This is a genomic window from Streptomyces sp. NPDC006923, assembly GCF_040635655.1.
In the GTDB taxonomy this organism is placed as follows: Bacteria; Actinomycetota; Actinomycetes; order Streptomycetales; family Streptomycetaceae; genus Streptomyces.
Genome location: NZ_JBEYIF010000006.1, coordinates 115344 through 197903 on the forward strand (window position 1 = coordinate 115344; position 82560 = coordinate 197903).

General features: G+C 71.1%; 76 protein-coding genes and 2 tRNA genes (1 of these 78 cut by a window edge). 46 read left to right on the forward strand and 32 right to left on the reverse strand.

From position 1 onward, the window contains the following. Positions 1–534, forward strand: the 3' portion of a protein-coding gene (locus ABZ707_RS13885) for an NYN domain-containing protein (RefSeq protein ID WP_360172895.1). It extends 378 nt beyond the left edge of the window; only the last 534 of its 912 coding nucleotides appear in the window; its start codon lies off the left edge, out of view; the stop codon is at positions 532–534. Between the two features lie 77 nt (positions 535–611). Next, positions 612–1457, forward strand: a complete 846-nt coding sequence (locus ABZ707_RS13890) for an alpha/beta fold hydrolase (protein WP_360172898.1) — start codon at positions 612–614, stop codon at positions 1455–1457. A gap of 92 nt (positions 1458–1549) precedes the next feature. Here the strand turns inward: ABZ707_RS13890 and ABZ707_RS13895 are convergent, their stop codons facing one another. Beyond that, the gene (locus ABZ707_RS13895; RefSeq protein WP_360172901.1) at positions 1550–3439 is read right to left on the reverse strand and encodes a DEAD/DEAH box helicase; all 1890 of its coding nucleotides are present in this window, start codon (positions 3437–3439) and stop codon (positions 1550–1552) included. Positions 3440–3946: 507 nt separating this feature from the next. Between ABZ707_RS13895 and ABZ707_RS13900 the strand changes: the two genes are divergently transcribed. Next, positions 3947–4693 (forward strand): ferritin-like fold-containing protein, encoded by a 747-nt coding sequence (locus tag ABZ707_RS13900; protein ID WP_360172904.1) that lies wholly within the window; start codon positions 3947–3949, stop codon positions 4691–4693. A gap of 85 nt (positions 4694–4778) precedes the next feature. Here ABZ707_RS13900 and ABZ707_RS13905 read toward each other — a convergent pair whose 3' ends face one another. The 5 genes from ABZ707_RS13905 to ABZ707_RS13925 all read right to left on the reverse strand — a co-directional run bounded on the left by ABZ707_RS13905 (position 4779) and on the right by ABZ707_RS13925 (position 6754). Continuing rightward, positions 4779–5045, reverse strand: coding sequence for a hypothetical protein (locus ABZ707_RS13905; RefSeq protein WP_319681305.1), 267 nt, complete (start codon positions 5043–5045; stop codon positions 4779–4781). A 186-nt stretch (positions 5046–5231) separates the two neighbouring features. Next, on the reverse strand, positions 5232–5459 hold the full coding sequence (locus ABZ707_RS13910; RefSeq protein ID WP_046500385.1) for a DUF3107 domain-containing protein: 228 nt from the start codon (positions 5457–5459) through the stop codon (positions 5232–5234). Positions 5460–5591: 132 nt separating this feature from the next. After that, complete coding sequence (locus tag ABZ707_RS13915) at positions 5592–6245, reverse strand: TetR/AcrR family transcriptional regulator (RefSeq protein WP_360172908.1); 654 nt, start codon at positions 6243–6245, stop codon at positions 5592–5594. Between the two features lie 162 nt (positions 6246–6407). After that, the gene (locus tag ABZ707_RS13920) at positions 6408–6635 is read right to left on the reverse strand and encodes a hypothetical protein (RefSeq protein WP_360172911.1); all 228 of its coding nucleotides are present in this window, start codon (positions 6633–6635) and stop codon (positions 6408–6410) included. A 50-nt stretch (positions 6636–6685) separates the two neighbouring features. Continuing rightward, positions 6686–6754 carry a cytochrome c3 family protein gene (locus ABZ707_RS13925; RefSeq protein WP_360173834.1) on the reverse strand — a complete coding sequence of 23 codons (69 nt, stop codon included), beginning with the start codon at positions 6752–6754 and terminating at the stop codon, positions 6686–6688. 26 nt (positions 6755–6780) lie between these two features. Between ABZ707_RS13925 and ABZ707_RS13930 the strand changes: the two genes are divergently transcribed. The 11 genes from ABZ707_RS13930 to moeZ all read left to right on the forward strand — a co-directional run bounded on the left by ABZ707_RS13930 (position 6781) and on the right by moeZ (position 20525). Continuing rightward, positions 6781–7743, forward strand: coding sequence for an alpha/beta hydrolase (locus ABZ707_RS13930; RefSeq protein WP_360172914.1), 963 nt, complete (start codon positions 6781–6783; stop codon positions 7741–7743). 8 nt (positions 7744–7751) lie between these two features. After that, positions 7752–9059, forward strand: coding sequence for a DUF3152 domain-containing protein (locus ABZ707_RS13935; protein ID WP_360172917.1), 1308 nt, complete (start codon positions 7752–7754; stop codon positions 9057–9059). A gap of 56 nt (positions 9060–9115) precedes the next feature. Next, a complete protein-coding gene (locus ABZ707_RS13940) occupies positions 9116–9211 on the forward strand; it encodes an Ms4533A family Cys-rich leader peptide (RefSeq protein ID WP_319681311.1) in 96 nt (31 codons plus the stop codon). 227 nt (positions 9212–9438) lie between these two features. Continuing rightward, positions 9439–11163, forward strand: coding sequence for an ABC transporter substrate-binding protein (locus ABZ707_RS13945; protein WP_360172921.1), 1725 nt, complete (start codon positions 9439–9441; stop codon positions 11161–11163). Next, on the forward strand, positions 11160–12161 hold the full coding sequence (locus tag ABZ707_RS13950; RefSeq protein ID WP_360172924.1) for an ABC transporter permease: 1002 nt from the start codon (positions 11160–11162) through the stop codon (positions 12159–12161). The genes ABZ707_RS13945 and ABZ707_RS13950 overlap by 4 nt, the downstream gene beginning before the upstream one ends. Further along, positions 12158–13147, forward strand: a complete 990-nt coding sequence (locus ABZ707_RS13955; protein WP_360172927.1) for an ABC transporter permease — start codon at positions 12158–12160, stop codon at positions 13145–13147. Before ABZ707_RS13950 ends, ABZ707_RS13955 begins: the two co-directional genes overlap by 4 nt. Continuing rightward, positions 13144–14799 carry an ABC transporter ATP-binding protein gene (locus ABZ707_RS13960; protein ID WP_360172930.1) on the forward strand — a complete coding sequence of 552 codons (1656 nt, stop codon included), beginning with the start codon at positions 13144–13146 and terminating at the stop codon, positions 14797–14799. The genes ABZ707_RS13955 and ABZ707_RS13960 overlap by 4 nt, the downstream gene beginning before the upstream one ends. A 190-nt stretch (positions 14800–14989) precedes the next feature. After that, positions 14990–16720: a DUF3492 domain-containing protein gene (locus tag ABZ707_RS13965; protein WP_360172933.1), complete on the forward strand. Its 1731-nt coding sequence runs from the start codon at positions 14990–14992 to the stop codon at positions 16718–16720. Beyond that, on the forward strand, positions 16713–17999 hold the full coding sequence (locus ABZ707_RS13970) for a hypothetical protein (protein WP_360172936.1): 1287 nt from the start codon (positions 16713–16715) through the stop codon (positions 17997–17999). Before ABZ707_RS13965 ends, ABZ707_RS13970 begins: the two co-directional genes overlap by 8 nt. A 159-nt stretch (positions 18000–18158) precedes the next feature. After that, on the forward strand, positions 18159–19133 hold the full coding sequence (locus tag ABZ707_RS13975; protein WP_360172938.1) for an NAD-dependent epimerase/dehydratase family protein: 975 nt from the start codon (positions 18159–18161) through the stop codon (positions 19131–19133). 213 nt (positions 19134–19346) lie between these two features. After that, entirely contained in the window at positions 19347–20525 is a 1179-nt protein-coding gene (gene moeZ, locus ABZ707_RS13980; protein ID WP_360172941.1) for an adenylyltransferase/sulfurtransferase MoeZ, read from the forward strand. A gap of 73 nt (positions 20526–20598) precedes the next feature. On the opposite strand, the gene ABZ707_RS13985 is transcribed toward moeZ, so the two are convergent. Both ABZ707_RS13985 and ABZ707_RS13990 read right to left on the reverse strand, forming a co-directional pair. Beyond that, a complete protein-coding gene (locus ABZ707_RS13985; RefSeq protein WP_360172944.1) occupies positions 20599–22179 on the reverse strand; it encodes an alpha/beta hydrolase in 1581 nt (526 codons plus the stop codon). A gap of 147 nt (positions 22180–22326) precedes the next feature. Continuing rightward, positions 22327–25050 carry a lysylphosphatidylglycerol synthase domain-containing protein gene (locus ABZ707_RS13990; protein ID WP_360172947.1) on the reverse strand — a complete coding sequence of 908 codons (2724 nt, stop codon included), beginning with the start codon at positions 25048–25050 and terminating at the stop codon, positions 22327–22329. Positions 25051–25280: 230 nt separating this feature from the next. Between ABZ707_RS13990 and ABZ707_RS13995 the strand changes: the two genes are divergently transcribed. The 5 genes from ABZ707_RS13995 to nudC all read left to right on the forward strand — a co-directional run bounded on the left by ABZ707_RS13995 (position 25281) and on the right by nudC (position 35378). After that, positions 25281–25670 carry an MGMT family protein gene (locus ABZ707_RS13995; RefSeq protein WP_360172950.1) on the forward strand — a complete coding sequence of 130 codons (390 nt, stop codon included), beginning with the start codon at positions 25281–25283 and terminating at the stop codon, positions 25668–25670. A 215-nt stretch (positions 25671–25885) separates the two neighbouring features. After that, a complete protein-coding gene (locus ABZ707_RS14000; RefSeq protein ID WP_360172953.1) occupies positions 25886–29221 on the forward strand; it encodes an ATP-dependent DNA helicase in 3336 nt (1111 codons plus the stop codon). A 68-nt stretch (positions 29222–29289) separates the two neighbouring features. After that, positions 29290–32976 (forward strand): UvrD-helicase domain-containing protein, encoded by a 3687-nt coding sequence (locus ABZ707_RS14005; protein ID WP_360172956.1) that lies wholly within the window; start codon positions 29290–29292, stop codon positions 32974–32976. 10 nt (positions 32977–32986) lie between these two features. Continuing rightward, the gene (locus ABZ707_RS14010) at positions 32987–34381 is read left to right on the forward strand and encodes a dipeptidase (protein ID WP_360172959.1); all 1395 of its coding nucleotides are present in this window, start codon (positions 32987–32989) and stop codon (positions 34379–34381) included. Positions 34382–34433: 52 nt separating this feature from the next. Beyond that, positions 34434–35378 carry an NAD(+) diphosphatase gene (gene nudC, locus ABZ707_RS14015; protein ID WP_360172962.1) on the forward strand — a complete coding sequence of 315 codons (945 nt, stop codon included), beginning with the start codon at positions 34434–34436 and terminating at the stop codon, positions 35376–35378. Positions 35379–35465: 87 nt separating this feature from the next. Here the strand turns inward: nudC and ABZ707_RS14020 are convergent, their stop codons facing one another. After that, a complete protein-coding gene (locus tag ABZ707_RS14020; protein ID WP_360172965.1) occupies positions 35466–35708 on the reverse strand; it encodes a mycoredoxin in 243 nt (80 codons plus the stop codon). Positions 35709–35946: 238 nt separating this feature from the next. Between ABZ707_RS14020 and ABZ707_RS14025 the strand changes: the two genes are divergently transcribed. From ABZ707_RS14025 to ABZ707_RS14040, 4 genes are all read left to right on the forward strand, one after another. Then, the gene (locus ABZ707_RS14025) at positions 35947–38157 is read left to right on the forward strand and encodes an ATP-dependent DNA helicase UvrD2 (protein WP_360172968.1); all 2211 of its coding nucleotides are present in this window, start codon (positions 35947–35949) and stop codon (positions 38155–38157) included. A gap of 167 nt (positions 38158–38324) precedes the next feature. After that, entirely contained in the window at positions 38325–38648 is a 324-nt protein-coding gene (locus tag ABZ707_RS14030; protein ID WP_360172971.1) for a hypothetical protein, read from the forward strand. A gap of 172 nt (positions 38649–38820) precedes the next feature. Then, positions 38821–39189, forward strand: a complete 369-nt coding sequence (locus ABZ707_RS14035; RefSeq protein ID WP_360172974.1) for a WhiB family transcriptional regulator — start codon at positions 38821–38823, stop codon at positions 39187–39189. Next, the gene (locus ABZ707_RS14040; protein ID WP_360172977.1) at positions 39186–39509 is read left to right on the forward strand and encodes a hypothetical protein; all 324 of its coding nucleotides are present in this window, start codon (positions 39186–39188) and stop codon (positions 39507–39509) included. Before ABZ707_RS14035 ends, ABZ707_RS14040 begins: the two co-directional genes overlap by 4 nt. 144 nt (positions 39510–39653) lie before the next feature. Here the strand turns inward: ABZ707_RS14040 and ABZ707_RS14045 are convergent, their stop codons facing one another. Further along, positions 39654–41033 carry an AarF/ABC1/UbiB kinase family protein gene (locus tag ABZ707_RS14045; protein WP_360172980.1) on the reverse strand — a complete coding sequence of 460 codons (1380 nt, stop codon included), beginning with the start codon at positions 41031–41033 and terminating at the stop codon, positions 39654–39656. A 42-nt stretch (positions 41034–41075) separates the two neighbouring features. After that, complete coding sequence (locus ABZ707_RS14050; RefSeq protein WP_360172983.1) at positions 41076–42215, reverse strand: ThiF family adenylyltransferase; 1140 nt, start codon at positions 42213–42215, stop codon at positions 41076–41078. Positions 42216–42480: 265 nt separating this feature from the next. Here ABZ707_RS14050 and ABZ707_RS14055 point away from each other — a divergent pair, with 265 nt between their 5' ends. The 4 genes from ABZ707_RS14055 to ABZ707_RS14070 all read left to right on the forward strand — a co-directional run bounded on the left by ABZ707_RS14055 (position 42481) and on the right by ABZ707_RS14070 (position 46345). Next, positions 42481–43104 carry a M48 family metallopeptidase gene (locus ABZ707_RS14055; RefSeq protein ID WP_360172986.1) on the forward strand — a complete coding sequence of 208 codons (624 nt, stop codon included), beginning with the start codon at positions 42481–42483 and terminating at the stop codon, positions 43102–43104. A 156-nt stretch (positions 43105–43260) separates the two neighbouring features. Beyond that, a complete protein-coding gene (locus ABZ707_RS14060) occupies positions 43261–44874 on the forward strand; it encodes a TerD family protein (protein WP_360172989.1) in 1614 nt (537 codons plus the stop codon). 13 nt (positions 44875–44887) lie between these two features. Further along, a complete protein-coding gene (locus tag ABZ707_RS14065) occupies positions 44888–45568 on the forward strand; it encodes an AIM24 family protein (RefSeq protein WP_360172992.1) in 681 nt (226 codons plus the stop codon). An 18-nt stretch (positions 45569–45586) separates the two neighbouring features. Further along, the gene (locus ABZ707_RS14070; RefSeq protein WP_360172995.1) at positions 45587–46345 is read left to right on the forward strand and encodes an AIM24 family protein; all 759 of its coding nucleotides are present in this window, start codon (positions 45587–45589) and stop codon (positions 46343–46345) included. A 55-nt stretch (positions 46346–46400) separates the two neighbouring features. Here the strand turns inward: ABZ707_RS14070 and ABZ707_RS14075 are convergent, their stop codons facing one another. Together ABZ707_RS14075 and ABZ707_RS14080 are read right to left on the reverse strand one after the other, a co-directional pair. Beyond that, a complete protein-coding gene (locus ABZ707_RS14075) occupies positions 46401–46928 on the reverse strand; it encodes an NUDIX hydrolase (protein ID WP_360172998.1) in 528 nt (175 codons plus the stop codon). Next, positions 46925–48394 (reverse strand): zinc-dependent metalloprotease, encoded by a 1470-nt coding sequence (locus ABZ707_RS14080; protein ID WP_360173001.1) that lies wholly within the window; start codon positions 48392–48394, stop codon positions 46925–46927. Before ABZ707_RS14080 ends, ABZ707_RS14075 begins: the two co-directional genes overlap by 4 nt. Positions 48395–48702: 308 nt before the next feature. Between ABZ707_RS14080 and ABZ707_RS14085 the strand changes: the two genes are divergently transcribed. The 4 genes from ABZ707_RS14085 (at position 48703) to ABZ707_RS14100 (ending at position 52066) form a co-directional block, all read left to right on the forward strand. Then, positions 48703–49815, forward strand: a complete 1113-nt coding sequence (locus ABZ707_RS14085; protein ID WP_360173004.1) for an SDR family oxidoreductase — start codon at positions 48703–48705, stop codon at positions 49813–49815. A gap of 89 nt (positions 49816–49904) precedes the next feature. After that, positions 49905–50363 carry a molybdenum cofactor biosynthesis protein MoaE gene (locus ABZ707_RS14090; RefSeq protein ID WP_360173007.1) on the forward strand — a complete coding sequence of 153 codons (459 nt, stop codon included), beginning with the start codon at positions 49905–49907 and terminating at the stop codon, positions 50361–50363. Between the two features lie 318 nt (positions 50364–50681). Further along, a complete protein-coding gene (locus tag ABZ707_RS14095; protein WP_360173837.1) occupies positions 50682–50864 on the forward strand; it encodes a hypothetical protein in 183 nt (60 codons plus the stop codon). A gap of 113 nt (positions 50865–50977) precedes the next feature. Then, positions 50978–52066, forward strand: coding sequence for a PDZ domain-containing protein (locus tag ABZ707_RS14100; RefSeq protein WP_360173010.1), 1089 nt, complete (start codon positions 50978–50980; stop codon positions 52064–52066). Between the two features lie 28 nt (positions 52067–52094). Here the strand turns inward: ABZ707_RS14100 and ABZ707_RS14105 are convergent, their stop codons facing one another. Next, entirely contained in the window at positions 52095–52652 is a 558-nt protein-coding gene (locus ABZ707_RS14105; protein ID WP_360173013.1) for a PPA1309 family protein, read from the reverse strand. 149 nt (positions 52653–52801) lie between these two features. Between ABZ707_RS14105 and ABZ707_RS14110 the strand changes: the two genes are divergently transcribed. From ABZ707_RS14110 to ABZ707_RS14120, 3 genes are all read left to right on the forward strand, one after another. Next, on the forward strand, positions 52802–55711 hold the full coding sequence (locus ABZ707_RS14110; protein ID WP_360173840.1) for a UPF0182 family protein: 2910 nt from the start codon (positions 52802–52804) through the stop codon (positions 55709–55711). A 42-nt stretch (positions 55712–55753) separates the two neighbouring features. Next, positions 55754–55827: transfer RNA gene (locus tag ABZ707_RS14115), tRNA-Met, on the forward strand. 191 nt (positions 55828–56018) lie between these two features. Further along, on the forward strand, positions 56019–58091 hold the full coding sequence (locus tag ABZ707_RS14120) for a tetratricopeptide repeat protein (protein ID WP_360173016.1): 2073 nt from the start codon (positions 56019–56021) through the stop codon (positions 58089–58091). Positions 58092–58176: 85 nt separating this feature from the next. Here ABZ707_RS14120 and ABZ707_RS14125 read toward each other — a convergent pair whose 3' ends face one another. After that, positions 58177–59298: a hypothetical protein gene (locus tag ABZ707_RS14125; RefSeq protein WP_360173019.1), complete on the reverse strand. Its 1122-nt coding sequence runs from the start codon at positions 59296–59298 to the stop codon at positions 58177–58179. A gap of 255 nt (positions 59299–59553) precedes the next feature. Here ABZ707_RS14125 and ABZ707_RS14130 point away from each other — a divergent pair. Then, positions 59554–59627 (forward strand) — tRNA-Met (locus ABZ707_RS14130). Between the two features lie 105 nt (positions 59628–59732). On the opposite strand, the gene ABZ707_RS14135 is transcribed toward ABZ707_RS14130, so the two are convergent. Beyond that, entirely contained in the window at positions 59733–60149 is a 417-nt protein-coding gene (locus ABZ707_RS14135) for a Fur family transcriptional regulator (RefSeq protein ID WP_360173022.1), read from the reverse strand. A 126-nt stretch (positions 60150–60275) separates the two neighbouring features. Here ABZ707_RS14135 and ABZ707_RS14140 point away from each other — a divergent pair, with 126 nt between their 5' ends. After that, the gene (locus ABZ707_RS14140) at positions 60276–61745 is read left to right on the forward strand and encodes a catalase (protein ID WP_360173025.1); all 1470 of its coding nucleotides are present in this window, start codon (positions 60276–60278) and stop codon (positions 61743–61745) included. 142 nt (positions 61746–61887) lie between these two features. Here ABZ707_RS14140 and ABZ707_RS14145 read toward each other — a convergent pair whose 3' ends face one another. From ABZ707_RS14145 to ABZ707_RS14170, 6 genes are all read right to left on the reverse strand, one after another. Next, a complete protein-coding gene (locus ABZ707_RS14145) occupies positions 61888–62289 on the reverse strand; it encodes a CBS domain-containing protein (RefSeq protein ID WP_360173028.1) in 402 nt (133 codons plus the stop codon). A gap of 269 nt (positions 62290–62558) precedes the next feature. Further along, positions 62559–63359: a histidinol-phosphatase gene (gene hisN / locus ABZ707_RS14150; RefSeq protein ID WP_360173031.1), complete on the reverse strand. Its 801-nt coding sequence runs from the start codon at positions 63357–63359 to the stop codon at positions 62559–62561. 175 nt (positions 63360–63534) lie between these two features. After that, complete coding sequence (locus ABZ707_RS14155; protein ID WP_360173034.1) at positions 63535–63858, reverse strand: multidrug efflux SMR transporter; 324 nt, start codon at positions 63856–63858, stop codon at positions 63535–63537. A 100-nt stretch (positions 63859–63958) separates the two neighbouring features. After that, positions 63959–64969, reverse strand: coding sequence for a ribosome small subunit-dependent GTPase A (gene rsgA / locus ABZ707_RS14160; RefSeq protein ID WP_360173037.1), 1011 nt, complete (start codon positions 64967–64969; stop codon positions 63959–63961). A 4-nt stretch (positions 64970–64973) separates the two neighbouring features. Next, positions 64974–66335, reverse strand: a complete 1362-nt coding sequence (gene aroA, locus ABZ707_RS14165) for a 3-phosphoshikimate 1-carboxyvinyltransferase (protein WP_360173040.1) — start codon at positions 66333–66335, stop codon at positions 64974–64976. A 157-nt stretch (positions 66336–66492) separates the two neighbouring features. Next, positions 66493–67215 (reverse strand): M50 family metallopeptidase, encoded by a 723-nt coding sequence (locus ABZ707_RS14170; RefSeq protein ID WP_360173043.1) that lies wholly within the window; start codon positions 67213–67215, stop codon positions 66493–66495. Between the two features lie 50 nt (positions 67216–67265). Here ABZ707_RS14170 and ABZ707_RS14175 point away from each other — a divergent pair, with 50 nt between their 5' ends. From ABZ707_RS14175 to ABZ707_RS14215, 9 genes are all read left to right on the forward strand, one after another. After that, entirely contained in the window at positions 67266–68081 is an 816-nt protein-coding gene (locus tag ABZ707_RS14175) for an SOS response-associated peptidase (protein WP_360173046.1), read from the forward strand. A 193-nt stretch (positions 68082–68274) separates the two neighbouring features. Further along, a complete protein-coding gene (locus tag ABZ707_RS14180; RefSeq protein WP_360173843.1) occupies positions 68275–68865 on the forward strand; it encodes an alpha/beta family hydrolase in 591 nt (196 codons plus the stop codon). Between the two features lie 64 nt (positions 68866–68929). Next, on the forward strand, positions 68930–69763 hold the full coding sequence (locus tag ABZ707_RS14185; RefSeq protein WP_360173049.1) for a sigma-70 family RNA polymerase sigma factor: 834 nt from the start codon (positions 68930–68932) through the stop codon (positions 69761–69763). Continuing rightward, positions 69760–70080 carry a mycothiol system anti-sigma-R factor gene (gene rsrA / locus ABZ707_RS14190; protein WP_360173052.1) on the forward strand — a complete coding sequence of 107 codons (321 nt, stop codon included), beginning with the start codon at positions 69760–69762 and terminating at the stop codon, positions 70078–70080. Before ABZ707_RS14185 ends, rsrA begins: the two co-directional genes overlap by 4 nt. 177 nt (positions 70081–70257) lie before the next feature. Then, positions 70258–71676 (forward strand): HD-GYP domain-containing protein, encoded by a 1419-nt coding sequence (locus tag ABZ707_RS14195; RefSeq protein ID WP_360173054.1) that lies wholly within the window; start codon positions 70258–70260, stop codon positions 71674–71676. Next, positions 71673–72962: an HD domain-containing protein gene (locus ABZ707_RS14200; RefSeq protein ID WP_360173057.1), complete on the forward strand. Its 1290-nt coding sequence runs from the start codon at positions 71673–71675 to the stop codon at positions 72960–72962. The genes ABZ707_RS14195 and ABZ707_RS14200 overlap by 4 nt, the downstream gene beginning before the upstream one ends. Positions 72963–73058: 96 nt before the next feature. Then, positions 73059–74063, forward strand: coding sequence for a hypothetical protein (locus ABZ707_RS14205; protein ID WP_360173060.1), 1005 nt, complete (start codon positions 73059–73061; stop codon positions 74061–74063). A gap of 190 nt (positions 74064–74253) precedes the next feature. After that, the gene (gene def, locus ABZ707_RS14210) at positions 74254–74931 is read left to right on the forward strand and encodes a peptide deformylase (protein WP_360173063.1); all 678 of its coding nucleotides are present in this window, start codon (positions 74254–74256) and stop codon (positions 74929–74931) included. A 137-nt stretch (positions 74932–75068) separates the two neighbouring features. Next, positions 75069–75806 (forward strand): D-Ala-D-Ala carboxypeptidase family metallohydrolase, encoded by a 738-nt coding sequence (locus ABZ707_RS14215; protein ID WP_360173065.1) that lies wholly within the window; start codon positions 75069–75071, stop codon positions 75804–75806. Between the two features lie 64 nt (positions 75807–75870). Here ABZ707_RS14215 and ABZ707_RS14220 read toward each other — a convergent pair whose 3' ends face one another. The 10 genes from ABZ707_RS14220 to ABZ707_RS14265 form a co-directional block, all read right to left on the reverse strand. Continuing rightward, a complete protein-coding gene (locus tag ABZ707_RS14220; RefSeq protein WP_360173068.1) occupies positions 75871–76266 on the reverse strand; it encodes a DUF2809 domain-containing protein in 396 nt (131 codons plus the stop codon). Between the two features lie 183 nt (positions 76267–76449). Further along, positions 76450–77574, reverse strand: coding sequence for a radical SAM protein (locus ABZ707_RS14225; RefSeq protein WP_360173071.1), 1125 nt, complete (start codon positions 77572–77574; stop codon positions 76450–76452). 13 nt (positions 77575–77587) lie between these two features. Continuing rightward, complete coding sequence (locus tag ABZ707_RS14230) at positions 77588–78124, reverse strand: adenylate cyclase (RefSeq protein WP_360173074.1); 537 nt, start codon at positions 78122–78124, stop codon at positions 77588–77590. Between the two features lie 119 nt (positions 78125–78243). Beyond that, on the reverse strand, positions 78244–79092 hold the full coding sequence (locus ABZ707_RS14235) for a helix-turn-helix transcriptional regulator (RefSeq protein ID WP_360173077.1): 849 nt from the start codon (positions 79090–79092) through the stop codon (positions 78244–78246). Positions 79093–79119: 27 nt separating this feature from the next. Then, positions 79120–79641 carry a DUF6879 family protein gene (locus ABZ707_RS14240; RefSeq protein ID WP_360173080.1) on the reverse strand — a complete coding sequence of 174 codons (522 nt, stop codon included), beginning with the start codon at positions 79639–79641 and terminating at the stop codon, positions 79120–79122. After that, the gene (locus ABZ707_RS14245; protein WP_360173083.1) at positions 79613–79873 is read right to left on the reverse strand and encodes a hypothetical protein; all 261 of its coding nucleotides are present in this window, start codon (positions 79871–79873) and stop codon (positions 79613–79615) included. The genes ABZ707_RS14240 and ABZ707_RS14245 overlap by 29 nt, the downstream gene beginning before the upstream one ends. A gap of 105 nt (positions 79874–79978) precedes the next feature. Then, positions 79979–80233 (reverse strand): DUF397 domain-containing protein, encoded by a 255-nt coding sequence (locus ABZ707_RS14250; protein ID WP_360173086.1) that lies wholly within the window; start codon positions 80231–80233, stop codon positions 79979–79981. Between the two features lie 88 nt (positions 80234–80321). Continuing rightward, positions 80322–80609, reverse strand: a complete 288-nt coding sequence (locus ABZ707_RS14255; protein WP_360173089.1) for a DUF397 domain-containing protein — start codon at positions 80607–80609, stop codon at positions 80322–80324. Between the two features lie 60 nt (positions 80610–80669). Next, entirely contained in the window at positions 80670–80891 is a 222-nt protein-coding gene (locus tag ABZ707_RS14260; RefSeq protein WP_360173092.1) for a DUF397 domain-containing protein, read from the reverse strand. Beyond that, complete coding sequence (locus ABZ707_RS14265; RefSeq protein WP_360173095.1) at positions 80888–81727, reverse strand: helix-turn-helix transcriptional regulator; 840 nt, start codon at positions 81725–81727, stop codon at positions 80888–80890. Before ABZ707_RS14265 ends, ABZ707_RS14260 begins: the two co-directional genes overlap by 4 nt. A gap of 169 nt (positions 81728–81896) precedes the next feature. Here ABZ707_RS14265 and ABZ707_RS14270 point away from each other — a divergent pair, with 169 nt between their 5' ends. Beyond that, on the forward strand, positions 81897–82442 hold the full coding sequence (locus tag ABZ707_RS14270; protein WP_360173098.1) for an ATP-binding protein: 546 nt from the start codon (positions 81897–81899) through the stop codon (positions 82440–82442). The last annotated feature ends 118 nt before the right edge of the window (positions 82443–82560 follow it).

Genomic DNA, 82560 nt, shown 5'->3' on the forward strand with positions numbered 1-82560 from the left:
CAGCAGAAGGGCGTCGACTCACTGATCCGCACGGATCTCGAATCGCTCGCCCGGCACCGCGCCATCAGCGACGCGGCGCTGGTCGGCGGCGACGAGGACCTGGTGTCCGCCGTCGAGGCCGCCCAGGGATACGGCGCCCGGGTCCACCTCTGGGGCATCGAGGCCGGCGAAGGGCGCAACCAGGCCGAGCCGCTGCTCTGGGAGGTCGACAGCCAGCGCACCTTCGACCTGGACTTCTGCCGCCCGTATGTCACCCGGCGTCCCGTCACGACGTACGAACACGAGGGCGAGCCGCCGCCCAGCCGCGACCAGGTCCGCTTCATCGGAGCGCAGATCGCCGCGACCTGGCTGGCCGAGCGCGGCCGGGAGGCGATGGCCGAGCTGCTGCCGGGCCATCCCTACCTGCCGGGGCCGGTGGACCAGGATCTGCTGATCGAGGCGGAGAAGCTGCTCCAGCGGTCCCTGCGGGGACACGCGATGCTGCGGCGGTCGCTGCGGGACGGCTTCTGGCAGCACCTGCAGTCGCAGTACTGAGGCCCCGCACGGGAGCCCGCCGTCCCGGTCCTCGGGGCGGGCGGCGTCCGGGCCGGTGCAGGGCCTAATCTCGTCGCATGAGTCGGCCGCCCACCTTCGTCCCGCCGCCCTGCGCCCGCGCCCTCAGCCTGTCGACCCGACGCGGCCGGTTCGCCGTGCTCGACGCGCGGCCGGCCACCGGCACGCCCCGGGCGACCGTCCTGCTGCTCCCCGGGTTCACCGGGAGCAAGGAGGACTTCATCCCGCTGCTGGAACCGTTCACCGAGGCCGGATACCGGGCCGTCGCCGTGGACGGCCGGGGCCAGTACGAGACCGAGGGACCGGACACCCAGGAGGCTTACGCGCAGGGCGAGTTGGCCGCCGATGTACTCGCGCAGACGGAGGCACTCGGGACCCCGGTGCATCTGCTCGGGCACTCGCTCGGCGGACAGATCGCCCGCGCCGCCGTCCTGCTGGACCGTGTCCCGTTCCTCTCCCTGACGCTGATGTCCTCGGGGCCGGCCGAGGTGGCGCCGGGGCAGCGGCAACGGGTCAAGCTGCTCAGCGACGCGCTCGCCACCCTGTCGATGGAGCAGGTCTGGGAGGCCATGCGGGCGATGGAACCGCCGGAGGAGACCCCCGTCGACGGCGCCGATCTGCGCAGACGCTGGCTGCGGACCAATCCCGCCCAGCTCATCGCCACCGGGCGTCAGCTCAGCGTCGAGCCGGACCGCGTGGACGAGCTGGCCGCCGTCCGGCTGCTGCCCAAGCATGTGCTCTCCGGAGAGCGGGACGACACCTGGCCGGTGCCGCTGCTCGACGCCATGGCGGAGCGGCTCGGGGCGCGCAGGACCGTGGTCGTGGGCGCCCAGCACTCGCCCAACACCGACCGGCCGCTGGAGACCGCCGCGGCGCTGACGGACTTCTGGGACGGCCACCACTGACCCGTGAGGGCCGCCACTGACGGCGGCGCGGTCCCGGCATGCCGACGGCCCGGCCCCTCCGCTCGGGAGGGACCGGGCCGCCGGGCCGTGGATCAGCTCTCGGGCTGGGCCGCGGTCGTACGGGCGCGGCGGCGGCGCGGCTGGGGCACCGCCTCCGCCTCGGGTGCCTCCGAGGTCGTCACGGCGGCAGTGGTCTTGGCGACCCGGGTCCTGCGGCGGGGCTTGAGTTCCGCCTCGGCTTCGGGGGCCCCGTCCGGGGCTTCGGCGGTCACCGCCGGGTCGGCCTCGATCTTGGTCTTGGCGACCCGGGTCCTGCGGCGGGGCTTGGGCTCCGCCTCGGCCTCGGCGGCCCCGTCCGGAGCCTCGACGGCCGGAGCGGCCTCAGCCGGCTTGGCCGTTCCGGCCGCCGGCTTGGCGGCCCTGGTACGGCGGCGGCGCGGCTTGGGCGCCGGTTCGGCGTCCGGCTCCGGCACCACGGACACGGGCTCGCTCGCCAGGGGCTCCGCGAGGACGTCCGAGGACTCCGGCACCGCGGTCTCCGCACCGGAGGACGCGACACCGACACGGGTGCGGCGGCGCCGGCGCGGGGTGCGCGGCTCGGCCGACTGCTCCGCTTTCTCCGGGTGCTCCGGGGCCTCCACCGCGGACGATCCCGAGACCTGCTGCTCGGCCGGCTCGGTGGTCTCCAGCGCGGAACCGCCGCGCGTACGGCGGCGCTGGCGCGGCGGGCGGGTACGGGCCGGACGCTCCTCCTGGACCGCCGCGGCGGCGGACTTGCGGCCACGGCCGCCCGTCTCGCCGAGATCCTCGACCTGCTCGGCCGAGAGACCGGCGCGGGTCCGCTCGGCACGCGGCAGGACGCCCTTGGTGCCGGCGGGGATGGACAGCTCCTCGAACAGGTGCGGGGACGTGGAGTACGTCTCCGGCGGGTCCGGGAAGCCGAGGTCCAGCGCCTTGTTGATGAGCTGCCAGCGCGGGATGTCGTCCCAGTCGACCAGCGTCACCGCCGTACCGGACGCGCCCGCCCGGCCCGTGCGGCCGATGCGGTGGAGGTAGGTCTTCTCCTCCTCCGGAGACTGGTAGTTGATGACATGTGTCACACCCTCGACGTCGATACCGCGAGCGGCGACGTCGGTGCAGACCAGTACGTCCACCTTGCCGTTGCGGAACGCGCGCAGCGCCTGCTCGCGGGCGCCCTGGCCCAGGTCGCCGTGGACGGCGCCGGAGGCGAAGCCGCGCTGCGCGAGCTGGTCGGCGATGTCCGCCGCCGTGCGCTTGGTACGGCAGAAGATCATCGCGAGCCCGCGGCCCTCGGCCTGGAGGATGCGCGCGACCATCTCCGGCTTGTCCATGGAGTGGGCGCGGTAGACGCGCTGTGTGGTGTTGGCCACGGTCGCGCCCGCGTCGTCCGGGGAGGTGGCGCTGATGTGCGTGGGCTGCGACATGTAGCGGCGGGCGAGGCCGATGACCGCGCCGGGCATCGTCGCGGAGAACAGCATCGTCTGGCGCTTGGGCGGCAGGAGCTGGATGATCTTCTCGACGTCGGGCAGGAAGCCCAGGTCGAGCATCTCGTCCGCCTCGTCCAGGACGAGCGCGCGCACATGCGAGAGGTCGAGCTTCTTCTGGCCCGCCAGGTCGAGCAGCCGGCCGGGAGTGCCGACAATCACATCGACGCCCTTCTTGAGGGCCTCGACCTGCGGCTCGTAGGCACGGCCGCCGTAGATCGCCAGCACGCGCACATTGCGTACCTTGCCGGCGGTCAGGAGGTCGTTGGTGACCTGCGTGCACAGCTCCCGGGTGGGGACGACGACCAGCGCCTGCGGGGCGTTGGTCAGCTTCTCGGGCACGGCACGGCCGGCCTCGACGTCCGCGGGGACGGTGACGCGTTCGAGGAGGGGGAGGCCGAAGCCGAGCGTCTTGCCCGTGCCGGTCTTGGCCTGTCCGATGACGTCCTTGCCGCTGAGCGCGACCGGGAGGGTCATCTCCTGGATGGGGAACGGAGTGATGATGCCGACGGCTTCGAGTGCTTCGGCCGTCTCGGGGAGGATTCCGAGGTCTCGGAAAGTCGTAGTCAGGGTGCTGCCTCTTCTGTGAGACGCGGCGCGAGGCGAACGCGGGGGTCGTACCGCACCTGGGTACTCGGCCGGCCGTGGATTGGCCGGATGGCGCGGGACCACTGCCATCGCTCGAGCGCTCGTGCCGCTGAGGGGGCCCCTCATCAGCAGTTCGTACGCTGCTGTGCGTACGATCCGCACGGAGGGCGGTCGGGTCGGAGCCGATCGGGCCACCGACCGGGCATCCTCGTGTGGGTTCGTCCGAGGGAACGCCCCTCGTACAAACACTGCGATCGCCCACCGGATAGTCGGCAGGCGCATTACCACTGTACCCCGGAATCGTGCATGTGTGTCGGGCGAATTCGTCGAAACGGTGTGGCGGCGGCGTGTGACCGGACCCTTACGCGGCGCGGAGAGCGGGCTATTGTGCCGTCCATGGAGACGCCCCACAACGCCACCGCACCCGCACCCGCAGCCGAGGAACCCACTGGCATCGCCGCCCAGGACTGGGCCACGGCCTCTGCCGAGCCGCAGTACCGCGCCGCGGTCGTGGATCTGCTGGGAGCGCTCGCCTATGGCGAGCTGGCGGCCTTCGAGCGGCTGGCGGACGACGCCAAGCTCGCGCCGACCCTGGCCGACAAGGCGGCGCTGGCCAAAATGGCCTCCGCGGAATTCCAGCATTTCGAGCGGCTGAATGAGCGGCTGCGCGCGGTGGACGCCGAGCCGACCGACGCGATGGAGCCCTTCGCGAAGGCGCTGGACGACTTCCACCGGCTGACCGCGCCGTCGGACTGGCTGGAGGGTCTGGTCAAGGCGTACGTCGGCGACTCGATCGCCAGCGACTTCTACCGCGAGGTGGCCGCCAGGCTGGACACCGACACCCGCGCCCTGGTGCTGGCCGTGCTGGACGACACCGGACACGGCAACTTCGCCGTGGAGAAGGTCCGCGCCGCGATCGAGGCCGAGCCCCGGGTCGGCGGACGGCTGGCGCTCTGGGCGCGGCGGCTGATGGGCGAGGCGCTCTCGCAGGCGCAGCGCGTGGTGGCGGACCGGGACGCGCTCTCCACGATGCTGGTGGGCGGGGTGGGAGGCGGCTTCGATCTCGCGGAGGTCGGCCGGATGTTCTCCCGGATCACCGAGGCCCACACCAAGCGGATGGCCGCACTGGGACTGGCGGCCTGACCCGGGAGGCCGGACCGCCCGGTGCCGGGCGGTCCACGGACCGTCCGGCGGCTGCGGGCTCCGCCGGACAGCGTCTGAACACGCCCTACGGCAGGGCCCGGCTCAGCCGGCGGCTCGCGGGGCGGAGCAGCAGAGACAGCAGCACCGCGCCCACCAGCAGCGCGCCGCCCAGCGTCGCCAGGACATGACCGGCGCCGAGCGCCATGTGCGTCAGATAGGCGCCGAAGAGGGCGCCGACCGGCCCGGTGATGAACACCGTCCGGCGCGCGGGCAGCCGGTGGGGCAGGCGACGGGCCGCGGCCCACGAAAGACCGAGTCCGAGCAGGACCGATCCGAGAGCTTCCCAGATCACTGCTGATCACCTCATCGCCGGGAGTGGGCACGTGGGTCGGAACCACTGTCAGACCCAGCACCTCACTACCCGTCCGACATGCGGCGCAACCCTTTCCCGATCACCGGCGGAGGCACCTTCCGCGCACAGCGGAACGGCCCCGCGGGACTCCCGCGGGGCCGTTCCGGATGCCAGTGACGACGCGGTCTACAACGCGCCGAATCCGACCCGTCGTGTGGTCGGCTCACCGATCTCCACGTACGCGACCCGCTCGGCCGGTACGAGGACCTTGCGCCCCTTGTCGTCCGTGAGACTGAGCAGCTGCGCCTTGCCGGCCAGCGCGTCGGCCACGGCGCGCTCGACCTCCTCGGCGGACTGCCCGCTCTCCAGAACGATCTCCCGGGGCGCGTGCTGCACGCCGATCTTGACCTCCACGGCTATGTCCCTCCGAACGGTCAGTGCGTTGCGCGGTCAGCCGCGCTGTACCCAGCACACATTAGCCGGGCGGGACGGGGCGCAGGACGCCGTGTTCGACGCCCGCAGCGAACAAGCGCCGCGGGAGGGCCCTCAGGGCCGGTCCGGGTGCTGTTCGGCGCCGTGCAGCGGGAAGCCGGCGATACCGCGCCAGGCCAGTGAGGTGAGGAGCCGCACCGCCTGTTCGCGCGGGATGGCGGACTCGCTGGAGAGCCAGTACCTGGCCACCACCTGGGAGACGCCGCCGAGGCCCACGGCCAGCAGCATGGACTCGTCCTTCGAGAGCCCGGTGTCCTCGGCGATCACGTCGGAGATCGCCTCCGCGCACTGGAGCGCGACGCGGTCGACGCGCTCGCGCACCGCGGGCTCGTTCGTCAGGTCCGACTCGAAGACCAGCCGGAAGGCGCCGCCCTCGTCCTCGACATAGGCGAAGTACGCGTCCATCGTCGCCTCGACGCGCAGTTTGTTGTCCGTCGTCGACGCCAGCGCCGTGCGGACCGCCAGGAGGAGCGCCTCGCAGTGCTGGTCCAGCAGCGCGAGATACAGCTCGAGCTTCCCGGGAAAGTGCTGATAGAGGACCGGCTTGCTGACGCCGGCCCGTTCCGCGATGTCGTCCATCGCGGCGGAGTGGTAGCCCTGTGCCACGAATACTTCCTGCGCCGCGCCCAGTAGCTGGTTGCGCCGGGCGCGGCGGGGCAGGCGGGTGCCTCGCGGGCGTGCCGCCTCGGTCTGCTCTATGGCTGTCACGCCGCCTCCCAAAGATCGTTCCGTGCGCGCGTTGCGCCGCCCGGCCATCGTACTTTTGGGTAACGGGGCTGTGCGTGGCGCGGACGCAGAATTTCACGGACCGGACGCCCCTGGTGACCGGGGACCTGCCCGGACGGGCACGAACACCGCCCCGGGGGCGGCTCAGCGGTAGCCGTCGTCGTCCTCGTCCAGGTCGACGGCCCGTGCCTGCTCGACGGCGTCCCCCTCGCTGGCCGTGCCCGGATCGATACGCGTCAGCGGCTCGTCGCCCCGTGGCCGCACGTCCCTGTGCTGCTCCACGGCGTCGGCCTCCGGGGTCTCCTCGTCCAGCTCGACGTCCTCGTCGTCATCCGTTCCGAGCGTCTCGGGATCCGTCGGGTCTTCCGGCATACGGTGCCCTTTCTCTTCGCGGGGAGAGGGGGCACGGGGCGAGTGACCCCTCATGACGAGCGTAGGAGTCCCGGATGCGTAACGCCATGCGGTCCATGGCACCGAACACACAAATCCATGCGTGATCGTCTCGTAACATTGCCGTATGTCTTCGACCGAGCTGCCGGAACCCCTCGCCGCCGCGGCGGCTCCGCGGGTGAGTCCCGTACGGGTCGCGGAGGGGGAGAAGCTCCGATCCGTGGCACTGTCCGGGGTCACGCTGACCTTACGGTCGCGGCCCGCCGCCCGTACCGGAGCGCCGCCCGCGCTGTATGTCCACGGGCTCGGCGGCTGCTCGCGGAACTGGTCCTCGCTGATGCCGCTCCTGGACGAGGTGGTCGACGGCGAGGCCGTGGACCTGCCGGGCTTCGGGGAGTCGCCGCCGCCGGACGACGGCGACTACTCGGTCACCGGTCACGCCCGCGCGGTGATCCGGCTGCTGGACGCGAGCGGGCGCGGCCCCGTCCATCTCTTCGGCAACTCCCTCGGCGGCGCCGTCGCCACCAGGATCGCGGCCGTCCGCTCCGATCTGGTGCGCACCCTCACCCTGGTCTCCCCGGCGCTGCCGGAGCTCCGGGTGCAGCGCTCGGCGGTCCCCACCGCGCTGCTGGCGGTGCCCGGCGTCACCGCGCTGTTCGGCAGGCTGACCAGGGACTGGACCCCGGAGCAGCGCACCCGGGGGATGATGGCGCTCTGTTACGGCGACCCGTCGACGGTCACCGAGGAGGAGCTGAGCAACGCGGTGCGGGAGATGGAGCGCCGGCTCGAACTGCCCTATTTCTGGGACGCGATGACCCGCTCGGCGCGCGGCATCGTCAACGCCTACACCCTCGGCGGCCAGCACGGGCTGTGGCGGCAGGCCGAGCGGGTGCTCGCGCCGACGCTGCTCGTCTACGGCGGGCGGGATCAGTTGGTTTCGTACCGTATGGCCCGCCGGGCGTCGGCCGCCTTCCGTGATTCCCGACTCCTGACACTCCCTGACGCGGGGCACGTTGCCATGATGGAGTACCCGCGGGAGGTCGCCCAGGCCTGCCGGGAACTCATCGACGACTACGACAGCAGGAGCTGATCCGGCGCGTGGGACGACACAGCCGCAGAGGCCCCGCTCCCCAGGGCTCGAAGAGCACGGACGGCGGCGCGTCCGGCGAACCGGAGCAGGAGGACGCGGCCGCGGGCAAGCGCCGGCGCGCCAATCCCCGGGCCGGCCAGGAGCTGGGGCAGCGCGCGAGACCGGAGCACGGCGGGCCGGCCGGCGGCGCTGCGCAGGTGCGCGGCGGCCATCCCGAACAGCGTGAGTCCGGCGGCGGCTGGGGTCCGGCGCAGCGCTACGGCGACCCCCGCGCCGCCCCGCGCCCGGCGGCTCCGCCCCGGCAGAAACGGTCGCCCGCGACCGAGGTGCCGCTGATCCCGGGGCCGCGACGGGAGTTCCTGGACGCGTTCGAGGTCTTCGACGCGTTCGACGCCCCGCCCTCCAGGACCGCCGCGCGGCAGACTCCCGCGCCGGCCGCGTATCCCTCGCTCGACGATCTGGCCGGCGGCGACGGGGCCGGCTCGGGCGGCGGTCCGGAGCGGCCCGCCAAGGGCGGCAAGGGGCGTGCCTTCACCGGGATCGCCGCCGCCGCGGTGATCACCGTCCTCGCCGTGGTGGTGGCCGGTCAGGTCGCCGACGGCGGCGGGAATCCGGTCGACGCCAAGGCGGCGTCCCGCCTCGACCGGGGCCCGGCCACCGGTGACGCCTCCCGTTCGGACGGCCGGCCGACTCCGCCGAGCGCGCCGCCGGTCGCGGGCTACGAGGAGCTGATGGCCGAGAAGCTCTCGCTCGACCCGAGGATGAAGGCGTCCGGAGACTTCACCGCGGTGCCGGGCTTCGAGAAGGCACCGGGCAAGGGGCGGAAGTACCGGTACCGGGTGGATGTCGAGAACGGTCTCGGCCTGGACGGGGATCTCTTCGCCAAGGCCGTCCAGAAGACGCTGAACGACGACCGGAGCTGGGCGCACGGGGGCGCGATGACCTTCGAGCGGATCTCCGGCGGCAAGGCCGACTTCGTGGTCACGCTGGCGAGCCCGGGGACGACGGCCGTCTGGTGTGCCAAGTCGGGTCTGGACACGACCGTCGACAATGTGTCGTGCGACTCGCTCTTCACCGACCGCGTGATGATCAACGCGTACCGCTGGGCGGAGGGCGCGGAGACCTATGGCGACGACGCGATGTTCAGCTACCGCGAGATGCTCATCAACCACGAGGTCGGACACCGGCTCAAGCACAACCACGAGGACTGTGAGACGCCCGGTGCGCCCGCTCCGGTGATGCAGCAGCAGACCAAATCGCTGAGCCTCAATGGCATCGAATGTGAGGCCAATCCCTGGCCTTATCCCGAGGAATGAGACAGCCGTCTCAAACAGCGTTGACATCGGGCGCGGGGTCGTTCATATTTCTGGGCATGTCACCCCGCCGCGCCGCTACCGGTCATGCCGTCATTGAGCTCACGCTCATTGGCGTGACCGCGCTGTGCGTGGCCGACATTCACTGTCGCTGAAGCCAGCCCGAGCGCGCGTCGGCCGATCTTTTCGCCGTAAGTGTCCGCGCCTGGGCGTATTCGTCCGCGAATAGGCATGGCAGGCAGGTCCTCTTCTTCCTCTCCGTCACTGCCGTGTGCGCGGGCGACGGGCGTTTCGCGCCCTTCCTCCCATCCCGTAGATCTCGCTGATCCCCGTTGATCCCGCTGAAACTCTGCCTGTGCAGCACACCGAGAGGCCTCTTCCGATGCGTCAACCGTCCGTCATATCCCGCCGCGTGGCAGCGGCAGCCGTCACCCTGGTCGTGGCAGCCGGTGCCGCGGCCTGCGCGGGCCCCGAGGACAACGATGCCAAGGCCGGTGCGACAGGCACGGCCAAGCCTCAGAAGGGCGGCACGCTCTCCGTCCTGAACAGCGACCCGCAGAGCGACTTCGACCCGGCCCGGCTCTACACGTCCGGCGGCGGCAACGTCCCCTCGCTGGTCTTCCGTACGCTGACCACCCGTAACCGTGAGAACGGCGCGGCCGGCAACAAGGTCGTCCCCGACCTCGCCACCGACACCGGCCGTCCCAACGCGGACGCCACGGAGTGGACGTACACCCTCAAAGAGGGCCTGAAGTTCGAGGACGGCACCCCGATCACCAGTGCCGACATCAAGTACGGCATCGAGCGCTCGTTCGCCGCGGAGCTCTCCGGCGGCGCGCCCTACCTGCGCGACTGGCTGATCGGCGGCGCGGACTACCAGGGCCCCTACAAGGACAAGAAGGGCCTCGACTCGATCGAGACCCCGGACGCCAGGACCATCGTCTTCAAGCTCAACAAGCCCGAGGGCGACTTCCCCTTCCTGGCCACCGCCACACAGTTCGCGCCGGTGCCGAAGGCCAAGGACACCGGAGCGAAGTACGAGGAGCACCCCGTCTCCTCGGGTCCTTACAAGGTCGTGAAGAACGAGGGCGACGGCGAGCACCTCGTGCTGGAGCGCAACCCGAACTGGTCCGAGAAGACCGACGCGGAGCGCCACGCCTACCCGGACAAGATCGACGTGAAGGCGGGCCTTGACTCGGCCGTCATCAACCAGCGGCTGACCACCAGCTCGGGCGCGGACGCCGCGGCCATCACCACCGACACCAACCTCGGCCCCGCCGAGCTGGCGCAGATCGGCAATGACAAGGCCCTCTCCGCCCGCGTCGGCACCGGCCACTTCGGCTACACGAACTACCTCGCCTTCAACCCGAAGGTGAAGCCGTTCGACAACCCCAAGGTGCGCCAGGCGATCTCGTACGCGATCAACCGCACCAGCGTCATCAACGCGGCCGGCGGCTCCGCCCTCGCCGAGCCCGCGACCACCTTCCTGCCGAACCAGAAGGCGTTCGGCTACACGCCGTACGACCACTTCCCGGCAGGCAAGACCGGCGACCCGGCGAAGGCCAAGGAACTGCTGAAGGAGGCCGGCTACCCGAACGGGCTGACCATCTCCCTCACCCACTCCACCGAGCAGAACCGCGAGACCAGCCCCGAGGTCGCCACGGCCGTCCAGGAGGCGCTGAAGCAGGCCGGGATCACCGTCAAGCTGGTGGGCCTGGAGACCAACGCGTTCAACGAGGCGCGCTGGACCATCAAGAACGGCCCCGGCTTCTTCATCTCCCGGTGGGGCGCGGACTGGCCGTCCGGCGGGCCGTTCCTGGCTCCGATCTTCGACGGCCGGCAGATCGTCAAGGACGGCGCCAACTTCAACCACGCGCAGCTCAACGACCCGGCGGTCAACAAGGAGATCGACGAGATCAACAAGCTGACCGACCCGGAGGCCGCCGCCCTGCGGTGGGGCGCGCTCGACAAGAAGATCGGTGAGCAGGCGCTCGACGTGCCGCTCTTCCACCCGGTCTACAAGCGGCTGGTCGGCAAGGACGTCAAGAACGTCGTGATCAGTGACTGGACCGGTGTCCTCGACATCTCGCAGGTCTCGGTCAAGTGAGCACTGTTCCTGATCTGCTGGCGCCCGGGGCGGTGGCGGCGACGCCCGCCGCCTCGGGCGCCCGCCAGGCGTGGCGACGGCTGCGGGCACGTCCCGCGGCCGTCGTCTCGGCCGTTGTGCTTCTCCTGCTGGTGGTGCTGGCGCTCGCCGCGCCGCTGCTCGCGGCGCTGGAGGGCCAGGACGCGAACTCGTACCACGACGCGCTGGTGGACTCGGCGCGCGGCGGTGTGCCGCTCGGCTCGTTCGGCGGCGTGAGCGGCGACCACTGGCTCGGAGTCGAACCGGGCACCGGGCGGGACCTGTTCGTACGGGTGCTGTACGGAGCCCGGATCTCGCTGCTCGTGGCCGTGGGCGCGACCGTGGTGCAGGTGGTGATCGGTGTCGCGGTCGGCCTGGCGGCCGGACTCGGCAACCGGTTCCTCGACAGCGTGCTCAGCCGGATCACCGATGTGATGATCGCGCTGCCCATGCTTGTCCTCGCCATCGCGCTGACGGCCGTCGTGCCCGCCGGTTTCCCGCGCCCGCTGCTGCTGATCCTGGTCATCGGGCTGCTCAACTGGGGCGGTACGTCACGGATCGTCCGAGCGCAGACGCTGACGCTGAAGCAGCTCGACTTCGTGGCCGCGGCCCGCCTCGGCGGCTCGGGCCGCTGGCGGGTGGCGCGGCGCGAGCTGCTGCCGTCGCTCGCGGCGCCCGTGATCACCTACGCGGCGATCCTGCTGCCCTCGAACATCGTGATCGAGGCCTCGCTGTCCTTCCTGGGCGTCGGGGTCAAGCCGCCGACGCCGTCGTGGGGACAGATGCTGTCGACCGCGCAGACCTGGTTCCGGGCGGACCCGATGTATGTCCTGCTCCCGGCCGGGCTGCTGTTTGTGACCGTCCTCGCCTTCACCGTGCTGGGCGACGCGGTGCGGACCGCGCTGGACCCGAGAGAAGCCAGCAGGCTGCGGATCGGGACGCGCAAGTCCCGCAAGATGTCCAGGGAAACGGCCTCATGACCCGCTATCTGCTCAAACGGCTCGCCGGCGCGCTGCTGGTCATGCTGGTGCTCTCCGTCGTGATCTACGCGCTCTTCTATCTGGCCCCGGGCGACCCGGCGCGGCTCGCCTGCGGCGAGCGGTGCTCCCCGCAGCAGGTCGCCCAGGTGCGGGAGCAGCTCGGTCTGGGCGACTCGGTGTACGCGCAGTACGCGCACTTCCTCCAGGGGATCTTCGCCGGGCGCGACTACTCCACCGGCACGGCCGCGCTGCACTGCGACGCGCCCTGCCTCGGCTTCTCGTACCAGACCGACCAGCAGGTCACCCAGCTCATCCTGGAGCGGCTGCCGGCCACCGCCTCGCTCGCCTTCGGCGCGATGGCGATCTGCCTGCTCATCGGCGTGGGCAGCGGACTGCTCTCGGCGCTGCGCCGGGGCGGGTTCACCGAGCGCGCGCTGACCGTGCTCACTCTCGCCGGGACCGGCACGCCCGTCTTCATCCTCGGGCTGCTGCTCCTGATGGTGGTGTGCGCCTATCTCCAGTGGCTTCCCTTCCCGTCGTACATCCCGCTGTCGGACAATCCCGAGCAGTGGGCGTGGAACATGCTGCTGCCCTGGCTCACGCTGGGCTTCTTCGAGAGCGCCAAGTACGCGCGGCTGACGCGCAGCTCCACGCTGGAGACGCTGGCCGAGGACCACATCCGCACCTTCCGCGCGTACGGGGTCGGGGAGCGGACGGTCGTCACGCGGCACGCGCTGCGCGGCGCGGTACCCCCGGTGATCGCGCTCAGCGCCATGGACCTCGGCACGATGATGGGCGGCGCGGTGCTGACCGAGTCCCTCTTCAACATCCCCGGCCTCGGCAAGACACTGATCGACGGCGTACGCGATGTCGACCTGCCGGTGGTGGTGGGAGTGGTGCTCGTCATCGGCGCCGCCGTCGTGCTGGCGAACGTGGTCGCGGACCTGCTGTACGCCGCAGCCGACCGAAGGGTGGCTCTCCTGTGACGGAGCAACTGGTCCTGGTGGACAACCTCACCGTCGACTTCTCGGCGGGAGAGGAGACCGTGCGGGCCGTGGACGGGCTGTCGTTCTCGCTCGACGCCGGCCGGGCGATCGGCCTGGTCGGTGAGTCCGGCAGCGGCAAGAGCACGGTCGCGGGCGCGCTGCTCGGTCTGCACCGGGGGACGGGCGCCCGCGTCGGCGGCGCGGTACGGGTCGGCGGGACGGATGTGAACGCCGCGTCCGACCGCGAACTGCGCGCGCTGCGCGGGGCGGTGGCCGCGATGGTCTTCCAGGACCCGCTCTCCTCCCTGGACCCGTACTACGCGGTCGGCGACCAGATCGCCGAGGTCTACCGGGTCCATACGGACGCCTCGCGACGGGCGGCACGCGCGCGGGCCGTGGAGGTCCTCGACCGGGTCGGCATCCCGGACGCGGCGCGCCGGGCGAAGGCCAGGCCGCACGAATTCAGCGGCGGGATGCGCCAGCGCGCGCTGATCGCGATGGCACTCGCCTGCGAACCCCGGCTGCTGATCGCCGACGAACCGACCACCGCGCTGGACGTCACCGTCCAGGCCCAGATCCTGGACCTCCTCCACGACCTGCGCCGCGAGACGGGCATGGGGCTGCTGCTGGTCACCCATGACGTGGGTGTCGCGGCGGAGAGCGTGGACGAGATCCTGGTGATGCGGGACGGCCGGGAGGTGGAGCGAGGCCCGGTGGCCGGCGTGCTCGGCACCCCGGCCGACGGCTACACCCGCACCCTGCTCGCGGCGGTGCCCCGGGTGGACGCGGCGGTTCTGACCCGGCCCGGCCCCGACCGGTCGGACGATGTGCTGATCGAGGCGGACGGCCTGCGGCGGGAGTTCCGGCGCGGACGCGAGACGGTCACCGCCGTGGACGGGGTGTCGCTCACCGTCCGCCCCGGCGAGACCCTGGGCATCGTCGGCGAGAGCGGCAGCGGCAAGACCACCCTCGGCCGGATGCTCGTACGGCTGCTGGATCCGTCCGACGGGCGGCTGCGCTACCGGGGCGCGGAGATCGGGACGCTGTCCGAGAAGGAGCTGCGGCCCTACCGGCGCGAGCTTCAGATGGTGTTCCAGGATCCCGTCTCCTCGCTCAACCCCCGCCGTTCGGTGGGCGAGTCCGTCGCGGACCCGCTGCGGGCCGCCGGAGTGCTCGACGAGACACGGATCGTGGCGCGGGTACGGGAGCTGCTGGAGCGGGTCGGCCTCGATCCGGACCGGTACGGCCGCTACCCGCACGAGTTCAGCGGCGGCCAGCGCCAGCGCGTCGGGATCGCCCGGGCGCTCGCGGCCGAGCCCCGGCTCATCGTCTGCGACGAGCCCGTCTCCGCACTCGATGTGACGACCCAGGCTCAGGTCACCGCCCTCCTGGCGGAGCTCCAGCGCGAGCTGGGCCTGGCGCTGGTCTTCATCGCCCATGACCTCGCCGTCGTACGGCAGGTCAGCGACCGGGTCGCGGTCATGCGGAACGGCAGGATCGTCGAGCAGGGCAGCGTGGACACGGTGTACGGCGCGCCCGCCCACCCGTACACGAAGCAGCTCCTGGCCGCTGTGCCCGCGCTCGATCCGGCCCGCGCCGCCGTGCGCCGGTCGGCCCGCAAGGCGCTCCCCGAAGGTGTGGCCGTGGCCTGACCTTCCGTAGCGAAAGGGCTCCGTAGCGCGACCGAACGCCCCGGGTCCGAGAAAGTTACGTGCATTCACCCCTTCCGGTGGTGCGACGGACAACCGTCCGTCGTACCACCGGTCTGTCCGCTTACGGTCTTCCCGCTGCGAGTCGCCGGATCAACGGCGGCCGCCCACAAGGGAGATCGGGGGTGTCCTCGTGCGGATCGGATTGCTTACGGACGGTGGCTATCCGTATGCGACAGGCGAGTCCAGGCTGTGGTGCGACCGGCTTGTACGCGGGCTCGCACAGCACGAGTTCGACATCTACGCGCTGGGCCGCAGCGCCCAGCAGGAAGAACGCGGCTGGATAGAGCTGCCGCCGCAGGTCCAGCGGGTGCGCACCGCGCCCCTGTGGGCGTCGGCCGACGACGGCCGCGGCTATGGACGGCGTGACCGCCGCCGGTTCGCGGCCCACTTCGGACAACTGGCCGCGGCCGTCTGCTCCGCCGACCCGCAGGGCCGGGAAGGCGCCCCGGACCCCGGAGGCGCCGACGGTTTCGCGGCGGGGCTCTACGGACTGGCCGACCTGGCCAGGGAGCGCGGCGGACTCTACGCCGCGCTGCGCTCCGAGACCGCCGTACGGCTGCTGGAGGCGGCCTGCCGGGCCCCCGGCGCACGCCGGAGCGTGCAATCCGCCACCGTCGCCGACTATTTGACGTTCGCGGACCGGCTGGAGCGCACCCTGCGCCCCCTCTCGCTGGACTGGTACGGCGACGACGCGCTGGGCGCGGCCGACCTCTGCCATGCCGCGTCCGCCGGATCCGCGGCGCTCTCGGGCCTGCTGGCCAAACGCTTCTTCGGGGTACCGCTGCTGGTGACCGAGTACGGCGTACAGCTTCGGGCGCACTACCTCGCCACCGCCGGTGTGAGCGCGCCGGCGGAACCCTCCGTCGGCGCCCCGGTCCGCGCGCTGCTCGCCGCCCTCCAGGGACGGCTGGCCGCCGAGGTCTACCGGCAGGCGGGTGTCATCACCCCTGGCAACACCCATGCCAGACGCTGGCAGGAGAGATGCGGCGCCGACCCCGCCAAGCTGCGCACGGTCTACCCCGGTGTGGAGGCCGAGCGGTTCTCGGCGGTGGGGGACGGGCCCGACAGCGCCGACCCCGCCACCCTCGTCTGGGTCGGCAGGATCGAACCGGCCAAGGACCTCGTCTCGCTGCTGCACGCCTTCGTCGAGGTCCGCAAGGCGGAACCGGACGCGCGGCTGCGGATCGTGGGCGCGCCCGCGCCGGGCCCCGCCGCGACGTCCTATCTCGCCTACTGCCGGGGCCTGGCCGCGCAGCTCTTCCCGGACGAGGCGGCCAACGCGCACACGGCGGGCGACAACCCCGTCTCCTTCGAGGAGATGGGCGGCCCGGAGGTCCCCGAACTGCCCGACGCCTACGCGGCGGGCGGTGTGGTCGTCCTCTCCAGCGTGGTCGAGGGCTTCCCGATCAGCCTGGTCGAGGCGATGTTCTGCGGACGGGCGACGGTCTCCACGGATGTCGGCGCGGTCGTCGAAGTCATCGGCGGTACGGGGCTCGTGGTGCCCCCGCGCAATCCGCGGGCGCTCGCGGACGCCTGCGTCGCGCTGCTGCGCGACCCCGAGCGCCGCGAGCGGCTGGGCGCGGCGGCGCGCTCCCGGGCGCTGGAACTCTTCAGCGTCGAGCAGAATCTCGCGGCGTTCCACGGCATCTATCTGGAACTCATCTCGCGCAGCCCGGTACGGCGGGCCGCGGAGGCCGTGAACGCGGCGGGGGAGCCGCTGCCCTTCGCCAACCCGGCCGAGACCTATGTCCCCGGCCGCTGGACCGCCGGGCGCCCGCCGCTACCGAAGCGCACACCGCGCCGTACGGACCCGGCCGTACCGGTCGGCGCGCGCGCCGGAGCGGGGGAGAGCGATGTCTGACGGAAGCGCTCCCCCGAACGCGCCGCGTACGCCGGACATCCCCGGGGCGCCGGGCGCACCGGCTGCCGCCGGACCGGACCTCTGGGACTTCCGCGCGCTGCTGCCCGGCGAGCCCCCGGCGCCCCCGGCGCGTCCGGCGGAAGAGACGGCCGGGACGGCGTCGTCCGGCGCCGGCGGGAGGAATCCGGCCGCCCGGCGGGGCCCCGCCGATCCGGTCAGGACCCTGATGCACCGGCACCGGCTGCTCTGCGAGCAGGCGGTCGACCCGCTGGAGATCGCCGCCGGCCTCGAAGCACACGGGATCACCGACCGGACGGCCGCCCGCTTCCGGCACCGGGACGTCTTCTCGCTCGCCGAGGAGCTGTACGCGCGCGTCCCGCGCGGCACGGACCGGGAGACCCCGGACGGGGCCGCGTCCGGCGCGGACCCCGGCGCCCGCCGGGCCCGGCGCGTGGGGTGGACGGACCGGTCCCGGTGGGCCGTCCTCGCGCTGCTGCCCGGTGCCGTGTGCTGCCTGACGCTGGTGGCCCTCGCACACAGCAGCGGGCAACGACAGCTCGCGACAGCCCTGGCGGGAGCCTGTGTGCTCTCCGGGACGCTCTCCGCCGCCCTCCGGCGCGGGCCGCTGCGCGCCGAGGGCCGCAGGGTCCCGGCGGCGGGGGTCTGGGTGTACTGGCTGCTGGCCTTCCTGCTCGTCGGCGAGGCGGCGCTGGACCGGCTCGCCGGCGACCTCCCCGGCGCTCCCTGGGCCGCGGCCCCGACCCCTCTGGCGGTGCTCGCCTGCTCCGTCGCGCCCGCCGCCTGGTGCGCCCATCTCTTCTCCGTTCGGGCGCGGCGCCGGCTCAGGGACAGCCGGGGACTCGCCGACTTCGCCTCCGGTGCGCGTCCGCTGCTGCTCGCCGCCGTGGGACTGTACGCCGCCGCGCTCACCGGTCTCTCGCTGCTCGCCGCGCCCGCCTTCGGGGACGACGGGCCCGGTGCGCTCGCCCCCACCGTCACCCTGGGCACCCTGCTGTTCCTCGCCCGGCTGCTGACGGTCCACGGCTTCCCGGAACCGGCGGCCACCGGACTCGCCGCCGCCTGCGCCGTGGAGGCCCTGGCCTGCCTGTCCGCGTCGGCGGGCCGGCTCCCGGGCGGTGAGTTCCTCGCCGTGCCCGTGCGGGCCCTCGTCCACGACTGGGGAGCCGGCACCGTCTCCGCGCTCGCCTGTGGAGCGGCCGCCCTCGGACTCCTCACACACGCCGCCGTCGCCCTCTCCCGGGCCTCGGCCCACCGCTGACGTACGTATGCGTCCCGGCACCCCGCCATCCCGGTCCCACGGAGCCGCCGATATCCCCCACGCACCCCGTGACAAGCGCACCGCGACACACCTCAAGGAGACGACAGACATGACCCCGCGAAACCCAGCACCGGCCCTGCGGCACCGAGGGGCCGCGCGATGAGGGTCCTGCTGCTCGGCGCCAATGGATTCCTCGGCCGTTTCGTGGCCGACCGGCTGCTCGCCGACCCCGCCGTCCATCTCACCGCGCTCGGCCGCGGCGACGACGCCGACGTACGGTTCGACCTCGCGGGCGGCAGCCCGGGAGCCCTCACCCGCTTCCTGGACGCCGTGCATCCGGGGGTCGTCATCAACTGCGCGGGCGCGACCCGCGGCGGTGCCCGCGAACTGACCCGCCACAACACGGTCGCCGTCGCCACCGTCTGCGAGGCCCTGCGCCGCAGCGGCTGCGGCGCCCGCCTGGTCCAGCTCGGCTGCGCGTCGGAGTACGGGCCGTCCCAGCACGGCTCGTCGACCGCGGAGGACGCCGTGCCGCGCCCCGGCGGCCCGTACGGCGTGAGCAAGCTCGCCGCCTCCGAACTGGTGCTGGGCGCCGGGCTGGACGCCATCGTGCTCAGGGTGTTCTCCCCGGTCGGCCCCGGGACCCCGGCGGGCTCCCCGCTCGGCCGGCTCGCGGAGGCGATGCGCCGCGCCATGCAGTCGGGCGACGGCGAGCTGAAGCTCGGCGGTCTCGGAGTGCAGCGCGACTTCGTCGACGTACGCGATGTGGCGCGCGCCGTGCACGCCGCCTCGCTCTCCGCCGCCCAGGGCATCGTCAATATCGGCACCGGCCGCGCCGTCCGGCTCAGGGACGCCGCCGCCGTCCTGGCCAGGGTCGCCGGCTACGCGGGCGCCATGCATGAGCTGGACGTGCCCGCGGGGCCGGTCCGCTCCGGCCACGCCACGGTCGGCGCCCCCCGGGGCGAGCCGATGGTGGAACACCTGGGCATCGGTCCTTTCCCGTATCCCGACGGCTGCGGGAGCTGGCAGCAGGCGGACGTGCGCACCGCCCGGGACCGGCTCGGCTGGCGGCCCCGGATCAATCTGGAGGAGTCGCTCGCCGACATCTGGATGGAGGCGGCATGCCGCATCTGACCGCGGCGGCCGGCCGGCCCCGGGCGTTCCGCCGCCCGGGGCCGGCCCGGCTCCGGTCCCTCTGACGACGGGCGCTCCGGAACACTGCCCGGCCACTGGGACGGCTCCGTCTCGCGGGACGGACCGGGTGTCTCGGAATGAGTGGGACCGTGGCAGTGTTATGAGGTTAAGAACCGTACTGAATGACCGACCAACCCCCTTGTTGAGGTCCTTGTGTCGCTGCCACCCCTGGTCGAGCCCGCTGCCGAGCTCACCGTCGACGAGGTCCGCAGGTACTCCCGTCATCTGATCATTCCGGACGTCGGGATGGACGGGCAGAAGCGGCTGAAGAACGCGAAGGTGCTGTGTGTGGGGGCCGGGGGCCTTGGCTCCCCGGCCCTGATGTACCTGGCCGCCGCCGGTGTCGGCACGCTCGGCATCGTGGAGTTCGACGAGGTCGACGAGTCGAACCTGCAGCGCCAGATCATCCACAGCCAGGCCGACATCGGCCGGTCCAAGGCGCAGTCCGCGCGTGACTCCGTCCTCGGTATCAACCCCTATGTGAACGTGATCCTTCACGAAGAGCGGCTTGAGGCCGAGAACGTGATGGAGATCTTCTCGCAGTACGACCTGATCGTGGACGGCACGGACAACTTCGCCACCCGCTATCTGGTCAACGACGCCTGCGTGCTGCTGAACAAGCCGTACGTATGGGGTTCGATCTACCGCTTCGACGGCCAGGCCAGCGTGTTCTGGTCCGAGCACGGCCCCTGCTACCGCTGCCTCTACCCGGAGCCCCCGCCCCCCGGCATGGTTCCGTCCTGCGCCGAGGGCGGCGTGCTGGGCGTGCTCTGCGCGTCCATCGGTTCCATCCAGGTCACCGAGGCGATCAAGGTCCTGGCGGGCGTCGGCGAGCCGCTGGTCGGCCGGCTGATGATCTACGACGCCCTGGAGATGCAGTACCGCCAGGTCAAGGTCCGCAAGGACCCCGACTGCGCGGTCTGCGGTGAGAACCCGACCGTCACCGAACTCATCGACTACGAGGCGTTCTGCGGTGTCGTGTCGGAGGAGGCCCAGGAGGCGGCGGCCGGTTCGACGATCACTCCCAAGCAGCTCAAGGAGTGGATCGACGACAAGGAGAACATCGAGATCATCGATGTCCGGGAGCCGAACGAGTACGAGATCGTCTCGATCCCCGGCGCGAAGCTGATTCCGAAGAACGAGTTCCTGATGGGCACCGCCCTGGAGACCCTGCCGCAGGACAAGAAGATCGTCCTGCACTGCAAGACGGGTGTCCGCAGCGCGGAGGTCCTGGCGGTGCTCAAGTCCGCGGGCTTCTCGGACGCGGTGCACGTCGGTGGCGGTGTCATCGGCTGGGTCAACCAGATCGAGCCGGACAAGCCGGTCTACTGAGACCTGAGGGTCTTCGACGGCGGAAGGGGCCGGTCCACGCCACGTGGACCGGCCCCTTCGACGCGCTCGGCCCTCAGTCGCACACGGTGCCCGCCGCGGGCACCTTGTCGTTGAGCAGATAGCCGTTCACGGCGTCCTGCACACAGGCGCTGCCGCTGTTGTACGCGCCGTGGCCCTGCCCGCGATAGGTGATCTCGACGCCGACGCCCTTGCCCAGCGCGGTGGCCATCGCCTTCGCGCCCGCGTAGGGGGTCGCCGGGTCACCGGTGTTGCCGATGATCAGGATCGGGGCCGAGCCCGGAGCGCTCACATCGGGTGTCGTCCACTGCCCCGGCACCGGCCACTTGGTGCAGCCCATCAGCCCCCAGCCCAGGAAGTCGCCGAAGACGGGCGAGGCCGCGCGGAACTCCGGGAGCTTCGCCTTGGTCTGCTCCAGCGTGAAACGCTCCTTGGAGTCCACACAGTTGACGGCCGCGTTGGCCGCCTGGAGATTGCTGTACTGGCCCTTCTCGTCGCGTCCGTTCATCGAGTCGGACAGGGCGAGCAGCAGGGCGCCGCTGCCCGCGTCGGCCTCGTCCACGCCTTCCTCCAGCAGCGGCCAGAACTCCTTCGAATAGAGCGCCTGCGCGATGCCGTTGGTGGCCTGGGTCTGCGTCAGCTCCCGGTTGCCGATGCCCGCGATGGGCTGCTTGTCGAGCCGGTCGAGCAGCCCCGTGATGTGCGCCTCGACCTCCTGCGGAGTACTGCCGGGCAGTTTGCAGGCGTCGCCGCGGGCCACGCAGTCCTTCTCGAAGTTCTCCAGGGCGAGCTGGAAGCCCTTGGTCTGGCCGAGCGAGCCCTGTTCGGAGTTCTCGGTGGGGTTGACGACGGCGTCGAAGACGGCCCGGCCGACGGACTTCGGATACAGATGGGCGTAGACGCCGCCCAGTTCGGTGCCGTACGAGATGCCGAAGTAGTTGAGCCTGTTGTCGCCGAGGACCTTCCGCATCGTCTCCATGTCGCGGGCGGCGTTGGCCGTGCCCACGTACGGCAGCGCGGTGCCGGAGTTCTTCTGGCAGGCCGCGGCGTAGGTCGCGAGCCCGTCGGTGAAGGTCTTCTCCTCGGCGGCGTCGTCCGGGGTGGCGTCCTGGGCGTAGTACACGTCGAGCTGCCGGGCGCTCTCGCACTCCACGCCGTCGCTGCGGCCGACCCCGCGCGGGTCGAAACTGACCAGGTCGTACCGGGAGCGGAGCTTCTCGTAGTCCTTGGCGAAGGACGGCAGCGTGGCGACACCGGAGCCGCCGGGGCCGCCGAAGTTGAAGACGAGGGAGCCCATCCGCCGGGCCTGGTCGCGGGCCTTGGCCCGGATGAGCGCCAGCTTGATCGTGGCGCCGTCCGGCTTGGTGTAGTCGAGCGGGACGGTCATGGTCGAGCACTCCCACTGGGCGCCGCCGGGCAGCGGTGACGGCGCCGTACCACCGCCCTCCGCCGTGTCCGGGGCGGGGCATCTCTTCCAGGCCAGCCGCTGGGACGCCATGTCCGTGGGCTTGGCCGTACTGCCGGACTCTCCGCTGCCGGCGCCTCCGTTGTCGGAGCATCCGGTGGCGGCCAGCAGTGCGGCGGCGGTGACGGCGGCAAGACCCGTGCCGCGCCGGGTGGCGGGGGATGTCGGCATGGCCCCATCGTGCGCCCCGGCGGCGCGGGCCGCGCGGGGCCGCGGGCCATGCGGGTGGCGGCCACTTGCCCCGGCCACACCTCCGGGAGCCGCCGGAGCGGCGCCCGGCGCCGGAGCGCGAGCCGGCGCGAGGCGAAGGGAGCGGTCCTACAGCGCTCCCTTACGGGTGAGATGGCTGAAGCTCAGCCAGCCGGGCAGCACCGGCAGCCACAGCGTCAGCAGCCGGTACAGCAGCACGGCGGGCGCGGCCACCTCCTTCGGCAGCCCCACCGCGATCAGACCCAGCGTCAGCGCGCCCTCGACCGCGCCCACACCGCCCGGTGTCGGCGCCGCCGAGCCCAGCGCGTTGCCCGCGAGGAAGACCACCGCGATGCTCGCGTAGCTGAGCTGCTGGTTGCCGTTGTCGAACGCCCGGATCGACGCGTCCAGGCACATCACGAACACGCCGGTGAGCAGCAGCATCCCGCCGATGCCGGTGAGCAGCTTCAGCGGCCGTTGCAGGACGTCCAGCATGCGCGGCACCACTCCGGCGAACAGCGAGCGCAGCCGGGTCACCACGAATTTGCGCAGGAACGGGATCGCGGTCACCACCAGCACCAGCACGGCCACCGTCAGCAGACCGGCGATCACCGTCCTGGACGGGGTGAGCGACGCCGTCTTCTCCGTACCGGTGAGATAGCCGAAGGACAGCAGCAGCAGGATGTGCGCCCCGAGCCCGAAGAGCTGCGACGCTCCCACGCTGGCCACGGCGAGTCCGGGCCGTACCCCGGCCCGCTGGAGGAAGCGGGTGTTCAGCGCCACACCGCCGACCGCGGCCGGCGCGACGATCTTCACAAACGACCCGGCGACCTGGGCGACGACGGTCCGCAGGAACGGCACCCGCTCCGGCACGAAGCCCAGCAGGCTCATCGCCGCCGCGACATAGCTGAGGGCCGAGAACGCGACGGCCGCCGCCACCCAGCCCCAGTGCGCCTGGGCGACGACCGTGTTGAAGTCGAGCTGGGTGAACTGGGTGAGCAGGAAGTAGGCGGCGACGGCCCCGGCGATGAAGCTGATGAGCGTGCGCGGCTTGATCCGTTCCAGCCGCACCGGCTCGACCGGCGCCAGCGGCCGGATCAGCAGCACCTGCCGGCGCATCTGGGAGAGCAGATCCTCCTCGCGAGCCTCGTCGAGCGCCTCGTCTATGGCCCGCTTCTCCGCCTGCTTCTCCGCGCGCAGGGACTTCCGGACGGCCTTGCGGTCGCCGTCCGCGGCGGCCGCCTCCGCCGCCTTGGCGCGCTTGTTGGTCTCGGACGCCTCAAGCACCGCCTCCCGCTCGCGCTGCGACCGCTCCCGGGCGAGCCGGCGCAGGGTCGCGCGGGTGGAGCGGCTCAGCGCGATCGGCTGGAGCAGCGGCAGACAGTCTGCGACCGCGTCCGGGCCGAGGACCTCGACCGCCGCGGCGACCGACCGTTCCGCGCCGACGCGCAGCCCCATCGTGGTGAGGAGCTGGGCGGTGTCCATGCGCAGGACGAGATCGCCCGCCGCGATCTCGCCGCCGCGCAGCTCCGTGAGGATCACCCGGCCCGACCGGTCCACCAGGAGGGCGTCGCCGGTGAGTCTGCGGTGGGCGATACGGCGTGACTGGAGCGCCTTCACCTGCCGCCAGGCCCCGCGCACCAGTTCGTCGGAGATCTCCGAGTCCGCCAGCGAGTCGAGCGTCCGGCCGCCGAGGTGCTCGTAGACGAGCATGACGGCGTCGGGACCCAGCTCCGAGGTGGCGATGAGCTTGGGCGCGTTGGCCCCGGCGGCGATGGCCGCGTACGCCAGCAGCGCTTCCTGTTCCAGGGCCTGGCGCAGGGACGGGATGGATCTTCGGGTGGTGATGGAGCGCAGCGCGAGCTGCCGCCACACCCGGTAGAAGAAGCCCTGCGCCTGCTGTTCCCGGTCGACGACGGTGACATCGAGCGGCGGACCGTCCTCCAGGGAGACCAGATAGCGGCGGCCCCGGTCTCCCTGCTCCGAGGAGTCGGCCGCGTCCTCCGCGCGCATGGCGCTGACCGGGCGGAAACCGACCCGGCGCAGACCCGCCATCAGATTCTGGCCGGTGGGCCGGACATTGGGGGAGCCGACCGCGTACAGCGTGCCGTAGGCGACGGTCCAGCCGATCAGCACGGTGAGAATGATCGAGAACGGTGTGGTGTAGCCGGCGACCAGCATCGCGAAGGCGTCGAGCAGCAGCACCACCCAGAGCACCACCCGCCATCTCGGTCTGCGGGCCATGCCCACCGCCGTCATATAGGCGATGACGGGCGCGAGATAGCCGTGCACGGGGTCGGTGAGCCCGGCGCCGAGCTGGGGCCGGGTCAGGGCGTCCTGGATGGAGCCGGGCGCGGACCTGGCGACCCAGAGGTCGGTGGCGAGGGTCACGCCATGGGCGAGGACGGCCGCGAGCACGCCGTCCGCGATCCGCAGTCCGTCGCGTTTGATCAGCCGTTCGATCGCGAAGGCGACCGGGACGAGCAGCACGGCGATGCTGGACACCAGTCCGGCCAGCTTGACCATCAGATCGGGAGCCTGGCCTGTGCCCTTGCTGATGTCCTGCTCCAGGCCCGAGGTGGTGCCGTGGGCGAAGGCGGAGAGGCCCAGGACAAGGGCGATGGCCAGGACGCCGATGAGTACGCGCAGCAGATCGGCGGGGCGGTGGACGCGGGCCGGGAGCAGCGGCTCGTCGCCGGAGACCCGGTCGGCGCGGGTCGCGCCGCTGGCGCACGCCTCCTCGTCCGGGTGGGGCCCGCCGCCGGGCTCCGGGTCCGGACCGTCGTCCGGCCGTGGGCCGGTGTCCGGGCGCGCCTCAGCGCCAGAGGGACTCGCCGCCGCGGGAGGCTGCACGGCCTGCTCCTCTGCCGAGTGCGCTTCTTCTTGATCTCGTATCACCAGTCACCGCCCGGATGATGGTGGCACGAGCGGACGACAGAGGGGGGCATCAGGGTGCATTGCGGGGGCACGGGGTGTGCGAGATACGTCCCTTTGTGTGCGTACGTACACAGGGTGACCGGGCGAACGCGTTCCGGCATGCGAGATCGGCGGGGCTGTCGGTGGGGTGCGGCAGGATGGACGGGATGAGAAGCGAGGAGCCGGACACGGACGCGCGGGCGGAGGCTTCGCGGCTGCCCGAGTACGCGGAACGGGTGCTCGATGTCGCCGATCTGATCCCGCCGGGCCGGGTGATGACGTACGGCGATGTCGCCGAGTGGCTGGGGGAGGGCGGGCCGCGCCAGGTGGGCCGGGCCATGGCGCTCTACGGAGGTCCCGTGCCGTGGTGGCGTGTGGTCCGGGCCGACGGGGTGCTGCTGCCGGGACACGAGCTGCGGGCCCTGGACCGCTATCGCGAGGAGGGCACGCCGTTGCGGGAGGCTCCGCGCGGCGCGGAGGGCCATCTGCCGCGGCTCGACATGCGGCGGGCGCGCTGGGACGGCGGCGGGGACGCGGGCGATTCGGCTCACATATGACAGCTTCCGGCATCCGGCCGCCGCGCGGGCGGTCCGACGGCCGTACCGGCGGCGGACCGGCGCACGGAGCGGCGCGCGGACGGGCGCGTGGCACGGTTTCGGTGGCGGACGCCCGCCGTCCCCGCCGCCGGACGGCGTAGCGTCGTCGGCACGCGCCCCGCGCGCCCCAGTCACCCGCGTCACCATCAGCGACCCCTCCAGGACCGGCGAACCACGTGAGCTCCTCCTTCTCCACCGGGCGTACCCCGCACCGCCGGGTACGGCAGCGGACCACGGGCGCCTACCGGCTGGTGCGTACGCCGCCGGCGCCGACGGATCCCCCTTGGCTGGACGCGGCCCAGCGGGCGGTGGTTGACCACGGGAGCGGACCGCTGCTCGTGCTGGCCGGGCCCGGCACGGGCAAGACCACGACACTGGTCGAGTCGGTGGCCGAGCGCGTCGCCCGGGGCGCGGACCCGGAGCGGATCCTGGTCCTCACCTTCAGCCGCAAGGCCGCGGTGGAGCTGCGCGACCGGATGGCGGTCCGGCTGGGCGGCACCCGGGGGCCGCAGGCGACCACCTTCCACTCCTTCTGCTACGCCCTGATCCGCGCGCATCAGGAGGCCGACCTCTTCGCCGAACCGCTGCGGCTGCTCTCGGGGCCTGAGCAGGACGTCGCCGTACGTGATCTCCTCGCGGGCCAGCTCGATCTGGAGCGCGAGGGGCGGGCGGGCATCCGGTGGCCGGACGAGCTGCGCGCCTGTCTCACGACGCGCGGCTTCGCCGACGAGGTGCGTGCGGTGCTCGCCCGCAGCCGGGAGCTGGGGCTCGGCCCCGGTGCACTGGCCGCGTTCGCGGCGCGCACCGGCCGTCCCGACTGGTCGGCCGCCGCTTCCTTCCTCGCCGAGTATCTGGACGTCCTGGACATGCAGGGGGTGCTCGACTACGCGGAGCTGGTCCACCGGGCGGTGCTGCTCGCCGGGCGTCCGGAGGTCGCGACGCGGCTGACGGAGCGGTACGACGCGGTCTTCGTCGACGAGTACCAGGACACCGACCCGGCGCAGGTGCGGCTGCTGCGGGCGCTGGCCGGCGAGGGACGCACCCTGGTCGCCTTCGGTGACCCGGACCAGTCGATCTACGCCTTCCGGGGCGCGGACGTGAACGGCATTCTCGACTTCCCGTCCGCCTTCCCGCGCTCCGACGGCCGCCCGGCCCCGGTGGCGGTCCTCGCCACCGCGCGCCGCTCGGGCGGCCGGCTGCTGGCCGCGACCCGGCTGCTGACCCGCCGGATGCCGCTGACCAGGCTGCCGGCCGAGAAGGTGCGGGCCCACCGGGAGCCGGCGGCGGTGCGCGAAGGAGGCCACGTCGAGGTCTATACGTATCCGACGCCCTCGACGGAGCTCGACAACATCGCGGACATCCTGCGCCGCGCCCATCTGGAGGACGGCGTCCCCTGGTCCGAGATGGCGGTCCTGGTGCGCGCGGGCGGCCGCACCATACCCTCCATCCGGCGCGCGCTGACCTCGGCGGGCGTCCCGCTGGAGATCGACGGCGACGACCTCCCGCTCCGCCACGAACCGGCCGTCTCGCCCCTGCTGACCGCGCTCCGCGCGGTGGCCACGGCGGCGGCCCGCCCGCCGGCCCGGCCCGCCGGAGGGGACGCCGGGGCCCCGGCCGGCGGCCGTTCCGAGCCGTCAGGACTGCTCGACACCGAGACCGCGCTCACCCTTCTCACCTCGCCTCTCGGCGGTATGGACGCGGCGGACCTGCGGCGGCTCGGAAGGGCGCTGCGGGACGAGGAGCGGGCCGGCGGAAACCGGCTGCCCGCCGCGTCCGACACACTGCTCGCGCGGGCTCTCGCCGAGCCCGAGCGGCTGATCGCGCACGATCCCGCGTACGCCCGTGGCGCCCAGCGGCTCGGCGCGCTGCTGCGCAAGGCGCGTGAGCTGCTCGAAGGCGGCGCCACCGCCCAGGAGGCGCTGTGGGAGCTGTGGGACGGCACCCCCTGGCCGGCCCGGCTCGAACGGTCCGCCCTGCGCGGCGGCGCGGCCGGCCGCAACGCCGACCGTGACCTCGACGCCGTCTGCGCGCTCTTCGACGCCGCGGCCCGCGCCGAGGAACGCACCGGCGGCCGGGGCGCGCTGAACTTCCTGGAGGAGCTCGACGCCCAGGACATCGCCGCCGACACCCTGAGCCGCAGGGCCGTACGCCCGGACGCGGTACGCCTGATGACGGCGCACCGTTCGAAGGGCCTGGAGTGGCGGCTGGTGGTCGTCGCGGGCGTCCAGGAGGGCCTCTGGCCCGACCTGAGGCGCCGGGGCTCCCTCCTGGAGGCGGACAGGATCGGCCGGGACGGCCTCGCCGAACCCCTGACTTCGGGTGCCCTGCTCGCCGAGGAGCGCAGGCTGTTCTATGTCGCCGCGACCCGGGCCCGGGACCGCCTGGTCGTCACCGCGGTCAAGGCCCCCGCCGACGACGGCGACCAGCCGTCCCGCTTCCTCGCCGAACTGGGCGTCGAGCCCCGGGACGTCACCGGCCGGCCCCGCCGCCCGCTGGCCGTGGCCGCGCTCGTCGCGGAGCTGCGCGCCACCACCGTCGACCCGGCGGCGAGCCCGGCCCTGCGCGACGCCGCCGCCCGCCGTCTCGCCCGGCTCGCGGCACTCGGCGACGAGGACGGCCAGCCGCTCGTCCCGTCCGCGCACCCGCACCGCTGGTGGGGCCTGTACGAACCGACCGCAGGCCCGGTCCCGCTGCGCGACCGGGACCAGCCCGTCGCGCTCTCCGGCAGCGCGCTGGAACAGCTCGCCCACACCTGCGCGCTCCAGTGGTTCCTGGGCCGCGAGGTGAAGGCGGACGCACCGGCCACCGCAGCCCAGGGCTTCGGCAACGTCGTACACGTCCTGGCCGACGAGGTCGCCTCCGGCCGTACACCCGCCGATCTCGCCGTGCTCATGGCACGCCTGGACTCCGTGTGGGACGCGCTCGCCTTCGACGCGCCCTGGAAGTCGCGGCAGGAGAAGGAGCACGCGCGCGTCGCGCTCGAACGCTTCCTCCGCTGGCATGTGACGGACCGGGGCGGCCGCGCCACCGCCGCGACCGAGCACGAATTCGACGTCACTCTGGACGCCGGCGACTACCAGGTACGGATCCGGGGCTCCATGGACCGGGTCGAACAGGACGCGCGGGGCCGCGCGTACGTCGTCGACTTCAAGACCGGGAAACACGCCCCCACCAAGGACGAGGTCGCCCACCACCCGCAACTCGCCGTCTATCAGCTCGCGGTGCGCGAGGGCGCGCTGGACGAGGTCTTCGACGGTCACCGCCCGGAGCCGGGCGGCGCCGAACTCGTCCAGCTCCGCCAGCCCGCCCCGAGGAAGGAGGGCGGCGACGCCCTCCCGAAGGTCCAGGCCCAGGAACCGCTCGCCGGGGAGTGGGTGGGCGATCTGCTCGCCACCGCCGCCGGGCGCGTGCTCGACGAACGCTTCACACCCGCGACGGGACAGCACTGCGCGAACTGCGCCTTCCGCGCGTCGTGCAGCGCACAGCCGGAGGGCCGGCAGATCGTCGAATGAGCGGGCCCGTGCCAGGGCCGCCGCCCCTCGGCCGGGCGTTGTCGGTGGCTGCGGATAGCCTCTCCGAGGTGTCCGCACACCTCACCGATCCCGAGCAGCTCAAGGAGCTCCTCGGTATCCCCTTCACCCCGGAGCAGACGGCCTGCATCACCGCGCCGCCCGCCCCGCAGGTCATCGTGGCCGGAGCCGGTTCCGGCAAGACGACGGTGATGGCCGCCCGGGTGGTCTGGCTGGTGGGCACCGGACAGGTCGCCCCCGAGCAGGTCCTCGGTCTCACCTTCACCAACAAGGCGGCGGGCGAGCTGGCCGAGCGCGTCCGCAAGGCGCTGGTCAGGGCCGGGGTCACCGACCCCGACGCCATCGACCCGGACCGCCCTCCCGGCGAGCCCCGGATCTCCACGTACCACGCCTTCGCGGGCCGGCTGCTCACCGATCACGGGCTGCGGATCGGGCTCGAACCGACCACCAGGCTGCTCGCGGACGCCACCCGCTTCCAGCTCGCCGCCCGGGTGCTGCGGGAGGCGCCGGGGCCGTATCCCGCCCTGACCAAGACACTCCCCGCGCTGGTCAGCGATCTGCTCGCGCTCGACGCCGAGCTGGCCGAGCACCTGGTGGAGCCCGCCCGCCTTGGCGCGTACGACACCGAGCTGACGGCCGCCCTGGAGAGCGTCCCGCTCAGCAACGCCGAGCTGCGCAAGGTGCCCGAGACCGCCGGGGCCCGCCGGGAACTGCTCGATCTCGTCGGCCGCTACCGCGAGGCCAAACGCTCCCGCGACCTCCTCGACTTCGGCGACCAGATCGCCCTCTCCGCCGAACTGGCCCGTACCCGCCCCGAGGTCGGGGTCCTCCTCCGGGACGAATTCCGCGTCGTACTGCTCGACGAGTACCAGGACACGTCGGTCGCCCAGCGCCTCCTGCTCTCCGGGCTCTTCGGCGGCGGCACGGGACACGCGGTGACCGCCGTCGGCGACCCCTGCCAGGCCATCTACGGCTGGCGCGGCGCCTCCGTCGCCAACCTCGACGACTTCCCCGAGCATTTCCCGTACGCGGACGGCCGGCCCGCCACCCGCTTCTCCCTCAGTGAGAACCGCCGCAGCGGCGGCCGGCTCCTCGACCTCGCCAACGGCCTCGCGACACCACTGCGCGCCATGCACGAGGGCGTCGAGGCGCTGCGTCCCGCGCCCGGCGCCGAGCGCGACGGCGTGGTCCGCTGCGCCCTCCTCCGTACGCACACGGAGGAGATCGAGTGGCTCGCCGACTCGATCGCCCATCTTGTCCGCACCGGCAAGGCACCGGGCGAGATCGCCGTGCTGTGCCGCACCGCCGGGGACTTCCCGGAGATCCAGGGCGCGCTCGTCGCCCGCGAGGTGCCCGTCGAGGTCGTCGGCCTGTCCGGACTGCTCCATCTCCCGGAGGTCGCCGACCTCGTCGCGATGTGCGAGGTCCTCCAGGACCCCGGTGCCAACGCCTCGCTCGTACGGCTGCTCACCGGGCCCCGCTGGCGTATCGGCCCGCGCGACCTGGCGCTGCTGGGCCGCCGGGCCCGGCTGCTGGTCCACCGGGGCACGGGCCCGGACGGGGACGACGACCCGGACGCCCGGCTGGCGGCGGCCGTCGAGGGCACCGACCCCGCCGAGGTGATCTCGCTCGCGGACGCCCTGGACACCTTCCTGGAGTCCGCCGGTGCCCCGGACGACGGACTGCCCTTCTCCGCCGCCGCCAGAGTCCGCTTCGCCCGTCTCGCCACCGAGCTGCGTGAGCTGCGCCGGTCGCTCGCCGACCCGTTGATGGACGTCCTGCACCGCGTGCTGGCCACCACCGGACTCGAAGTCGAGCTGTCCGCGTCCCCGCACGCCCTGGCGGCCAGGCGCCGGGAGACACTGGGCAACTTCCTCGACATCGCCGCCTCCTTCGCGGCTCTCGACGGCGAGGCGGGCCTGCTGGCCTTCCTGGCGTTCCTGCGGACGGCGGCGCAGTACGAGAAGGGTCTGGACAACGCCCTGCCGGGCGGCGAGAACACCGTGAAGGTGCTCACCGCGCACAAGTCCAAAGGGCTGGAGTGGGACGTGGTCGCCGTCCCGGGCCTGGTCACCGGGCAGTTCCCCAACAGCAGGGCGCGCGAGGCATGGACGTCCCAGGCGAAGGTCCTCCCGCACGCGCTGCGCGGTGACGCGCCGACGCTTCCGGCGGTCGCGTCCTGGGACGCCAGGGGCCTGAAGTCCTTCAAGGAGGCCATGAAGGACCATCAGCACACGGAGGAACTGCGCCTCGGTTATGTCACCTTCACCCGTCCGCGTTCACTGCTGCTGGGATCGGGCCACTGGTGGGGGCCCACCCAGAAGCGGCCCCGGGGCCCCTCGGACTTCTTGCACGCCCTGTACGAACACTGCGCGGCGGGCTTCGGAGAGATCGAGGCATGGGCCGGCGAGCCGGCGGAGAACGAGGAGAACCCGGCCTTCGAGACGGCCGCCGAGCCGCACCCCTGGCCGCTGCCCCTGGACCCCGAGTCCCTCGCCCGCCGCAGGGAGGCCGCGGACACGGTCCTGGCCCACCTGGAGGAACTGCGGTCGGGACACGACGAGGAAGCGCTGCCGGACGACCAGGACGCACCGCACGACCCGGGCCTGCCCGATGACGAGGACGTGCCGCACGACCCGGGCCTGCCCGATGGCCAGGACCTTCCGGATCTCTGGGACGACGGGGATCCCTGGGACGACCTGTCGGAACCGGAGGCCGCAGAACCCACGGGGCCCGGCGACCCCGACCAGGAGGGACCCGCCGCCCGGACGGACTCGCGGCGGCCGTCCGTACCGGCTCCCCGGACCCCCGGCGACGCGGAGTCCCACCGGCGCCCGGCGCCCCACGCCGCGGAGGACCTGGCGCGCGCCGCGGAGGATCCGGCGCCCCGCGCCTTGAGGGAGGAGTGGCCGGGAGAGCCGCCAGGTTCGCCCGGCCCGGCCCGTCCGACGCCCGAGGAGAGCCGGGCCATCGCCTCCTGGGACCGCGATCTCGACGCGCTGGCCGGTGAGCTGCGGCGGGCCCGCGCGGGCATACGGGACGTCCCCGTGCCGCCCTCGCTCTCGGCCTCCCAGCTTCTGCGCCTCGCCGCCGACCCGGACGGCTTCGCCCAGGAGCTGGCCCGGCCCATGCCGCTGCCGCCACGGCCCGCCGCCCGCCGGGGCACCCGTTTCCACGCCTGGGTGGAGTCGCGATTCGAGGCGCTCCCGCTGCCGATGCTCGGCCCCGAGGAACTGCCGGGCGGCGACGAGGACGAGCCGGAGATCGCGGACGAGCGCGACCTGGCCGCGCTCAAGGCCGCCTTCGAGCGCACCCCGTACGCCCACCGCACGCCGTACCGCGTGGAGGCGCCGTTCCACCTCACCCTCGCGGGCCGCCTGATCCGGGGCCGTATCGACGCCGTCTACCGCTCGCTGGACCCGGCGACCGGCACCTACACCTACGAGATCGTCGACTGGAAGACGGGCCGGGCCCATACCGCCGATCCGCTCCAGCTCGCCGTCTACCGCCTCGCCTGGGCCGAGCAGCGGGGCGTCCCGCTGACCGCCGTCACCGCGGCGTTCCTCTATGTGCGGAGCGGCGAGGTCGTCCGCCCCGGGGCCCTTCCCGGCCGCCCCGAACTGGAGCGCGTCCTCAACGGCGACACGGGGGGCGACGGCGGGAGCGGGAGCGGAGCCGCATCCGGGGACGGGCGGTCCGCGGAACCGGCAGACAAGACAACCCGCGGAGCCGGTTAGGCTCGACATCATGCACAACATCCCGGACAGCGTCGTCCGTACGTACCTCCAGACCCACCGCGCCGCCTTCCTCGACGACCTCGCCGACTGGCTGCGCATCCCCTCCATATCCGCTCAGCCCCACCACGACGCTGACGTGCGGCGCAGTGCCGACTGGCTTGCCGCGAAGCTCCAGGAGACCGGCTTCCCGGTCACCGAGATCTGGGACACACCGGGCGCTCCCGCCGTGTACGCGGAGTGGCGGTCCGAGGACCCGGAGGCGCCGACCGTTCTGGTCTACGGCCACCACGACGTCCAGCCGGCCGCCCGCGAGGACGGCTGGGACACCGACCCCTTCGAGCCGGTCGTACGGGACGGCCGGATGTACGCGCGCGGCGCGGCGGACGACAAGGGCCAGGTGTTCTTCCACACCCTGGGCGTACGGGCCCACCTCGCCGCCACCGGCCGCACCACCCCCGCCGTCCACCTCAAGCTGCTGGTCGAGGGCGAGGAGGAGTCGGGTTCGCCGCACTTCCGCGCGCTGACCGAGCGGAAGGCGGACCGTCTCGCCGCCGATGTCGTGATCGTCTCCGACACCGGTATGTGGTCGGAGAACACCCCGACCGTCTGCACCGGTATGCGCGGCCTCGCCGACTGCGAGATCGAGCTGTACGGCCCCGACCAGGACATCCACTCCGGTTCCTTCGGCGGAGCCGTCCCGAATCCCGCCACCGTCGCCGCCCGCCTGGTCGCGGCCCTGCACGACGAGCACGAGCGCGTGACGGTCCCCGGCTTCTACGACGGTGTCGCCGCTCTCACCGACGCCGAGCGCGCTCTCATCGCGGAGCTGCCCTTCGACGAGGAGGAGTGGCTGCGCACGGCCTCCTCCCACGCGACCCTCGGCGAGGCCGGACACACCACTCTGGAGCGTGTCTGGGCCCGTCCCACCGCCGAGGTCAACGGCATCGGAGGCGGCTATCAGGGCCCGGGCGGCAAGACGATCATTCCGTCCTCCGCCCGGCTGAAGCTCTCGTTCCGGCTGGTCGCGGGCCAGGACCCGGACCGTATCGAGAGGTCCGTGCGCGACTGGATCGAGGCCCGGGTGCCGGCCGGAATCCGCCACAAGATCAGCTTCGGTGCGGCCACCCGTCCCTGTCTGACCCCGCTGGACCATCCGGCGCTCCAGTCGGTCGTACGGGCCATGGGCCGCGCCTTCGGCCAGAAGATCCGGTTCACCCGCGAGGGCGGTTCGGGACCGGCCGCCGATCTCCAGGACGTGCTTGGCGCGCCCGTGCTGTTCCTGGGCATCTCCGTACCGTCCGACGGCTGGCACGCGCCCAACGAGAAGGTCGAACTGGACCTGCTCCTCAAGGGCGCGGAGACCACCGCCCACCTGTGGGGGGACCTCGCCTCCACACTTCGCTGAACACTCCGCTGAACAGAAACCCAATCCACCCCGGGGGAGTTGGAAAGTACCTGTGAGCACCATCGGCAGTGACGCCACCGCACACCGGCCCATCAGTCTCACCGCGCACAGCGGTATCGACCGCGCGGCGCACCACCGTCTCGACGAGGCCTGGCTGGCGGCGGCCTGGAGCCATCCGACGACCCGGGTCTTCGTGGTCTCGGGCGGCCAGGTGCTGATCGATGACACCCCGGACGGCCGCACCGAGCTGGTCATGACCCCGTCCTTCGAGGCACCGGTCACCGAGACCCACCGCTATTTCCTCGGTTCGGACGAGGAGGGCGTCCGCTACTTCGCGCTCCAGAAGGACGCGCTGCCCGGTCGCATCGACCAGTCGGCCCGGCCGGCGGGGCTGCGCGAGGCCGGCATGCTGCTGTCCGCGCGGGACGCCGGCCTGATGGTGCATGCCGTCGCGCTGGAGAACTGGCAGCGGCTGCACCGCTTCTGCTCACGCTGCGGCGAGCGCACGGTGATCGCGGCGGCCGGCCACATCCGCCGCTGCCCGGCCTGCGGGGCCGAGCACTACCCGCGGACCGACCCCGCGGTCATCATGCTGGTCACCGACGAGGAGGACCGCGCGCTGCTGGGCCGCCAGGTGCACTGGCCCGAGGGACGTTTTTCCACGCTCGCGGGGTTTGTGGAGCCGGGTGAGTCCATCGAGCAGTCGGTGGCCCGCGAGGTCTTCGAGGAGGCGGGGATCACGGTCGGCGAGGTGGAGTACGTGGCGAGCCAGCCGTGGCCGTTCCCGTCGAGCCTGATGCTGGGCTTCATGGCCCGGGCCACCTCCTCGGAGATCATGGTGGACGGCGAGGAGATCGAGGAGGCGCGCTGGTTCTCCCGGCAGGACCTGCGGGCCGCCATCGAGTCGGGCGAGATCCTGCCGCCGGCCGGTATCTCGATCGCCGCGCGCCTGGTGGAGCTGTGGTACGGCAAGCCGCTGCCGAAGCCGCTGAACTGAGACACCGCCGCGCCCGCCCGCGCGGCCGAACGCACGACGGTGCCCCCGCCGGCCGGGCGGGGGCACCGTCGCGAGGCGCTCCGGCCTTCAGACGCCGATCTTCTGTTTGACCTGGGCCAGCGAGGGGTTCGTGAGCGTCGAGCCGTCGTCGAACAGAACGGTGGGAACGGTCTGATTCCCGCCGTTCGCCTTCTCGACGAAGGCCGCCGACTCGGGGTCGAGCTCGATGTTGATCTCGGTGTACGCGATGCCTTCGCGGTCCATCTGGCCCTTGAGCCGACGGCAGTATCCGCACCAGGTGGTGCTGTACATCGTCACAGTGCCCGGCATTCTCTCGCGCTCCTCTGGCTCGCTGGATGCGCCGTCCGTCGTCCTCGTACGGCGGCGCATTCAGTCGAACGTACGCGACCCTGCCGCCATTCCCGGCCGGCCGCGGTGCGCCCCACCAGGCCCCGGGACGCCGCTGCGGCGGGCCCCGGCCGGCCGGCGGTCCCGATTCGTATGACCGGAGCGGCCCACCTGTGGACAGCGCCCGCGGCCGTCTCGGGGGACCTGGCAGCATGGCGGGGTGACAGCAGCAACGCACTCCCCACTGTTCCCGCGCGAATCCGACACCGGCCAGATCGTCGCTCCGCCGCGAGACGCCGACGCGGTGCTCGACGGGCTCGATCCCGAGCAGCGCGAGGTGGCGACGGCCCTGCACGGGCCGGTGTGTGTGCTGGCGGGGGCCGGCACGGGCAAGACACGCGCCATCACGCACCGGATCGCGTACGGGGTGCGCGCCGGGATACTCCAGCCCGGCAGTGTGCTGGCCGTCACCTTCACCAACCGCGCCGCGGGCGAGATGCGCGGACGGCTGCGCCAGCTCGGCGCGGGCGGGGTCCAGGCGCGTACGTTCCACTCGGCGGCGCTGCGCCAGCTCCAGTTCTTCTGGCCCAAGGCGGTCGGCGGTGAGCTGCCGAGGCTGCTGGAGCGCAAGGTCCAGTTGGTCGCGGAGGCCGCGGCCCGCTGCGGGATCCGGCTGGACCGCAACGAACTGCGGGACGTCACGGGCGAGATCGAATGGGCGAAGGTCACCCAGACCGTGCCGGCCGACTATCCGGCCGCCGTCGCCAAGTCCGTCCGCGAGGCTCCGCGCGATCCTGCCGAGATCGGCCAGATCTACGGGATGTACGAGCAGCTCAAACGCGACCGCTCGGTGATCGACTTCGAGGACGTCCTGCTGCTCACGGTCGGCATCCTCCAGGACCGGCACGACATCGCCGACCAGATCCGCCGTCAGTACCAGCACTTCGTGGTGGACGAGTACCAGGACGTCAGCCCGCTCCAGCAGCGGCTGCTCGATCTGTGGCTGGGAGACCGGGAGAGCCTCTGTGTCGTCGGCGACGCCAGCCAGACGATCTACTCCTTCACCGGCGCCACCCCGGACCATCTGCTGAACTTCCGCACCCGCCATCCGGGCGCCACCGTGGTGAAGCTGGTCCGCGACTACCGCTCGACCCCGCAGGTCGTCCACCTTGCCAACGGCCTGCTCAACCAGGCGCGCGGCAGGGCAGCCGAGCACCGGCTGGAGCTGATCTCGCAGCGGGATCCGGGCCCCGAGCCGGTCCACACGGAGTACGCGGACGAGCCCGCGGAGGCCGAGGGCACCGCCCGCCGGATCCGCGATCTGATCGCCGCGGGTGTACCGGCCGGTGAGATCGCCGTGCTGTACCGGATCAACGCCCAGTCGGAGGTCTACGAACAGGCCCTCGCGGACGCGGGGGTGCCGTACCAACTGCGCGGCGCCGAGCGGTTCTTCGAGCGTCAGGAGGTGCGGGAAGCGGGGGCCGCGCTCCGGGGCGCCGCCCGCTTCGGCGGTAATGACTCCCTGCTCGACGATGTTGTGGAACTGCCCTCGCAGGTGCGGGCCGTGCTCTCCACCAAGGGCTGGACGACGGAGCCGCCGACGGGCTCGGGCGCGGTCCGGGACCGCTGGGAGTCCCTGGCCGCTCTGGTCCGGCTCGCGGAGGACTTCGTCCGCGCCAAGCCGACGGCGACCCTCGCGGATCTGGTGGCGGAGCTGGACGAGCGCGCGGCCGCGCAGCACGCGCCGACCGTGCAGGGCGTCACGCTGGCCTCGCTGCACGCGGCGAAGGGGCTGGAGTGGGACGCGGTGTTCCTGGTCGGTCTGACCGAGGGGATGATGCCGATCACCTACGCCAAGACGGATGAGCAGGTCGAGGAGGAGCGGCGGCTTCTCTATGTGGGTGTCACCCGCGCCCGGTCCCATCTCTCCCTCTCCTGGGCGCTCTCCCGCTCACCCGGCGGCCGGGCCTCCCGGCGGCCCACCCGTTTTCTGAACGGGCTGCGGGCGGGGTCCGCGGTCCCTGCGGCCAGGGGCGCGGGGGCGGCGGGCACGGGCGGCTCCGTCGAGCGCGGCGGCGCCGCCCGGCGCGCCCGGCGGGGGCCCGTTCTGTGCCGGGTGTGCCGCAAGACCCTCACCGACGCCGGCGAGATGAAGCTGATGCGCTGTGAGGACTGCCCCTCCGACATGGACGAGGCGCTCTACCAGCGGCTGCTCGACTGGCGCGCCGACCAGGCCGAACAGCTCAGCCAGCCGGCCTGGTGCGTGTTCACCGACAAGACGCTGATGGCGATCGCCGAGGCCGCGCCCGGCAGCGCCGGCGAACTGGCCGGGATCTCCGGCGTCGGCAGCCGCAAGCTAGGGCGTTTCGGAGCCGATGTGCTGGCCATTTGCGCAGGCGAGGAGGGTGCGAGGGGCGCGGGCGACGACTGATTCGAACTCGTCGGAAAAATAGTTTGCGCACGCCCCGCGAATCCCCATAGGTTCTTAACCACGGGAACGACGGCTTCTCCGAAGCCCCGGTCCCGTGCTCTACTTATCCGAATACGTGTGACTGGCCCCCGGGCCGGTCCTTGAGACGCCGAGAGGAGGCGATTCCAGTGATCAGCATCAACAAGAGCTTCATCAGCACCGCCAAAATGACCGATCTCTCGGTCGTCTCCGTCTGCTCGCTCGGCTTCTCCGGTTCCGAACTCGTTGCCACCGGTCTGTCCGGCGCCTTCGCCGTGCGTCCCGCAGGCCCGGCGCTCCTGCCCGTCCGGGAGCGCAATGAGCGACCGACCAGGGCACTGGAAGCGGGAGTAGCGGCGGCAGAGGCTCAGGCCTATGCCTTTGCGGCGACCAGTGCCGGCGCGATGAAGCAGACGCAGCACCACACGATGTGGGCCTTCCGTGGGCTCGGACCCTGGAGTGATCCAGCCTGATTGAGAATCAGGCCGGCGCCTTCAGGGCCGCGGAACCCCACCCGGGATCCGCGGCCCTTCTGTTTGTCCCGAACGGGACAGACGGAGCGAAGGGGCCTCGGGACAAGTAACACCCGGTACCAGCCGACACCCGGTCAACAGACCGGACCGACCAGACGAGGAACGACACCCCGTGCAACTCGAAGCGCACGCCCCGTCCGTACCGCTTTCCCCAACGATCGCCCCGCCCGGTCTCACGGAGGACTCCGCCTTGACCCCGCTCACCACGCTCACCGCCCTCGACGACGCCATCGAGAACCTCGGCGTACCCGTCCCCTGTCGTGCCTACGACCCGGAGGTCTTCTTCGCCGAGTCCCCGGCGGACGTCGAGTACGCCAAGTCCCTCTGCCGTACCTGCCCGCTGGTCGAGGCATGCCTCGCCGGGGCCAAGGAGCGGCGCGAGCCGTGGGGTGTCTGGGGTGGCGAGCTCTTTGTCCAGGGCGTGGTCGTCGCCCGCAAGCGGCCGCGTGGCCGCCCGCGCAAGAACCCGGTCGCGGCATGAACGCCGCCGGAACAATTGACCGTCCCTTTACGCACGATCCCCAGAAGCAGGCTCCGATGACCTCTTCCACGAGCGAGCCGTCCGGCTCCGCCACCCCTGCCGTCACCACGAAGGGCGCGAAGGACTCGCGCCAGAACAGGACCCGCGAGATGCAACTCATCCCAGAAGCCCTGGCACGCGCGCATATGGACGAACGAATGCGTGAAGCCGACGCGGAACGCCGGGCCGTGCGCCTGGTCGCCGCTCGGCGGATGCAGCGCCGTGCCGAGCGCGTGTCGATGCGCGCCCGCCGCGCGCTGGCCATGGCGGTCATGCAGTAGGCGGCGCCATGGAGTGTCGCCGCGCCAGGCAGCCAGTGGCCAGGCAGCCAGCGGCCACGCAGTCGGCAGCCAGGCAGCCAGTAGTCAGGCAGACAGTCACCGCGGGGGCCGGTCCAGGGACCGGCCCCCGCGGTCGTACCCGTATCAGGCGCCTGCCTCGGCGGTGGCCTCCCCATCGTCCGGTTCCGGCAGGAACCCGGGCAGCCAGTCCTCCAGCTCGTCCCGGAGCCGGACCGTCGCGTTGAGCTGGCAGAGCACACCGATGGTGCTCAGGGTGACCCGGTGGATGAGCAGATACGACGGCGGCAGATTCAACTGCTTGCCCAACTGGTGGGCGGGAGAGCGAGGGTCGGCGATCCGCGCTGCCTGATTGCGTATCCAGCTCCGGGTGAAGGTGAAGTCCTCCACCGCCGCCGGTTCGATGATCGGCAGCAGATACTCCAGCACCGCGTCCGGGTCGAGATCGATGGACTCCTTGACGAATCCCTCCTCGCGCAGCAGGTCGTACACCGCCTCCGCGTCGCCCTCCAGCGTCATCCGCAGCGCCTCACCGATGGTGCCGGGCAGTCCGCCCGGCAGCCGGTCCACCGTCCCGAAGTCCAGCACCCCCAGCCGGAGTTCGCCTTCCTCGCCGTCCTCAGCCGGGGCCGGCGGCAGCAGCCGGAAGTTGCCGGGGTGCGGGTCCGCGTGCAGCAGGCCCGTACGGGCCGGGCCCGAGAAAAGGAAGCGGGCCAGTAGCTGGCCCGCCCGGTCCCGCTGCTCGGGAGTGCCGTCGTTGATCACCTCGGACAGCGGTGTCCCGTCGATCCACTCGGTCACCAGCACCTGGTCGCCCTGGTGGACCACATCGGGCACCACCACATCCGGGTCGTCCGCGAACTCCGCCGCGTGTTCCCGCTGGGACTCGGCCTCCAGCGCGTAGTCCAGTTCCTCGGACACCCGGTCGCGCAGCTCGGTGATCAGAGGCTTGATGTCCATGCCCGGGATCAGCGGCCCCAGCAGCCTGGCGAACCGGCTGAGCTGCACCAGATCGGACAGCAGCGCCTCTCCGGCGCCCGGGTACTGGATCTTGACGGCGACCTCGCGTCCGTCGTGCCACACCGCCCGGTGCACCTGCCCGATCGACGCGGCGGCCGAGGGCTTGTCCTCGAATTCGAGGAACAGCTCACGCCATTCCTCGCCCAGCCGCTCACTCAGTACCGCGTGGACCGTGCCGGTGGGCAGGGGCGGCGCCGCTTCCTGGAGCTTGGTGAGCGCCGCCCGGTACGGTCCGGCGATCTCCTCCGGCAGCGCCGACTCGAAGACGGAGAGCGCCTGCCCGAACTTCATCGCACCGCCCTTGAGCTCGCCGAGCACCTTGAAGAGCTGATCGGCCGTGCGCTGCTGCAGCTCCCGGGTGACGATCTCCGCGGACTTCCCGCCGATCCGCTTGCCCAGGCCCCAGGTGGCCCGTCCGGCGAAGCCCAGTGGCAGGGTGGCCAGCTTCGCCGTGCGGGTGACCGCCTTCCGGGGAAGATCAGACATTGAGCCCCTCCTAGTCCCAGACAGCCGTGCCGCGTACGGCGGTTACCCCGCCATTGTGTCGTGCGACGCCGCTACTTCCATGATGTGCTCCCCCTGCCCCGTCCCGGCCGCCCCGCAGGGACAGTCCCGGTGGGGCGTGATCCGTTCCGAGCGCCAGTCCAGCAGCGGAAGCGACACCTCCCATCGTGCACCCGTGCTGGCGGGCAGCTCCCCGTCCAGGAAGGCCAGGGCATGGGCCGCCGCCAGCCCCGCCACCGTCGTGGCCAGCGCCGTGTCGCAGGCCGGTGCGGCGCCGGCCCGGCGCCCGGAGCGCCACTGCGCCAGCATCCGCGGCCACCCTGGGTCACCGTCCGCCCGCACCCGCGCCGCACAGCCCGCACAGGCCGTGCCCCCGGGCAGCACCAGCGGCCCCACCAGGCCGGTCGCCTCGATCACTCCGGCGTAGAGGTGGGGGGTCCCGGAGGTGATCCAGGGCTCGGAGACCCCCGGGTCGGGGGCATAGGCCGCCAGCCCGTCCCGGGGGGCGACGACGACCAGGGAGAGGGGCGGCTCGCCCGCCCCCGCTGGCGCCGGCGACTCCGGGGCCCTCGGCGCACGGCCGGGCGCCGACCGGCGGACAAGCTGCCGGACTGCCGCGTCCCGGCGCTCCCCGACGGACTGGGCCGGCAGCCCGGCCGGTGCCACGTCCGACGGCTCCGCGCATCCTCCGTCCAGTACGTCGAGATGCCCCACCCCGGAGGCGGCGAGCACCGCGGCGACGGCTGCCCCGACCCGGCCGGCGCCCCGGACCTGTACCCGCATCGCCCGCCGCGCCGCCAGCCGTCTCATTGCCGCGCCCGGCTCCCGGTGGACGACGGAGAGGGACGCCAGATCGGGCCGCATCCGGTCGAGGGTGCCCGTCCGGTCCCGGAACGCGTCGGCCGTCCGGCCGCCCCCGCCCGGGTCGTCGATCAGCCCGGCCGCGGTGAGCCGCCGCACCAGCGAGTCGGCCCGGCCGTCCGGCAGCCCCATGGCGCGGGCCTCCTCCCGCAGCAGGGGCAGCCCGCGTGTCCCGTCGAGCAGATCGAGAAAGCTGCCCGTCGCGGTGTCGAGCGGGCCCACCAGCACCGCGTGCGCGGGCGTGACCCCGAACTGAACCGTCTGCCGCTCGCGCCAGGCCCGCCGGAGCGCGGGCTTCACCATTGGATGCGTCAAACCTGTCGGATACATGTCGGCCTCCCCGTTGATCTTTCGTTGTTCCCTGCGTTCGCTGCGCTCGCTGCGTTCGCTGCGGTCTTAGCTCTCTTTGATCCGCGTTCTCAGAATGCAAGGAACCGGCAAACGATGCGGAAAGTTATCCACAGCCTCCGTCGTTAATCGTTTCAAATGGCGTTCGCCGGAGGACGGAACAAGATCGAACCACTTGGTGGGCGGGACTTCCCCCGCGCGCAGCGGGTAACGTCGGGGCGTGTCCGCCGATCCTTCCCCTCGCCTCGCGGGGGAGCCGCCGTCCCAGAGCGCCGGAAGTGAACAGCGCGGGGCGACAAAACGTCCGCCCCGCGGTTCAGGGACGAGCGCCGTCGAGGTACGCAGGAGCGCCCGCCGCCGCAGGACGGTCTCGGCGTACCGCGAGGGCGACCGGACCATCGTGCTCATCCCCGCCCGGATGTCGGAGGCCGAGGAGCGGCGCTGGGTGACCGTGATGCTCGACAAGCTCGCCGCCCAGGAGAGCAAGCGGGTCCTCGGTGACAGTGAGCTGACCGAGCGGGCGGAACGGCTGTCGGCCCAGTATTTCGACGGCAGGGCCCGGCCGAACTCCGTCCGGTGGGTGACCAACCAGAACACCCGCTGGGGATCCTGTACCCCGGCGGAGGGCAGTATCCGGCTGTCGCACCGGCTGAAGGGCATGCCGGAGTACGTCGTCGACTATGTGCTCCTCCATGAGCTCGCCCATCTGCTGGTGCCGGGGCACGGGCAGCGGTTCTGGGAGCTGCTGGAGGCGTATCCCCGCACCGAGCGTGCCCGCGGCTATCTGGAGGGCGTGGTCGCGGCCGACCGGCTTCCCTATCCGCCCGCCGGACGCGGGGAATGACGGAGTCCGCAGGTTCCGGGTGATCTCCGCAGGTCCCGGCGGGGCCACGGAATCAGCGATCCTGTACCGAATGTGTCCCGGTCCGGCTCGATGTCGGAGCCAGCCGCTAGCCTGACGCGACGTATTCATATCCGGGACGGGGGACGGTCGTTACGTATGGCCAGGGAATTCCAGCGCGGGCACAAGGCCAAGGTCAGTGATCTCACGGCGGGGACGGATCTCTATGTCGGCGTGCGAATCGCCGCACCCGGGCTGACCTTCGACATCAGTTGCTTCGGCCTCGACGCCGACGAGCGACTCTCGGACGACCGGTACTTCATCTTCTTCAACCAGCCGAAGTCTCCGGAGGAGTCCATCCAGCTACTGGGCGCCCAGGCCGGGGACACCGAGTCCTTCCGGGTGACGCTGGACCGCGTCCCGGCGGGGATCCACAAGCTCTCCTTCACCGCCACCATCGACGGCGCCGGACAGATGTCGCAGGTCGGCCCCGGATACATCCGGGTCGTCGCGGGTGGCGAGGAAGTCGTCAGATACGCCTTCGACGGCTCGGAGTTCACCACCGAGCGCGCGGTGATGCTCGGCGACTTCTACCTCAAGGACGTGTGGCGGTTCGCCGCTGTCGGGCAGGGCTTCGACGGCGGTCTCGACGCGCTGCTGAAGAATTTCGGCGGCGAGGTCGCCGAGGAGGAGCCGGCCGCTCCGCAGCCGGCGACCGACGGCGGGATTCCGGCCTTCGCCCCGCCGTCCGGGAGCGCCGCTCCGGCCCCGGCCTTCGGCGCCCCGGCAGGGCCTCCCGCTCCGGCACCGCCTCCGGCGCCTTCGTTCGGCGCCCCGGCCGGACCCGCCGTGCCGCCGTCCCCGCCCGTGCATGCCGCGCCGACCGTGGCCGCGCCTCTCACGCCGGCGGCCGGAGCCGCACCGCCGCCCGCCCCGCCGTCCCCGTACGGCGGGCCGGCTCAGCACCCGCCGGTTGGCCAGGTCCCGGCCCAGGCCCCGCCGCCCGCGCCCGCTCCCTACGGACAGCCCGCCCCGGCTCCGTACGGACAGCAGCCGCCCGGTCCGCCCCAGGGCGTCGCACAGGGCGTTCCGGGGGGTGTGCCCAGCGGCGGCGCGGGCCTCCGGGCGGCCCTTCAGCCGTACCGGGAGCTGCCCACGGGCCAGCGCTGGACCTCGCAGAACGGTCAGCTCATCCGGGTGGACCTCGGTATCGGCGGCGCCCCGGTCCTCGCCCGCCAGGGCAGCATGGTGATGTATCAGGGCAAGGTCGACTTCGGCTACAAGGGCGCCGGATTCGCGGGCCGTGTCGTCGGCAACGCCACCGGCCAGGAGCTGCAACTGATGCGCTGCACCGGCCACGGCCAGGTGTTCCTCGCCGAGGAGGGCGCGCATCTGCACCCCGTCGAACTGCAGGGCGACGGCATCTGCGTATCCGCGGAGAATGTCCTCGCCTTCGACGAAGGCCTCCAGTACGAGGTCCGCCGTGTCGAAGGCCATGGCATCCCGGGCGGCGCGCTGTTCACCATGCTGTTCCAGGGTGCGGGCACCGTCGTCGTGAAGACGCGTGGCACCCCGGTGGTCCTGCCCGTCACCCCCACGACCTTCGCGGACAGCAATGCCGTCGTCGCCTGGTCGGCCGCCTCCCAGGTGATCGTCTCCAGCCAGGTCAGACTGCGCCGCAACGCCTACCCGGGCCACAGCGGCGAGACCGTGAACCTCCAGTTCCGGGGAGCCCCCGGCAACTTCATCGTCGTCCAGCCGTACGAGGTCTGAGGGAGCCCGGACAATGAATCAGCAGCTCGCGGGCTTCGCCCCCACCCCCGTTGTGGCCCGGATGGAGAATCACGGCCGCTCCATGCTCAAGGTCGCGATGGCCACCGGCCAGGACCTCTTCGCGCGGACCGGCTCGATGATCGCCTACGAGGGTTTCATCCAGTACGAACCCAACCCGCCGGCGGTCCGCCAGATCGCCTCCCAGTGGGTGACCGGCGAGGGCACGCCCGTCATGAAGTGCAGCGGCGACGGCCTGCTCTATCTCGCGGACTACGGCGCGGATGTCGTCGTCATCAACCTCGACAACGACGCGCTCTCGGTCAACGGCAGCAATCTGCTCGCCTTCGACGCGCATCTCCAGTGGGGCGTCGAGCGGGTGAAGGGACTGGCCAAGATCGCGGGCCAGGGCCTGTGGAACGTCCAGATCTCCGGCACCGGCTGGGTCGCCCTGACCTCCCGCGGCACACCGGTCGTGGTCGACTGCGGCCGGGGCGAGGACGAGACCTATGTCGATCCGGACGCCCTGGTCGCCTGGTCCCCGGGGCTCAAGGTGAAGGGCAAGCGCAGCTTCAAGGCGTCGTCGCTGATCGGACGGGGCAGCGGCGAGGCGTTTCAGATGGCCTTCTCCGGCCAGGGCATCGTCGTCGTACAGCCCAGCGAGGACAGCACCGACCGCCTGCGGATCCAGGGCTGAAGGGGAGCGAGACACACCATGCAGAGTCCTCTTTTCGCATACACGGAGCAGCAGTCCCAGGACCGGTACACCGTGCAGAACCCGCAGCTCCTGCGGGTCGCGCTCACCGGCCAGGACGATGTCCTCGCCCGCAAGGGCGCGATGGTCGCCTACCAGGGGCTGATCGACTTCGACGGGGAGTACCAGTCGGGCGGTGAGCGCCGGGCCAGGGCGCGCACCGGTGAGGGACTCGACCTGATGCGCTGTTCCGGGCAGGGCACGGTCTACTTCGCCAACCTCGCCCAGTACATCCATGTCGTGGACGTCGACCAGGACGGGATGACGGTGGACAGCGCCTATGTCCTGGCGCTCGACTCCACGCTGCACACCGAGGTCGTCGCGGTGGACAGCCAGTACGGCATCTCCGGCTCCGGCAAGTACCAGCTCCATATCTCCGGCCGGGGCAGGGTCGCCCTGATGACCTCGGGCCGGCCGCTGATGATGCGGGTCACCCCGGAGACGTACGTCAGCGCGGACGCCGACGCGGTCGTCGCCTGGTCCTCCGCGCTGCGGGTGCAGATGCAGGCGCAGACGCACTCCTCCGGCGTACGGCGGCGGCGCGGCAACACCGGGGAGGGCTGGGAGCTCAGCTTCCTCGGGCAGGGCTTCGCGCTGGTGCAGCCCAGCGAGGTGCTGCCGCCGCAGCACGCCGCGATCGGCCAGGGCCTCGCGGCGCAGTTCGGCGTGGGCCAGCAGGGCGCGCACGGTCAGAACCAGCGCAACGACTGGGGCAGATGACCCGGCACACCGGTGGGGGCGGCCTCGGCGAAGGCCGCCCCCACCCGGTGGTGACTCAGTCGCGCAGTGCCGCGCGCGTACGCTCCACCAGCCGTACGACCGACCCGTCGGCGACCTCCGCCACCTCTCCGTAGGAGAACCAGCGCAGATCAAGGGACTCGTCGCTGATCGCCTCGACCGCCCCTGTCGGCGCCAGTGCCGCGTACTGGACGTCGAGATGCCAGTTGCAGGGCGCCGGGATGGCGTGCCTGTCGAGCCGTACGGGGCCGCCGGGCAGCAGCGTCAGGCCGGGGATCCCGGACTCCTCGGTGGCCTCACGCAGCCCGGCCCGCTCCACTGAGCTGTCGCCGGGCTCGCAGTGGCCGCCCATCTGCAGCCACATGCCGAGCTTCTTGTGCAGGGTCAGCAGGACGCGCCCCCGCTCCGGATCGATCACCAGCGCGCTCGCCGTGAGATGCCCGGCCTGGCAGGACTTCCACATGCCGTCCGGGTGGGCGGCGAGATGATCCAGATAGCTGTCGCGCAGCTCCCGCTGGTCCTCGTACCCCTTCAGTACGAGGACGGCGTCGTCGTGCAGGCTCACTTGTCGGTGTCGTCCTTGTCGTCGGCCTGACCGCTCCGGTCGTCCTTGCGGAGGTCCGGCTTGTCGGTGCCGTCGCTCTCGCGGGCCGCGCGGCTGTCACCGCTGCCACTCGCGGCCTCGCCGAGCATCTTGTCCAGCTCCGAGAAGTCGAGCTGCTCGTGGTGGACAAAGCCGTCCGGGTCGTCGAGGTCGGAAGCGGTCGGCAGCATGTCCGGGTGCTCCCACAGCCGGTCCCGCCCGTCGACCCCGCGCGCGTCCGTGAGCGACGCCCACAGCCGCGAGGCGTCCCGCAGCCGACGCGGACGGAGCTGAAGGCCGATCAGGGTCGCGAAGGTCTGCTCCGCGGGACCACCGGAGGCCCGGCGCCTGCGCAGCGTCTCGCGCAGCGCGTCCGCCGCCGTGAGCCGGGACTTGGCGGCTTCGTGCACCACCGCGTCCACCCACCCCTCGACCAGCGCGAGCGCCGTTTCGAGCCGGGCCAGCGCGGCCTTCTGCTCGGGGGTGTCCTCCGGCTGGAACATGCCCTGCTGAAGCGCTTCCTGCAGCTCTTCGGGATGAGTGGGGTCGAACTGGCCGACCACGTCTTCCAGCTTGGTGGTGTCGACGGTGATCCCCCGGGCGTAGCCCTCGACGGCGCCGAACATGTGCGAGCGCAGCCACGGGACATGGGCGAAGAGCCGCTGATGAGCGGCCTCGCGCAGCGCCAGATAGAGCCGGATCTCGTCCTTCGGCACGCCGAGGTCCTTGCTGAACGCCTCAATGTTCAGCGGCAGCAGCGCGGCCTTGCCGGCCGGGCCGAGCGGCAGTCCGATGTCCGTCGAGCCGACCACCTCACCCGCCAGCACACCTACGGCCTGCCCGATCTGCTGGCCGAACATGGCGCCCCCCATGGAACGCATCATGCCGATCAGCGGACCCGCCACGGACTGCATCTCCTCGGGCAGCACATCGCCCATGGCCGTGCCGACCCGCTCCGCCACCGGGTCGACGAGCTGCTGCCACGCGGGCAGGGTCGCCTCGACCCATTCGGCGCGGCTCCAGGCCACGGCGGTGTTCGCCCCGGACGGCAGCGAGGTCGCACCGTCCAGCCACAGGTCGGCGAGACGCACCGCCTCATTGACGGCGGAACGCTCCGCCGGTCCGACGCTCGCGTCCTTCGTGCCGTCGGGCGTGCCCTGCGCGACCGTCTGGCGAGCGATCTGCTTGGCCATGTCCCAGTTCACGGGACCGCCCTCGTAACTGAGCATCTGGCCGAGCTGCTGGAAGGCCGCGCCCAGGTCGTTCGCGTTCAGCGAGCCGAACATCGCGGCGAACGGATTGTCACCGCCCGCCCCGCCCGGCAGCCCGAATCCCCCGAAGGGGTTACCGGGACCGCCCTGACCACCTCCGGTGGGGTCCTTCTTCTTGCCGTCGCCGTCCTCCGGCTCCTCCGGCGGAAGGCCGAATCCGAATGGGGTGTCACTCACGGGGTTCCTCGGCTCGTAGGGCCGCCGGTTACGTACCGGCGGCGGCTGCCCGAATACACCACCAAGCCTAAGCGGCGCCGGGTGGGCAGGAGGGGTGTCGCGGGCCCTGGACCGTGCCCGGCTGTGCGGCGTGTCCTGCCTGCGGCTCGCTTCACCTCCGCCTTTCCCCCTCGGTGCTCACGGCCCCGACACCCGGGTGGCATCCGGGCTCGATGCTCCGTCGGCCGGTGGCCTGCGGCAGGATGGACGTCTCCTGGTACGGACGCGTAATCCACGTACGTACTGAAGACAACCGCTGGAGACGCCCGGTGAGTTCCCCAGATCCGCAGGTTCGCGCAGCGCGAAACCGCTCAACCCCGACCTCGTCCCGCGGCCCCGTCGTCGCGGTCACCGGCGCCGCCTCCGGCGTCGGTGACCTGCTCACCCGGCGCCTGGTCGCGTCCGAGGAGATCAAGCAGGTCATCGCCATCGACGAGCGCCGGGGGGAGGTCCCCGAGGCGCAGTGGCACATCCTCGACGTCCGTGATCCGGCCATCGCCGAGAAGCTGCGCGGCGCGGACGTCGTTGTGCATCTCGCGCTCGATCTCGACCTGGAGACCGACGCCACCGCCCGTACGGCGTACAACGTCCGCGGCACGCAGACGGTCCTCACGGCGGCCGCCGCCGCGGGCGTCCACCGGGTCGTGCTGTGCACCTCGGCCATGGTCTACGGGGCGCTGCCCGACAACGACATCCCGCTCTCCGAGGACGCGGAGCTGCGCGCGACCGCGGAGGCCACCGGGGTCGGTGATCTGCTGGAGATCGAGCGGCTGGGCCGCCGGGCGCCCCGCGCGCACCCCGGGCTCCATGTGACGGTCGTCAGACCCGCCGTGCTCGTCGGCGGTACGGACACCGCACTCACCCGCTACTTCGAGTCGCCACGGCTGCTCGTCGTCGCCGGCTCCCGGCCCACCTGGCAGTTCTGTCATGTCGAAGACCTGGTCAGCGCGTTGGAGTATGCCGCGCTGGAGAAGGCCGACGGTGAGTTCGCGGTCGGCTGTGACGGCTGGCTGGAGCAGGAGGAGGTCGAGGAGCTGAGCGGTATCCGCCGGATGGAGCTGCCCTCCGCGGTCGCTCTGGGGGCCGCGGCCAGGCTGCACCGGATCGGCCTCACGCCCTCGCCCGCCGGTGATCTGGCGTACACCATGCATCCCTGGGTGGTCAGTGTCGGCCGGCTGCACGACGCGGGCTGGCGGCCACGCTGGACGAACGAGGAGGTGCTGGCCGCGCTGCTGGAGGAGGTGGAGGGCCGGCACACCGTCGTGGGCCGCCGTCTCGGCCGCAAGGACGCCACGGCGGCGGGCGCGGCGGGCGCGACCGTGGCCCTGCTGGGCACCGCCGCGCTGGTACGGCGGGCCCGCAAGGCGCGGCGACGGCTGTAGCGGGCCCGTCGTCCGGCGGGGTACGCGCGTCGGGGGCCGCGCGAAGGCGGTATTACGCGATGTCGGAGCCGTACGGCACGATGGACCCCATGGCGAGCACGCGTTCCCACCCGGGCGAGCAGGCGGCGCAGGACCCCATTCGTCTCCTGGCGATCCGCGACACCCCGCTGACCGTCGACGAGGTCTTCCGCGCGGTCGGGGACGACGCGTCGGGCGGCACAGTTCTCTTCGTCGGTACGGTGCGCAACCACGACGGAGGCGCCGATGTCGACACCCTCGGCTACTCCAGCCACCCTTCGGCGGGGGCCGAGCTGCGCCGTGTCGCGGAGAAGATCGTCGCCGGGTATCCGGTGCGCGCACTGGCGGCCGTCCACCGGGTGGGTGATCTGGCGGTCGGTGATCTGGCGGTCGTCGTCGCCGTCTCCTGCCCGCACCGGGCGGAGGCGTTCGAAGCCTGCCGGAAGCTGATCGACGACCTCAAGAACGAGGTCCCGATCTGGAAACACCAAACATTCTCCGACGGCACCGAGGAATGGGTCGGCGCGTAGCGCCTCCACCAGGGGTGGTGGTCGGGTGGCGGGTGGGCGGGTCGGCGTAGCGCCTCCGCCAGAGGGGCGGCTCGGTCGCGCGCACCCCTCACATCACGTGCCGCCCCCCGACATCTCGCGCAGCCTCACATCCGGGGGTCGCGGGCGGCGGCCCGTTTTCCGCTTCGCGCGCAGTGTCCCGGTTCGCTCTGGATGAAACACGGTTCGTACACGGACGCCCGATTTGCGTAACTGGCCTCCGGCCAGCAGCGTGGGGATCAGCCGATGGCTAATCTGCTGATCGGCGGTAGCAGACACTCACGAAGTCGGGAGGTCGGTATGGCCGCGCTCGCCTGGTTGCTGATCCCGCTCGTCGCCGCGATAGGTGCGGCGATATGGGGAAGCTGGGCCGCAAGAGACCGCACGATGGGAGACATAGCCGAGCTGAACGGCTATGCGCGATTCCGGGACGCGATGGAGAAGCCGGACTCCGGGACAGACCCCGCGACAGACCCCGCCTGACGCTGTCCGACGCGCCCGCCGACCGTACGCCGCCGCTGCGACCGCCTGCCGCGTGGCCCCGTACGGCCCGGCCCCAGCGGTGCGTTGTCAGACCCTTCCCGTACTGTCGTTCCATGCCACGCCGCACCGCGACGATGCTCGCATCCACCCTCGTGCTCATCGCGCTGCTCTGCGTGGGAGTTCTGATGAGGGTGCCGTATTCGGAGATGAGCCCCGGACCGACGGTGAACACGCTCGGTGACGCCGGCGGCGAGCCAGTGCTCCAGATCTCCGGTCACAAGACGTACCCGACGTCGGGCAATCTGAATATGACCACGGTCAGGGTCACCGGCGCGGACTACAACATGAACATCGTCGAGGCGATCTACGGCTGGCTGGCCCACGACGACGTGGTGGTGCCGCACGACACCCTGTATCCGGACGGCAAGACGGAAGAGCAGTCCACCCAGGAGAACGCCGAGGAGTTCAGCCAGTCCCAGGAGAGCGCCAAGGTGGCCGCTCTGCGGGAGCTGGACATCCCGGTGGCGTCGCGTGTCGTCGTCTCCTCCGTCCTCAAGGACAGCCCCTCCGAGGGCACGCTGCACGCGGGTGACGTCATCAGGGCCGTGGACGGCTCGGCGGTCCGGGCCCCGGAGGACGTGGCGAAGTTCGTCACCAAGCACAAGCCGGGCCAGGCCGTTGTCTTCACCATCGTCCCGGCCGCTGAGGCGAAAGCCGCCGAGAAGGCAGGCAAGGAGCCCACGACGACCAGGAAGGTGACGGTCACCACGGAGGAGTCCGTCGAGGGCGACCGGGCGGTGGTCGGCATCCAGGCGGGGACCGACCACACCTTCCCGTTCACGGTCGACATCAAGCTGGCCGACGTGGGCGGACCGAGCGCCGGGCTGATGTTCGCCCTCGGCATCGTCGACAAGCTGACGCCGGGCGCGCTCACGGGCGGCAAGTTCGTCGCGGGTACGGGCACGATCGACGACGACGGCAAGGTCGGTCCGATCGGCGGCATCGAGATGAAGCTGGTCGGCGCGCGTGGCGCGGGCGCCCAGTACTTCCTGACCCCGGACGAGAACTGCGCGGCGGCGGCCTCGGACATCCCGAGCGGCCTGACACTCGTCCGGGTGAAGACCATCGCCGACGCCAAGAAGTCTCTGGACAAGATCCGCGCCGGGGACACGGCCGGTCTGCCGAGCTGTTCGGCAAGCTGACCGGCCGTACCCGCCGGAGCGCGGGCGGTTACGCCTCGAAGGTGGCCGACAGTGCCTCGGCCAGCCCGGGGACCAGCCCGGAGCCGGTCAGGACCTCGGTGGCCGAGTCCTTCTCGCGCAGCCGCAGCGCCGACTCCCGGGCGCCGTCGCGCAGCACGGCCACGGTCATCCGCACCTCCTGACGATCCGGATGGGCGGCGACCCACTCGGCGAGCCCGGACTCGTCGAGCCCTTCCGGTACGGACGCCTCCGCGGACGGCGGCAGCATCAGCCGCTCCACCGTCATCGCGCAGCCGGCCACCGCCCCGGGCCACGCGATCGTGCCGAGGAATTCGTCCAGTGGCGTGCCGGACGGGATCTCGTCCTGCTCGATCGGGGTGAGCGGAGCGACCGCCCCGCCGTCGTCGAGACCGAGCTGGGCCGCCAGTTCCGGCTCGTCGGTACGGAGCCGCTCGGTGTCGACGAGCGCGAAGAGCCGGGCCGGCTGGTCCCAGCCGAGTCCCGACGCGTATTCGTCGATTTCGAGCACCGCGCGGGTCAGCGGGCTCGCGGCCATGGGTGTGCCTGAGGGAGAAACGTTGGACATGCTCAATATCCTGCCTCCTTCGGCCCCGGATGCGGGAACTAGGTAAAGCCTCAGTAAGTTGCATCAGTGGGCCCTACGATCGCGGGGCCCGTTCTTACACGCTGAAACACACGACCGCGAACTTCGAGGTGCGCACGTTGGCTTTCCAGATGCCGGACCGCGGCGGAGGCCCGACCGGGCCACGGATCAGAGTGGGCCGGCCGTCTCGGCGGGTCCGGACCCTGCTCATGACACTGGGTGTGCTGGCCGTGCTGGCCATGCTGTTCGTCATGTTCGCCGGGTTCTGGACCGACTGGCTCTGGTACCGCTCGGTCGACTACTCGTCGGTCTTCACCACCACCCTGTGGACCAAGATCGGACTGTTCGCGGTCTTCGGACTGCTGATGGCCCTCGCCGTCGGCCTGAACATCTGGCTGGCGTACCGGCTGCGCCCGCCGCTGAGCGCCATGTCGATGGAGCAGCAGAACCTCGACCGGTACCGGATGGGGATCGCCCCGTACAAGAAGTGGGTGCTCCTCGCGGTCACGGCCCTGGTCGGGCTGATCGCCGGCGCCTCCGCCGCCGGGCAGTGGCGCATCTGGCTGATGTGGGTGAACGGGGTGTCCTTCGGCCAGAAGGACCCGCAGTTCAAGATGGACGTGTCGTTCTACGCGTTCGACCTGCCCTGGTACCGCTTCCTTCTCGCCTTCGGCTTCGCGGCGGCCGTGCTCTCACTGATCGCCGCCGCGGTGACGCACTACCTCTACGGCGGTCTGCGCGTCACCAGCCCCGGCGCGCGTGCGACGGGGGCGGCCACCGGTCATCTCTCGGTGCTGATCGGCGTGTTCGTCTCGCTCAAGGCCGTGGCCTACTGGCTCGACCGGTACGGCCTGGCGGTGAAGTCCAGCGACTTCAAGGCGGCCGGGAACTGGACCGGACTGCGGTACGTCGACGCCAACGCCTATCTCCCGGCGAAGACGATCCTCTTCTGCATCGCCGTCATCTGCGCCGCGCTGTTCTTCGCGACGCTCTGGCGCCGTACCTGGCAGCTACCGGTGATCGGCTTCGGTCTGATGGTGCTGTCGGCGATCCTCATCGGCGGTCTCTATCCGGCGATCGTGCAGAAGTTCCAGGTCCAGCCGAACGAGCAGGCCAAGGAATCGCCGTACATCAAGAAGAACATCAACGCCACGCGCGCGGCGTACGGCATCGACGGCGCCGATGTGCAGGACTACGGCGGCAAGGGCAACCCTGACAGGAAGGCCGAGCAGCGCAGGGCGGCGGACTCCGCGGCCAGTTACCGGCTGGTCGACCCGAATGTGGTCTCGCCCGCGTTCCAGCAGCTCCAGCAGGAGCGGAAGTACTACCAGTTCCCCGCCACGCTGGACGTCGACCGGTACACCGGTCCCGACGGCAAGCCGCAGGACACGGTGGTCGGTCTGCGCGAGCTGAACATCACCGGTATCCCCAAGCGCAACTGGATCAACGACCACTTCACCTACACCCATGGGTACGGAGTGATCGCGTCCAAGGGCACGAACACGGTGACGAACGAGAACGACGGCACCGTCGGCGCTCCCGATTTCATCGAGTCCGGCCTGCCGACGACCGGTCAGCTCGGCAGGTACGAACAGCGCGTCTACTACGGCGAGAAGACCGAGCAGTACTCGATCGTGGGCGGCCCGCAGAAGGAGCTCGACTACGAGAAGAACGGCGAGCGGACGACGAGCTACCGGGGCAAGAGCGGCGTCAGCCTCTCCAATCCGCTGAACCGCGCGGCCTACGCCGTGGCCTTCAGCGAGCCCCAGATGGTGTATTCCGGCGCCATCGGTGACGGCTCGCGGATTCTGTACAACCGCACGCCCAAGGAGCGCGTCGAGGCGGTCGCGCCCTGGCTGACCATCGACGGCGACGCCTATCCCGCCGTGGTCAACGGCCGCATCCAGTGGATCGTCGACGCGTACACGACGACGAACGGCTATCCCTACGCGTCCCGTACGACCCTCGGCGACACCACCGCTGACTCGCTGACCGACAATCAGCGCGCGGTCGTCGCCCAGCAGAACCAGGTCAACTACATCCGGAATTCGGTGAAGGCCACCGTCGACGCCTACGACGGCTCGGTCAACCTGTACCAGTGGGACACCAAGGACCCGGTGCTCAAGACCTGGATGAAGGCGTTCCCGGGCACGGTGAAGCCGAAGGCCGAGATCAACTCCGAGCTGCTGGCCCATCTGCGCTATCCGCAGGACATGTTCAAGGTGCAGCGCGAACTCCTCACCCGCTATCACGTCACGGACCCCGCGCAGTTCTACAGCGGCAGTGACGCGTGGCAGGTGCCGGACGACCCGACCACCAAGGACAGCAACGCGGTCCCGCCGTACTACCTGAGCGTCAGGATGCCCGGTCAGACGGGGCAGAAGTTCTCGCTGACCACCACCTTCACGCCCAACGGACGCCCCAATCTGGGCGCGTTCATGGCGGTGGACGCCGACGCGACCAGCGGTGACTACGGCAAGATCAGAGTCCTGAGCGTCACCTCCACCGTGCAGGGGCCGCAACAGGTGCAGAGCGAGCTGAACGGTGTACCGGAAGTCGCCGAGTTCGTCAGAAACCTGCGGGGCACCGACTCGGACATCGAGTACGGCAATCTGCTGACGGTGCCGCTCGACGGCGGGTTCCTCTACATCGAGCCGGTGTACGCGCGCGGTGGCAGCGCCAACTATCCGCTGCTGAAGAAGGTCGCCGTCTCCTACGGAGGCAAGCCCGTCTTCAAGGACACCCTGGGCGAGGCGCTGAACGCGGTCTTCGGAGCGGAGAGTTCCGAGCCGCCGGCAACGACACAGCCACCGCCGACGGACGAGACCCCGAAGCCGCCGGCCACCGGTGACAAGGCGCTCAAGCAGGCCATCGCGGACGCGCAGAAGGCGTACGAAGACGGTGAGGCGGCGCTGAAGCAGCAGGACTGGACGGCGTACGGGAAGGCCCAGGAGGCCCTCCAGGACGCCCTGCGGCGGGCTGCCGAGGCCGATTCCGGAGCCGGTGCGACCGGCGGGAACGGCGGTGGCGACAGCGGCTGAGCAGGCATCACTCCGCGTCGTGGTACGGTTGGGACACAACGACGCGGGGTGGAGCAGCTCGGTAGCTCGCTGGGCTCATAACCCAGAGGTCGCAGGTTCAAATCCTGTCCCCGCTACTCAAAGTCAAGGGCCCGGATCCATCAGGATCCGGGCCCTTGTCGTGCGTTCGTGCGAACTGCGGTGCGGGTCGGGTGAGTTGACCCCGAGCGCGTTTGGCTTATCTCTCTGTGGGCATGTCGACAAAACGCTGAAGTGACCTAGCGGGTCGCGGCATACCTGCTGTACGTGGGTGGTAGGTGGTGCGACGATGGAGTTTATGGGGGATAGGACAACTCTGTTGGAGACAGGGCGGTTTGTGCAACAAGATGATCACAGCGCCGTCAGTGCCGTCGGTGCGCCCAGGGCCATCGCCGTCGACGCCGCCGCCGACACTGCGGATCCGGCCGGTACGGCGGCTGCCCGGCGCGCCGCCGCTCCGGAGGAGACCAGCGATGCCGAGACCGAGGCGCGCCACCGGCGCGCCGCCGACGCCGGTGACACGGCGTCGATGAGCGCGCTCGGGGCCCTGCTGCTGCGCCGTGGTGATCTCGACGGGGCCGAGCCCTATCTGCGCGCCGCGACGGCTCAGGGCGAGCGCGCCGCCGCCAACAACCTGGGCGTCCTCCTGCACCAGCGCGGCTACGCGGACGAGGCGGCCGGCTGGTGGCGCATCGCCGCCGTCGCCGGGTCCGCCGCCGCCGCCCACGCGCTGGGCCGGCACTTCCGTGAGCTGGGTGACGAGCCGGCCGCCGAGTACTGGCTGCGCCAGTCCGCGGAGCAGGGCCACGCCCTCGGCGCCTATGCCCTCGCCGATCTGTTGGAGCACCGCAGCGACGTCGGGGCCGAGCGGTGGCTGCGCGCCGCCGCCGAGCAGGGACACCGGGAGGCGTCGTACCGGCTCGCACGCGCGCTGGAGCGCCGGGCCCGTGAGGCGGCCGGCACCGGCGGCGACCCGGCCTACAGCAGCGGTACGGGCCCGCCCACCTCGGGACGGCTGCGCCTGGGCCGGTCCGTACCGGGCCAGGCCACCGCCGGTGGCGGGCGCCCCGGCGGCGCCCCGGCCGGCACGGCTCCGGCCTCCGGTGCCCGTGGGCGTACCGGCGCCGCCGGTGCCACATCCGGCGCGTCCTCGCTCATCAGCGAGGCCGCGCAGTGGTACCGGCAGGCCGCCGCGCGCGGTCACCGCCGGGCGGCGCTGTATCTGGGCGCGATCCTGGAGAAGCGCGGCGAGCTGAAGGAGGCCGGCCGCTGGTATCTGATGGCGGCCAAGGAGGGCGAGGCGCGGGCCGCGTGCGCCCTCGGCTTCCTGCTCCGCGACGCCGGTGACGAGGAGAGCGCCGCGATCTGGTGGCTGCGCGCCGCGCAGGACGGCAACGGCAACGCCGCGAACGCCCTGGGCGCGCTCCACGCCGCCCGTGGCGAGCCGCAGACCGCCGAGCGCTGGTACCGCGCCGCGATGGGCGCGGGCGACATCAACGGCGCGTACAACCTGGGCCTGCTCTGCGCGGCCCAGGACCGCACCGTCCAGGCCGAACAGTGGTACCGCCAGGCCGCCTACGCGGGCCACCGCGAGGCGGCCAACGCCCTCGCCGTCCTGCTGTTGCAGGCCGACGACCCGACCGGCGCCGAGCCCTGGTTCTCCAAGGCCGCCGAGGCGGGCAGCGTGGACGCCGCGTTCAACCTGGGCATCCTCCACGCCGGACGTGACGAGGACCGTACGGCCCTGCGCTGGTACGAGCGTGCCGCGGCGGCCGGCCACACGGAGGCGGCCCTCCAGGTCGGCATCGCCTGCCTGCGGGACGGTGACGAGCAGTCGGCGGAGCTCCATCTGCGCCGCGCCGCCGGGGGCGGCAGCGCCGAGGCGGCCTTCCGGCTGGCCACTCTGCTGGACGCGCGACAGCCGCCCCCGGGATCGCCCGCGCTCGGTGAGCCGTACAACGTCAAGAGCGAGTGCGAGCAGTGGTACGAGCGGGCCGCGGAGCAGGGGCACCGGCGGGCCCAGGTGCGCGTCGGCATGCTCGCCGCGGGCCGTGGCGACATCACCGGCGCCGCGCGCTGGTACCGGGAGGCCGCGGAGGCGGGCAGCAGCAGCGGTGCCTTCAACCTCGGCCTGCTGCTGGCGCGTGAGGGCGGCGAGCGTGAGGCCGCGCTGTGGTGGACCAGGGCCGCTCAGGCCGGTCACGGCCGGGCCGCGCTGCGGCTGGCGCTGCTCGCCGCCCGCCGGGGCGAACTGACCGAGGGGCAGCGCTGGTGCGCACGCGCCGTCGAGCTGGGCCCCGGCGAGGTGGCCGAGCGCGCGGCACGGCTGCGTGACGCGCTGCACCAGGAGCTCACCGCCTGATCCCGTGCGGGCCGGGGCGGCCCGTACGGCGACGCCCCGACTCTCGTGAGAGGGCCGGGGCGCCGAGTGCGAAAGGCCAGGTGCGTCAGTCTCTCCCGGCCGCCGGTGTTCCGGGAGTGAACCGCTCGGCCAGGGCGTAGGTCGTGGGAGGGAACGTCGGGCTGTGGACGCCGTACGTTCCGATGGCCCAGAGGGCACCCGTCCCGTCGACCGTCGTGATGTCTTCGAAGACGTAACTGCCTTCCATGCCCTCGACATCGTCGATGGACGCGGTCTTTCCGAGCTCCCGCGTCCAGGAGGTGCCGTCATAGCGCCAGAACGCCGGCTTGCTCATGTCGGCGTCCCGCCCGGCGACCCACAGGCCGCCCACGCCGTCGACGGTCATGCCATGGAGTTCGAAGCCTTCCATCGGCCCGGTGATGTCCTCCCAGGCGGTGCCGTTCCAGTGCGCGATGCTGGGAGCGTCCTCCCAGTCCCGCGCGTAGCCGGACACATAGACGCTGTCCGGGGACTCCTCGCTCACCTGGTCGATTTCGGTGCCGACCGTCGGAGGCTGCTCGACCTGGGTCCAGCTGGCGCCGTCCCAGTGGTAGACGACGGCGCGGCCGGTGCTCGCCGGATACACCATTCCGGTCGCCCAGGCGTCGTCGGCGGAGAGCGCGTCGATGTCCCGGATATGGACGTTCGACGGCAGGCCGAAGGTCTCCCAGGTGCCGTTCGTCCAGGTGCGCAGGCTGGTGCCGCCCATGAAGAGACGTCCGGGCACGGCCTTGACCGGCACGCTGGTCCAGAAACTCGTGTCGACATCACTGGCGACCGGCACGCCCGTCCACCGCGTGCCGTCGTAGTGGAACAGCTTCGGTGTCAGCGAGACGAATCCGTAGGCCCATACATCGGTGGCGGAAACGGCGCTGACCGATGACCACTCCCAGACCGCGGGCAGGCCGGGCGCCGGGTCCTTGGCCCACGTGGTGCCGTTCCAGCGCAGGATGAGCCCGGCGCCGTCCTTCGAACCGCTCGCCCAGGCCAACTGCGGGCCGACGGAGGAGATCGAACCCAGAAAGGTCTCCGCGGCGTCGGCGCCGGGGGTGATCTCCCAGGCGGCCTCCTGGGCGGTGCCGGCCGCGCCGGAGGTGGTGGCGGTGATCAGAGTGCAGGCAACGGCGAGTGCCACGGCGCCGGCGCGGGCGAGGTGCCTTATTCGCATGGGTGTGTCCTCCATTTGTCTGTACGGCCATACGGGTCCACGGCCCGGCGCCCGGCGGCCCTGAGGGATCGCGCAGGTGTTCGAGTGTGGACTCCCGCAGGTGAACATAGCGGCCGGGTCTGACAGTTGAGGACGGACTTCGCGCGGGCACCGCGTCGCGGGTGCCGATCGCGTGCCTCGGCTCGCGGATACGAGAGGTGTCGCGTATATGAATTTGCGCTGGTCGGTGGCGTGACGTAGTGTTGCGTTCAACGACGCGGGGTGGAGCAGCTCGGTAGCTCGCTGGGCTCATAACCCAGAGGTCGCAGGTTCAAATCCTGTCCCCGCTACTGAAATCGGAGGCCCGGATCTCGAAAGAGATCCGGGCCTCCGGTGTTTCCGGGCTTCTGGCGTTCGATGTGGCCGCAGGTCGCGTGTTGGAGAACGCGCCGTCCTCAGGCGGCGGCGCAGTTCGGGCAGGTGCCCCGGTAGGTCACCTCGACGTCCGAGATGGTGAAGCCGAAGCGTTCGCCGTCCGGCAGGTCGGAGAGCGGGTCCCCGGTGGGGTGGACGTCGCGGATGGTGCCGCAGCGCGCGCAGACCAGGTGCTGGTGCGGCCGATGGGCGTTCGGGTCGTAGCGCTTGGCGCGGCGGTCCGTCGACACCTCTATCACCTCACCGAGCGTGACCATCTCGCCCAGCGTGTTGTAGACGGTCGCCCGGGAGATCTCCGGAAGCCTGACGACGGCGCGCGCGTGCACCTCGTCGGCCGTGAGGTGGACATGGTCCCCGTCGAGGACCTCGGCCACAACCCGCCGCTGGGCGGTCATGCGCCAGCCGCGTTCGCGAAGTCGTTCCAACAGGTCACTCATAGGACCAGCCTAGCAGTGAGGGGACCCAGGTCCCGAATGAGTGTGACTTTGGATGTTTGCTTGACTTAGACAACGTCCATCGTAGGATCGGAATTGGCAAACGCCAAGGGACAGGACTTGCAGGTAATGACGCAGGAGGCGCACGTGACGCAGGGACCGCTCACTACGGAGGCCGGGGCACCGGTAGCCGACAATCAGAACAGTGAGACCGCGGGCCTCGGCGGTCCCGTTCTGGTCCAGGACCAGGCGCTTCTGGAGAAGCTCGCGCACTTCAACCGTGAGCGCATCCCGGAGCGCATCGTGCACGCGCGCGGCGCCGGCGCGTACGGCACCTTCACCCTCACGCGTGATGTCTCGCAGTGGACCCGGGCGAAGTTCCTCTCCGAGGTCGGCAAGCAGACCGAGACGTTCCTGCGGTTCTCCACCGTCGCGGGCAACCTCGGCTCGGCGGACGCGGTGCGCGACCCGCGCGGTTTCGCGCTGAAGTTCTACACCGAAGAGGGCAACTACGACCTCGTCGGCAACAACACCCCGGTGTTCTTCATCAAGGACGCCATCAAGTTCCCCGACTTCATCCACACCCAGAAGCGCGACCCGTACACCGGCTCGCAGGAGGCGGACAACGTCTGGGACTTCTGGGGCCTCTCGCCCGAGTCCACGCACCAGGTGACCTGGCTGTTCGGTGACCGCGGCATCCCGGCGACGCTCCGTCACATGAACGGGTACGGCTCGCACACGTACCAGTGGAACAACGAGGCCGGCGAGGTCTTCTGGGTCAAGTACCACTTCAAGACCGACCAGGGCATCAAGAACCTCACCACCGCCGAGGCCAACCAGCTCTCCGGCATGGACCCCGACAGCCACCAGCGCGATCTGCGTGAGTCCATCGAGCGCGGTGACTTCCCGTCCTGGACCGTGCAGGTGCAGGTCATGCCGGCGGCCGAGGCGGCCACGTACCGCTTCAACCCGTTCGACCTGACCAAGGTCTGGCCGCACGAGGACTACCCGCCGATCGAGATCGGCAAGCTGGAGCTCAACCGGAACCCGGAGAACATCTTCGCCGAGGTCGAGCAGTCGATCTTCTCTCCGGCCCACTTCGTGCCGGGCATCGGTCCCTCCCCGGACAAGATGCTCCAGGGCCGTCTCTTCGCGTACGGCGACGCCCACCGCTACCGCGTCGGCATCAACGCCGACCACCTGCCGGTGAACCGTCCGCACGCCACCGAGGCGCGTACCAACAGCCGTGACGGCTACCTGTACGACGGCCGTCACAAGGGCACCAAGAACTACGAGCCCAACAGCTTCGGCGGTCCGTTCCAGACGGACAGGCCGCTGTGGCAGCCCGTTCCGGTCAGCGGTGGCACCGGCAACCACGAGGCGCCGCTGCACGCCGAAGACAACGACTTCGTCCAGGCCGGCAACCTCTACCGGCTGATGTCCGAGGACGAGAAGGGCCGTCTGGTCGACAACCTCGCGCAGTTCATCTCGAAGGTGTCGCGTGACGACATCGCCGAGCGCGCGGTGAACAACTTCCGCCAGGCGGACGGCGACTTCGGCAAGCGTCTTGAGGCCGCGGTCCAGGCCCTGCGCGGCTGACGGCTCAGCCGAACGGAAGGGGCCGGGTCCTTCGGGATCCGGCCCCTTCTGTTGTCCTCTGTTGTCGCCGCGGACCTGGGGCACCCGGGAGCTTGACGCCCCGGGCCGGGGTGCCTCGCTTCCGGCGGGCCGGGTGCGTGCCTCAGCCGGCCAGCACCGCCGCCTCGCGCCTGTCCGGTGCCCAGCACCGGATGATGTCGCGTACGGAGACGATGCCCACGGGCTCGCGGTCGTCCAGGACGATGAGATGGCGGAATCCGCCGTGGGACATGGCCGAAGCGGCCTCCTCCAGCGTCCAGGCGGGCGCGGCGAAGACGACATCGGTCGTGGTGTGGGTGCAGGCGGTCTCGAAGTCGGGGCTCTCGCCCGCGCCGAGCGAGTTCAGGATGTCGCGCTCGGTGAGAATGCCGATGCCGCAGTGGTCGGTGTCGAGGACGACGGCGGCGCCGACGCGGCGTTCCGACATCAGCCGGGCCGCCTGGCGGAGCGTATGCGCGGGCCCGATGGTCAGGACCACCGAACTCATGGCGTCACGGACAAGCATGGGGTGGAGCCACCTCCTTGGCGAACCGTCCCCGGGCGGCCCCTCTGGCGGACCCGGGGAGACCTCTGAGAAACGATTCACAAGTTCACAAGTGGGGAGACTCTCAGCGTGACACCCTTGCGCGAAGTCAACAAGGGGGCGGTAGGCGCTCGGCGAGGGGCGTGCAAAAAACCGACAAACGCCGCACAGCCGCCTCACGCGCTCCGCCGCCGGTCGGGGGCGCGGCGACGCGACCCGGGCGCCGGGCACGGCCCCGGCGCGGCGGCGTGTCAGTAGCGCTGGTTCAGATAGCCGAGCAGTTCCTCGTGGAGCACGCCGTTGGAGGCCGCCGCGTTGCCGCTGTGCGGCCCGGGGCGCCCGTCGAGACCGGTGAAGCTGCCACCGGCCTCCTGGACGACGATCGCGGTCGCCGCCATGTCCCACAGGGACAGCTCGGGCTCCGCGCAGATGTCCACGGAGCCCTCGGCGACCATCATGTACGGCCAGAAGTCGCCGTAACCGCGGGTGCGCCAGCAGGCCCGGGTCAGGTCCAGGAAGCCGTCCAGCCGCCCCTGCTCCTCCCAGCCGGTCAGCGAGGAGTAGGCGAAGGACGCGTCCTGAATGCGCGAGACGTCGGAGACACGCAGCCGGGTCGCGGAGGAGAGGCTGCGGCCCGTGTAGGCGCCGCCGCCCTTCGCCGCCCACCAGCGCCGGCCCAGCGCGGGCGCGGAGACGACGCCGACGACCGGTTCGTAACCGCCCTCGCCCGCCACCATCAGCGAGATCAGCGTCGCCCAGACCGGTACGCCCCGGACGTAGTTCTTGGTGCCGTCGATGGGATCGATGACCCAGCGACGCGGCCCCGTGCCCTCCACGCCGTACTCCTCGCCCAGGATCGCGTCGCGCGGCCGGGCGCGCTGGAGCTGGCCGCGGATCAGCTCCTCGGCCGCCTTGTCGGCCTCGCTCACCGGGGTCATGTCCGGTTTGGTCTCGACCTTGAGGTCCAGAGCCTTGAACCGGTCCATGGTCCCGGCGTCGGCGGCGTCCGCCAGGACATGGGCGAGACGCAGATCATCGTGGTAGTCGGGCATGGTCGTCACAGTATCCACAGCTTCGGACGGTGGGCCACGGGGTCCGCCGGGCCGGAAGCCGACGGGGCCGCGGCATCCGCGCTCGCGCGTCAACCGCCCCGCGCGGCCGTCACCGCAACGGCCCTCGCGCCGCCGGTGCGCCGGGCCCGCGACGCCGGCGAGCCGGGGCCGGGGGTCAGTGCGCCGAGCCCGAGAGCTGGAGGCCGATGACGCCGATGATCACCAGTGAGATCGAGACGAGTTTCAGGACGGACACCACATCGCCGAGGAAGATCATCCCGTAGATCGCGGTGCCCGCCGCGCCGATGCCCGTCCACACCGCGTAGGCCGGACCGACATCGAGCTTCTTCAGCGCGAGCGTCAGCAGGCCGAAGCTGCCGAGCGCGAAGCTCGCGAAGGCGATGGTCGGCCACAGCCGGGTGAAACCGTGCGAGAGCTTGAGACAGACGGCGAAACCCGTCTCCAGAAGTCCGGCGACCACAACCAGCAGCCACGCCATGGTGAAAGCCCCTCCCGCGTCCGTGACTGCCTGGTCCCAGCGGTGTTACTCGGTGCGATTATGCACTTACCAGCGCCGGTGGACCGCAAACGTATGCGCGTCAGTCACCCTCGTGCCGCTCCCGCGTGGCGAGAAGTCGCCGGAGTGAGTAGAGCCGGGCAGGATCGGCGTGGCCCTCGGCGACCCAGGCGTCGAGCGCGCAGTCCGGTTCGTCGTGGCTGCACGCCCGGGGGCAGCCCTCCGTCCCCGGCACCAGATCGGGGAAGGCGAGGATCACCCGGGACGGATCGACGTGGTGCAGTCCGAAGGAACGGATGCCCGGGGTGTCGATCACCCAGCCCTCCGCCTTGGCCAGCGGCAGCGCGAGCGCCGAGGTGGTGGTGTGCCGGCCGCGGCCGGTGACCGCGTTGACGATGCCCGTGATCCGTCGGCGGTCCTCCGGCACCAGGGCGTTGACCAGCGTCGTCTTGCCGACGCCGGAGTGCCCGACAAAGGCCGTGACCCGGCCGTCGAGGTATTCGCGCACCAGGTCCGCGGCATAGCCGCTGGCCAGTTCGTCACGCCGGGTGACGACGTAGCGGATGCCGAGGGTCCGGTAGGTCTCCAGCAACTCGTCCGGTGGGGACAGGTCCGACTTGGTCAGTACCAGCAGTGGTTCGAGGCCCCCGTCGAACGCGGCGACCAGGCAGCGGTCGATCAGCCGGGGACGCGGCTCCGGGTCGGCGAGCGCGGTCACGATCGCCAGTTGGTCCGCGTTGGCGACGACCACGCGCTCGTACGGGTCGTCGTCGTCCGCCGTGCGCCGCAGCACCGAGCGGCGCTTCTCGATCCGGACTATGCGCGCCAGGGTGTCCTTCTTGCCCGTGAGATCACCGACCAGGCCGACCTGATCTCCCACCACGGCGGCCTTGCGGCCCAGTTCCCGCGCCTTCATGGCCAGGACCACGCGGTCGTCGACCAGGCAGGTGATCCGGCCCCGGTCGACGGTCAGGACCATGCCCTCCGAGGCGTCCTCGTGCTTGGGCCGGATGCTCGTACGGGGCCGGTTGCCCTTCGGGTTCGGGCGGGAGCGGATGTCGTCCTCGTCCGGGTTCTTGCCGTAGCGGCGCATCGCGTCAGGCTCCCGCTCCCGCGAGCATGCCGGTCCACATGCGGGGGAAGTCGGGGAGAGTCTTGGCGGTGGTCGCCACGTTCTCGATCTCCACGCCCTTGACGGCGAGACCGATGATCGAGCCGGCCGTGGCCATGCGGTGGTCGTCGTACGTGTGGAACACGCCGCCGTGCAGCGGGCGCGGGCGGATGTGCAGGCCGTCCGCCGTCTCCGTGACATCGCCGCCCAGCTCGTTGATCTCCTTGGTGAGCGCGGCGAGCCGGTCCGTCTCGTGGAGCCGCAGATGAGCGACGCCGCGCAGGGTGGAGGGGGAGTCGGCGAGAGCGGCGACCGCCGCGATCCCGGGCGTCAGCTCTCCGACCTCGCTCAGATCGATGTCGATGCCATGGATCCGGCCGGTGCCGGTGAAGGTGAGGCTGCTGCCCTCGGCCGTCATGCCGAACTCGCAGGAGCCGCCCATCTCGGTGAAGATGTCGCGCAGCGCGTCACCCGGCTGAGTGGTCCGCTCCGGCCAGTCGGGGATGGTCACCCGGCCGCCGGTGACCAGGGCGGCGGCGAGGAACGGCTGGGCGTTGGAGAGGTCCGGCTCCACGGTCAGGTCGCAGCCGAGCAGCGCGCTGGGGGAGACCCGCCAGACATTCGGCTCACCGCCGGTCTCCGGCTCGTCGACCTGGGCGCCGACCGCGCGCAGCATGTCGACGGTCATCCGGATGTGCGGCAGGGAGGGCAGGGCCGAACCGATGTGCCGTACCTCCACGCCCTGGTTGAAGCGGGGGCCGGAGAGCAGCAGCGCCGAGATGAACTGGGAGGACGCGGACGCGTCGATCTCCACCGCGCCGCCGTCCAGCGCGCCGCCGCCGTGCACGGTCAGCGGGAGCGAGCCGCGGTTGTCGTCGTCGATACGGGCGCCGAGGGCGCGCAGCGCGTCGATGACACCGTGCAGCGGACGTTCGTAGGACCGGGCGTCCCCGTCGAAGCGGATGGGGCCGTCGGCGAGCGACGCGACGGGCGGCAGGAAGCGCATCACCGTGCCGGCGTTGCCGATGTCGAGAGTGGCCGGGCCGTGCAGCCCGGCGGGGATCACGCGCCACGCCTCGCCGCTGGGACCGGGTGCGCCCGCGACGGCGGAGCTGGACGACACCGTCTCCTCGATGCCGACGCCCATGGCCCGCAGCGCGTCCGCCATCAGCAGCGTGTCACGGGAGCGCAGCGGACGGCGCAGCCAGCCGGGCTCGGCGGCCAGTGCGGCGAGGACCAGCGCCCGGTTGGTAACCGATTTGGATCCGGGCACGGTGACCGTCGCTTCGACGGCCCCGTTTGCGTGGGGGGCGGGCCAGAGGGCGGGCTGCACGGAGCTTTCGGTCATGGCCAACACTTTAGTGGCTCTTGAACGAGCGGGATCCTTGCCAAATGCGACGAAACCAGGACTTAACCGAAGGATGATAAGGGTGCGTGGAGGCGCGTGAGGATCACGGCCCGGCGGCCCGCGCCCGGACGGAGTGAACGGCGCTCGCAGGGCGCTCTCAGAGGCCCAGCAGCCAGCGCCCGCCCCCGATGAGCGAGCACAGCGAGACGGCGTGGAAGAGGAAGAGCCACAGCGCCGGCGGCACATGTGTCAGCCGCGCGAGCTGGTCGGCGTCGGAGTCCCCGGCGCCGCCCTGCCGGCGTTTGGACTGGAGCTCGAAGGCCGGGCGTACGCCACCGAGCAGCAGGAACCAGACGGCGGTGTACGCGAACGCCGACTGGACGGCGGCACTCGTCAGCCACGAGACGAGCAGGAAGGCGGCACCGGTGAGGACCACGGTGAGCACGCCGTACGCGTTGCGGATCATCACCAGCATCGCGATCAGCAGCGCCGTCGCCAGCCAGAGGAGCAGGGTGATGTGGTGCGCGGCCAGCAGCCAGGCGCCGCCCAGACCGAGCAGGGGCGGTGCGGTGTAGCCCGCGGCGGCCGTGAGGATCATGCCGAGGCCGGTCGGCCTGCCCCGGCTGACGGTCAGCCCCGAGGTGTCGGAGTGCAGCCGGATGCCGTCGAGACGGCGGCCGGTGACCAGGGCTATGAGCCCGTGGCCGCCCTCGTGCGCGATGGTGATCGTATTGCGGGAGAGCCGCCAGAGCGGGCGCGGTATGACGGCGACGAGCGCGAGCGCCGCCGTCACCGCCACCAGCCACCGGTCCGGGGCGGGCTGGGTGCCGAAGACGCGATCCCAGAGATCGCCGATCGGGGCGAAGACAATGCTGATCATTTTTCGGGCGGGCTCCTCGGCCGGGTGGACGTCGTGGCAGTCTGGCACTCATGTGCGGAAGGTATGCGGCCAGCCGGAGACCAGAGGATCTGCGGGGACTCTTCGGCGTAGCGAAGTGGGAGCCCGAGGAGACCCTCGCGCCCGACTGGAATGTGGCTCCGACGAAGGAGGTCTACGCCGTTCTGGAGCGTCCGGTGAAAGACGCCGCTGATCCGGCTCCGGTTCGCCAGCTCCGCAGACTGAAGTGGGGCCTCGTACCGTCCTGGGCGAAGACCCCCGAGGGCGGGGCGCGGATGATCAACGCGCGGGCGGAGACCGTGCACGAGAAGCCGTCGTTCCGCCGTCCCTTTGTCTCCCGCCGGTGCATCCTGCCCGCCGACGGTTATTACGAGTGGGTCACCGGCTCCGACGAGCGGCAGCTTGAGGAGCAGGGCCGGAAGAAGCGCCCGCGCAAGCAGCCCTACTTCGTCACACCGGCCGACGGCTCGGTCATGGCGCTGGCCGGACTGTACGAGTTCTGGCGTGACCGGACGCTGCCGGACGATCATCCGGGGGCCTGGTGGGCCACCTGCTCGGTGATCACCACCGAGGCGGAGACGACGCCCCTGGCGGTCGCCCCGGCCGAAGGCCCCGGCTCGCTGGCCGAGATCCATCCCCGGATGCCGCTGATGCTGACCCCGGACCGCTGGGACGCCTGGCTGGACCCGGCCCGTACGGACCCCGAGGAGCTGCGCGGGCTGCTGGCCCCGCCGCCGGCCGGGCTGATGCGGGCGTATCCGGTCGCCACGGCGGTGAGCAATGTCCGGAACAACGGGCCGGAGCTGCTGGAGGAGCTGGCCGCGCCGGAGGAGAGCACGCTCTTCTGAGCGGGCCGGGGGCGGCCGGGGAGCCGGCGGTCCGGCCGCGCGCGACGCGTTCCCCGGCGGCGGCCCGTCCGCACGGCAGGATGGCCGGGTGACGAACGAGACTGCGAACGGGACGCCCGGCGGCAAGAGGACGGACGGCACGGCGAACGGGCCGGAGCGGGAGACCGTCGGGACACCCGCCGGGGACGCCCGGATCACCTGGCACCGGGCGAAGCGGCCCCGGCTCGTCCTCGCGCTGGGCCATGGCGCGGGCGGCGGGATCGAGGCCCGTGACCTCCAGGCCCTCGCCGGTGCCCTGCCCGCGCTCGGTGTGACCGTCGCCCTGGTGGAACAGCCCTGGCGGGTGGCCGGCAAGCGGCTGGCACCCGCGCCCAGGTCTCTGGACACCGGCTGGCGGGCGCTGTGGCCCGCGCTGGAGCGCCCGGGGCTGCCGGTCGTCGCGGGAGGGCGCAGCGCCGGAGCGCGGGTGGCCTGCCGTACGGCGAGCGAGCTGGGCGCCCGCGCCGTACTGGCCCTGAGCTTCCCGCTGCATCCGCCGGGCAGGCCGGAGAAGTCCCGGGCCGCCGAGCTGCTGGAGTCAGGGGTGTCCACCCTGGTCGTCCAGGGCGGGAACGACCCCTTCGGCAAGCCCGCCGAATTCCCCGGCGGCGCGTACGACCTGGTGGAGGTGCCGGACGCCGATCATGGTTTCGCCGTGCCCAAAAGGGCTCCCGTCTCGGGCGACGAGGCCCTGGGGATCCTCACCGGAGGTGTCATGAACTGGCTCGGGGCGCTCCGGGAATGACGAGCGTGGGGCCACTGTTGTGAGAAATATCAGTGAGAGAGAGCATCGAGAGGGAGTCCGTCGCATGGGTTCGACCATCTGCCCGCGCCGCTCGGAGGCCGCTGACCTGGAGTGGACGGTGCTTTCGGCGCCGAAGACCGCCCCTGCGCGGGCGGTCGGCGGGACGGACCGACAGGCCCCGTCGCCACAAGGTCGACTATTCTCCGATTCGAGTGGGTCCGCATTCGGAGCCACCACAGCGTTGGAGGAGGTGGGTCCGGTCACAGGGACCGATGACGGCCACATCGAAGAGAGCGCTGCCGAGCGCAACGCCCGCTTCGAGCGGGATGCGCTGGGCTTCCTCGACCAGATGTACTCGGCCGCGCTGCGCATGACGCGCAATCCGGCCGATGCCGAGGACCTCGTGCAGGAGACCTATGCCAAGGCGTACGCCTCCTTCCACCAGTTCCGCGAGGGCACCAACCTCAAGGCCTGGATGTACCGCATCCTCACCAATACGTTCATCAACTCGTACCGCAAGAAGCAGCGCGAGCCTCAGCGCAGTGCCGCCGAGGAGATCGAGGACTGGCAGCTCGCCCGCGCCGAGTCGCACATGTCGACGGGGCTGCGCTCGGCCGAGTCGCAGGCGCTCGACCACCTCCCGGACTCCGATGTGAAGTCCGCGCTGCAGGCGATCCCCGAGGAGTTCCGCATCGCGGTGTATCTCGCCGATGTCGAGGGCTTTGCGTACAAGGAGATCGCGGACATCATGGGAACACCCATCGGTACGGTGATGTCGCGACTGCACCGCGGCCGCCGTCAGCTTCGCGGCATGCTGGAGGATTACGCCCGTGACCGCGGGCTTGTCCCGGCGGGTGTCGGAGAGTCGTCGGACGATCGGAAAGGTTCGGACTCATGAGCTGCGGAGAGCCGCATGAGACGGATTGCGCCGAGGTCCTCGACCACCTTTACGAGTTCCTCGACCATGAGATGCCCGACAGCGACTGCACCAAGTTCGAGGTGCATTTCGAGGAATGCTCGCCGTGCCTGGAGAAGTACGGACTTGAGCAGGCCGTGAAGAAGCTGGTCAAGCGGTGCTGCGGGCAGGACGACGTACCGACCGATCTGCGGGCCAAGGTCATGGGCCGGATCGATCTGATCAGGTCGGGCCAGTCCGTGCCGGACAAGGAAGTGTCGACGGCCGGCGCGGATCTTCCGGGCGTCGCCAAGGAGTAATGGATCTGTGTGCCGCGCGTCGCGCGGCACACAGGCGCGCACATACACGCACACGTCGCCGTGCGTCATACCGCTGTCACCCGTTGGTGCGAATCGCCTTCGCACAAGCGCTGAACGCCCGCCAACTCGCTAGCCTGACCCTCTGTTTCGGGGCGGGACCGAGAGGGGCGGGGACGGGTGAGGGCCATACCGGGTGGGGCACGCGTATACATCCTGGGCGTCGGAGTCTGCGCGGTCGTCTGTGTCCTTCCGGTGCTGCGCCCCGGTACGCCCTGGGGGGCCCTGGCGCTGCTGGCCGCGCTGTACGCCTTCTGCGAGATGCCGGCCCGCTGCCGCTTCCGGGGCCGTCTGCTCAGCGGCTCGGCGCCGGTCATGGCCGGATCGTTCTTTCCCGTGCTGCTCGCCGCGGCCTTTCTGCTGCCGCCGGCCGCCGCCGCGCTGGTCGCCGTACCCGGGGCGCTGATCGGCCGGGTCGAACAGCGCCCGAGGACCGCCCGGCGGATCTGGCGCGCGGCGCAGCTCACCGTGGCCACCTGGGCGGCGGCGCGGGCCCAGGTGTTCTTCGGCGGGCCGGTCGCGCTCGGCGGCGGCGGATACGGCCTCAAGACGCCCGACTTCCCGTATGTCCTGCTGCCCGCGGGCGCCGCGGCCCTCGCCTTCTGTCTGGTGCTGTCCGCGCTGGACGGCGGGATCCTCGCCACCGCCGAGCGGCTGCCGCTGCGCACCGCCTGGCGCGGGCTGCTGTCGCGCTCGCTCGCGCCGCATGTCGCGCACGGCCTCGCCGGGCTGATGATGGCCGTCCTGTGGCGCAGCCCCTACGGGCCGCCCGCCGCGCTCTTCGTGCTGCTGCCCATGTACATCTCCTCCTGGGTCTTCGCCCAGTACCACCGTGAGCGCGCCGCCCACCAGGCCACCATCAGGGCGCTCGTCCAGGCCGTCGACATCAAGGACAAATACACCCGTGGGCACAGCGAGCGGGTCGGGCACGCCTCCGTGATGATCGCCCAGGAGCTGGGCATGGAGCGGGAGCGGATCGAGGTGCTGCGGTTCGCCGGCATCCTCCATGACGTCGGCAAACTCGGCGTCCCCACACGGGTGTTGCGCAAGGACGGGCCGCTGACGCCCGAGGAGCGACGAGTGATCGAACTGCATCCCGAGTACGGACACGAGATGGTGCGCGGCATCGGATTCCTGGGAGAGGCGCGTGCGGCGATCCTGCACCACCACGAACGGCTGGACGGCAGCGGCTATCCGTACGGTCTCGCCGGCCGGCAGATCCCGGAGTTCGCCCGGGTGGTGGCCGTGGCCGACGCCTTCGACGCGATGACGTCGACCCGCTCGTACCGGCGGGGGCGGCCGGTGCACACCGCGGTGGCGGAGCTGGAGCGGTGCGCCGGGACGCAGTTCGACCCGGACATGGTCGGCGCGCTGGTGCGGGCCCTGGACCGGCACGGCTGGCGGACGGCGGTCACGGCGGACGAGGAGAACGCCGGGCCGACGGCGAGCGCGTTACGGAACCAGGTCCCGGTGCGGCCTCCTGATCCGCGCGGAAACGTCCCGGCGGCCGGCCGGACACCTCGCGGCGGCCGCGGATGACGGCGACCGCGTCCCGGCCGGTGTCCGGCAGGAGGGAATCGGCACCTCTGACCGTCGTCGGGGTGTACACGGCCGGCGGGCTGCTGACCGTCGCCGCGCTCGGCGACACCTTCTGGCACGGACTCGCCGAACCCCGCACCGCGCTCGCCTTCGGAGTGCTGATCGCCGTGGGAGAACTGGCCCGCTGGGGCGCGCTTCCCGGGGAGCGGGAGCCCGCGCCGCTCGGTGCGGCCGGTGCGCTCGCGTACGCGCTGCTCGGGGAGAACGCCGGCCGCGCGACCACCCACGGCGTGCTCCAGACCGTCGCCGTCGTGGTCGCGGCAGCGCTCGCGGGGGCCGTACCGCATGTGGCCAGGGGCCGCGGGCCCGCACTCGACCACATGGCCCGGCGGATCCTGACCGTCGGCTTCGCGGCCCTCTGCTTCCAGCCGCTCTACAACGCGGAGGATTTGCGGGAGCGGTGCGGTGAGGGGCCGTTCTACGCGCTGTTGCTGCTTCTGCTGCTGGTGCTCACCGCGCTCTGCGACGCCGTCCTGGCCGCCCTGATACTGCGGGCCCGCACCCGCCACCCCTTCGGTCCTCTGCTCCGCGACGAGCTGCGGGCGCTGCTGCACATCGGGTCCGCCGTGTGTGCCACCGGAGTGGTGATCGCGCTCGCCGCCGCCGTCGCGGGCCTGTGGGCGCTGCCGGTGTTCTGTGTGCCGCTGCTGCTGACCCAGCTCTCCTTCCGCCGGTACGCCGCGGTGCGCACGACCTACCGGCAGACCATCGCCTCCCTCGCGCGCGCCACCGAGATCGCCGGTTACACGCCGCACGGACATGCCCGCAGGGTCGCGGAGCTGAGCCGGGCGGTCGGCCGCGAGCTGGGTCTTTCCGGCTCCGAACTGACCGTCCTGGAGTACGCCGCCCTGATGCACGACATCGGCCAGCTCTCCCTTGTCGACCCGGTGCCCGAGGGCGCCACCGCGCTGCTGCCGTTCGCCGAGCAGCGGCGCATCGCCCTGCTCGGTGGGGCGGTGGTCCGCCAGACGGGGGTCCCGGCCGCCGTCGCGGTGGTGGTGGAGCGGCAGGCGGATCCGTACCGGGAGCAGCCGTTGCCCGCCCGGATTGTCCGCGCCGTCAATGCGTACGACGACCTGGCCGGGGAAAGTGCCAGTGCGAGTGGCCCGCTCAGCGCACTGGAGAGGCTGCGGCTCGGGACGGGGCACGACTACCAGCCCGAAGTGGTGGAATCTCTGGCGCGGGTCCTGTCCCGAGGTGGCCCGGCCGCTGGTGGGGCAGGGTAACCCATGGGTAATGAGCGGGCGTCCGACCGAGCATGGTTGGATGCGAAGAAGAGTGTGTCCGGGGGCACTGACCCGAGCGACCGGCAGGCGGGAATCGTGAGGATCTTCGGGAAGGTACGGCATCGGCCCTCCGCCTCTTGGAGGCAGGCCACCGACCGCGCGTTCACGCTGATCGGTGACGGCCGGTACGAGGACGCGGGCGCGCTTCTCACCCGAGCGGCGGATCTGGAGCCGTGGCTCTCCGAGTCCTGGTTCAATCTGGCGTTGCTGCACAAGTTCCGGCACGACTGGGAGCAGGCGCGCGCCGCGGGACTGCGCGCCGTCGCCCTGCTGGACAAGGAGACCGGCGCGCCGGACTGGTGGAACGTCGGGATCGCCGCCACCGCCCTCCAGGACTGGCCGCTGGCCCGCCGCGCCTGGCAGGCGTACGGCCTGAAGGTGCCGGGCAATCCGCACAGCGTCGAGGCCAACGCCGAGCCGGACGGCATGGAGCTGGGCAGCGCGGCGGTCCGGCTCTCGCCCGAGGGTGAGGCCGAGGTCGTGTGGGGCCGCAGGCTCGACCCGGCCAGGATCGAGGTGTTGTCGATTCCGCTGCCGTCGTCGGGCCGCCGCTGGGGCGAAGTCGTCCTGCACGACGGCGTACCGAACGGCGAGCGCACCACGGCCGCCGCCTCGGACGGCGCCACCAGGGCGTACCCCGTCTTCGACGAGATCGAGCTGTGGGCCCCCTCGCCCGTGCCCACCTGGGTGGTGCTGCTGGAGGCCGCGACCGAGGAGGACCGGGACGCCCTGGAGCGGCTGGCCGCCGACGCCGGATTCGCGGCCGAGGACTGGTCGTCCTCCGTCCGTCTGCTCTGCCGGGCCTGCTCGGAGAGCCGCATGCCGAGCGCCGAGGGCGACGGCGAACATCTCGACCCGCACGACCACAGCGAGCCGGGCCATCCGGGACCGCTGGGGCACCGTACGGCCGGTGAACTGTGGGCGCCGGAACGCGAATGCGGCATCGCCGCGCCGCCCGGACTGGTCCGCGGCCTGCTCGACGGCTGGGTCGCCGACAGTCCGGACAGCCGCGAGTGGCGCGATCTCGAAGAAGTCTGCTGAGCGCCGCGCCCCCGGCCCCGCCATGCTGGGGTGTGGGCCGACGCGGGCCTCGGTGACCGGGACGACCACGCCGCACACGGAATCGCACGGCCCCGCTCGCTGATCCACTCCCTGTCGTGGGGGAGGCCGTTAGGCTGTACGGGCACATCGTGCAGGCAGTATCGGGAACCGAGGAAGGCGTACTGCGGACATGGCGCAGCAGGAGACGGACCAGCGGATCGACAGTGGAGCCTCCGGGGCGGAGCCGGAGGACGGATCCGCCGTGGACGAGCACGGGTTCGTCGTGGACACGGAGGACGCCGAGGCGCGGGAGCTGGCGCACCGCGAGCGCGGCACGTCCCGCCCGATCACCGTCGTCGGAAACCCCGTGCTCCACCGGGAGTGCCAGGACGTCACCGAGTTCGACGACAAGCTCGCCGCGCTGATCGACGACATGTTCGCCAGCCAGCACACGGCCGAGGGCGTGGGGCTGGCCGCCAACCAGATCGGGGTGGACCTCAAGGTCTTCGTCTACGACTGCCCGGACGACGACGGTGTGCGCCATGTCGGCGCCATCTGCAACCCGGTGCTGGAAGAACTGCCGCCGGAGGAGCGCCATCTGGACGACTCCAACGAGGGCTGCCTGTCCGTGCCGACGGCGTACGCCGCGCTGCCGCGTCCGGACTACGCGGTGGTTCGCGGCCAGGACGCCAAGGGCCGGCCGGTCAAGGTGAGCGGCACGGGCTATTTCGCGCGCTGCCTCCAGCACGAGACCGACCATCTCTACGGCCATCTCTACATCGACCGCCTCTCGAAGCGCGACCGCAAGGACGCGCTGCGGCAGATGGCGGAGAACACTCCGCGCTACGAGATCGTCCCGAACGACTGAGCCGTACCCCGGGAGGTCCCCGTCGGTGCTCCGGCGGGGACCTGATGTCTTCCGGGACACGGTTGACGCGCGTCGACCCTTGGGCCAGTCTCGGCTCTACACGTCGCTCCACAGGTCACTGTCCACAGGGAGATCCGATGCTTCGACGCACCGCACGACTCCTGCTCAGTCTTGTCATGACCATGTCTTTCGCCTGGGCCGGGACGCTCGCCACGGCCGGCTCCGCGCACGCCGACGGCTGTTACACCTGGTCGCGGCCCCTCTCGCAGGGCGCATCGGGCGCCGATGTCACGCAGCTCCAGATCCGGGTGGCCGGCTATCCGGGAAGCGGCGGCGTGCTCGCCATCGACGGCGCCTACGGCCCGGCCACCGCCGCCGCCGTCCAGCGCTTCCAGTCCGCCTACGGGCTGGCGGCCGACGGCGTCGCGGGCCCGGCCACGTTCAACCAGCTCTACGCGCTCCAGGACGACGACTGCACACCGATTCACTTCAGCTACGCCGAGCTGAACGACTGCAACACCACCTGGGCCGGGGGAGCAGTGGACGCCGCCACCGCCAAGTCCAACGCCCTGCGCACGATGTGGAAGCTGGAGGCGCTCCGGCACGCGCTCGGTGACCAGCCGCTCCGGGTGACCAGCGGCTTCCGCTCCCAGGCGTGCAACAGCTCGGTCGGCGGCGCGTCGAGCAGCCGCCATCTCTACGGTGACGCCGCCGACCTGGGCTCGGGACCGCACTCCCTCTGCACGCTGGCCCAGCAGGCCCGTAACCACGGCTTCAACGGAATCCTCGGCCCCGGCTACCCGGACCACAACGACCACGCGCATGTCGACCACCGGCCGAGCCGCTTCTGGTCCGCGCCCAACTGCGGTATCTGACCGTGCTCCGGCGTGTGCCTGTGCTGCGGAGTCGGCGGCCGTCCCGCTGACCGGTTCCGGGGCCTCACGCCACGGGCGAGGGGCCCCGGAACGTCAGCGCCCTGTGCACGAGCCCCGCGCAACCGGCGCCCACCGCGTACCACAGCAGGTCGGGCGCGTTGAAGGTGGAACCGAGGACAAGCCGCGCGGCGAGACTCCGCGCGGCCAACTCGGCGGGCACGCCGGTGAGCTGGAGCAGCTCGACGGCGTAGCTGAACGCGAGCGCGACCGAGGCGGCGACCAGAGGCCGCACCCGGGGAGCGAGCAGCACCACCAGCGCCTGGACGAGCACGGTGTAGAGCGCGTCGCCCGCGTACTTGGCGACATCGCCGGTCGCGACGGCCCTGATGACCAGTCCGGCGACCAGGACCGCCGAAGCCGCGGCGCATGCCGCCAGGCGCGTACGCGCGGAGTTCCCCATGCGGGGACCCTAACGGCTTTTCCCCGGCGGGCGCGTGACGACAAGTACGGCACGTACCTCGCCGCATTGCCGGAACGCCCCGTACACCCAGTATGGGAAATGCCCTTCCGCTTTGCGGCGCACCGCATCTGGCGCCGCGCGCTGATTCACCCAGGGGGCACGGGAAAACTCCGTAGCCGGTGGTCACTGTTGACTCTCGCGTCCGGCACGGTCGGGAACGCGGTGGAGCGTTGTGAGACGGGCTGTTTCTTCCCTGCGAAAGTTGGCGACTTCGTGGCACATCTGGCTCATCACGAAGGTACCCAGGGGGACGCACAGATCCATACGCTGGATACATACGCCGACCATGAATGGTCCGCCCTGGGCTTGGTAGAGACGTACGCCGTAGTAGCCCTCGTGACAGTCATGATCATTATTGAAGCGACAGTTGGAGCAAGTCCTCGGCAGCCGTACGGGACGGATGCTTTTCGCGTACAAGGTGCTGCCGTCGGGCAGCCGGTAGCGGATGCGTTGATCGGATGCGCCCGCCGTGATGATGCGCTGAACGGGGGTCCCGCCGAGGTGATCGACAACTTGCCGCATGGCGGTGAGCGACGCTCCGTCGTCCTCAAGCGATACCAGCATACGCACCGTGACGGTCCGCCCGTGCTCCTGGATGATGCGCAGAACGCGTTCCACGTGCGTGCTGTCAGGGATCACGATATTCGCCGAAACCTTTACGCCGTGCTTCGAGGCAGTCTCGATGGTTGCGCGGAGGGCGGCGAGTTTACGTTCGGCCAATTTCCCCGAGGCGATACGGGGCGATTGGACGGCGGCTAATTCTTCCGGAGTTGTACCGAAGACACTGAGGTTGATTCGGTCCAGTCCGGCTGCGGCGCACTCCGGGATTACCGCTGCCCCGTTCTCTCCGTTGGACGTAAGACCGACCGTCAGCCCCAGATGGCGGGCGATCCTGATCAGGCCGGGCAAGTCGGAGTGCAACGTGGGCTCGCCCCCGGTGAAGTGCACTTCGTTGGTGGGTAGCAGGCTTCCTCGTACTGCGGCCAGGGCGAGGGCGAAATCATCGTTCGCTTCAATCCTGGCGGGAAGGAAGTCAGCTCCGTTGGTGCGCAAATAGATGGACATCCGGCCGGACGGACCGGACGGACTCGTGAATTCCCCGGGCTGTCGGCCGCGATTGTCCGCGACGACCGGCGTGCCCTCGTTGTGACAGAAAGTGCACGCCAGCCCGCATGCGTCGATGATTTTGACTCGGAGAGTGTGGTCAGGCACCACGGTCACAGGTGTCTCGCGTGCGCTGTGCTTCACCGGCCCGTACCTCCTAAGAGAACCGCAGGTCAGTGATTGATTTGAGATCGATTCCGTACCGGGTGAAAACTTTGGTGGTGTTCTCGCTCGTCAACTCTTCCCTGGGGATGGACAGGCGTTTCGCGGTGGCCCAGACCTGCTCCGCGCCGTCTCCCTCGATCTCCAAGTACGGTGGGATGAGTGGCCAGGAGTCGATCTCCAGTCGTACGCCGTCCAGGAGCCAGGAATCGCGGCGGTTTTCCTGGTAGGACCTGGAGGAGATGCCCATCCGTCGCAAGAGGGCGTGCGTGATCTCGAAGTCACCAACGCTCGTCTCGGTTTCACGTGTCCCGTCGATTGCGTCGGAGGTGATCTCCTTGACGCAGAGAGTGACGTCACGGCCGGTGTCGCGGAGCCGAATCCATCGTCCCTCTGCTGCGGGGACGGTGTCATACACGTAGCGACGCATCAGCCGGCTGGCCGCATATGTGCCGCCCGCGTCCGCGATCCGTGCGGCCATGGCGGCCGGATTGATGTTCAGGTACTTCGCTTCGTACTCGACAGCCGACATGACTCTCCGGTTTCCGGTCCAGTGGCGTGACTCGGCCGGCTTCTCAGGCCGGTCATGCAACGACCCTAGGAGATGTGCGAAGACGGCCCCGACCAACTTGCAGTGCCTTGCAGATGGGATTACCGCAGAGCACATACGGCGTCAGTGATGAGAGCGCGTGCCGAGGTCCCGAAGACGGCCGACCTCGTCAGCTCGCGGAACGCCTTGCCGTAGTCATGAGCCTCGCTGGGAGCGGTCACATTGACCTCGGCCGTCAGCGTCTCCACGTTGACCAGTCGGTCGTCGAACAAGTAGAACGCCTCCAGGGGCCACATCCTCCGTTCGGCCGCGGCGGGAATGATCCCCAGGGAGACGGAGGGCAGCGACGAGACAGCAAGCAGATGTTCGAGCTGGCCAGCCATCACCTCAGCGCCGCCCAGTCGATAGCGGAGAACCGTCTCCTCAAGGAGGATCGAGAAAATGTGCTGCCCCCGGTACAGGACGCGGGACCGCTCCATGCGCGATGCCACGGCTTCGGCCACGTCGTTTGGCGTACCTTGAAATGTCGTAATCATCGTCATCAGGGCTGAGGCATACGGTGGCGTCTGCAGGATGCCCGGAACGACATTCGAGCAGTAGATCCGAAAGGCCCTCGTCCGCTCGTACAAGGGAAGAAGATCGACCTGGGCCCTGCGCATTCCCGCTCGGTGCCGACGCTTCCACTGGACGTACATCGACTCAGCGGTCCGGTTGGCCGCTACTAGGTCGGCAGCCTGGGCGTCAGCGTTACACGCTGCGCACCAGGCCCGAATGTCCGCATCGGACGGGGCCGTCCTGGCGCTCTCGATACGCGAAGACTTTGACTCGCTCCAGCCACACCGGACGCCGAGTTCGCGCCCGGTGAGCTGAGCGTCCTTTCGGATCTCACCCAGACGTTCGGCCAATGCCTTGCGAGCAGCCTGAGCCGTTGAGAGTGGCGAAGTGGGCATGAGCCGTCTACCGAATGTTCCTGTGCGTCAGACCGAAAACTCCGAATGCGGGATGCCGCGTTCCCACACGGACTCGAACGAAGACACGCAGAACTTGACCACATTCGGATCCTGGGTGAAGTCCGTGCGGATCCACTGTCCCAGACCATCGAAAATATTGAACTGGACCAGCCTTTCATCGAAGATCCAGAGATCATTGCCAGGCAGAGCGAGATCCGATGCCTGGTCCCTTGGCAACCAGCGCACCAACTCTCCGGCGTCGATGTTCATCTGAGTGCCGGCGTGCTCGTAGCGGATGTAGTCGGATACCTCCACCGACACCACCCGAGCTCGCCGCATGACAACGCCGCGAGACGTTGCCTCGCTCACAAGGTCGAGCCAGGACTGTCGGTCGGTGCGCTCCAGCTCCTCACTCCACTCTCCGCGCCGGAACGCTGCGAAGTTATCGGCCTCGTTGTCCACCCCGTATGAGTCCCGCAACTCCAAATGGACAGCGGAGCGCTGCACCTCCGCCATGATTTCAGCGAAGCTCTCCACGCTCTGCGACATCACATGCCTCCCTCAGTATCGGCACCATGTGAGCAGGAATCCGAATCACCGTCTCGTGCTCCGGGACACCCGTCACATGGCCAGGAATCTCGAACTCAGCACATTCCTTCTCCGTTTTGACGTCGGCCCGCCAACTCTGAATCACCAGATCAGCGGTGTCCGGGTCAACCCAGATGGTCGGCGAACCATTGCCCCCGGTGTTGGGGTCGATCCCGATGAATCTCAGCGTCATGGGGCGCCTCACCTGTCGAATGGTTGGGATGCCTTGCACGACTGGGTTTCTGACGCGGCCCACCACTGTCGTGCGGGTCGGTAGGCCACTGGCGCGGGGATGGGCTCAGACGGCGGCGTCCCGGCGCCTCGCGAAGGAGACGAACGCGCTCCATCGTTCAGGAGAGACCCGGAGTGCGGGTCCGTGTACCGTTTTTGAGTCGCGGATGTGGACTGTGCGTGGTGCGAGGGCCACCTCGACGCAGTTGCCGCCGCCCGATCCGCTGTAGCTGCTCCTGAACCAGGCAAGTTGGTGGTGGTCGGCCTCGATGATCGGCGAACCGTTGACACCGGGGCCGTTGCTGATGAATCGCTGTGTCATGGGGTGTCCCACCTGTTGAGTGGTTTGGCGGCCTTGTGCGACTGAGTTCGTAGGGGCTCCACCGCCGTCGTACGTGGGGTGGGGCCGGTCATCTGACGCGCAGGTTTCGGACGGTCACATCGTCTCCGTTACTTACGAAGGAGATGAAGGTCGGCCACGTGTCCATGGCGATTCGAAGTACGGGGCCCGGTACGTTTTTCGAATCGCGGACACGCACTGTAGTGAGGGTGACTGCCATTTCTACGCACTCGCCTCCGCTCGTCCCGCTGTAGCTGCTCTTGAACCAGATCAGACGGGCGTGGTCAGTCGCGATTGTGGGCGAGCCGTCAACCCTAGCGTTGATGTCGGGGTCGATTCCGGTAAACCGTGAAGCCATGGCCACCTCACCTGTCGAGTGGGCCGCAGGGGCTTGCCAGTGTCGTACGGGGGGCGGTGCTCAGGCGGGTACTTCGCCCTTTTTGCTTGCGTAGGAGACGAAGGCACTCCATCGTTCAGGCGAGACCCGGAGTGCGGGTCCGTGTACCGTTTTTGAGTCGCGGATGTGGACTGTGCGTGGTGCGAGGGCCACCTCGACGCAGTCCCCGCCGCCCGATCCGCTGTAGCTGCTCTTGAACCAGTGCAGTTGGATAGTTGGGATCAGAACCTGCTCAGTTCTCATGCTTCTCCTGCCACGCGCTGGATCAGACGTGCAGACTCCGCAGCGTTGAGGGCCTGCGTCCGCAGCTTGCCATAGCGCAGTCCGAAGGCGCTGACGTTTGCGGCGTCGGTGATCACAACTCCCACGTCCTGGGATTCGATATAGCCCACCCGGCGGTGTTCCAAAGTTTCTAAAATCACCATAGGTCCGCCCAGCCCTGGGTGGAAGCCGCAGTCCGAGGGCATGACCTGGATCTCGATATTGCGCATCGACCCCTGGGCCAGCAGATGTAGAAGCTGCGCCTTCATCACCTCTGTATCGCCCACCGTGCTGGTCAGGGCCGATTCGCCGATGATGAAGCATGTCTCCACCATGGGCGCGCGTGTCAGCAACTTCTGTCTGCTGAGCCTCGCATCGAGGTGCTGCTCGATGATCTCCTCGGAGAGCGACGGGCAGTGTCCGGAGAAGAGCGCACGCGCATAGTCCTCCGTCTGGAGGAGCCCAGGAATCAGCAGGGGATCGAAGTCGTACCTGCTGACGGCTTCCGTCTCGATCAGGGCGAAGTCCTGGAAGAACGCCGGGAGTTTGGCCAGGTCCACGTCGTCCTGCAATACAGCCAGCGTCCCGCCCGCGTTCAGTGCGGTCTCCGCCGCCTCCGTGAACGCCGACTTCGCCGGCCGTCGCCCTTGCTCGATCGAGGCAACCTGCTCCGACGAGTAGCCGACCGCTTCGGCCAGTTCCTGCTGCGTCAGTCCCGCCCGGTCCCTGTGGAGTCGCACCAGCTTGCCGTAGCCGACCCAGATGGCAGGACGGTCGTCGTCCTTGGTCCGCTGTTTTCTCTGACGGCTGGTTCCCATAGCCTCACCTCGCGGTACCGATGTACGACAGCAGTTCACGATCCAACGCGTCGCGCTCAGGCCCGGTCACGGGCCCTGAGCCGTACAAGTGCGCGCCTGTCCCGTACGTCTCGTACAGGTACGGACGTCCGTCCTGTTCAGGCTATCCGCGTGACGACAAAGTCACCGTATGAAGTCGGAAACTCCCTCCCACACCGTCCTCGCCGTCCCCACCGACCACCCCGCGTCCGTCCAACTCCCGCCCGCGCCAACGCTTCCGCTGCTGTTTCCGCCGTCCCGGATCAGGCTCAGTTCCAGCCATCGTGGTGCCCGCCTCGCCCGGCTGCTCGTCGCTCAGCAGCTCGACGAGTGGGGCATCCCGCGCACCACTTCCACCGGCGCCGTGATCGTCGCCGTTGTCGCCGAGCTGGCCGCGAACGCCGTCATCCATGGCCGTACGCCCGGACGGGACTTCGAGGTGCGGCTGGCCCTCACCTCCGCCACCGTCCGTATCGAGGTCATCGACACCCGGCCCGACCGGCTCCCGCCCGCTCCCGGTGACACCTCTCCGCCGCCGCCCGACTCGCCGGGCGGCCGGGGACTGCTGCTTGTCGCCGCCTACGCCGACCGCTGGGGCTGGACCGTCCGCGACGCGTACACCAAGACCGTCTGGGCGGAGGTCGACCACGGTGCGGCCCGGCATGTCCCGGAAGTCCCGCATTTCCGCAGGACATGAGGTGAGGCCGCGGGCCAGGTCTCCCTGGCCCTGATCGCGGCGGACTGGGCGGAGCCGACGGGGCGGGCCGCGCTCAGCGGGATACCGAGGCCCAGCCGCTGTCCGGTGCCACCGGGGG

Coding starts and splice junctions, on each gene's coding strand:
- ABZ707_RS14065 (WP_360172992.1), top strand. CDS start 44,888: ATGAATCAGCAGCTCGCGGGCTTCGCCCCCACCCCCGTTGTGGCCCGG.
- ABZ707_RS14155 (WP_360173034.1), bottom strand. CDS start 63,858: ATGGCGTGGCTGCTGGTTGTGGTCGCCGGACTTCTGGAGACGGGTTTC.
- ABZ707_RS14120 (WP_360173016.1), top strand. CDS start 56,019: ATGGAGTTTATGGGGGATAGGACAACTCTGTTGGAGACAGGGCGGTTT.
- ABZ707_RS14070 (WP_360172995.1), top strand. CDS start 45,587: ATGCAGAGTCCTCTTTTCGCATACACGGAGCAGCAGTCCCAGGACCGG.
- ABZ707_RS13920 (WP_360172911.1), bottom strand. CDS start 6,635: ATGCCGGAAGACCCGACGGATCCCGAGACGCTCGGAACGGATGACGAC.
- rsgA (WP_360173037.1), bottom strand. CDS start 64,969: ATGCGCCGCTACGGCAAGAACCCGGACGAGGACGACATCCGCTCCCGC.
- rsrA (WP_360173052.1), top strand. CDS start 69,760: ATGAGCTGCGGAGAGCCGCATGAGACGGATTGCGCCGAGGTCCTCGAC.
- ABZ707_RS14260 (WP_360173092.1), bottom strand. CDS start 80,891: ATGAGAACTGAGCAGGTTCTGATCCCAACTATCCAACTGCACTGGTTC.
- ABZ707_RS14145 (WP_360173028.1), bottom strand. CDS start 62,289: ATGCTTGTCCGTGACGCCATGAGTTCGGTGGTCCTGACCATCGGGCCC.
- ABZ707_RS14235 (WP_360173077.1), bottom strand. CDS start 79,092: ATGCCCACTTCGCCACTCTCAACGGCTCAGGCTGCTCGCAAGGCATTG.
- ABZ707_RS13975 (WP_360172938.1), top strand. CDS start 18,159: ATGAGGGTCCTGCTGCTCGGCGCCAATGGATTCCTCGGCCGTTTCGTG.
- ABZ707_RS14230 (WP_360173074.1), bottom strand. CDS start 78,124: ATGTCGGCTGTCGAGTACGAAGCGAAGTACCTGAACATCAATCCGGCC.
- ABZ707_RS14100 (WP_360173010.1), top strand. CDS start 50,978: ATGCCACGCCGCACCGCGACGATGCTCGCATCCACCCTCGTGCTCATC.
- aroA (WP_360173040.1), bottom strand. CDS start 66,335: ATGACCGAAAGCTCCGTGCAGCCCGCCCTCTGGCCCGCCCCCCACGCA.
- ABZ707_RS14240 (WP_360173080.1), bottom strand. CDS start 79,641: ATGTCGCAGAGCGTGGAGAGCTTCGCTGAAATCATGGCGGAGGTGCAG.
- ABZ707_RS14265 (WP_360173095.1), bottom strand. CDS start 81,727: ATGGGAACCAGCCGTCAGAGAAAACAGCGGACCAAGGACGACGACCGT.
- ABZ707_RS14045 (WP_360172980.1), bottom strand. CDS start 41,033: ATGTCTGATCTTCCCCGGAAGGCGGTCACCCGCACGGCGAAGCTGGCC.
- hisN (WP_360173031.1), bottom strand. CDS start 63,359: ATGCCCGACTACCACGATGATCTGCGTCTCGCCCATGTCCTGGCGGAC.
- ABZ707_RS14095 (WP_360173837.1), top strand. CDS start 50,682: ATGGCCGCGCTCGCCTGGTTGCTGATCCCGCTCGTCGCCGCGATAGGT.
- ABZ707_RS14220 (WP_360173068.1), bottom strand. CDS start 76,266: ATGGGGAACTCCGCGCGTACGCGCCTGGCGGCATGCGCCGCGGCTTCG.
- ABZ707_RS13985 (WP_360172944.1), bottom strand. CDS start 22,179: ATGCCGACATCCCCCGCCACCCGGCGCGGCACGGGTCTTGCCGCCGTC.
- ABZ707_RS14135 (WP_360173022.1), bottom strand. CDS start 60,149: ATGAGTGACCTGTTGGAACGACTTCGCGAACGCGGCTGGCGCATGACC.
- ABZ707_RS14200 (WP_360173057.1), top strand. CDS start 71,673: ATGACGGCGACCGCGTCCCGGCCGGTGTCCGGCAGGAGGGAATCGGCA.
- ABZ707_RS14185 (WP_360173049.1), top strand. CDS start 68,930: ATGGGTTCGACCATCTGCCCGCGCCGCTCGGAGGCCGCTGACCTGGAG.
- ABZ707_RS13995 (WP_360172950.1), top strand. CDS start 25,281: ATGAGAAGCGAGGAGCCGGACACGGACGCGCGGGCGGAGGCTTCGCGG.
- ABZ707_RS13890 (WP_360172898.1), top strand. CDS start 612: ATGAGTCGGCCGCCCACCTTCGTCCCGCCGCCCTGCGCCCGCGCCCTC.
- ABZ707_RS14270 (WP_360173098.1), top strand. CDS start 81,897: ATGAAGTCGGAAACTCCCTCCCACACCGTCCTCGCCGTCCCCACCGAC.
- ABZ707_RS14255 (WP_360173089.1), bottom strand. CDS start 80,609: ATGGCTTCACGGTTTACCGGAATCGACCCCGACATCAACGCTAGGGTT.
- ABZ707_RS13895 (WP_360172901.1), bottom strand. CDS start 3,439: ATGACCCTCCCGGTCGCGCTCAGCGGCAAGGACGTCATCGGACAGGCC.
- ABZ707_RS13930 (WP_360172914.1), top strand. CDS start 6,781: ATGTCTTCGACCGAGCTGCCGGAACCCCTCGCCGCCGCGGCGGCTCCG.
- ABZ707_RS14125 (WP_360173019.1), bottom strand. CDS start 59,298: ATGCGAATAAGGCACCTCGCCCGCGCCGGCGCCGTGGCACTCGCCGTT.
- ABZ707_RS14060 (WP_360172989.1), top strand. CDS start 43,261: ATGGCCAGGGAATTCCAGCGCGGGCACAAGGCCAAGGTCAGTGATCTC.
- ABZ707_RS14020 (WP_360172965.1), bottom strand. CDS start 35,708: ATGCCGGGCACTGTGACGATGTACAGCACCACCTGGTGCGGATACTGC.
- ABZ707_RS13970 (WP_360172936.1), top strand. CDS start 16,713: ATGTCTGACGGAAGCGCTCCCCCGAACGCGCCGCGTACGCCGGACATC.
- ABZ707_RS13945 (WP_360172921.1), top strand. CDS start 9,439: ATGCGTCAACCGTCCGTCATATCCCGCCGCGTGGCAGCGGCAGCCGTC.
- ABZ707_RS14090 (WP_360173007.1), top strand. CDS start 49,905: ATGGCGAGCACGCGTTCCCACCCGGGCGAGCAGGCGGCGCAGGACCCC.
- ABZ707_RS14250 (WP_360173086.1), bottom strand. CDS start 80,233: ATGACACAGCGATTCATCAGCAACGGCCCCGGTGTCAACGGTTCGCCG.
- ABZ707_RS14105 (WP_360173013.1), bottom strand. CDS start 52,652: ATGTCCAACGTTTCTCCCTCAGGCACACCCATGGCCGCGAGCCCGCTG.
- ABZ707_RS14010 (WP_360172959.1), top strand. CDS start 32,987: ATGCACAACATCCCGGACAGCGTCGTCCGTACGTACCTCCAGACCCAC.
- ABZ707_RS14245 (WP_360173083.1), bottom strand. CDS start 79,873: ATGACGCTGAGATTCATCGGGATCGACCCCAACACCGGGGGCAATGGT.
- ABZ707_RS14050 (WP_360172983.1), bottom strand. CDS start 42,215: ATGGTGAAGCCCGCGCTCCGGCGGGCCTGGCGCGAGCGGCAGACGGTT.
- ABZ707_RS14140 (WP_360173025.1), top strand. CDS start 60,276: ATGACGCAGGAGGCGCACGTGACGCAGGGACCGCTCACTACGGAGGCC.
- ABZ707_RS13940 (WP_319681311.1), top strand. CDS start 9,116: ATGTCACCCCGCCGCGCCGCTACCGGTCATGCCGTCATTGAGCTCACG.
- ABZ707_RS14215 (WP_360173065.1), top strand. CDS start 75,069: ATGCTTCGACGCACCGCACGACTCCTGCTCAGTCTTGTCATGACCATG.
- ABZ707_RS14110 (WP_360173840.1), top strand. CDS start 52,802: ATGCCGGACCGCGGCGGAGGCCCGACCGGGCCACGGATCAGAGTGGGC.
- ABZ707_RS14170 (WP_360173043.1), bottom strand. CDS start 67,215: ATGATCAGCATTGTCTTCGCCCCGATCGGCGATCTCTGGGATCGCGTC.
- ABZ707_RS14175 (WP_360173046.1), top strand. CDS start 67,266: ATGTGCGGAAGGTATGCGGCCAGCCGGAGACCAGAGGATCTGCGGGGA.
- ABZ707_RS14040 (WP_360172977.1), top strand. CDS start 39,186: ATGAACGCCGCCGGAACAATTGACCGTCCCTTTACGCACGATCCCCAG.
- def (WP_360173063.1), top strand. CDS start 74,254: ATGGCGCAGCAGGAGACGGACCAGCGGATCGACAGTGGAGCCTCCGGG.
- ABZ707_RS13955 (WP_360172927.1), top strand. CDS start 12,158: ATGACCCGCTATCTGCTCAAACGGCTCGCCGGCGCGCTGCTGGTCATG.
- ABZ707_RS13900 (WP_360172904.1), top strand. CDS start 3,947: ATGGAGACGCCCCACAACGCCACCGCACCCGCACCCGCAGCCGAGGAA.